Source organism: Streptomyces sp. NPDC001401 (assembly GCF_042895385.1).
Lineage (GTDB): Bacteria > Actinomycetota > Actinomycetes > Streptomycetales > Streptomycetaceae > Streptomyces.
Genome location: NZ_JBIAWI010000013.1, coordinates 112,860 through 227,121 on the forward strand (window position 1 = coordinate 112,860; position 114,262 = coordinate 227,121).

General features: G+C 71.7%; 103 protein-coding genes and 1 riboswitch (2 of these 104 only partly in view). Of the genes, 39 read left to right on the forward strand and 64 right to left on the reverse strand.

From position 1 onward, the window contains the following. Positions 1–1,460: the 3' portion of a heavy metal translocating P-type ATPase gene (locus tag ACFY10_RS35620; protein ID WP_390669373.1), read on the forward strand. It extends 823 nt beyond the left edge of the window; only the last 1,460 of its 2,283 coding nucleotides appear in the window; the start codon falls outside the window, past its left edge; its stop codon occupies positions 1,458–1,460. 106 nt (positions 1,461–1,566) lie between these two features. On the opposite strand, the gene ACFY10_RS35625 is transcribed toward ACFY10_RS35620, so the two are convergent. The 9 genes from ACFY10_RS35625 to ACFY10_RS35665 all read right to left on the reverse strand — a co-directional run bounded on the left by ACFY10_RS35625 (position 1,567) and on the right by ACFY10_RS35665 (position 6,961). Beyond that, on the reverse strand, positions 1,567–1,884 hold the full coding sequence (locus ACFY10_RS35625; RefSeq protein ID WP_390669374.1) for a metal-sensitive transcriptional regulator: 318 nt from the start codon (positions 1,882–1,884) through the stop codon (positions 1,567–1,569). Positions 1,885–2,296: 412 nt separating this feature from the next. After that, the gene (locus ACFY10_RS35630; RefSeq protein WP_390669375.1) at positions 2,297–3,100 is read right to left on the reverse strand and encodes a hypothetical protein; all 804 of its coding nucleotides are present in this window, start codon (positions 3,098–3,100) and stop codon (positions 2,297–2,299) included. Positions 3,101–3,354: 254 nt separating this feature from the next. Beyond that, complete coding sequence (locus ACFY10_RS35635; protein WP_390669376.1) at positions 3,355–4,101, reverse strand: hypothetical protein; 747 nt, start codon at positions 4,099–4,101, stop codon at positions 3,355–3,357. A gap of 100 nt (positions 4,102–4,201) precedes the next feature. Next, positions 4,202–4,345, reverse strand: a complete 144-nt coding sequence (locus tag ACFY10_RS35640) for a hypothetical protein (protein ID WP_390669377.1) — start codon at positions 4,343–4,345, stop codon at positions 4,202–4,204. 14 nt (positions 4,346–4,359) lie between these two features. Next, positions 4,360–4,566 (reverse strand): hypothetical protein, encoded by a 207-nt coding sequence (locus tag ACFY10_RS35645; RefSeq protein ID WP_390669378.1) that lies wholly within the window; start codon positions 4,564–4,566, stop codon positions 4,360–4,362. Between the two features lie 4 nt (positions 4,567–4,570). Further along, a complete protein-coding gene (locus ACFY10_RS35650; protein WP_390669379.1) occupies positions 4,571–5,659 on the reverse strand; it encodes a cytochrome b N-terminal domain-containing protein in 1,089 nt (362 codons plus the stop codon). Further along, entirely contained in the window at positions 5,656–6,333 is a 678-nt protein-coding gene (locus ACFY10_RS35655; RefSeq protein WP_390669380.1) for a hypothetical protein, read from the reverse strand. The genes ACFY10_RS35650 and ACFY10_RS35655 overlap by 4 nt, the downstream gene beginning before the upstream one ends. Positions 6,334–6,365: 32 nt before the next feature. Further along, positions 6,366–6,632: a DUF2933 domain-containing protein gene (locus ACFY10_RS35660; RefSeq protein WP_390669381.1), complete on the reverse strand. Its 267-nt coding sequence runs from the start codon at positions 6,630–6,632 to the stop codon at positions 6,366–6,368. A 38-nt stretch (positions 6,633–6,670) separates the two neighbouring features. After that, entirely contained in the window at positions 6,671–6,961 is a 291-nt protein-coding gene (locus ACFY10_RS35665; RefSeq protein WP_390669382.1) for an SHOCT domain-containing protein, read from the reverse strand. A gap of 199 nt (positions 6,962–7,160) precedes the next feature. Between ACFY10_RS35665 and ACFY10_RS35670 the strand changes: the two genes are divergently transcribed. From ACFY10_RS35670 to ACFY10_RS35690, 5 genes are all read left to right on the forward strand, one after another. After that, positions 7,161–9,911: a heavy metal translocating P-type ATPase gene (locus ACFY10_RS35670; RefSeq protein ID WP_390669383.1), complete on the forward strand. Its 2,751-nt coding sequence runs from the start codon at positions 7,161–7,163 to the stop codon at positions 9,909–9,911. 347 nt (positions 9,912–10,258) lie between these two features. Beyond that, positions 10,259–11,449, forward strand: a complete 1,191-nt coding sequence (locus ACFY10_RS35675; RefSeq protein WP_390669384.1) for an NAD(P)/FAD-dependent oxidoreductase — start codon at positions 10,259–10,261, stop codon at positions 11,447–11,449. A 10-nt stretch (positions 11,450–11,459) separates the two neighbouring features. Then, positions 11,460–12,398 (forward strand): sigma-70 family RNA polymerase sigma factor, encoded by a 939-nt coding sequence (locus ACFY10_RS35680; RefSeq protein ID WP_390669385.1) that lies wholly within the window; start codon positions 11,460–11,462, stop codon positions 12,396–12,398. A 468-nt stretch (positions 12,399–12,866) separates the two neighbouring features. After that, entirely contained in the window at positions 12,867–12,986 is a 120-nt protein-coding gene (locus ACFY10_RS35685; protein WP_390669386.1) for a hypothetical protein, read from the forward strand. A 270-nt stretch (positions 12,987–13,256) separates the two neighbouring features. Then, on the forward strand, positions 13,257–14,099 hold the full coding sequence (locus tag ACFY10_RS35690) for a tetratricopeptide repeat protein (protein ID WP_390669387.1): 843 nt from the start codon (positions 13,257–13,259) through the stop codon (positions 14,097–14,099). Positions 14,100–14,200: 101 nt separating this feature from the next. Here ACFY10_RS35690 and ACFY10_RS35695 read toward each other — a convergent pair whose 3' ends face one another. After that, positions 14,201–15,697: an RICIN domain-containing protein gene (locus tag ACFY10_RS35695; RefSeq protein ID WP_390669388.1), complete on the reverse strand. Its 1,497-nt coding sequence runs from the start codon at positions 15,695–15,697 to the stop codon at positions 14,201–14,203. A gap of 328 nt (positions 15,698–16,025) precedes the next feature. Between ACFY10_RS35695 and ACFY10_RS35700 the strand changes: the two genes are divergently transcribed. The 4 genes from ACFY10_RS35700 (at position 16,026) to ACFY10_RS35715 (ending at position 22,748) form a co-directional block, all read left to right on the forward strand. Further along, entirely contained in the window at positions 16,026–17,960 is a 1,935-nt protein-coding gene (locus tag ACFY10_RS35700; protein ID WP_390669389.1) for a glycoside hydrolase family 97 catalytic domain-containing protein, read from the forward strand. A gap of 164 nt (positions 17,961–18,124) precedes the next feature. Further along, positions 18,125–19,960 carry an endo alpha-1,4 polygalactosaminidase gene (locus ACFY10_RS35705; RefSeq protein ID WP_390669390.1) on the forward strand — a complete coding sequence of 612 codons (1,836 nt, stop codon included), beginning with the start codon at positions 18,125–18,127 and terminating at the stop codon, positions 19,958–19,960. 148 nt (positions 19,961–20,108) lie between these two features. Next, the gene (locus tag ACFY10_RS35710) at positions 20,109–21,371 is read left to right on the forward strand and encodes an MFS transporter (RefSeq protein WP_390669391.1); all 1,263 of its coding nucleotides are present in this window, start codon (positions 20,109–20,111) and stop codon (positions 21,369–21,371) included. Between the two features lie 48 nt (positions 21,372–21,419). Then, the gene (locus tag ACFY10_RS35715) at positions 21,420–22,748 is read left to right on the forward strand and encodes an MFS transporter (protein ID WP_390669392.1); all 1,329 of its coding nucleotides are present in this window, start codon (positions 21,420–21,422) and stop codon (positions 22,746–22,748) included. Between the two features lie 100 nt (positions 22,749–22,848). Here the strand turns inward: ACFY10_RS35715 and ACFY10_RS35720 are convergent, their stop codons facing one another. The 5 genes from ACFY10_RS35720 to ACFY10_RS35740 are packed head-to-tail and all read right to left on the reverse strand — an operon-like array spanning position 22,849 to position 27,430. Further along, a complete protein-coding gene (locus ACFY10_RS35720; protein ID WP_390669393.1) occupies positions 22,849–23,631 on the reverse strand; it encodes a class I SAM-dependent methyltransferase in 783 nt (260 codons plus the stop codon). Next, the gene (locus ACFY10_RS35725; protein WP_390669394.1) at positions 23,628–24,575 is read right to left on the reverse strand and encodes a hypothetical protein; all 948 of its coding nucleotides are present in this window, start codon (positions 24,573–24,575) and stop codon (positions 23,628–23,630) included. Before ACFY10_RS35725 ends, ACFY10_RS35720 begins: the two co-directional genes overlap by 4 nt. After that, on the reverse strand, positions 24,568–24,909 hold the full coding sequence (locus tag ACFY10_RS35730) for a hypothetical protein (RefSeq protein WP_390669395.1): 342 nt from the start codon (positions 24,907–24,909) through the stop codon (positions 24,568–24,570). The genes ACFY10_RS35725 and ACFY10_RS35730 overlap by 8 nt, the downstream gene beginning before the upstream one ends. Before the next feature lie 20 nt (positions 24,910–24,929). Next, positions 24,930–25,520: a DUF5825 family protein gene (locus ACFY10_RS35735; protein ID WP_390669396.1), complete on the reverse strand. Its 591-nt coding sequence runs from the start codon at positions 25,518–25,520 to the stop codon at positions 24,930–24,932. Beyond that, complete coding sequence (locus ACFY10_RS35740) at positions 25,502–27,430, reverse strand: RiPP maturation radical SAM C-methyltransferase (protein ID WP_390669398.1); 1,929 nt, start codon at positions 27,428–27,430, stop codon at positions 25,502–25,504. Before ACFY10_RS35740 ends, ACFY10_RS35735 begins: the two co-directional genes overlap by 19 nt. A 51-nt stretch (positions 27,431–27,481) precedes the next feature. On the opposite strand from ACFY10_RS35740, the gene ACFY10_RS35745 reads away from it, so the two are divergent. Beyond that, entirely contained in the window at positions 27,482–27,655 is a 174-nt protein-coding gene (locus ACFY10_RS35745) for a hypothetical protein (RefSeq protein WP_390669399.1), read from the forward strand. A 133-nt stretch (positions 27,656–27,788) separates the two neighbouring features. Here the strand turns inward: ACFY10_RS35745 and ACFY10_RS35750 are convergent, their stop codons facing one another. The 3 genes from ACFY10_RS35750 to ACFY10_RS35760 all read right to left on the reverse strand — a co-directional run bounded on the left by ACFY10_RS35750 (position 27,789) and on the right by ACFY10_RS35760 (position 31,269). Continuing rightward, positions 27,789–29,012 (reverse strand): cytochrome P450, encoded by a 1,224-nt coding sequence (locus ACFY10_RS35750; protein WP_390669400.1) that lies wholly within the window; start codon positions 29,010–29,012, stop codon positions 27,789–27,791. Between the two features lie 157 nt (positions 29,013–29,169). Beyond that, a complete protein-coding gene (locus tag ACFY10_RS35755) occupies positions 29,170–30,339 on the reverse strand; it encodes a cytochrome P450 (RefSeq protein ID WP_390669401.1) in 1,170 nt (389 codons plus the stop codon). A gap of 96 nt (positions 30,340–30,435) precedes the next feature. Beyond that, entirely contained in the window at positions 30,436–31,269 is an 834-nt protein-coding gene (locus tag ACFY10_RS35760) for an IclR family transcriptional regulator (protein WP_390669402.1), read from the reverse strand. Positions 31,270–31,446: 177 nt separating this feature from the next. Here ACFY10_RS35760 and ACFY10_RS35765 point away from each other — a divergent pair, with 177 nt between their 5' ends. From ACFY10_RS35765 to ACFY10_RS35815, 11 genes are all read left to right on the forward strand, one after another. Next, positions 31,447–34,407, forward strand: coding sequence for a BTAD domain-containing putative transcriptional regulator (locus ACFY10_RS35765; protein ID WP_390669403.1), 2,961 nt, complete (start codon positions 31,447–31,449; stop codon positions 34,405–34,407). Positions 34,408–34,540: 133 nt separating this feature from the next. Continuing rightward, positions 34,541–36,259 (forward strand): FAD-dependent oxidoreductase, encoded by a 1,719-nt coding sequence (locus tag ACFY10_RS35770; protein WP_390669404.1) that lies wholly within the window; start codon positions 34,541–34,543, stop codon positions 36,257–36,259. Positions 36,260–36,421: 162 nt separating this feature from the next. Further along, complete coding sequence (locus ACFY10_RS35775; protein WP_390669405.1) at positions 36,422–36,916, forward strand: hypothetical protein; 495 nt, start codon at positions 36,422–36,424, stop codon at positions 36,914–36,916. 108 nt (positions 36,917–37,024) lie between these two features. Continuing rightward, positions 37,025–37,720, forward strand: a complete 696-nt coding sequence (locus ACFY10_RS35780; protein ID WP_390669406.1) for a class F sortase — start codon at positions 37,025–37,027, stop codon at positions 37,718–37,720. Positions 37,721–37,843: 123 nt separating this feature from the next. After that, positions 37,844–38,986, forward strand: a complete 1,143-nt coding sequence (locus ACFY10_RS35785; RefSeq protein WP_390669407.1) for a SchA/CurD-like domain-containing protein — start codon at positions 37,844–37,846, stop codon at positions 38,984–38,986. Positions 38,987–39,060: 74 nt separating this feature from the next. After that, complete coding sequence (locus ACFY10_RS35790) at positions 39,061–39,471, forward strand: cupin domain-containing protein (RefSeq protein ID WP_390669408.1); 411 nt, start codon at positions 39,061–39,063, stop codon at positions 39,469–39,471. Next, entirely contained in the window at positions 39,468–40,736 is a 1,269-nt protein-coding gene (locus ACFY10_RS35795) for a beta-ketoacyl-[acyl-carrier-protein] synthase family protein (protein ID WP_390669410.1), read from the forward strand. Before ACFY10_RS35790 ends, ACFY10_RS35795 begins: the two co-directional genes overlap by 4 nt. Further along, positions 40,733–41,986, forward strand: coding sequence for a beta-ketoacyl synthase N-terminal-like domain-containing protein (locus tag ACFY10_RS35800; RefSeq protein WP_390669411.1), 1,254 nt, complete (start codon positions 40,733–40,735; stop codon positions 41,984–41,986). Before ACFY10_RS35795 ends, ACFY10_RS35800 begins: the two co-directional genes overlap by 4 nt. Positions 41,987–42,015: 29 nt before the next feature. Continuing rightward, positions 42,016–42,270, forward strand: coding sequence for an acyl carrier protein (locus ACFY10_RS35805; protein ID WP_390669412.1), 255 nt, complete (start codon positions 42,016–42,018; stop codon positions 42,268–42,270). A 1-nt stretch (position 42,271) separates the two neighbouring features. Next, positions 42,272–42,751, forward strand: a complete 480-nt coding sequence (locus tag ACFY10_RS35810; RefSeq protein ID WP_390669413.1) for an SRPBCC family protein — start codon at positions 42,272–42,274, stop codon at positions 42,749–42,751. 22 nt (positions 42,752–42,773) lie between these two features. Next, on the forward strand, positions 42,774–43,106 hold the full coding sequence (locus tag ACFY10_RS35815; protein ID WP_390669414.1) for a TcmI family type II polyketide cyclase: 333 nt from the start codon (positions 42,774–42,776) through the stop codon (positions 43,104–43,106). Between the two features lie 77 nt (positions 43,107–43,183). Here the strand turns inward: ACFY10_RS35815 and ACFY10_RS35820 are convergent, their stop codons facing one another. Together ACFY10_RS35820 and ACFY10_RS35825 are read right to left on the reverse strand one after the other, a co-directional pair. Beyond that, the gene (locus ACFY10_RS35820) at positions 43,184–44,212 is read right to left on the reverse strand and encodes a methyltransferase (RefSeq protein WP_390669415.1); all 1,029 of its coding nucleotides are present in this window, start codon (positions 44,210–44,212) and stop codon (positions 43,184–43,186) included. Positions 44,213–44,261: 49 nt separating this feature from the next. Then, on the reverse strand, positions 44,262–45,320 hold the full coding sequence (locus ACFY10_RS35825) for a nitrous oxide reductase family maturation protein NosD (protein ID WP_390669416.1): 1,059 nt from the start codon (positions 45,318–45,320) through the stop codon (positions 44,262–44,264). 208 nt (positions 45,321–45,528) lie between these two features. Between ACFY10_RS35825 and ACFY10_RS35830 the strand changes: the two genes are divergently transcribed. Next, entirely contained in the window at positions 45,529–46,140 is a 612-nt protein-coding gene (locus ACFY10_RS35830) for a response regulator transcription factor (RefSeq protein WP_390669531.1), read from the forward strand. Positions 46,141–46,165: 25 nt separating this feature from the next. Here ACFY10_RS35830 and ACFY10_RS35835 read toward each other — a convergent pair whose 3' ends face one another. The 7 genes from ACFY10_RS35835 to lanKC all read right to left on the reverse strand — a co-directional run bounded on the left by ACFY10_RS35835 (position 46,166) and on the right by lanKC (position 53,029). Further along, on the reverse strand, positions 46,166–47,986 hold the full coding sequence (locus ACFY10_RS35835; RefSeq protein ID WP_390669417.1) for an ATP-binding cassette domain-containing protein: 1,821 nt from the start codon (positions 47,984–47,986) through the stop codon (positions 46,166–46,168). Further along, a complete protein-coding gene (locus ACFY10_RS35840; protein WP_390669418.1) occupies positions 47,983–48,156 on the reverse strand; it encodes a hypothetical protein in 174 nt (57 codons plus the stop codon). The genes ACFY10_RS35835 and ACFY10_RS35840 overlap by 4 nt, the downstream gene beginning before the upstream one ends. Further along, on the reverse strand, positions 48,153–48,317 hold the full coding sequence (locus tag ACFY10_RS35845; protein ID WP_390669419.1) for a hypothetical protein: 165 nt from the start codon (positions 48,315–48,317) through the stop codon (positions 48,153–48,155). The genes ACFY10_RS35840 and ACFY10_RS35845 overlap by 4 nt, the downstream gene beginning before the upstream one ends. Beyond that, positions 48,314–48,478 carry a hypothetical protein gene (locus ACFY10_RS35850; protein ID WP_390669420.1) on the reverse strand — a complete coding sequence of 55 codons (165 nt, stop codon included), beginning with the start codon at positions 48,476–48,478 and terminating at the stop codon, positions 48,314–48,316. The genes ACFY10_RS35845 and ACFY10_RS35850 overlap by 4 nt, the downstream gene beginning before the upstream one ends. Further along, entirely contained in the window at positions 48,475–50,205 is a 1,731-nt protein-coding gene (locus ACFY10_RS35855) for an ABC transporter ATP-binding protein (protein WP_390669421.1), read from the reverse strand. Before ACFY10_RS35855 ends, ACFY10_RS35850 begins: the two co-directional genes overlap by 4 nt. A gap of 84 nt (positions 50,206–50,289) precedes the next feature. Beyond that, positions 50,290–50,457 (reverse strand): SapB/AmfS family lanthipeptide, encoded by a 168-nt coding sequence (locus tag ACFY10_RS35860; RefSeq protein ID WP_390669422.1) that lies wholly within the window; start codon positions 50,455–50,457, stop codon positions 50,290–50,292. Beyond that, positions 50,417–53,029, reverse strand: a complete 2,613-nt coding sequence (lanKC, locus tag ACFY10_RS35865) for a class III lanthionine synthetase LanKC (protein WP_390669423.1) — start codon at positions 53,027–53,029, stop codon at positions 50,417–50,419. The genes ACFY10_RS35860 and lanKC overlap by 41 nt, the downstream gene beginning before the upstream one ends. A gap of 225 nt (positions 53,030–53,254) precedes the next feature. Between lanKC and ACFY10_RS35870 the strand changes: the two genes are divergently transcribed. Next, positions 53,255–54,430 carry a cytochrome P450 gene (locus tag ACFY10_RS35870; RefSeq protein ID WP_390669532.1) on the forward strand — a complete coding sequence of 392 codons (1,176 nt, stop codon included), beginning with the start codon at positions 53,255–53,257 and terminating at the stop codon, positions 54,428–54,430. A gap of 217 nt (positions 54,431–54,647) precedes the next feature. Continuing rightward, positions 54,648–55,520 (forward strand): isocitrate lyase/phosphoenolpyruvate mutase family protein, encoded by an 873-nt coding sequence (locus ACFY10_RS35875; protein ID WP_390669424.1) that lies wholly within the window; start codon positions 54,648–54,650, stop codon positions 55,518–55,520. A gap of 32 nt (positions 55,521–55,552) precedes the next feature. On the opposite strand, the gene ACFY10_RS35880 is transcribed toward ACFY10_RS35875, so the two are convergent. The 22 genes from ACFY10_RS35880 to ACFY10_RS35985 all read right to left on the reverse strand — a co-directional run bounded on the left by ACFY10_RS35880 (position 55,553) and on the right by ACFY10_RS35985 (position 86,888). Further along, positions 55,553–57,013 carry a tryptophan 7-halogenase gene (locus ACFY10_RS35880; protein ID WP_390669425.1) on the reverse strand — a complete coding sequence of 487 codons (1,461 nt, stop codon included), beginning with the start codon at positions 57,011–57,013 and terminating at the stop codon, positions 55,553–55,555. 47 nt (positions 57,014–57,060) lie between these two features. Continuing rightward, a complete protein-coding gene (locus ACFY10_RS35885; protein WP_390669426.1) occupies positions 57,061–65,190 on the reverse strand; it encodes an SDR family NAD(P)-dependent oxidoreductase in 8,130 nt (2,709 codons plus the stop codon). Between the two features lie 88 nt (positions 65,191–65,278). Beyond that, entirely contained in the window at positions 65,279–65,449 is a 171-nt protein-coding gene (locus ACFY10_RS35890; protein WP_390669427.1) for a hypothetical protein, read from the reverse strand. 134 nt (positions 65,450–65,583) lie between these two features. Continuing rightward, positions 65,584–66,276, reverse strand: coding sequence for a DUF4232 domain-containing protein (locus ACFY10_RS35895; protein ID WP_390669428.1), 693 nt, complete (start codon positions 66,274–66,276; stop codon positions 65,584–65,586). 189 nt (positions 66,277–66,465) lie between these two features. Then, the gene (locus tag ACFY10_RS35900) at positions 66,466–68,070 is read right to left on the reverse strand and encodes an MFS transporter (protein ID WP_390669429.1); all 1,605 of its coding nucleotides are present in this window, start codon (positions 68,068–68,070) and stop codon (positions 66,466–66,468) included. Positions 68,071–68,226: 156 nt separating this feature from the next. Then, positions 68,227–69,066: a PaaX family transcriptional regulator C-terminal domain-containing protein gene (locus ACFY10_RS35905; RefSeq protein WP_390669430.1), complete on the reverse strand. Its 840-nt coding sequence runs from the start codon at positions 69,064–69,066 to the stop codon at positions 68,227–68,229. A 31-nt stretch (positions 69,067–69,097) separates the two neighbouring features. Next, positions 69,098–70,024: a sugar phosphate isomerase/epimerase family protein gene (locus ACFY10_RS35910; protein ID WP_390669431.1), complete on the reverse strand. Its 927-nt coding sequence runs from the start codon at positions 70,022–70,024 to the stop codon at positions 69,098–69,100. Continuing rightward, complete coding sequence (locus ACFY10_RS35915) at positions 70,021–70,629, reverse strand: nucleoside deaminase (RefSeq protein ID WP_390669432.1); 609 nt, start codon at positions 70,627–70,629, stop codon at positions 70,021–70,023. Before ACFY10_RS35915 ends, ACFY10_RS35910 begins: the two co-directional genes overlap by 4 nt. Then, on the reverse strand, positions 70,626–72,182 hold the full coding sequence (locus tag ACFY10_RS35920) for a GMC oxidoreductase (protein ID WP_390669433.1): 1,557 nt from the start codon (positions 72,180–72,182) through the stop codon (positions 70,626–70,628). The genes ACFY10_RS35915 and ACFY10_RS35920 overlap by 4 nt, the downstream gene beginning before the upstream one ends. 32 nt (positions 72,183–72,214) lie before the next feature. Beyond that, positions 72,215–73,345 (reverse strand): ROK family protein, encoded by a 1,131-nt coding sequence (locus tag ACFY10_RS35925; RefSeq protein ID WP_390669533.1) that lies wholly within the window; start codon positions 73,343–73,345, stop codon positions 72,215–72,217. 8 nt (positions 73,346–73,353) lie between these two features. Further along, positions 73,354–74,682 carry a carboxylesterase family protein gene (locus ACFY10_RS35930; protein ID WP_390669434.1) on the reverse strand — a complete coding sequence of 443 codons (1,329 nt, stop codon included), beginning with the start codon at positions 74,680–74,682 and terminating at the stop codon, positions 73,354–73,356. Continuing rightward, a complete protein-coding gene (locus tag ACFY10_RS35935; protein WP_390669436.1) occupies positions 74,679–75,560 on the reverse strand; it encodes a carbohydrate ABC transporter permease in 882 nt (293 codons plus the stop codon). The genes ACFY10_RS35930 and ACFY10_RS35935 overlap by 4 nt, the downstream gene beginning before the upstream one ends. Continuing rightward, the gene (locus tag ACFY10_RS35940) at positions 75,557–76,429 is read right to left on the reverse strand and encodes a carbohydrate ABC transporter permease (protein ID WP_390669437.1); all 873 of its coding nucleotides are present in this window, start codon (positions 76,427–76,429) and stop codon (positions 75,557–75,559) included. The genes ACFY10_RS35935 and ACFY10_RS35940 overlap by 4 nt, the downstream gene beginning before the upstream one ends. After that, positions 76,426–77,724 carry an extracellular solute-binding protein gene (locus ACFY10_RS35945; RefSeq protein ID WP_390669438.1) on the reverse strand — a complete coding sequence of 433 codons (1,299 nt, stop codon included), beginning with the start codon at positions 77,722–77,724 and terminating at the stop codon, positions 76,426–76,428. Before ACFY10_RS35945 ends, ACFY10_RS35940 begins: the two co-directional genes overlap by 4 nt. A 154-nt stretch (positions 77,725–77,878) precedes the next feature. Then, positions 77,879–78,685, reverse strand: a complete 807-nt coding sequence (locus ACFY10_RS35950) for a hypothetical protein (protein WP_390669439.1) — start codon at positions 78,683–78,685, stop codon at positions 77,879–77,881. After that, positions 78,682–79,947: a glycosyltransferase family 4 protein gene (locus ACFY10_RS35955; RefSeq protein WP_390669534.1), complete on the reverse strand. Its 1,266-nt coding sequence runs from the start codon at positions 79,945–79,947 to the stop codon at positions 78,682–78,684. The genes ACFY10_RS35950 and ACFY10_RS35955 overlap by 4 nt, the downstream gene beginning before the upstream one ends. Before the next feature lie 75 nt (positions 79,948–80,022). Next, complete coding sequence (locus tag ACFY10_RS35960) at positions 80,023–81,258, reverse strand: VWA-like domain-containing protein (protein ID WP_390669440.1); 1,236 nt, start codon at positions 81,256–81,258, stop codon at positions 80,023–80,025. Further along, complete coding sequence (locus ACFY10_RS35965) at positions 81,255–82,490, reverse strand: AAA family ATPase (protein WP_390669441.1); 1,236 nt, start codon at positions 82,488–82,490, stop codon at positions 81,255–81,257. Before ACFY10_RS35965 ends, ACFY10_RS35960 begins: the two co-directional genes overlap by 4 nt. Positions 82,491–82,553: 63 nt before the next feature. Then, complete coding sequence (locus ACFY10_RS35970; protein ID WP_390669442.1) at positions 82,554–83,984, reverse strand: hypothetical protein; 1,431 nt, start codon at positions 83,982–83,984, stop codon at positions 82,554–82,556. Between the two features lie 104 nt (positions 83,985–84,088). Further along, entirely contained in the window at positions 84,089–85,108 is a 1,020-nt protein-coding gene (dmpG, locus tag ACFY10_RS35975) for a 4-hydroxy-2-oxovalerate aldolase (protein WP_390669443.1), read from the reverse strand. Continuing rightward, the gene (locus ACFY10_RS35980; RefSeq protein WP_390669444.1) at positions 85,105–86,085 is read right to left on the reverse strand and encodes an acetaldehyde dehydrogenase (acetylating); all 981 of its coding nucleotides are present in this window, start codon (positions 86,083–86,085) and stop codon (positions 85,105–85,107) included. Before ACFY10_RS35980 ends, dmpG begins: the two co-directional genes overlap by 4 nt. Then, complete coding sequence (locus ACFY10_RS35985; RefSeq protein ID WP_390669445.1) at positions 86,082–86,888, reverse strand: 2-keto-4-pentenoate hydratase; 807 nt, start codon at positions 86,886–86,888, stop codon at positions 86,082–86,084. The genes ACFY10_RS35980 and ACFY10_RS35985 overlap by 4 nt, the downstream gene beginning before the upstream one ends. A 101-nt stretch (positions 86,889–86,989) precedes the next feature. Between ACFY10_RS35985 and ACFY10_RS35990 the strand changes: the two genes are divergently transcribed. The 3 genes from ACFY10_RS35990 to ACFY10_RS36000 all read left to right on the forward strand — a co-directional run bounded on the left by ACFY10_RS35990 (position 86,990) and on the right by ACFY10_RS36000 (position 90,056). Continuing rightward, positions 86,990–87,712, forward strand: a complete 723-nt coding sequence (locus ACFY10_RS35990) for an IclR family transcriptional regulator (protein WP_390669535.1) — start codon at positions 86,990–86,992, stop codon at positions 87,710–87,712. 72 nt (positions 87,713–87,784) lie between these two features. Further along, the gene (locus ACFY10_RS35995) at positions 87,785–88,990 is read left to right on the forward strand and encodes a cysteine desulfurase-like protein (protein ID WP_390669446.1); all 1,206 of its coding nucleotides are present in this window, start codon (positions 87,785–87,787) and stop codon (positions 88,988–88,990) included. Positions 88,991–89,153: 163 nt separating this feature from the next. After that, positions 89,154–90,056, forward strand: coding sequence for a TIGR01777 family oxidoreductase (locus tag ACFY10_RS36000; protein WP_390669447.1), 903 nt, complete (start codon positions 89,154–89,156; stop codon positions 90,054–90,056). Between the two features lie 33 nt (positions 90,057–90,089). Here the strand turns inward: ACFY10_RS36000 and ACFY10_RS36005 are convergent, their stop codons facing one another. From ACFY10_RS36005 to ACFY10_RS36030, 6 genes are all read right to left on the reverse strand, one after another. After that, entirely contained in the window at positions 90,090–90,890 is an 801-nt protein-coding gene (locus ACFY10_RS36005; RefSeq protein ID WP_390669448.1) for a transglutaminase domain-containing protein, read from the reverse strand. Positions 90,891–91,002: 112 nt separating this feature from the next. Then, on the reverse strand, positions 91,003–92,025 hold the full coding sequence (locus ACFY10_RS36010; RefSeq protein ID WP_390669449.1) for a TolB family protein: 1,023 nt from the start codon (positions 92,023–92,025) through the stop codon (positions 91,003–91,005). After that, the gene (locus tag ACFY10_RS36015) at positions 92,022–93,305 is read right to left on the reverse strand and encodes an MFS transporter (RefSeq protein WP_390669450.1); all 1,284 of its coding nucleotides are present in this window, start codon (positions 93,303–93,305) and stop codon (positions 92,022–92,024) included. Before ACFY10_RS36015 ends, ACFY10_RS36010 begins: the two co-directional genes overlap by 4 nt. A 5-nt stretch (positions 93,306–93,310) precedes the next feature. Further along, positions 93,311–94,201, reverse strand: coding sequence for an alkaline phosphatase family protein (locus ACFY10_RS36020; RefSeq protein ID WP_390669451.1), 891 nt, complete (start codon positions 94,199–94,201; stop codon positions 93,311–93,313). Positions 94,202–94,587: 386 nt separating this feature from the next. Further along, a complete protein-coding gene (locus ACFY10_RS36025) occupies positions 94,588–95,478 on the reverse strand; it encodes an ornithine cyclodeaminase family protein (RefSeq protein ID WP_390669453.1) in 891 nt (296 codons plus the stop codon). Between the two features lie 99 nt (positions 95,479–95,577). Further along, a complete protein-coding gene (locus tag ACFY10_RS36030) occupies positions 95,578–96,492 on the reverse strand; it encodes a LysR family transcriptional regulator (protein ID WP_390669454.1) in 915 nt (304 codons plus the stop codon). A 133-nt stretch (positions 96,493–96,625) separates the two neighbouring features. On the opposite strand from ACFY10_RS36030, the gene ACFY10_RS36035 reads away from it, so the two are divergent. Further along, positions 96,626–97,801, forward strand: coding sequence for an NAD(P)/FAD-dependent oxidoreductase (locus tag ACFY10_RS36035; protein ID WP_390669455.1), 1,176 nt, complete (start codon positions 96,626–96,628; stop codon positions 97,799–97,801). Positions 97,802–97,909: 108 nt separating this feature from the next. Next, positions 97,910–99,439: an aldehyde dehydrogenase family protein gene (locus ACFY10_RS36040; protein WP_390669456.1), complete on the forward strand. Its 1,530-nt coding sequence runs from the start codon at positions 97,910–97,912 to the stop codon at positions 99,437–99,439. Between the two features lie 4 nt (positions 99,440–99,443). Here ACFY10_RS36040 and ACFY10_RS36045 read toward each other — a convergent pair whose 3' ends face one another. Next, the gene (locus tag ACFY10_RS36045) at positions 99,444–100,247 is read right to left on the reverse strand and encodes a DMT family transporter (protein ID WP_390669536.1); all 804 of its coding nucleotides are present in this window, start codon (positions 100,245–100,247) and stop codon (positions 99,444–99,446) included. A gap of 197 nt (positions 100,248–100,444) precedes the next feature. Between ACFY10_RS36045 and ACFY10_RS36050 the strand changes: the two genes are divergently transcribed. Continuing rightward, entirely contained in the window at positions 100,445–101,302 is an 858-nt protein-coding gene (locus ACFY10_RS36050) for a LysR family transcriptional regulator (protein ID WP_390669457.1), read from the forward strand. A gap of 140 nt (positions 101,303–101,442) precedes the next feature. Here ACFY10_RS36050 and ACFY10_RS36055 read toward each other — a convergent pair whose 3' ends face one another. Beyond that, on the reverse strand, positions 101,443–102,015 hold the full coding sequence (locus ACFY10_RS36055; protein WP_390669458.1) for a TetR/AcrR family transcriptional regulator: 573 nt from the start codon (positions 102,013–102,015) through the stop codon (positions 101,443–101,445). A gap of 135 nt (positions 102,016–102,150) precedes the next feature. Between ACFY10_RS36055 and ACFY10_RS36060 the strand changes: the two genes are divergently transcribed. The 3 genes from ACFY10_RS36060 to ACFY10_RS36070 all read left to right on the forward strand — a co-directional run bounded on the left by ACFY10_RS36060 (position 102,151) and on the right by ACFY10_RS36070 (position 105,414). Beyond that, positions 102,151–102,837 (forward strand): class II aldolase/adducin family protein, encoded by a 687-nt coding sequence (locus ACFY10_RS36060; RefSeq protein WP_390669459.1) that lies wholly within the window; start codon positions 102,151–102,153, stop codon positions 102,835–102,837. Next, positions 102,834–103,772 (forward strand): carbohydrate kinase family protein, encoded by a 939-nt coding sequence (locus tag ACFY10_RS36065; protein WP_390669460.1) that lies wholly within the window; start codon positions 102,834–102,836, stop codon positions 103,770–103,772. The genes ACFY10_RS36060 and ACFY10_RS36065 overlap by 4 nt, the downstream gene beginning before the upstream one ends. Before the next feature lie 88 nt (positions 103,773–103,860). Further along, positions 103,861–105,414, forward strand: coding sequence for an MFS transporter (locus ACFY10_RS36070; protein ID WP_390669461.1), 1,554 nt, complete (start codon positions 103,861–103,863; stop codon positions 105,412–105,414). A 5-nt stretch (positions 105,415–105,419) separates the two neighbouring features. Here ACFY10_RS36070 and ACFY10_RS36075 read toward each other — a convergent pair whose 3' ends face one another. Then, entirely contained in the window at positions 105,420–105,851 is a 432-nt protein-coding gene (locus ACFY10_RS36075; RefSeq protein ID WP_390669462.1) for a VOC family protein, read from the reverse strand. Positions 105,852–105,952: 101 nt separating this feature from the next. Here ACFY10_RS36075 and ACFY10_RS36080 point away from each other — a divergent pair, with 101 nt between their 5' ends. After that, on the forward strand, positions 105,953–106,588 hold the full coding sequence (locus tag ACFY10_RS36080; protein WP_390669463.1) for a DinB family protein: 636 nt from the start codon (positions 105,953–105,955) through the stop codon (positions 106,586–106,588). A 15-nt stretch (positions 106,589–106,603) separates the two neighbouring features. On the opposite strand, the gene ACFY10_RS36085 is transcribed toward ACFY10_RS36080, so the two are convergent. From ACFY10_RS36085 to ACFY10_RS36095, 3 genes are all read right to left on the reverse strand, one after another. Further along, positions 106,604–107,353, reverse strand: coding sequence for a LuxR C-terminal-related transcriptional regulator (locus tag ACFY10_RS36085; protein ID WP_390669537.1), 750 nt, complete (start codon positions 107,351–107,353; stop codon positions 106,604–106,606). Positions 107,354–107,607: 254 nt separating this feature from the next. Beyond that, complete coding sequence (locus tag ACFY10_RS36090; RefSeq protein WP_390669538.1) at positions 107,608–108,354, reverse strand: SDR family NAD(P)-dependent oxidoreductase; 747 nt, start codon at positions 108,352–108,354, stop codon at positions 107,608–107,610. Between the two features lie 220 nt (positions 108,355–108,574). Continuing rightward, positions 108,575–108,760 (reverse strand): hypothetical protein, encoded by a 186-nt coding sequence (locus ACFY10_RS36095; RefSeq protein ID WP_390669465.1) that lies wholly within the window; start codon positions 108,758–108,760, stop codon positions 108,575–108,577. A 4-nt stretch (positions 108,761–108,764) separates the two neighbouring features. On the opposite strand from ACFY10_RS36095, the gene ACFY10_RS36100 reads away from it, so the two are divergent. Continuing rightward, positions 108,765–108,983 carry a hypothetical protein gene (locus ACFY10_RS36100; RefSeq protein ID WP_390669466.1) on the forward strand — a complete coding sequence of 73 codons (219 nt, stop codon included), beginning with the start codon at positions 108,765–108,767 and terminating at the stop codon, positions 108,981–108,983. A gap of 3 nt (positions 108,984–108,986) precedes the next feature. Here ACFY10_RS36100 and ACFY10_RS36105 read toward each other — a convergent pair whose 3' ends face one another. Beyond that, a complete protein-coding gene (locus ACFY10_RS36105) occupies positions 108,987–110,468 on the reverse strand; it encodes an NlpC/P60 family protein (protein WP_390669468.1) in 1,482 nt (493 codons plus the stop codon). A gap of 8 nt (positions 110,469–110,476) precedes the next feature. Continuing rightward, a riboswitch (cyclic di-AMP (ydaO/yuaA leader) is annotated at positions 110,477–110,651 on the reverse strand. 333 nt (positions 110,652–110,984) lie between these two features. Next, on the reverse strand, positions 110,985–111,362 hold the full coding sequence (locus tag ACFY10_RS36110; RefSeq protein ID WP_390669469.1) for a DUF5997 family protein: 378 nt from the start codon (positions 111,360–111,362) through the stop codon (positions 110,985–110,987). Positions 111,363–111,420: 58 nt separating this feature from the next. Here ACFY10_RS36110 and ACFY10_RS36115 point away from each other — a divergent pair, with 58 nt between their 5' ends. Next, positions 111,421–112,206, forward strand: coding sequence for a LysR family transcriptional regulator substrate-binding protein (locus tag ACFY10_RS36115; RefSeq protein WP_390669470.1), 786 nt, complete (start codon positions 111,421–111,423; stop codon positions 112,204–112,206). 68 nt (positions 112,207–112,274) lie between these two features. Further along, a complete protein-coding gene (locus tag ACFY10_RS36120) occupies positions 112,275–113,141 on the forward strand; it encodes a hypothetical protein (protein WP_390669471.1) in 867 nt (288 codons plus the stop codon). A gap of 26 nt (positions 113,142–113,167) precedes the next feature. Here ACFY10_RS36120 and ACFY10_RS36125 read toward each other — a convergent pair whose 3' ends face one another. Beyond that, positions 113,168–113,740 carry a TerD family protein gene (locus tag ACFY10_RS36125; RefSeq protein WP_390669540.1) on the reverse strand — a complete coding sequence of 191 codons (573 nt, stop codon included), beginning with the start codon at positions 113,738–113,740 and terminating at the stop codon, positions 113,168–113,170. 124 nt (positions 113,741–113,864) lie between these two features. On the opposite strand from ACFY10_RS36125, the gene ACFY10_RS36130 reads away from it, so the two are divergent. Next, positions 113,865–114,262: the beginning of a permease gene (locus tag ACFY10_RS36130; protein WP_390669472.1), read on the forward strand. It continues 637 nt past the right edge of the window; only the first 398 of its 1,035 coding nucleotides appear in the window; the start codon lies at positions 113,865–113,867; the stop codon falls past the right edge of the window.

The following is a 114,262-nucleotide window of genomic DNA, read 5'->3' on the forward strand; positions in this document are numbered from 1 at the left end:
AGTTGGCCGCCGGGGACCACTTTGTCGTACGGCCCGGGGAGAAGATCGCGACCGACGGCACCGTCGTCGAGGGCACGTCCGCGGTGGACGCGTCCATGCTGACCGGCGAGTCGGTGCCGGCGGACGTGACGGTGGGGGACATGGTCACCGGGGCCACGGTCAACGCGGGCGGTCGGGTCGTCGTCGAGGCCACCCGCGTCGGCGCCGACACGCAGCTCGCGCGGATGGCACGGCTTGTGGAGGACGCGCAGAACGGCAAGGCCGAGGTGCAGCGGCTCGCCGACCGGATCTCAGGGATCTTCGTTCCGGTGGTGCTGCTGATCGCAGTCGGTACGTTCGGAGCGTGGCTCGGGATCACCGGCGACACCGTCGCCGCGTTCACCGCGGCCGTCGCGGTGCTGATCATTGCCTGCCCGTGCGCCTTGGGGCTCGCCACCCCGACCGCGCTGATGGTCGGCACGGGCCGGGGCGCTCAGCTGGGCATCCTCATCAAGGGCCCCGAGGTCCTGGAGTCCACGCGCCGCGTCGACACCGTGGTCCTCGACAAGACCGGCACGGTCACCACAGGCCGGATGCAACTCCAGGACGTGTTCACCGCCCCCGGTGTGGACGAGAACGAACTGCTGCGGTTGGCGGGCGCGTTGGAGCACGCCTCGGAGCATCCGATCGCGCAGGCCATCGCGGCCGGTGCGGTCGAGCGGGCCGGCAGCCTGCCGGTGCCGGAGAACTTCGAGAACGTCGCCGGTCTTGGCGTCCAGGGTGTTGTCGACGGTCACGCGGTTCTCGTCGGGCGGGAGAGGCTCCTGGCGGAGTGGGTCATCGACTTGCCTCAGGGGCTTGCCGAGGCCAAGGCGGCCGCGGAGGCTGAGGGACGTACGGCAGTCGCCGTCGCCTGGGACGGCGAAGCGCGCGGTGTCCTCACCGTCGCCGACGCGGTCAAGGAGACCAGCGCCGAAGCGGTGGCCGAGCTGCGCAGGCTGGGCCTGAAGCCGGTCCTGCTGACCGGCGACAACCAGCTGGTCGCCGAGTCCGTGGCCAGGGCCGTCGGCATCGACGAGGTGATCGCCGAGGTCTTGCCGCAGGACAAGGTGGACGTCGTCAAGCGGCTGCAGGGCGAGGGCCGTACCGTCGCGATGGTCGGTGACGGCGTCAACGACGCGGCCGCCCTCGCCACCGCTGACCTCGGCCTGGCCATGGGTACCGGCACGGACGCTGCCATCGAGGCGGGCGATCTCACTCTCGTACGCGGCGATCTGCGCGTGGCCGCGGACGCGATCCGCCTCTCCCGCAGGACCCTCGCCACGATCAAGGGCAACCTCTTCTGGGCCTTCGGCTACAACGTCGCGGCCCTGCCGCTGGCCGCCTTTGGAATGCTCAACCCGATGATCGCGGGCGCCGCGATGGCCTTCTCGTCGGTCTTCGTGGTGACCAACAGCCTGCGGCTGCGGTCCTTCAAGTAGGTGCGCGAGCAGCACCGTTGACCGAGGTGCCCGGCCGGAATGGCCGGGCGCCTCCGTGTTGGAGGCCTTCGGAGGATCCGGCCCGGCCTGACACCACAGTTGAGGGTCAAGTGCGCAGGAAGCGGGCGATGGCTTGGGAAGCCTCAGCCACTTTGTCCTGCGCTTCGTCCCCTCCAGCGATGGCGGCTTCCTGGACGCAGTGCTTCAGGTGGTCTTCCAGCAGTTGCACGGCCACCGCCTGGAGGGCCTTGGTGGTGGCCGCGACCTGAGTGAGGACATCGATGCAGTACTGGTCTTGCTGCACCAGGCGCTGCAGGCCCCGGACCTGGCCTTCGACGCGACGGAGCCGTTTGAGGACGGCATCCTTGTCATCGCTATAACCCGGCGGCGTCTGCTCCGCCACGGTGTGCTCCGGCTGCTCCATACCTCGTAAGGGTATCCGTCTGATCCTCTGCGCTGGATCTTGTCCAAGGCCCGCAGACCCCTGAGCCCGGCGCCGCCTGCCCTGGCGGACTGACCTCGTGACGACGGATTGCGCCGGCGTGCGCTTCGGGCCCGCGACATGGCGGTCCGCCACAACAAGATGTGGAGATGGAGTGCATCGTCGGAGACCGCACGACCGGAGAAGAGACCCGGCGTCTCGCGTACCCAGTGGAACCTGCACGTGACTTCCCTGCACGGCTACATGACGTCGATGCAAGGCGGACACCGGGCCATCAGGCGAAGGACGGCAGCGGAAATCACTGCGCGCACTCGGGTCAACTCTGCGATGACACCCGTCGCAGCTCAGCCGAGGCTCTCCGGGGCTCACGGGGTGGGCCAGCCACCGCTGTGGGTTACCGCTGGCTGGTGGCGATGTAGGTGCCGTGCCAGGTGTGATACCAGACCTGGCCGGTGGAGGCATTGACGGACAGCATGCCGCTGATCTTCCCGTCCTGCATGGTGTGCAGTGTGTAGTAGCCGGGGTAGGGTTCCGGGTCGCCCGCAGTCAGTGTGTTGCTGTGGGCACGAAGCCACCGCTGGGCAATGCTCTGGGCCTGCGCGGCCGAGACCCGGGTCTGGCTCTGGCTGCCGTAGTGCATGCCGTAGTCGGTGTTCCACATCATCGCCGGCCCGTACTCGATCTGTACGGCGCCGTCGGCGGGGTTGATCAGGACCTCGGTGGCCGGGTGGCCGTCGGCGGTCTGCAGCTCGGCGTAGAAGTTCCGGGAGAACTGCATGACTTCGCCGACCTGCAGGCCGAGGCGGTCGGCGAACGCCGTCGCCCGCTGCCGGGCCTGGCTGAGGGTCTGCGCCTGGCTGCCGGTGCCCGCGAGCCACCAGTTGCCCATCATGTGGGGGCCCATCATGCCGGGCCCCCACGAGCCCTCGTCGCCGCCCATCATGCTGGAGCCCGAGCCGCTGCTCCACATGTCCGGGCCCCACCCGCTGGTCGGGCCGGCCGGGGTGGGAGTGCGTCCGGGAGTGGTCGATGTGCCGCTGACCGGGGCGGTGGGGCTGGCCGAGGCGGTGGGGGTACGGCCGACGGTCGCACCGGTGGAGGCGCCGCCGTTCCCGCCGCACCCGCCGAGGGCCACCGTGCCCGCCAGGGCCAGGGCCAGGGCCGCCACAGTGGCGGCACGTGCATGCGTACGGATCACGGTCTTCACCTCTGCGGTTCGTCCCCGCCGACGCCCGCTGGACCGGCGCCGCCGACTCATCTGTTTTCCAGCCTCCCGCGGGCACGTGGCCGGAGCCGGGGGCCGTTCGGCCCGCACCCTCCGGCGACCGGTCCAGAGATTCGGCTCGGGGAAGGAGCGTGGATCGGGTTGCATACCCCGAGGGGCGGCAGACGCTTTCTCGCTGCGCCAGGCTTCCTGGCCCTCCCACACCGCGAGGCCGACGACGAGCAGGCTCACGGCCGGGTCGAGCAAGCACGGGCTGAACTGCGTGTTGCCCTCGCGTCTTCGTCGTCGTCAAGCGGCCTGGTCTCGCGCGGTACTTGACGACAGACGGGGCGAAGGGGCAGGCGGACGGTGGTGTGGAAGAGCAGGGCCACGGCCAGGACGAGCCCGGCGATCCAGCCGAGCGCGATCAGGAGAGCGGGGGTCTCGTCGAAACCGGGGGTGAGGGCCGCGTCGGTCAGGACGCGGCTGGCGCCGTGGCCGGGCAGGGCGTGGGCCCAGGTGGGCGGGGTGGTGTGGAGCATCGGGCTCTGTTCGATGCCGAGGTCGATGAAGGGCAGCAGGAAGGCGATCAGGACGCCGCCGACCCGGCCGAAGAGCGGGCCGAGCAGGACGCCGATGAGGGCGTAGGTGAGAGCGATCAGGGTGTTCGCCGCGATGTACCAGCTCCACTGACGGGCGTCGAACACGGTGGCCGTCACCGCCAGTCCGGCGGCGGTGGCCAGCAGCGCGCCGAGAGCGATGACGGTCAGGCGGGGCATGAGCAGAGGCAGTGGGCGGAAGCCCGCGAGGACCAGGCGCCGGTCGCCGGTGCGTGCGTCGAGCACGGTGAGCAGCCCGGCCAGGCAGGCCAGGGAGGCGATGGCGATGGGGGCCATGGTGCCGCCGTGGATGTCGGGCAGCCGGAACTCGCGCAGGACCGTGCGGCCGTTCTCGCGCACGCTCATTGTGGTGGGCTCGTCGGGGGTGGTGGCCACGGCGAGGAGGACGAAGACGACGGGGACGGCGATGAGCAGGGCCCAACAAGACGCGGTTGCGTGCCGCCTCCCGCAGGCCCGCCCGCACGCCGGCAGCCAACTACAGGTCGATGCCCCGGAGCACAGGGATCCGATGGCGCTGCGGCCAAGTACCGCGCCGGAAGCTCTTCTCGATGCCCGTGGCTGTCAGAACCGGCTGGAGTTGGAGCCGAGTTGCCGCGGTCACGGTCGGTACGGCGTTCATGGCTGCTCCTACGGCTACGACCGCGGCCGGGTCTGCGTTCGCAGAAGGTGGCGCAGGATCCGGAAGAGGAGGATGCCGCTGACGGCGAGCAGCAGCAGGCCGGCGGCGACCGTGATGTCGGCGGCCGTCGAGGCCGGAGCCGCGAGGGCCTGGGCGGTGCCGCCGACAGCGAGTACGGCGACTGCGGTCAGAGCCCACAGGCTCACTTGGGCGCGGGACATGGCGTCAACCTCCCATCAGGTGCTGGGCCGGAGTGGTGACGGCTTCCAGGATCGTCAGGACGATCAGGAAGGCGACGACGGCCGCGCCGAGGATCATCGCGACCGGGCGGCGGCGCCAGTGGCGTTCGGGGCCGCGGTCGACGAACGGCAGGAGGATCAGCAGGGCGAAGAGGACCCCGGCGCCCCACAGGATGCCGGGCAGGCCGATCCAGTTCTCCAGGGTGAACAGCCACCAGTACATCCACGGCGGCTTGGTGACCTCGATGCCCTCCACCGGGGTGGAACCGATGCCGGGCGGGAAGACGATCGCGAGGACGCTCAGGACGGAGAGCAGGACCAGACCCAGGGCCCCTATGCGGCGCAGGTGGTGGGTGAAGGGTTCGAAAGGTTCGCCGGATTCTGCGGGGTTGTCCGGGCGCGGCGAGATCTTGTGTCGTTTGACCAGCAAGGCGTGCAGCACCAGCAGGCCCAGGATCAGCATCGGGATCATTGACACGTGCGCCACGTACAGCCGTACCAGGAGCGGGACGTGGCCGGAGAAGTCCGAATTGAACCAGAAGCCCAGGCCGCCGAGCAGTTTGCCGATCTCCAGGTTGTGGCTCAGCGCCTCGTAACCTTCCTGGTCCCACTTCAGCACGGTGCCGGTGAACATGGCGCCGATCGTCAGGGCGAACATGCCAACGCCGATGAGGTAGTTGCCCTCGCGCGGGCGCTTGTAGGAGCCGGTCAGGTAGATCCGCAGCAGGTGCAGGATCGCGAGCACGTACATGGCCTCGGCGGCCCAGTAGTGCAGGCCGCGCAGGTACTTGCCGAGGTAGACGGCGCGTACGAGGTGACGTACGGACTCGTTCGCGAAGGCCGGATCCGGGTTGTAGAACTGGGCCATCACGATGCCGGTGGCGATCAGGATCAGCAGGCTGACGGCGGTCAGGCCGCCCAGGCTGTAGCCAACGGTGTTGGCGTGTGAGGGCACCGGGTACTGGATGGCCCTGATGCCCAGGCGTTCGTCGACGGCGTCCATGAAGCGCCGTGTCCTGCTTGCCGGTTCAGGGGGTTCGGGCGGTTCGGTCGGCGCCGGTTCCATGCGGGTCATGGCGTGCCTCCCCCATGGGTGTCGTGCGGGCGGACCCGGATCGCGAAGGCGACGCCCGCTGCTCCCGCGGCGACGGAGCCGGCCAGCAGACCCCAGTCGCCGGCGTGCAGCGCGCCGCGGCCGGGCAGCGGATCGGCGACGACGAGCGTGCCGGTCTCGGTGCCGGTGATGGGGAGCGGGCTGTCGATCGGGACCGGGTCGGCGGGGGTGGTGGCCAGGCGGGCGCCGATGGACCGCTCCAGCAGGATGCGGGTGGCGGTGAGGTCGCCGGACTTGAACGCCTGCTGCGCCTTGCGGACGTAGGCCACGTCGACGTGCGAGGTGTCCTTGGCCTCCAGCGAGTCGTTGATCTTGTCCTGGATGTCCATTGAGTCGTGCGGCTTGGTCACCAGAAAGGCGATGCCCTGCCGTACGAGGTCGAAGGCGCGATCGCTCTCCTCGCCGCCGTGCGCGGAGGCAGCCGACGCGGACAGCGTCAGCAGGCCGGCGGCGAGCAGTCCGGTCGCGGCGGTACGGGCGGCGGCTCTGAGGTTTCGCGAATGCTCGGCGCGTCGGCTCCGCAGGCGGGCCACTGGCGGGCAGCGGGATTCGCGCGGGGTGATCAGGCGGGCGGTGTCGTAGACGACACCGGCCAGAATGACCACCCCGAGCAGCGAGGCGATCATCGCGGACATGGCGTGCTCCCGGTCTGCGGCAGGCCGGCCGGTCAGGCCCGGCCGGTGCCGTAGGGCGGCTGGTGGTGCTTGGCGAGCGGGTCGTCCTGCGGTCGGGACCCGCGGGGGGTGTCGTGAGCGTCGTGCTTGCCGCTGTCACCGTGCATGCCTCGCATCATGAACATCATCATCAGCGGGCAGGCGAGGGCGATCGCCAGGAATGCGAGCGTGCCCACTGGCACGCCCAAGGCCAGGGCGCCGACGACGGCGATGGCCACCGCGACGGCGTACAGGCCGTAGTTGCGTTGGTTGGTGTTCATCACGGGCCTCCTCGCAGGTGTGCCCGTCAGTTGCTTGGTCAGTTCTTGCTGAGCCGTGGCGCACGGTCGCTGCCGTCTAGAACGGTCAGACGGCGGTGGTATTCGTCCTCGTCGATCTCGCCGCGGGCGAAGCGTTCGGCGAGCAGCTGCTCGGGTATGGGCGCGGATTGGGGAGGCGGAGCGCCGACCGGCGTGTCCAGTCCGCCCGGCCGGGCCAGGGCACGGAAGAGCAGAGCACCGAACGTGATGATCAACGCCCAGAAAAGGATCATGCCAGCCGACATCACGAACCAGCCCCAACCGCTGACATCGCGGTCGTACCAGAACATCACGGTCACTCACCTTCTCGCGGCCGGGCCGTCGCGGGCCTGGTGCCTGCGGCTTTCCTGATGCCTCACGCTCACCATCGCTCCGGGGCGTGCGGCCGTCATGGGCCGGTGGGGCCAAGGTGCCCGGGCCGATAGGCCCCTTACCCCATGGGGGTATCTGGGGGAGTCTGAGAGGGAACCGGACGGAGAGAGGTCTGTCATGGATACCGCCGACATCGTCGTGGTGGCCCTGGCCGTGGTGCTGGTCGCTGTACTGGGCTGGTTCTTCTTCGGTCCACGCCGCGCCCGCAGCGCCCGTCTGGAGGGCGGTGTGCAGCGGGTGGAGGTGACCGTGCGGGGCGGCTACAGCCCCGATGTGATCCGGGCGCGGCAGGGCGTGCCCGTCGAGTTCGTCTTCGACCGGCAGGAGTCCGGAGAGTGCACCAACCGGGTCGTCTTCCCGGAGCTGCGCGTCAGCGCGGGCCTGCCCGCCTATCAGCGCACGACCGTGCGGCTGCGCCCGGAGCAGACGGGATCGTACGGCTTCGCCTGCGGGATGAACATGATCCACGGCACCCTCGTGGTCGACCCCGACGACGGCTCCGGGGGCGTGCCACCCGGCGCGACGGCCACCGCCACGGACACCGCGCCGGAACACCGTGCGCCTGCCCCGCAGGACCATGCGTCCGCCGCCGACGCCGAAGCCGCGGAAGTCGCCGAACGCCGCGCGGAGATCGCCGACCTGAGCCGCCGGGTCGTGGTCGGAGCAGTGCTCACGGTGCCCGTGCTGTTCGCCGTCATGGCCCAGGAGCTGTTCGGTGCGGACTGGGTGCCCGGCTGGATGCTCAACCACTGGCTGCAGCTGGCGCTGATCACCCCGGTGATGTTCTACACGGGTTGGCCGATCCACCGCATCGGCTGGCTCACCCTGCGCCACCGCGGCGCCGACATGAACTCCCTGATCACGCTGGGCACGTCCGCGGCCTACGGCTACAGCCTGCTGGTCACGCTCGCCCCGTCGCTGCTGCCCGAGGACGTCCGTGAGGTGTACTTCGAAGCCGTCGGCGTCATCCTCACCCTGATCCTGCTCGGGCGACTGCTCGAAGCCCGCGCCAAGGCCGGCACCGGCGAGGCCATCCGAGCCCTGCTGGGGCTGCGGGCCCGTACTGCCCGGGTCGTACGGGACGGGGTGGAGACCGAGATCCCGGTCGACGAGGTCGTGGTGGACGACGAGATCGTCATCCGGCCCGGCGAGAAGATCCCCGTCGACGCCGAGGTCCTCTCCGGATCCTCCGCGGTCGACGAGTCGATGGTCACCGGCGAACCCATGCCCGTCACCAAGCGTGCCGGGGACACCGTCATCGGGGCCACCGTCAACACCACCGGCTCCCTGCGGGTGCGGGCGGCCAAGGTCGGCGCCGACACCATGCTCGCCCAGATCATCCGGCTCGTGCAGCAGGCCCAGGCGTCCAAGGCGCCGATCCAGCGGCTCGCCGACGCGATCTCCGCGTACTTCGTACCCGCCGTCATCGCGGTCGCCATCGCGACCTTCGCCCTCTGGTACACGGTCGGCCCGTCCCCGGCCCTGACGCTGGCTCTGGTCTCCGCCGTGGCCGTGCTGATCATCGCCTGCCCGTGCGCACTGGGTCTGGCCACACCGCTGTCGGTCATGGTCGGCACCGGCAAGGGCGCCCGGGCAGGCATCCTCATCCGCTCCGCCGAGGCCCTGGAGACCGCGCACAAGCTGGACACCGTCGTCCTCGACAAGACCGGCACCGTCACCGCAGGCAAACCGGTCCTCACCGACATCCGGCCGACAGACGACTTCACCGAGGACGAACTACTGGCACTCGTGGCCGCCGCCGAGGCCGACAGCGAACACCCCCTCGCCACCGCCATCAACGAAGGCGTCCGGGCACGTGGTCTGTCCGTTCCTTCCGCGTCGGCCTTCGACTCCGTCACCGGCAAGGGCGTACAGGCCACCGTGGACGGCAGGGTGGTGCTGGTCGGCACCGCGCGGTTGCTCGCGGACGTCGGCATCGACACGGCTGGACTGGTCGCAAGGGCCGATGAGCTTTCCACCCAGGGCAAGACACCGATCCTGGCCGCGGTCGACGGACGCCCGGCCGGTGTGCTGGCGGTCGCCGACACCGTCAAGGACGACTCCGCCCAGGCCATCACCGTGCTGCACCACCTCGGCATCGAGACGGTGATTCTCACGGGCGACAACCCGCGCACCGCCGCCGCCATCGCTGAACAGGTCGGCGTACGGCGGGTGTTGGCCGAGGTCCTGCCCGAGCACAAGGCCGACGAGATCCGCCGCCTCCAGGGCGAGGGCCGCACCGTCGGGATGGTCGGCGACGGCATCAACGACGCCCCCGCCCTCGCCCAGGCAGACGTGGGCCTGGCCATCGGCACCGGCACGGACGTGGCCATCGAGGCCGCGGACATCACCCTGATCTCCGGCTCACTGTCCGGCGTCGTCACCGCGATCCGGCTGTCGCGCGCAACCATGCGCAACATCAAGCAGAACCTGTTCTTCGCACTTGTCTACAACGCCGTCGGCATTCCCCTCGCCGCCGGCGCCCTCTACCCGCTGTGGGGCATCCGCCTCAGCCCGATCATCGCCGCCGCGGCGATGGCCCTGTCCTCCTTGTCCGTGGTCACGAACGCCTCCCGACTCCGCCGGTGGCAACCCATACGACTGCCGGACACCGTGCCGCCGGAGACCGCGCGACCGATGGTGGAGACGGCCACGAGCACGGAACCGGAGGCGCCCACGGACGCGGCGACCGATCCGGTCTGCGGCATGCAGATCAACCCCGCCCACGCACCAGAACACCGGGAGACCCCCGATGGCACCCGCTACTTCTGCTCCGACCACTGCGCGGCCGCATACGATGCCGATCCCGACCACTACGTCTCATCGGCGGGGCACGGCTACACCCACCGTCAGCACGAAGAACGCTGATCCGACCCAGCAGCCCTAGCCCATAAGAAGGCAGCCTGAACCCTCCCCGTTCGGAGCGCCTACGCGTTGCCCTCTGATGCCACGCTCTTGCGAGCTCGTCCACTCAGACCTCACTCAGTACTCCACGTGATCTGTCCAGCGGGGTCCGTTGTAACGCCGTATCGATAGTTGGCGAGCTCGATCCGTGGTGGTCATCGCCTCGTTTCGACTGCCCAAGACAGGCTCAAGCGTCTGCCTGAGGCTCAGCCGCTCGTCTTGGTTCGGTGACCCGTGTCACATCCGGCTCCTGTCAGTAATCGGGGCGCCGTCTCGTTCAAGGGGCACGCGAACGAGACAGGAGCAACGCCATGAAGCACCGCATCGTCGTACTCGGCGCCGGCTATGCCGGGGCCTTCGCGGCCGGAAACCTGGCCCGCCGGCTCTCGCCCGCCGACACCGAGATCACCGTCGTCAACGCCGTGCTCGACTTCGTTGAGCGGATGCGGCTCCACCAGCTCGCGATCGGCCAGGACCTCGCGTTCCGGGGGCTCGCCGACGTATTCGCGGGCACCGGGGTGCGGCTGCGCCTGGCGCGCGTCACCGGCCTCGACCCCGAGCGCAGGACCGTCGCCGTGACCGGCGAGGACGGCGACGGCGTGCTCGCGTACGACACGCTTCTCTACGCACTCGGCAGCTCCGTAGCCCACCATGGCGTTCCCGGCGTGGCCGAGTACGCCTTCGATGTGACCGGCCGGTCCTCGGCGCTGCGTCTGCGCGAGCGCCTGGCCGGGCTGCGCGAGGGCGGCACCGTGCTGGTCGTCGGTGAGGGGCTGACCGGCATCGAGACCGCCACCGAGTTCGCCGAGTCCCGGCCCGACCTCTCGGTCGTGCTCGCCGCCCGCGACGAGCTGGGCGCCTGGCTCTCCCCGAAGGCCCGCCGTCACCTGCGCCAGGCCTTCGACCGGCTCGGCATCACCATCCACGAGCACACCGGCATCGAAGCCGTCGAGCCGACACGGGCGATCGCCGCCGACGGTACGTCCATCCCGGCCGACGTGACCGTGTGGTCGGCCGGGTTCGCCGTGCACCCCATCGCGGCCGCCAGCGGCCTGGAGGTCGCCGAGACCAGCCAGATCGTCGTCGACCGCACCATGCGCTCGGTCTCGCACCCGGACGTCTATGCCGCCGGTGACTGCGCCTACGCGATCGGCGAGAACGGCCGGCCGCTGCCGATGTCCTGCGCCTCGGCCGGCTACACCAACATGCAGGCGACCGCCGCGATCATCGCGCGCCTGACGGGCTGCGAGGTCCCGACCACCGGGCTGAAGTACCACGGCAACCACATCAGCCTCGGGCGGCGTGACGCGATCTTCCAGATGGTGGACGGGGACGTCCGGTCGAAGTCCTGGTACCTGGGCGGCCGGACCGCCGCGTGGCTCAAGTCGGGCGTGCTCAAGGGGGCCGGGTGGAGCATCGTCCACCCGACCTTCGGCATGCCGAAGCGCAAGCGCCGCCTGGCCACCGCACCTGACCGGGCCGGTATAAGGGCCGCCGCATAGGCTGCTCCGCATGGACAGCGCAGCCATCGATCGGTTCGAGGCCAGCCGGGGCCGGCTGGCCTCGCTCGCGTACCGTCTGCTCGGCTCGGCGGCCGACGCCGAGGACGCCGTGCAGGACGCGTTCCTGCGGTGGCAGGCCGCGGACCGGGAACGTATCGAGGTGCCGGAGGCCTGGCTGACCAAGATCGTCACCAATCTCTGCCTCGACCGCCTCCGCTCGGCGCAGGCGCGCCATGAGCGCGCTGTCGGAGACTGGCTGCCCGAGCCACTCCTCGAGGGCGACCCGATGCTCGGCCCTGCCGACACCTTCGAGCAGCGCGAATCGGTGTCCTTGGCCGTGCTGACCCTCATGGAGCGCCTGTCGCCGGTCGAGCGGGCCGCTTACGTCCTGCGCGAGGCCTTTTCGTACCCCCACGCCGAGATCGCCGGGATCCTCGACATCACCGAGTCCGCGAGCCAACAGCATGTCCACCGGGCCCGACGCCGGGTCGCCGCCGAGCGCCGCGGCGGCGACGCGGTGGACCCCGCGTCCGCGCGCCGGATCGTCGAGGAGTTCCTCGCCGCCGCCACGTCGGGGCGCACCGAACGGCTGGTGGCGCTGCTCACCGACGACGTGACCGCGGTCTCGGACGGCGCCGGACTGGCCAGGCGGCTGCTCCGGTACAAGACGCGCGAGCGGGTCGCCTCCTACGTGCGGGCCGGCTTCAAGCCCACGCCGGCGAAGCGGCGGCTGGCCGGCGGCTCCCCCGCGTTCCACATCGCGCTGGTCAACGGCTCCCCAGCCGTCCTCGCCGTGGTCGACGACCGGGTCGTGGGCGCCGTGGCGTTCGAAGTCAGCGACGGCAAGGTCGCGTCCCTGCGCGGCATCGCCGCCGCAGACCGGCTCGCGCGCCTCAACGAGGCCTGGCGGCAGCACGAACCCGACGCGCCGGTCATCAGCGCATGGTGACCAGAGCCACCGGAATCCAGTGACCTGAGTCGGAGCGAGGACGGCACCCCTTCGGCCCCCGCGCCGCACAGCAGCGCGGGGGCCGAAGCACGTCGGTCTCCCGAATCAGACTCCGCCATGCAGTTCGGATCCCCGATGGCCAACCATCGGTCGACACAGTGCCCAACTACGAACCGTCACGGAGGGCTGACCAGGGAGGATCCGAGCGCCCTGGCCATCTGTCGCTCGAAGTCACATTCGTCAGCGGACCGACGTCGACAGTGGCTGCGGCGGCCCGGAGGGCTGCTTCCCGGGCGGTGTGGCGGCGGGACGGAATGACATGGGTCTGCAGGCTGCAGGCTGGTCCAAGAGAAGAGTCTGTCGTGCGAGCCGGCAGTGCGACCTGCACCTTCAGCCGCTTCCTCACCGGTCACTCCAACTCGGCCCGGTGATGCCGCACATCTCTACGCCGACGAGTGGATCGTCTCCATGACCGACATCAAGTCGCTTGCCCACACGATCCACGCCCAAGTACAGGACGGAGAGCTGGTCTCTGCACGGCGACTCCTGCCCCGTGAACGCCCCTACCCCGTGAACCATGGGGCCTGACTCACCTACACCGATGAGTCAGGCCCGCTTCGGCGGCAGGTGTCCTCTGGACTCTCATGGGCAACTTCCCCCTCCTGTGGCTTACTTGGCGCATGGCACCGACTGGGTCCGGCAAGCGGCTGTCCGTCGCTGGAACGTCCCCGCCGTCAGGGTCGGCCGCATCCGCTGCGGGGAGTCGTCCGCTTCGGCCCCGGGTGGACGGCGCAGTTCGTGCGCTTCGATCCCACCAGGCAGCGGGGCCTCACGCCCAGCAGCCGGTGGCGCGCCACGGTGCGACACCAGATCGAACCGCTGCTGGCGGACGTGGAGAGCCAACTGCCAGGAGAGGCGGTGATCCCCAAGGAGGACTACCGCTCGCGCGTGCTGACGGGCCTTGCCTGCTGCGCCTTCTACCCGTTCATCGCGTATCGGATGGCGCATTCGTCGCACATGCTCTCCGGTCAGAAGGCAATGTGGATCGCCGTGGCGGTGGTCCAACTCCTGGGCGGTCTCTACTCCATGACTCTCAGCGCGGACACCCAGCGTTACTTCAAAGTGACGGTGCGAGTTCCTGATCGCGGGACAACTCCCTGGCGGGGGGAGACCGGTGATCCGGCCGACGACGCGGACACGCTCGCTCGACTCGTGGAGGAGCGGACTCGTGTGCTGGGACCGGACCATCCCGAGACGCTGGCCGCCCGCAGCCTCCTTGCCACGTTCCGGGGGCGGGCGGGAGATCCCGTCGGTGCCGCGGACGCCTTCGCCGAGCTCCTCTTCGAGATGCTCCGTGCGCTGGGCCACGAACACCCCTACACCGTTGTCACCCTCGGTGACCTCGCCCGGTGGCGGGGGGCGGCGGGGGATCCGGCCGGTGCCGCGAACTCACTCACCCAACTCCTGCCCAGGCTGGTACGGGTGCTGGGACCGGACCACCCCGATACCCTCGCCCTCCGCAACAACCTCGCCATGTTCCGGGGCGAGGCAGGGGATCCGGCCGGCGCCGCGGACGCCTACGCCGAACTCCTGCCCGACATGCTGCGAGTACTCGGCCCGGACCACCCACACACCGTCCTCACCCGTAGCGGCCTCGCCCTGTGGCAGGGCAGAGCCGGCGGCCAGGGGCCGACCGCATGAGCAAGCGCCGAAAGGGCGTGGCTCTCCCGGCGGAATGGTCCCCTGTGGCGATATCCGAGAGGGCCGCCGCGGGATGCGGCAGCCCTCTCGGTGACGATCCGTCAGGACAGCGTCCACTGCTGACTGGTGGCACCGGTGCCGGTCAGCTGGACGATGCCGGCGCCCGCGGTGGTGGAGGAGGAGTCCACCCCGATATTCAGGCCGCTGTTGACGTTGACGAGCATGAACTTGGTGCCGGTCAGGCTGCCGACGAGGTCGGCGGCGAACTGCTGGTTGGCGCCGCCGTTGCAGGTCCACTGCTGTAGCTGGACGTTCTCCGCGGTCGACTTGTTCGGGACGTCCAGGCACAGGCCGCTCTTGACGCTGACGAGCGTGTAGACGTTGTCCGCCACCCGGTTCAGCGTCCACTTCTGGTTGTCGCCGCCGTTGGACTGCCACTGGATGACCTTGGCGCCGGTGGTGGTCGAGCCGCCCGAGACGTCCATCAGCATCGAGCTGCCCGCGTTGGTGAGGGTGTGCACGGCGTTGGTGGGCACGCCTGAGTTGGGAGTCCAGGTGCCGGCGGAGGTGTCGAGCGACCAGCTGGGGTACTGGCCGACGTTGACCACGGTGCCGCGGATGGTCATCGGCAGCCAGATCAGCTGGGAGTTGCCGAGGTCGCTGGTGTTCCACCGGTCGCCGGCGTAGATGTAGGTGGTGCCGGAACTGCCCTGCACGGTGATGATGTTCGCCGTCTGGCTGTTGTACGTGTGGGTGCCCGGCGCCGCGAAGTTCCGCATCGGCGCCCATGTCCCGCTCAGCGACGTGGCGGTGGTGTAGACGTTGTCGTTGGTGCTCCAGCCGGTCAGGTGGGAGGCGAGCAGGTAGTAGGTGCCGTTGCTCTTCACCAGGGCGGGCGCCTCGTAGCTGGCCGAGCCGCTGCTGCCCAGCAGGGCCACGCTGCTGTCCACGGAGAGGTAGTCGGCGGAGAGCTTGTAGATGTGCAGGCCGTTGTTGCGGTCCTCGCTCAGCAGGTAGCCGGTGCCGTCGGTGTCCTGGAAGAGGTTCATGTCACGGCTGAGGTTGCCCATCGGGCGGAAGCTGCCCCGGTAGCTGTAGGGCCCGCAGGGGGTGCTGCTGGTGGCCACCCCGACCCGCGCGTCGCCGTAGTTGGTGCTGTCGATGTGCATGTACATCACGTACGTGCTGGTCGACGCGTTGTAGATGACCTTCGGTCGCTCCACGATCCGGCTCGGACCCAGGTCGCCGCTGGCCTGCTTGGCCAGGGCCACGCCTTGGTAGGTCCAGTTGGACAGGTCGGTGGAGGTGTAGCAGGGGATGTCCTGGAAGGACGTGTCGGACGAGGTCTCGCCGGTCTTGTCCTCGCCGAAGCCGTACCAGGTGTTGCCGACTTTGATGATGCCCAGGCCGTGCAGCTGGAGTGTGTTGCCGTTCTGGTCGGTCCTGGTGGCGCCCAGGGTGAAGGAGACGGAGGCGGCACTGGCGGGCGCGGCGGGCAGCAGCAGTGCCGCGAGGCTTCCGAGCAGGGTGAGGAACGCGGCGGCGGCTGCCCGCAACCGGCCGCGCGAGGGTCTGTGGTGGGGTGCTCGATTCGGCATGCTCTGCCTCTCCTTCGAGGTCCTGACATGGCGGTCGTCCGCATGACGTGGGTGTCTGACGGCTTGCTGGAGTGGGGAATTGAAGCTGCGAAGCGTGACAAACGCGGCGAACGTGCGGAAGCGGCTGCGATGTTCAGTGGGAAATGAGAGCTTCCTGGTCGTCGCGGTGTCAAGAGAAACGATCGATTTTGTTTGTTCATGACGGAAGACCCGGTAAGGGTGTTGTCCGAACTGTTGACCCGTCCTCCGCAGTGCCGTAGAACTGCCCGATATCGGTGGGGAATCGTTGGTTGCTGTTCGGTTGTGTTGAGTCGAGAGGTGCACTGCCATGCAGGTTCCGGCACACCCGGTGACCCGGCGCGGACTGCTCAAGGGCGCGGTGGTCGCCGCCGGCGCCGCAGCTGCGGGGATCGGTACGACGGGCACGGCAGCCGCGGCGGACACCTCGGTCACCGCGACGGCCCCCGACGGCAGTACCACGATCTCGATGTCGCTGACCGGTGGCGCCCTGACCTGGTCGGCCAGGCGCAGGGGCGCGACCGTCGTCGAAACCTCGGCCCTCGGCCTGCAATTGGGCGACGGGACGATGCTCGGCCGCAGCGGCACGGTCGTCACCAACTACCAGCACTGGACCACCGACAACACCTGGACCCCCGTCTACGGCCGCAACGCGACCGTCCGCGACCGGTACCAGGAGATGCGCTGGAACCTCCAGGACACCGCCACCCTCATCAACTTCAGCGTCCAGATCCGCGCCTACCCCACCGGTGTCGCCTTCCGGTACGTGCTGCTCGACAAGGGCACCGCCACCATCGCCGACGAGCTGACGACGTTCGTCCTCCCTGACGGCACACTCGTCTACAGCGCCCGGGACGAGGACACGTACAACCCGGTCGCCCCGGGCTCGATCCCGTCCACCGGGACCGCCGGCACCGACACCGGCCCGCTGACCGACCTTCCGCTGACCGCCACGTACGCGAGCGGCGGTCTGATCGCCTGCGTCTGCGAGTCGTCCCGGGTCAACTACCCGCGGCTGATGCTGAGTTCGGTGTCAGGGCAGCCCAACACGCTGGCCGCCCACCTGATGGAGCACACCGCCCGGGGGAGCGGGACGGTCCAGACGGCCTCCGCGGTGACCACCCCGTTCGCCACGCCCTGGCGCGCTGTGGTGACCGGCTCCACCCACGCCGAACTGGTCGACAACGCCGAACTGGTGCTCAACCTCGCCCCTCCCAACGCGCTGGCCGACACCTCGTGGATCAAGCCCGGCAAGGTTTTCCGCTGCAACCTGACCACCGCCGCCGGCACGGCGGGTGTCGACTTCGCCGCCGCCCGCGGGCTGCAGTACATCGAGTACGACGCCGGCTGGTACGGACCGGAGGGCAGCACGACCGACGCCACCAAGCCGATCGACGCCATCGACCTGCCGTCGGTGATCTCCTACGCCACGGGCAAGGGCATCGGGGTCATCCTCTACGTCAACCGCATCGCGCTCACCAGCCCCGACAGCCTCTTCGCCCTCTACCGCAGCTGGGGCGTCGCGGGAGTGAAACTGGGCTTCATCAACGACGGCACCCAGGCCATGACCAACCAGATCACAGGCTGGGCGAAGACCGCCGCCGCGCACAGCCTGCTGATCGACATGCACGACGACGTACGCCCGTTCGGCTACGAGCGGACCTACCCCAACTGGGTCAGCCTGGAGGGGGTGCGGGGCAACGAGCACTTCCCCACCGCCTCGCACAACGTCACTCTGCCGTTCGCCCGGAACATCGGCGGGCCGATGGACTACACGATCTGCTACGGGCAGTCGCGCGACCAGACCACCAACGTCCACCAGATGGCGATGGCCGCGGTCTACTACCAGCCGCTGAACTTCCTGTACTGGTACGACTCCCCGTCCAAGTACGCGGGCACCGCCAACTGGCCCGGCCTGCCATGGTTCGACGCCATCTCCACCACCTGGGACGAGAGCCGAACCCTCGACGGGGCGATCGGCCACTACGTCGCGGTCGCGCGCCGCAAGGGCACCACCTGGTACCTGGGTGCGATGACCGACGAGTCGGCCCGGACGCTGTCGCTCCCGCTGTCCTTCCTCGGCAGCGGCGACTGGACGGCGACGGTCTACGCCGACGGCACGCCCGGCACCTCCGCCTACCAGACCCCCGTCGTGAAGAGCACCCGGACCGTCACCTCGGCCACCGTGCTCAGCGTGGCCATGGCCCCCGCCGGCGGTCAGGCGGTGGTGCTGAAGCCGAACTGACGCCGGTCGTGTTGGACGTTCAGGAAGTCGTGCCGGAGGTGCTTGACCTCGGAAGTCGCGCGTCCCTCGCGTCGAGGTTGCACACCAGTCACAGCAGCCTCAGTAATAATCTGAGGCACCTGAACAGTTTTTCGAAGCACGGCACATGGGAAAGGTGACCCGCGATGTCGCTGAGCCTTGGCGATCCGGAGTCCATAGGCGGCTATGCGCTCGTCGACCGGCTCGGTAGTGGCGGCATGGGGATCGTCTACCTGGGGCGCTCGGACTCGGGTCGGCAGGTCGCGGTCAAGGTCGTGCATGCGCCGTACGCGCAGGACGAGGAGTTCCGGGCGCGCTTCCGGCAGGAGGTCGCGGCGGCCCGCCGGGTGAGCGGGGCGTTCACGGCCCCGGTGGTGGACGCCGATCCGGACGCCGAACAGCCATGGATGGCGACGCTCTACGTCCCGGGCCGCACGCTGTCGGACACCGTGGCCAAGGGCGGTCCGTTGCGCGGACGTGAGTTGCGTATCCTCGCGCTGGGCCTGGTCGAGGCGCTGACGGACATCCACCGGGTGGGCATGGTGCACCGGGACCTGAAGCCGAGCAACGTCCTGATGGCCGAGGACGGCCCCCGCGTCATCGACTTCGGCATCTCGCACGCCGTCGACAACGAGGCCCTCACCGTGACCGGCCGGCTGATCGGCACCCCGCCGTTCATGTCTCCGGAGCAGTTCGCCGCGCCGCGCGAGGTGACCGGGGCTTCGGACATCTTCTCGCTGGGGTCGGTGTTGGTGTACGCGGCCAGCGGCAACCGTCCCTTCGACGGAAGCAGCCCGTACTTGACGGGCTATCAGGTCATGTACGAGGAACCGGACCTGGACGGAGTCGCCGAACCGCTGCGGAGCATCGCCGAACGCTGCCTGGACAAGGACCCGGCCGCCCGGCCCGGACTCGCCGAACTGCGCCGTATGCTCCGGGAGTTGCCGGATTCCGCCGCGTCGGACGTGCCGACCGTACCCGTCACATCGGTCGTGCCGGGAGTGTCCGGCTCTGCGGAAACCCGCCGCCAGGATTTCCGTACCCGCCCCGTCGTACCAGGTCCGGCCGCCGACGGGGGCCGGACGGAGACGGTCGGAACCCGGGCCGGCCATGGACGCCGGCGGCGGCGCGTCCTCCTCGGCCTCGCCGCGGCCCTGGCGGTCACCGGGGTGAGCATCGCTGCGGTGAGAGCCGGATTGCACCGGGACGACGCCTCCCCGTCGCCGACTGTATCCGTCTCGCCCTCGCCCACCACCTCCGCGCCCGCCGCGACGGTGACGCCGCCGCCGAAGCACGTGCAGTGGGACTACCAGGTCGGCGGCGCGTACGCCCCGGCGGCCGGTGTGCGGGTGGTCAGCCGCGACCACGACAGCGAGCCCGCCCCGGGCGTCTACAGCATCTGCAACATCAACGCCTTCCAGGCGCAGGAGGGCGCGGAGCGTGACTGGGGCTCCGACCTGCTGCTGCGCGACGCCAAGGGGAGTGTCGTCTACGACAAGGAGTGGGGCGAGGCGATCCTGGACATCCGCACGGCCGCCAAGCGGCAGCGCATCGCCGCCAGGCTGAACACCTGGATCGACGAGTGCGCGACCAAGGGGTACAAAGCCGTCGAGCCCGACAACTACGATGTCTTCACCCGCTTCCCCAAATACCTCAAGGCCGACCAGGCCGAGGCGTTGATGAAGTTGCTGTCGGCGCACGCCCACGACAAGGGCCTGGCCATCGCCCAGAAGAACACCGCCGAGCTCGTGTCCGACCGCGCGTCCGTGGGCCTGGATTTCGCCTTGGTGGAGGAGTGCGCCGAGTACAACGAGTGCGGAGAGTACGCCGAGGCGTTCGGCAACAACGTGCTCGTGATCGAGTACACGGCGAAGGGCATGGCGCAAGCCTGCTCCGGCTGGGGCAGCACACTGAGCATCGTCCGCCGTGACCAGTCGGTCGTGCCCAAGGGCGCGAGCGGCTATGTCCACCGGACCTGCTGACGAGTTCGTGGAAACCCTGCGGGGCGCCGCCGGTCTGTGAACCGCGCGTCGGTTTTAGGGAATTGTGGTTCGTGTTTTGCCTGTGCTTGCGTTGCCCGCTCCGCCGGCCGGACCTAGCCTCACCGGCGGAGCCGCGGGAAGGGCAGGCATGCTGAAGACCGTCCGGGAACAGGCATCGGGTCTCACGAAAGATCAGCGCAATGCTTTTGTCGCCGCCTACCTGGGCTGGGCGATGGACGCCTTCGACTACTTCCTGGTGGTCCTCGTCTACAGCGAGATAGCCGACGACTTCCATGTCTCCCTCACCGACATGGCCTTCCTCACCACCGCCACCCTGGTGATGCGTCCGGTGGGTGCCCTGCTCTTCGGCATGTGGGCGGACCGCCGCGGCCGCCGTCTTCCGCTCATGGTCGACGTGGTCTTCTACTCGATCGTCGGATTCGCCTGCGCCTTCGCGCCGAACTACGCCGTGCTGCTGGTGCTGCGCCTGCTGTACGGCATCGGCATGGGCGGGGAGTGGGGCCTGGGCGCGGCGCTCGCCATGGAGAAGATCCCGGCCGAGCGGCGCGGTTTCTGGTCGGGCCTGCTGCAGAGCGGCTACTCGTTGGGCTATCTGCTCGCCGCTGTGGCCTTCTTCGGCATCGAACCCGCCTTCGGCTGGCGCGGGTTGTTCGCCTTCAGCCTGGTGCCCGCCCTGGTAGCCCTGTGGGTGCGCACCCGGGTGGAGGAGAGCGAGGTGTGGGAGAAGAGCGTGGCGCTCAACCGCACCCCCGCCTACCAGGTGTTCAAGAACCCGGCGGTGCTCAAGCGCTTCGTCTACCTGGTCGCGCTGATGACCGCCTTCAACTGGATGTCGCACGGCACCCAGGACGTCTATCCGACCTTCGTCAAGAAGGGCCTGGGCCTGTCCCCGGACACCGCGATCTCCATCGCCGTGGTCTACAACATCGGCGCCATCATCGGAGGGATGCTGCTCGGCGCCTACTCCGAGAAGCTGGGCCGCCGCCGCACCATCATGGTCGCGGCGGCCGGGGGCCTGGCCGTGGTGCCCTTCTTCGTACTGTCCACCGCCGTGGGCTGGTTGATGCTCTCCTCCTTCCTGATGCAGGTGTGCGTACAGGGAGCCTGGGGTGTCATCCCCGCGCATCTGACCGAGATGAGCCCGGATGCGATCCGGGGCTTCTACCCGGGCGTCACCTACCAGCTGGGGAACCTGATCGCCGCCCTCAACCTGCCGATCCAGGAGGCCATCGCCGAGCGGCACGGCTATCCGGCGGCGATGACGTGGACCGTGGTGCCCGCCCTGGCCGTGGTGATCGCGCTGAGCGCGGTCGGCAAGGAGGCCAAGGGCATCCGGTTCGGCAGCACCGGCACGCACGTCGCGAGCACGGCAACAGCCGATACCGCCTAGCGGAACACCGATCGCCACGCGGCGACCCGCGACGCTAGCCTCCACGACGTGGCCCACGACGAGGAGCGGCCCGATCACGGGGAGTCCCCAACAGCTGCGCCCTTGTGGCGCAACCGGGACTACACCCTGTGGTGGAGCGGCACGGCTCTGTCCAATCTCGGCACAAGTGTCTCCACGCTTGCCTTCCCGCTGCTGATCCTCGCCACCGCCGGTTCTGCCGCGGCGGCCGGGACCGTGGGGACGTGCGCCGGCGCCGGGCTGCTGGTGGGCCTGCTGCCGGCCGGCGTCCTCGCCGACCGCCACTCGCGCAGAGCCATCCTGATCGGGGCCTCCCTCGTCCAACTCGCCACCATGGCAGCGGTCTTCTGGCTGGTGGCGGCCGGGCACCCCTGGCTGCCGGCGATCGCGGCCCTCGCCCTGCTGCAGGGACTCGCCTCGGCCGCCTTCCGGGGAGCGGCGGCCCCCGTGGTCCGGCGGGTCGTCCCGGCCGCCCAGCTCAAGGCCGCCTACGCGGGCGCCGAAGCACGCGACTACGGCGCCCAGTTGGCCGGCGCCCCCCTGGGCGGGCTGCTGTTCTCGCTGGCCCGCTGGGCGCCGTTCCTGGCCGACGCCCTCTCCTTCGCCGCCGTGACGATCGCCTCCGCCCTGCTGCGCACCGCGCTGGGCCCCGATCCCGGCCCTGCTCGACCGGGGGCGCGCTCCTCGGCCCTGCGCGACCTGGGCGCCGGGCTGGCGCACATCCGGGACCGGGCCTTCCTCCGCTATGCCCTGCTGTGGCTGGCCCTGATGAATCTGTTCCTGGGCGGCGTCGGTTTCCTGTTCGTCGTCGCGCTGCGGCAGCACGGCGCGTCGTCGACCCGTATCGGCGCCGCCGAGGCGCTCGCCACGGCCTGTGCCCTGGGCGGCGCGCTGGCCGCCGGCCGGGTGGTCCGGCGTGTCCCGGGCCGGCGGCTCGTGCTCGGTGTCTCGTGGATGATGCCGATCGGAGTCGCGGCGCTCGTGCCGCTGGCGGGACGCCCGTGGCTTGCGGGGCTCTGCCTGGGGGCGAGCACCGTGCTCGTCACACCGTTGAACGTGGTGCTCACCAGCCACGTCATGGCGACGACCGAGGACGCGCTGACCGCACGCGTCGCCTCCGCGATGGGCCTGGCCGCGATGGGTCTGGGCTGGCTCGCCCCGCTGGTCTGCGGGGCACTGGCCGACGCGTTCGGCGTCGACGTCCCGCTGCTGGCCGTCGTCGTGGGCCTGGTGTTGATGGCGGGCGCCAACCATGTCCTGCCTGCCGTACGGGAGTTGAGCGCGGAACCCGGCGAGGGCGAGGACGGCGGCGGAACGCCCCTGACCGCCGACCCGCCGCACGACGCGGTGCCGGACTGAGGGCCTGTGAACAAGGCCCCGCCGTCCGCCTCAAAGGCGGGCGCTACGGCGGCATGGGCCCTGCGCGAGCTCGGTTCGGGCGTGCGTGCCGGGCAGCCGGTCACTCCCCGCTGGATGCCCCCAGCGCGACGCAGCGGTACGTGACGGGCACGCGGCCGTCGTGTTCGGTGTCGAGACAGCGGGTCATCTCGTGCCACAGCCGTCGGCGGGATGCCTTCGGCAGGGCCAGATGGCGGCTCTCGGTGGCCAGCAGTCGGCACCACTGCCGGGAGGTCAGCGTGGCCTGCCAGGGCACCACGGCCCTGCGTACGTGTGGGAAGCCGTGTGCGTGCAGCTCTCGGACGTACTCGTCGAGGTCGGACTCCGCGAGGGTCTGCCGGCCGCCCTCGCCGGTCGGCAGACCCTGCGGCAGGACGGTGGTGTACACGAGGGTGAGATCGGCCGTGACGGCCGGAGGCAGGGCGCTGAAGTTCCAGGCGAGCAGGATCCGCCCGCCCGGACGCAGACAGTACGCGGCCCGGTCCACCCGCTCGCCCGGCCGCAGCCAGTGCCACGCCTGGCCGCACGCCACCACGTCGAAGCGCCGCTCCGCCGGGTCCCACTCCTCGAAGGCGGCCACGTCGACGGCCAGCCCCTTCGCCGCGGCCACGGCCGCCATGCGCGGATCGGGCTCCAGGCCGGTGACCTGATGGCCGAGCCTGTCGAGCGCGGTGGCGAGCTTCCCGGTGCCGCAGCCGACGTCGAGCGCCTCTCCCCGCAGGCCCTCTGCGCTCTCCCCGAGGGCTTGGGCCAGTGCTTCGAGGGGATAGCCGGGCCGCAGCCGGTCGTAGGCGCGGGCGCGGGTTCCGAAGGAGGTGGGGGCCCACTGTGTGGAGTGCGTCATGTCAGTGCCTCGATCAGGGTCACGAACGTGTGCGGGGGCAGGAACAGCGCGTACGTGCCCACCGCGGCCAGGCCGAAGGGCACCAGGCGCTTGGGCAGGATCGTGGTGAACGCGGTGTGCATGAGCACCCCCGCCACGACGCCGGCCGGCCAGGTGGCGGGAAAGACCAGCAGGAGGGGCAGCGCCGCCTCCACGCCGATGGCCGCCAGGGAGGGAAGCCGCCAGCGGCGGGCCACGACGGCGGGGTCCGCGGTGGCGAGGCGGCGGGTGAACCAGCCGGGGAAGTAGTAGTCGCGCGGCGCGCCGGGTGTCTCGGCCCGTACCGCGGCCAGCTGCTCGAACGTCTTCTGCAGGGCGTCCCCGCTGGTGAACTGGCGGGAGGCCGCCTTGAGCCAGGCGCTGCTCCAGTACACCTGGAACATCAGCACCACCACGGCCGCCTGCGGCCAGGACGGCACGGTTCCGTGCAGCGTCGCAGGCGGCCGGAAGAACGCCCCCGGGGAGGACGCGTCCAGCAGCGACTGGAGGCTCAGATAGGCATCCGTTCCGGTTGCCACCACGAACGGCAGGCACAGCATCCCCAGGAACAGGGTGTTGAACTTGCGGTCGAAGGTGAACTCGAACATGCACCACGTGGCCACCACCCCCGCCGCCAGGGGGACGAGAATCCCCGCCAGCAGGCACAGCACCGCCAGCGCCCGGGCGGCGTAGAAGACCTTGAACGCCGCCGGGCTCAGCAGCAGTTTCACGGCCATCTCGTCGTGCTCGTAGCGCCAGCGCAGCAGGGACTTGGGGTGCAGGTCGAAGAAGCGCGCCATGCCGAACAGATGGTCGGCGGTGATCTTCCACAGCAGGGCGGTGCCGAGGACCACGCGGAAGGCGCACAGGGCGGGGCCGGCCGCGGTGCCGTGCACCGGCAGCGCGGCCGCCAGCAGGTCACGCACGGAGCACCCGGCCGCCGCGGACCGCGATTCTGACGGAGGTGAACGGCAGCAGTGCAACCCCCTCGCCCACCACGCGCCGTCCGTGCTCCTCCTCCAGGTAGCGCACCAGGTCGTCGAGGCCCTCGACGCTGTTGAGGAAGCCGTGGCGCGGCTCGTACGTCCACGGGCAGACGGGCTGCCCGTCGGCCGCGTCGTACAGACGGACCCGATAGGCGTTGGTGTGCGAGAACATCGCCCAGGAGCCGAACGAGCCCGGCGGCGTGCCGAAGCCCCGCCACACCAGCCAGACCAGGGCCCCGGCGCCGAGCATCACGGCCGCGACCGTGTCGACCATGTCTCCTCCAGCCGTGGGGATCACAGGAGCATGGACGGTGCCGGCCAGCGGTCGATCAACGACGGTGCCCACCAGTCGAGTTCGCCGAACCTGAGCACCAGGTGTTCGGCGCGCAGCGCACCGAGCACCTCCGGATCCACCTCGTCCGGCCGCTGCTCCTCCAGGAGCGCCACCGCCCGTATGTACGCGGGCTCGGTCAGGTCGAACCGCTGGAGCACCCCCTCGCGGCGGTCGCGGATCTGCACGAAGCCCGGACCGCGCCGCCACACGCAGCGGCCGACGTAGAAACGCTCCCGCCAGTGCGCCAGCCGCTCCGCCGGGCCGCTGCCGTCCAGGAAGACGGGCGGCTGAAGGTGCGTCAGGTGCCGTGCCGTGAGCGCGGGGTCCGTGCGCCGTCCCGCGCGCAGCTGCCAGCGCACCAGCAGCCCGCGAGCGGTGGCGACGCGTACGAAGTCCAGTGCGCGCAGGTCACGCGGGGCGGGGGAGCGCAGCTGGACCGGCTCGTCGAGGGTGACGCAGCGCACCCCGCGCTCGTAGAGGTCGCGGACTTGGGCGCCGACGGGCGAGCCGGCCGGGGCGGGGGCCGGCGGGGTCAGGAGATCGTCAGGCATGTGGGCTCCTCGGCTTGGTCCAGTGCCACCTGGAATCCGTACTCCTGCGACGAGGCGCGCCGGATGCGGCACAGCAACTGGTTCTCGTCCGCGGTCGCGAGCTGGACGGCCCGGTCGGCGTCGACGAAGACCAGCCCCTGCCGCCGCCAGTCGGCGAGCAGTTCCCCGACGCGCTCCTCGTCCCAGCCGACGTCCGCCCGGGAGGCCCGGCGGGCCAACTCCCGTACGGACCGCGGATCTTGCAGCGCCCGGAAGATCTCCACCTCGGCCGGGTCGGACAAGGTCAGGGACCGCCACGCGAACCCGGGCCGGGAGTTGGTCAGGCGGATGCGGTCACCGGAGTCGGTGAAGGTCAGCCGGGAGCGGGGGTAGTTGTCCGTCCACTCGTCCAGGGCCGTCTCCAGGCGCTCGGCGAGCTTGTCGTCGATGCCCTGGTTGGCGGTGGTGAACAGGTAGGCCAGGTCGGCCAGTTCGGACTCCGGCAGGTCGTAGGTGAGGGGGTAGTGCACCTGTGGATGCCGTTCGGGAAAGCCCAGTTCGGGACGGTTGAAGTAGGGGCTGAACCGCTCCAGCGCGATGCGGTTGGCCCCGGTGGGGTGATGCAGATGGTGCAGGGCAGGCAGCTGTTCGATCACCGGGAGGTAGTCCTCCGGGCTCTCGCCCGGGAACCCGTACAGATAATTCCAGGCCACGGAGAGGCCGTTGCTCTCCGCGTCGCGCAGGAAGCGGACGTTGAGGGTGCCGGTCACCCCCTTGTCCATGATCTTCAGGACCCGGGAGTTGAGGCTTTCGATGCCCGGCTGGACGCTGACCACGCCCGCCTCGCGCAGCCGCACGATCTGCGGCAGGTTCATGTTCGACTTGATCTCGTACTGGATGCGCAGGTCGTACGGGGCCTCGGCCAGCTTCGCCAGCACGGAGTCGAGGTAGGACATCTCCAGGATGTTGTCGACGGCGTAGAAGTCGAGGACGTGGTGGCGTTCGGCGAGGGTGAGGATCTCGGTCAGGTACGTCTGCGGGCTCTTGCTGCGGAAGGCCATGGCCGAGCCGTTCAGCCCGCAGAACGTGCAGTGGTGTTTCTCGCCCCACCAGCAGCCTCGGGCGCCCTCGACCACCAGCACCGGCTCGTACCACGACTGCACGCGCGAACGCCCCAGCCGCTCGAAGTAGGCGTCGAAGTCCGGCATGGGTATCTCGGCCGGCGCGAGCAGCTGCGCGGACTGCGGCGTGCTCACGCTCGCGCCGTTGCGGCGCAGGCACAGCCCCGGAATGCGCGGGATCTCCTGCGGCCGGCCGTCCCGCAGGGCTTCGAGCAGCCGGGGGAAGGACCGTTCGGCCTCGCCGCGTACGACGTAGTCGACGCAGGGGAAGTTGCGGTGCAGCGCCTCGCCCTGCGGGCCGTCGCAGTTGGCCCCGCCCATCACGGTGACCGTGTCCGGGGCGAGTTCCTTGATGCGGCGCAGCAGGGCGAGGGAGGCGACGTTCTGCTGGAACGTCGAGGTCGCCCCCACGACGTCCGGGGCCTCGGCGACGATCCGGCGGGCCAGTGCGTCGACGAACCCCGTGACCGTGCGGTGCAGCCGCAGGCAGACATCCATCCGGGTCTTGTCGACCCGTTTCTCCATCGTCCGCATGAACTCCGCCACGCGCCAGGAGGGGTCGTCGTAGAGGGCCGAGGAGAACACCCAGTCCCCGCAGCCCAGGAAATAACTCTGCAGGGAGAAGTAGTCGTAGTCCGAGGCGCCGTAACCGCCCTGCTGGTCCATCCAGTCGGCGAAGTCGATATTGGCGTACCGCGTATTCGTCTCGACATCCGGGAGGGCGTCACGGATTCGCCGTGAAAGGATTCCGAGAGCGAGGGACGGGGTGGCCAGTGTGGCCCATGGCATGGTGACCAGGGTGACCTTCATGCGTCCAGTCCATTTCTACTTTCCGGCGAACCGGGTTTTCAGAATTTCACCATGACGGTGATCGACGTGATGAGCTCACGGTGTTCGCTGTTCTGCGGGTCGTTGGTGACGGTGGTCTTCTTCATGGGATTCCTCCGGTCGGTGTTGTTCGTCGACCCCCGGTGCGACGTGTATTTCCAGCCGCACCGGGGGGATGTGACACCCTTCCGAACATCGCTCCGGTGACGGCTCAGAAGCCGATACCGACGGTGACGACGATCTGCCCGTGGTTGTTCGCCTGCGGATCGTTGACCACTACGGTCTTCTGCATGGTTCACCTCCCTTCTGGAATCGGTGAATCGACTGGCGGACAGCCCTGTTACCGCAGAGCCAGTCGACCGCGGAAGTGTTCCGGTACCGGCGCGAAACGGAGGGCCATGGTGATGTCCTCCGGCCGTTCCACACTCAACCGGTAGCGGGTGCACAGGAGATGGCACAGGGCCATCAGCTGGACCGTGCCGAGATTGGCGCCGATGCATTTCTTCGGTGCCCAGCCGAACGGCACATAACAGGTGCGGTCCGTCGGGCCGTGCGGCGCGCCCGGCAGGAAACGGTCCGGGTCGAAGACGTCGGGCTGTTTCCAGATCCGCTCGTCACGGTGGATCATGTGCGGGCTCAGCAGATACCACTGCCCCGGCTCGAGGCGGGTGGCTCCCAGGTCGAAAGCGAACTTGGAGCGCCGCACCAGCAGCAGCGGCGGGCTCCACATCCGCAGCACCTCTTTCACGAACCGGTGGGTCACCGGGGCCACATGGGCGGGCGCCGCGCGGAATTCCGCCGGATCCACGGCGCACAGCTCCTCGGAGAGACGCTGCTGCCACTCGGGATGCCGGACGAACTCGTACAGCAGGCTCGCGGCGGCGGTGCCCGGCGGGCCCCCGATGGCGGTCAGGACGGCGGTGACGACGTCCAGCGCGCGGTCCATGCCGAGCTCCGGCAGCAGGTCCACGAAGGGATCGGCGAGGTCCGGCTCGCGCCTGCGCCGGCCACGGGCGCGCTGCCGCAGGACCCTGCGTACCACCAGCCCCGAGCGCACCTGGACACAGATGAACCGCAGATGGTGCCAGGTGCTGCCCGGTTCGGGCGAGACCAGCCGCAGCAGCTTCATCTCCAGGTCCCGGCGCACCAGTTCCGCCTCGCCGGAGGTGAGGCCGGTCAGTGCGACGGGCAGCAGCGACCGCAGCGTCACATCCTGCGTGAGCATGGTCAGGTCGACGTCCTGTCCGACCCGGGCGTCCAGGATCCGCTGCATGCGCTCGATCAGCCGGCCGTGGTGTTCGGCCGTCGCGAGGGTGTGCAGCTGGGTCAGCCATGCGGAGCGGATGCGGCTCCACTTCATCTCCGGGCTGTGCCGGCGGCGGACCATGTCGATGAGGCGGTCGTGCATCACGAACCGGTGCCAGTTCGTGGCGCTGACGTGGCGCGCCGCCTCCGGCTCGAAGATGCCGAGCCGCTGGTCGTCCACCCAGAAGATCCCGTCCTCCTGGGCGCTGCGCATCCGCATGAAACGCAGGAAGTCCTCGGGGTGTTGCGGGGTGGTCATCGTGCGCGTTCCCCTCGTGGGGCGCGGGGAGCCGACCGCCGGGCGCCTCCCCGCGCGGGGCCGGTCAGATGTGGTGGTACAGGTACCAGAAGTATTCGTACTGGCCTCGGATGTTGAGGACCGACTTCGCCTTGAGGTACAGCGCGCGCATGCGGGTTCACCTCCTTTCGGGACGGTCGTCGGGGAGGCTCAGCGTCGCGGTGAACCGCGGCGGAGCCAGCGCCGGACCCACCTGGGGCCCGCCGCCGTCATGGGGGGTGACCGACACGCGCCAGTCGCGGGAGAGAAGACCGACGAGGTCCTCCAGCAGCCGCACGGTGACGGTCGCGCCCGCGCAGGTGTGCGGCCCGTGCCCGAACGGCAGATACGCCGCGTCGGGCACCCCCGTGGCCCAGCGCTGCGGGAGGAACTCGTCGGGCCGCTCCCAGTGCCCGGGGTGCCGGTGCACCAGATAGCTGCACACCACGAGCCGGTCCCGGGGCGTCACCCGCGTCCCGCCCAGCTCCTGCACCCGGCTCGGGGTGCGGGCGAACAGCCACGCCACCGGCCACAGCCGCAGTGCCTCGCGCACGATCCAGCCCGGTTCCGCCGCGGCGCGCTCCGGGTGCGTGCCCAGCAGGTAGACCGACCAGCCCAGCGCGAATCCGATCGACCCGACCGCGGCGAACAGAAAGGACAGATAGACCTCGACCAGATCCTGCGGATCCGCCGTCGGCCCGCCCTCGTCGACGACGACGTCGACGAGGTCGCGCGGCCCGGCGGGGCCGCCGAGCTGCCGCACCCGCTGCTGCCGGGCGCACACCTCCGTGTGCAGTGCGCGCAGCGCACGGCGGCGGAAGAGCAGCCGGGAGGTGGCCGAGTGGCGCCGTCGCGCACCGGCCAGCACCGCCCGGGCGACGATCTCCTCCACGGTCGCGTGCAGGTGGGCCGGCGCCTCCCGGTGCAGCAGCACCTCGCGCAGATGCCGCAGCACGAGCAGGTTCCCGGCATCCGGCCACTGGCTGTGCGGCGCGAGCCGCTCGGCGACCAGATCGGGCAAGTCGTGCCGCCGCGCGTCGAGATGACGGCGCATCAGGTTCCGGGCCGCCCGGCCGATGGCGATCTGCGCGGAACGCGGCCCGAAGACGCCGTGCCGGTTGTGGAAGAAGTCGGACGTCTCCGCGACGGCGCCGTGCCGGTTGCCCAGCACCGCCCGCACCGCCTCGGGCTCGGCCACGCACACCGCGCCCATGGCCGAGCGCCACACGTCGTGCGCGCCGTCGAACTCCGCTGTCAGCAGGGCCAGTTGGTCGCCGCGGTGGCCCTGCGAGGTCGGCGACGACTCCATGGTGCCCTCCGTAAGTGGTGGTACGGCAATGCGGTTCCGTCAGGACCGCGGGGCGTCGGCACCAGGTGCGGCGCGGTGGCGCTTCGGCCGACGGGCTCAGCCTGCTGAGGGGATATCGCCCTGTCGCCCGCTGTGCCGCTGAGCGGAACGGCCGAGCCCCGCCGTGATGGCCGCCGCCGCGCGGCGGGCCGGGTCCGCCAGGCGTTCCAGACGGTGGTCCGGGTCGGTCAGGACGCTCAGCGCCGCCACCGGGACGCCGTTTGCCGCGTACACGGGTACGGCGGCGCAGCACACCCCCTCCAGCACCTCCTCCCGGTCGTAGGCGGCCTGGCGCTCCCGGATCCGCCCGGCCTCGTGCCGCCAGCCCCTGGGCAGCGGACCGAGCGGCAGGCCGGGAGGGGCCCATGCGGTCAGCACCTTGCCGGCTGCCGTGTACCACGGCCAGGTCTGCCGGTCCTCGGGCAGGGGCCGCGGGATGTCCGGGGCGGCCGACCAGTTCAGGATCAGCGTCTGTCCCTGGTGCAGTACGGCGAGGCCGACCGTCATGCCGGTGACGGCCGCCAGCCGCCGCAGCGGCCGCTCGGCGGTCGACCTGAGGCCCGGGTAGGGCTGCCAGCCATGGCCGAGTCGGAACATTCCCGGGCCGATGCGGTAGTGGCCCGCACTGCGTTCGACGGCCCCCAGCTCCACGAGCTGGTCGAGCAGCCGATAGGCGGTCGTCTTGGGCAGACCGCACGAGGAGGCCAGCACGGTCACGCCGGCCCCCTCCTCCTGGCGCAGCGCGTTCAGCAGGGCGAAGGCGCCTTCCAGGACGCTGCGTCCGGCCGTCGCGGACAGCGGCCCGTCCGGACCGGGCTCGGGCGCGCTGTTCAGCGGTCCGATCCGGGCAGGCGATGTGGCCGTCGCAGTCGCCGTGTTCGATCGATGCACGTGTCAACCCCCGTGTTCACGTGTGAGCCCCGTTCAGTGACTGTGCGGGTCGTGGTCGCGCCTGCGCCGTGCTGCCGTACCGGCGCAGGCGCCACTCCCGTCAGGGTGGGGGTCGGGGGTGGGCCGAGATTTTGCCGAAAGCTTGTCGCCCTGCTCGGCGATGTGAGGAGACTGTGGATGCAATGTGAACGGGGGGTGGGTGCAGTGCTGCGGCTGTGTCTGTCGGGACCGGTGGAAGTGCTGGTGCGGGAAGCGCCGGTGGACCTGGGACCGCCCCAACGGCGGGCGGTACTGGCCGCGTTGGCCGTGGACGCCGGCCGGCCGGTACCGGTCGAGGTGCTCATCGACCGGATCTGGGGCGCCGATCCGCCGGAAGGCGCGCGCCGCTCCCTGTACGCGCATGTCGCTCGCATCCGGCGGCTGGCGAAGCGCCTGGAGGACATGGGCGACGGACGATTACCGGTGCTGCGCCGGTCCGGCGGCTATCAACTGGACCTCGACCCCGACCGGATCGATCTGCACCGCTTCCATCGCCTGGCCGCGCAGGCGCGCGACGGCACACAGCCCGACCGGACCCGTGCCGCGCTGCTGCGCGAGGCCCTCGACCTGTGGCGCGGCGAGCCCTTCGCCGGTCTGCCCGGGAGCTGGCCCGCCCGGATGCGCGAGACCTGGCGGCGGCAGCGCGTGGATGCCGCCGTACGGCTGGCGGACATAGAGATCCGCGGCGGCGACCCGGCAGCCTTCGTGGGCCAGCTGGCCGACCTGCTGGACGAGTACCCGCTGACGGAACCCCTCGCGGAAGCCCTCATGCGCGCCCTGTACGCGGCAGGCGACAGCGGCGCGGCGCTGCGCTGCTACGCGCAGACCAGGCAGCGCCTGGTGGAGGAACTCGGCACGGAACCCGGCCGCCGGCTGTGGGAACTGCACCAGGAGATCCTCCGGGAGCGCCCCCTCGGACATGAGCGCGGACACGAGCACGAACACGAGGCGGTGCCCGCCCTCCCGGCCGCATCGGCGACCCGGCCGCCGCCCACCGCCCCCACCACCCCGCACCGGGCACCGGCCCCTGCGCGCACCAGTGTCCCGTACGCCGCACCCGCTCAACTCCCCTTGGGAGTACCGGGTTTCACCGGCCGTACCGACGAACTCGCCCGCCTGGACGCGCTGCTGGCGGACGCCGCACGACGTCCGGCGGCGGTGGTCGTGTCGGCGCTGTCCGGCATGGGCGGAGTGGGCAAGACCGCGCTGGCGGTGCACTGGGCGCGGAAGGTGCGCCCGGCGTTTCCCGACGGGCAGCTGTATGTGAACCTGCGCGGCTTCGACCCCGGCGGCGCGCCCCTGGCCCCGGACCGGGCGGTGCGGGGATTCCTCGACGCACTGGGGGTGCCCGCCGCCCGGGTGCCGGAGTCACTCGATGCGCAGGTGGGCCTGTACCGCAGCCTGCTGTCCGGCCGGCGGGTCCTGGTGGTGCTCGACAACGCCCGGGACGCCGATCAGGTGCGGCCGCTGCTGCCCGGCGCGCCGGGCTGTCTGGCCCTGGTCAGCAGCCGCAGCCCACTGACCGGACTGGCCGCCGCGGAGGGAGCGCACCTGCTCGCCCTCGACCTGCTCACCGCCGAGGAGTGCCGCGAACTGCTCGCCGCCCGCCTCGGGGTCGCACGGGTGGCGGCCGAGGCCGCCGCGGTCGACGAGATCGTCGTGCGCTGTGCCGGGCTGCCGCTCGCGCTCGCGGTCGTCGCCGCCCGCGCCGCCGCCCGCCTCGCCGTGCCGCTGGCCGGCTTCGCCGAGGAACTGCGCACCGCCGAGCGGATCCTGGACCCGTTGGACACCGGTGATCCGGCCACCGCGGTACGGACGGTCTTCCACTGGTCGTACCGCACCCTCAGCCCGCAGGCGTCACGCCTGTTCCGGCTCCTCGGCCTGCATCCCGGCCCCGACGCCGACCTGACGGCCCTCGCCGCCCTCGCCGGCACCGGGGTGGGCCGGATACGGGCGCCGATGGCGGAACTGACCGCGGCCCACCTGCTGATCGAGCACGCACCTCAGCGCTACACCTGCCACGACCTGCTGCGGGCCTACGCCCTCGAGCTGGTCGCCGAGCACGACGACGAACCCACCGTGCAGGCCGCGACCCGCCGCGTCCTGGACCACTACCTGCACACCGCGTACGCGGCCGACGCCCTGCTCACCCGGCGACGCCACCCGATGACTCTCGCCCCGGCCGAGCCCGGCGCCCAGCCCCGCCAACTGGCCGACTACGACGAGGCGTTGGCATGGCTGATCGCCGAGCAGGCGATCCTGCTCTCGGCCGTGGAGCGCCCGCGGCCCGGCTTCGACGGCTACACCTGGCAGTTCGCCGCAACCCTGACCACGTTTCTGGAACGCCAGGCCAACTGGCAGGCCCTCACCGATGTCCACACCGCCGCCCTGCACGCGGCGTCGCACCACGAGGACCTGGCCGGACAGGCGGCCGGCCACCGCGGCCTGGGGCTGGCCCGCTTCCAGCTGCGCGACCCGCAGGGGGCCCGCCACCACTTCACCCGGGCCCTCGACCTCTTCCGGCAGCTGGACAACCACGCCGGTCAGGCCCGCACCTGCCAGAACCTGGCCAAAATGGCCTGGGCGCACGGAGCGCCCCGCGAGGCACTGCGCCACGCGCGCCGCTCGCTGGAGCACTTCCTGCTCGCCCACGACCGCGGCGGCCAGGCGGTCGCCCTCAACGACATCGGCTGGTACCTCGCCGAACTCGGCGAGCTGCGGGAGGCCCTCGACCACTGCCGGCGGGCACTGCCGCTCGTCCAGGCCACGGGCGACCTGAGCGGCCAGGCACACACCTGGGACAGCCTCGGCTACATCCACCGGCACCTGGGCCGCCACGCCACCGCCGTGGAGTGCTACGACCGGGCCCTCGCCCTCTTCCGCAAGACCGGCGACCGCCGCAGCGAGGCCATCGGGCTCACCTACCTCGGTGACACCCACGAGGAGGCGGGCGCGCCCGGCCCCGCTCTCGACGCCTTCAGGCGCGCCCTGGACCTGTTCGACGAACTGGGCCTCCCGGAGGCCGACACCCTGCGCACCAGACTCCGTACGCATGCACCGGCGGACCCGGCGCCCGCGCGGCGGCAGAGCGTCGTATGAAACCCGGTCGGCTCGGAGTGTCGTCCTTGCCTGATCGCTGCTCGTCGTACTCACTGCCCGCCTTCCGCACGCTTTGACCTGCCCACCGGGTGACAGGCGGGCCAAGCCTGAGCTGCCGTGCGCTTCCCGGGGCATGCATGAGGATCCCGGCCGGCTGCGGCCGGAGGGCGGGCACGATGTGCTGGAGGCGAGAGTGACGAACGAACGAGGCGATCAGGCCGGCCACCACACCCACAGGGTCCCGGTGCTCATCGTCGGAGGCTCTCTGGTCGGCCTGTCGACCTCGTTGTTCCTCGGGCGGCTGGGGGTGCGCCACCTGCTGGTGGAGCGTCACACCGGCACCTCCATCCACCCGCGCGGACGCGGCAACAACATCCGCACGATGGAACTGTTCCGGGTGGCGGGCGTGGAGCCGGCGATCCACGAGGCCGCCGCCACCCTGGCCGGCAACCACGGCATCCTGCAGACACCCACCCTGGTCGGCGACGCGGGCGAGTGGCTGTTCCGGGAGATCGACCCCGGCGGTGGACTGGCCCGCTTCAGCCCCGGCGCCTGGTGTCTGTGCAGCCAGAACGACCTGGAGCCGGTCCTGCTCGAGCAGGCCGTGGCGCTCGGCGGCGACCTGCGCTTCGGCACCGAACTGATGTCCTTCGAGAGCGGTCCCACCGGTGTCACCGCGGTGGTCAAGAGCCGGGAGACGGGTGAGCACACCACCGTCTGCGCGGACTACCTCGTCGCCGCCGACGGTCCCCGCAGCCCCGTGCGCGAGCAGCTCGGCATCGGCCACAGCGGGCCCGGCGACCTGTTCCACAACGTCAGCGTCACCTTCCGCTCCCGCCGCCTGGCGGACGTCGTCGGCGACCGCCGCTTCATCGTCTGCTACCTCACCAGCCCGGACGCCGACGGCGCGCTGCTCCCGGTGGACAATGAGGAGAACTGGGTCTTCCACGCCCCCTGGCACCCCGAACACGGTGAAACGCTGGAGGAGTTCACCGACCAGCGGTGCATCCAGCACATCCGCCGCGCGGTCGGCGTGGCGGATCTCGACGTGGAGATCACCGGCCGGGCCCCCTGGCACGCCGCCCAGCGCGTCGCCCGCAGCTACCGGTCCGGACGGGTCTTCCTGGCCGGGGACTCGGCCCACGAGATGTCTCCCACCGGGGCCTTCGGCTCCAACACCGGAATCCAGGACGCGCACAACCTCGCGTGGAAGCTGGCCGCGGTGCTCGGCGGCTGGGCCGGTCAGGGGCTGCTGGACTCCTACGACGCCGAGCGCCGCCCGGTGGCGGAGGCGACCAGCGCCCGGGCCGCCGACCGGTCGGCCGAGCACAGCCACCCCGGCTTCACCCCGCCGCCCGACGCCGGCGGCGGCCCCCGGCGGGGCATCCTCAACGTCGCTCTCGGCTACCGCTACCCGCAGGGCGCCGTCGTCGGCACCGACCCCGCGGCCGCGGTCGTTCCGGAGCACCTCGAACTGACCGGCGAGCCCGGCAGCAGGGCGCCCCACATGTGGGTGCGGCACGGGGCCGAACGGATCTCCACCCTCGACCTCTACGAACGGTCCCTGGTCCTGCTCAGCGATGCCGGCGACCCGAGCGGATGGCACCGGGCCGCCGGCCGTCTCGCCGTGGAGATGTCGGTGCCGATCCGGTCGTACCGAGTGGGCGCCGGGCCCGGGGGCGAACTGGTGCCGGAGGGGGACGCGCACTGGACGGAGCGGCACGGCACGACACCCGGGGGCGCCGTGCTCGTCCGGCCCGACGGGTTCGTCGCATGGCGGTCGCCCGGCCCGGACCCGGACGCCGAATCGGTGCTGCGTCAGGTTCTGAAAACCGTGCTCGCCCTGGCTTGATCACCGGTGGCAGTGGCCCCGGCCGAACACCTCGGCCCGTCACCCAGGTGATCGCCCCGACTGGTGGTGAGGTGACGGCTGACTGACGGTGGTTCACGTCGGGGTTCGGTCAAGTCAGCTGATGAAGTACCAGCTGCCGGGCCTTGGCGGAAGGACGTTCCGATGCGTTCTGCTCGCATTTTTCTGGCCACTGCGGCGGCCTCCGCCGTCCTCGCCATAGGCGCCCCCGGCGCGTTCGCAGCCGGTGGCGACTGGGACAACGACGGCTCTTCGCACGGCAAGGAGCACGGTAAGGAGCACGGCAAGGAAGGCCGGCACGAGCCGCGCGGTGGCATGCACACCGGTGGTGGTGCGCTGACCGCCGTGAACGACGACGGCGAATGGGGCGGCCCGAGGGACTCGAAGACGGACCCGGACACCTATCGGGACGACTCCTGGGGCCGCGACCACGACCACGACGGCCGCGAGCACGACGGTGGCGGCCGCGGCAAGGACTCCTGGGGCGGCGATCACGACAAGCCCAGGGGCGGCATGCACACCGGAGGCGGGGCGCTCGCCGCGCCGACCGCGACCGCGGGTGGGCTGGCCGTGCTGGGGGTCGTCGCAACCGGACTGTACGCGGTGCGCCGCAAGAAGCCGGCCGTGGGAATGGCCTGACCGTGCCCGATGCAATAGCGCAGCCGCGGCCGTCACCCGTGCTCCGTGCGGCGGCCGCGGCTCGTGCCCCTCCGGCTCTGCCGCCGTGCCTGAATGAGGTGCTCTTCGATGGCAGTTCCTCCTCCTTCGCCCCCCTCCGACGACGAATCGCTGCTCACCGGACAGGGATCACCCCGCGCGGGGGTGATGATGATGTGCGCCGCGGCCTGCCTGGTGCTGGCAGCGAGCCTGAGCGGCGGTCAGAACACCTCCGCCGACGCCGCCCGCCCGCCGTCCGCCCCGCACGCCGTCGCGTCCGCCGCGCGCCCGGCCACGTCGGCCGCGTCCGCCGGGCAGCCGGTGGGCAAGCACCTGCCCCGGTCCAGGCCCGTGCGCCTGCGCATCCCGAAGATCTGGGTCGACGCCCCCTTCACGGGCCTGTCCATCGGCCCCAACGGGCAGCTGCAACCTCCCCCCGGCAACGACACCAACCTCGTCGGCTGGCACACCAAGGGAGCCTCCCCCGGAGAGCCGGGGACCGCGATCATCGCCGGGCACGTCGACACGAAGACGTCCGCGGCCGTCTTCGCCAACCTCGGCCGGCTGACCAAGGGCGATGTCTTCCACGTCCTGCGCGCCGACGGGCGCACGGCGACCTTCCGGGTCGACAGCGTGGAGACCTTCGAGAAGGACGACTTCCCCAGCGACCGCGTGTACGACGACACCCCCCAGGCCCAGGTGCGGCTCATCACCTGTGCGGGCAGCTACGACCGGTCGGTCATGGACTACACGGACAACCTGGTGGTCTTCGCCCACCTCGTCTGAGCATCACCCGCGTAGGCCATACGAGTCGCGCACTTCGGGCCACGGGCACACGATCGAGGAACGCCGACGCCGCTGACCGCGGCCGACGTCCGCTTCCGTCCCCGCGAAGGAGATGTGCGCAGGATGACCACCACGTCCGAACGTGTTTCCGGTCCGCTGAGCCGACAGGTGTCGCCCCGGGTCTCCCAGTCCGTGTTCGACGGCTCCAGACTCCGGGTCGTCCTGCTGGTGGACGTCTACGACGGGGCCCAGCAGCAGTTCCTGGAGGCGTACGAGCTCCTGTGCAACCAGGTCGCCTCCGTTCCCGGACATGTCAGCGACCAGCTGTGCCAGTCCATCGAGAACCCCTCGCAATGGCTCATCACCAGCGAGTGGGAGAGCGCCCCGCCGTTCCTCGCCTGGGTGAACAGCGAGGAACACGTGCGGATGGTGGAGCCGCTGCACAGCTGTGTCCGGGACACCAGGTCGCTGCGCTTCCACATCGTCCGCGAGACCGGCAGCCCGGCCCCGGACGCCGAGTCCGGCGAGCGCCGGCTGCAGGCGTCACCCAGGATCGGCGACGGCCTGATCCGGCACGCCCTCACCTTCACCGTCAAGCCGGGCAGCGAGGAGAAGGTCGCGAAGATCCTCGCCGACTACGCCTCGCCCGAGCCGAAGGTCGACGACTCCACCCGGCTGTGCCGCACCTCGCTGTTCATGCACGGAAACCGGGTGGTACGGGCCATCGAGGTGCGCGGCGACCTGCTCGCCGCACTGCGCCATGTCGCCCGGCAGCCCGAAGTGCGCGCCGTCGAGGAGGCCATCAACCCGTACCTGGAACAGGACCGGGACCTGAACGACCCCGAATCCGCCCGCGTCTTCTTCACCCGGGCCGCGCTGCCCGCCGTCCACCACGTGACGCTCGAACAGCAGGACCCGCAGGAAGAGCGGCATGCCCTGTCCTATCCGGCCCGGCCCGGCTGCGGCATGCGCCTGGCCGAGGCGCTGGCCCGGCACGACGAGGCCGCGGCGGACGACCCCCGCAGCCCCGTCCTGCGCAGCACGGTCTTCCAGCGCGACGACGTCGTCGTACGGCTGATCGATGTGCGCGGCGGGCTGGATGCCGCCGATCCCGCGGCGGCCCTCGGCCTGTCCGACCCCCGGCAGGTGGCCGAACTGACGGCTTTCAGTACGGACGCGTCCGTGCCGCAGGGCGGTGAACTCGCGCGCTGGCTCGAACTCGCGCGCATGGAGCTCGTCACCGACCGCCGGTCGCCCGAGGCCTGATCCGCCATCACGTGGGTCGGGGCCCCAGCCCACGCCCCCGCCACGTCGGTCCAGCACACCATCGGAGGAACGTCGTGATCACATCCCGCCCCAGAATCGTGGATCTCAGCGAGGTCGAGCCCAACCGTCGGCGCGGCGGCGACCTGCGTGCCATGCTCACCCCCGCCACGGTCGGCTCCACCAGCGGGTTCATGGGCGTCGCCCTCGTGCAGCCCGGCGAGCGCATCGGGGAGCACTACCACCCGTACTCCGAGGAGTTCGTGTACGTCGTGTGCGGAGACCTGGAGGTGGACCTCGACGGCGTCCCCCAGCCGCTGCGGCCCGAGCAGGGGCTCATGATCCCCAAGCACATGCGGCACCGCTTCCGCAATGTCGGCAACGTCGAGGCCCGCATCGTCTTCCACCTCGGGCCGCTGGCCCCGAGCCCGCCGCTCGGCCACGTCGACACCGAGGAGACCGGCGCCGTCGAAGAGGTCCGGTCATGACACGCCGGGTGGCGGTCACCGGCATAGGCGTCGTGGCACCCGGCGGCACGGGCGTACAGGCGTTCTGGGATCTCCTGGCCGCCGGGCGCACGGCGACGCGGGGCATCACGTTCTTCGACCCGGCCGGTCTGCGTTCCCGCATAGCCGCCGAATGCGACTTCGACCCGGCGGAGCACGGGCTGGACGCGGAACAGACCGCACGGTGCGACCGCTACATACAGTTCGCCCTGGCCGCCGCGGCGGAAGCGATACGGGACGCCGGCCTCGAGCTCGAGCGGGAGAACCCCTGGCGGGTCGGGGTCTCCCTGGGCACCGCGGTCGGCGGCACCACACGGCTGGAGCACGACTATGTGCTGGTCAGTCACCACGGGCAGCGCTGGGACGTGGACGCGCAGGAGGCCGGCCCGCATCTGCACCGCGCGTTCGCGCCCAGCACCCTCGCCTCGACGGTGGCGGAGCGGTTCGGGGCGCGCGGCCCGGTGCAGACCGTCTCCACGGGCTGCACCTCGGGGCTCGACGCGGTCGGATACGCCTTCCACACCGTCGAGGAGGGCCGCGCCGACCTGTGCATCGCCGGCGCCTCGGACTCGCCGATCTCCCCGATCACGATGGCCTGCTTCGACGCGATCAAGGCCACCTCCGCGCACAACGACGACCCCGCGCACGCCTCGCGTCCCTTCGACGCCGACCGCGACGGGTTCGTCATGGGCGAAGGCGGCGCGGTGCTCGTCCTGGAGGAGCTCGAGCACGCCCGGGCCCGCGGCGCACCGGTGTACTGCGAGCTCGCCGGGTACGCCACCTTCGGCAACGCCTACCACATGACCGGCCTGACCCGGGAGGGCCTGGAGATGGCGAAGGCCATCGAGGCGGCCCTCGACCACGCCCGGCTGGACGGCACGGCGATCGACTACGTCAACGCCCACGGCTCGGGCACCCAGCAGAACGACCGCCATGAGACCGCCGCGGTGAAGCGGGCCCTGGGCCCGCACGCCTACAACACGCCGATGAGCTCCATCAAGTCCATGGTGGGCCACTCCCTCGGCGCGATCGGCGCGATCGAACTCGTCGCCTGCGTACTGGCGCTGGCCCACCAGGTCGTCCCGCCGACCGCCAACTACGAGACCCCGGACCCCGAGTGCGACCTGGACTACGTCCCGCGCATCGCACGCGAGCGGGAACTGCACAGTGTGCTCTCGGTGGGCAGCGGGTTCGGCGGCTTCCAGTCCGCGGTGGTCCTGACCCGGCCGAGGGAGAAGACACGATGAGCGAACCGCATCCACGGCGGGCGGCCATCACCGGAATCGGCGTGGTCGCGCCCAACGGAGTCGGCACGGAAACCTTCTGGAAGTCCGTCAAGGAGGGCATCAGCGTCCTGGACCGGGTCACCCGCGAGGGCTGCGAGCAGCTGCCGCTGCGGGTGGCGGGCGAGGTCCGCGACTTCGACCCGTCGGCCGTGGTCGAGGAGCGCTTCCTGGTCCAGACCGACCGGTTCACGCATTTCGCGATGGCCGCGGCCGACCTCGCGCTGGACGATGCCCGCCTGGGCCGGCCCGAGACCGACGGCTCCCCGTTCTCCGTGGGTGTGGTCACCGCGGCCGGTTCCGGCGGAGGCGAGTTCGGGCAGCGCGAACTGCAGCAACTGTGGGGAAAGGGCAGCCGGTTCGTCGGCCCGTACCAGTCCATCGCCTGGTTCTACGCCGCCAGCACCGGCCAGATATCCATCCGCCGCGGCTTCAAGGGCCCCTGCTCGGTCGTCGCCAGCGACGAGGCCGGCGGCCTGGACGCCCTCGCACACGCGGCGCGGGCCGTGCGGCGCGGCACCGACGTGATCGTGACCGGATCGACCGAGGCGCCGCTCGCCCCCTACTCCGTCGTCTGCCAGCTCGGCTATGCGGAGCTCAGTACCGAGGCCGACCCGACCCGCGCCTACCGCCCGTTCACCTCCGCGGCCTGCGGATTCGTACCCGCCGAGGGCGGCGCCATGTTCGTCGTGGAGGACGAGAGGGCGGCCCTGGCACGGGGCGCGCGGGTGCAGGCGGTCCTCGTCGGCCACGCGGCGACGTTCACCGGCGCCTCCCGCTGGGAGGAGTCCCGGGAAGGCCTCGCCCACGCCGTCCGGGGCGCCCTGGCCGAAGCCGGCTGCGCCCCCGAGGAGATCGACGTGGTCTTCGCCGACGCCCTCGGCGTGCCGGAGGCGGACCGCGCCGAGGCCCTCGCGATCGCCGACGCGCTCGGCACGCACGGCACCCGCGTGCCCGTCACCGCACCGAAGACCGGCATCGGCCGGGGCTACGGCGCGGCGGCCGTGCTCGACGCCGCGGCGGCGGTGCTCGCCATGGAGCACGGCCTGATCCCGCCCACCCCCAACGTCTACGACATCTGCCACGACCTCGACCTCGTGACCGGCCGGGCCCGCGCCGCCGAGCCGCGCACGGCGCTGGTCCTCAGCCGGGGCCTCATGGGGTCGAACTCGGCGCTGGTGCTGCGGCACGGCGCCACCGGCGCCTCATCGTGAAGCGCCGCTGAGCAGTAGAGGAGAACCGCATGACCGACCGAATAACCGTGGAAGAGCTGGCCGAACTCATGAAGAAGTCCGCCGGTGTCACCGTCACCTCCGAGGAACTCGGGCTGCACAACCCGGGCTTCGACACCCTCGGCGTCGACTCGCTGGGCCTGCTGGGCATCGTGGGCGAACTGGAGAACCGGTACGGCACACCGATGCCTGCCGACGCCGAACGCTCCAAGACACCCCGGCAGTTCCTCGACCTCGTCAACAGTGCCCTCATGACAGGAGCGTGAGATGACCGGACACACACAGAACGAGATCACCATCGCCGCACCGCTGGACCTGGTCTGGGAGATGACCAACGATCTGGAGAACTGGCCGCGGCTGTTCACGGAGTACGCCTCCGTCGAAGTCCTCTCCCGGGAGGGGCGAAAGACCACCTTCCGGCTGACCATGCACCCGGACGAGAACGGCACCGTGTGGAGCTGGGTCTCCGAACGCGAGCCGGACCGCGACACGCTCACGGTCCGGGCCCGCCGGGTCGAGACGGGCCCCTTCGCCCACATGAACATCCACTGGCAGTACGAGGAGGTGCCGGCCGGCACGCGCATGGTGTGGACACAGGACTTCGCGATGAAGCCGGAAGCGCCGGTCGACGACGCCTGGATGACCGACAACATCAACCGCAACTCCAAGGTCCAGATGGGGCTGATCCGGGACCGCATCGAGAAGGCCGCCGCCGAGCGCGGTGCCACGCCGGGTCTGAGCGACTGAGCCGGACGGAGCACGAGTCCCCATGCACCAAGCACTGATCGTCGCCCGCATGGCTCCGGGATCGGCCCCGGACATCGCCAAGGTGTTCGCGGAGTCCGACCGCGGAGAGCTGCCGCACCTCGTCGGGGTGGTCCGGCGCAGCCTCTTCCAGTTCGGCGACGTGTACATGCACCTGATCGAGTCCGAGCGAGAACCCGGCCCCGCCATCGCCAAGGTCACCCGGCACCCCGACTTCCGGGACGTCAGCGAGCGGCTGTCCGCGTACGTCAGCGCGTACGACCCCGAGACCTGGCGCTCCCCGAAGGACGCCATGGCGCAGCGCTTCTACCTCTGGGAGCGCGACCCGGCCGGCTGACCCCGCCGTACCTCACCGGTCGCCGGGCCCGCAGCGTCGCGGGCCCGGCGACCGGGGGTCTGCGGGGGACGGCCCGATCAGCCCGGCACGTGACAGTCGAACGCGTGCAGATAGGGGTTGACCGGGCGGATGTCGTCGATGACCAGCCCCGCGTCGGTCAGCCGGGCGACCATGCTGTCGGTGGTGTGCTTCGCCCCGCCGACGTTGAGGAGCAGCAGCAGGTCCATCGCGGTGCTGAACCGCATCGAGGGCGAGTCGTCGACGAGGTTCTCGATGACCACGACCCGGGCCCCCGGGCCGCCCGCCGCGCGGACGTTGCGCAGCGTCCGGGCGGTGCTGTCGTCGTCCCACTCCAGGATGTTCTTGATGACGTAGACGTCGGCCGCGACCGGGACGGCCACTCGGACGTCGCCGGGCATGACGCGCGCACGGCCGGCGAGGTCGCCGCCCGCCCGCAGCCTCGGCAGCGCGTTCTCCACCACCCGCGGAAGGTCGAGCAGGGTGCCGTGCAGCGAGGGGTATTTGTCCAGCAGGCTCACCACCACATGCCCCTGGCCGCCGCCGAGGTCGGCGACCGACGAACTCCCCGACAGGTCGAGGAAGTCGGCGACGTCCCGCGCCGACTGCACGCTGGAGGTCGTCATGGCCCGGTTGAAGACGTCGGCCGATTCCGGGGCGTCCTCGTTCAGGTAGGGGAAGAACTCCTTGCCGTACAGGTCCTCGACGACGTTGCGCCCGGTGCGCACCGCCTCGTCGAGCCTCGGCCAGGCGTCCCAGGTCCACGGCTCCGTGCACCACAGCGAGATGGCGCGCAGGCTGTTCGGATCGTCCTCGCGCAGCAGCCTGGAGACATCGGTGTGGGCGAAGGTCCCGTCCGGCAGCTCGGCGAAGACGCCGTGGCAGGACAGGGTGCGCAGCAGCCGTCGCAGCGGCCGGGCCTCGGCCTTCACCGCAGCCGCCAGGTCCTCCGCGGTCATGGGGGTGTCACCGAGGGCGTCGGGGACTCCCAGCCGGGCGGCCGCGCGGAGGGCGGCGGCACATGCCGCCGCGAAGGCGAGCTCCCTCAGCCGCATGGACGGCGGCGGGGCTGTCGGTGCGGTCGTCATGTGCCGCTTCCTTCCTTCTCGGGCCCGCAGCGGGGCCATGACCGACGGGTCAGCACAGTCCCGCGGGCTTGGACGCCCGGCAGGCGTTGTGCTCGAAGGTGTTGCCCGTGCCGTGGTCCGAATTGATCAGGTCCGCCGGGGAGTTGCCATGGAGCACGTTGTCGCTGATCCGGTTGCGGTCGCTGGTGACGTTCACGAAGCTCTTGAACAGGACGATGCCGCCCGACAGAGACGAGTCGCCGACGTTGTCCCTGACCACGTTCCGCGTCACCAGGGTGTCCTCGGCGCCGGTCAGGACGATGCCGGAGCCCTGCAGTGCGTCCAGCCGTGCCGTCTTCGGGCACGACTTGTTGTTCCGCACGACGAGGTTGTCGCTCACGGTCAGGGCGCCCGCCTTCGGCTTGTTCTCGTCACCGACCACGAACACCGCGGCGCAGTTGGCGGTGAGGCGGTTGCCGGCGACGGTGAGGTTCCGCAGCCGGCGGACGGTCAGGCCGACCCGGTTGCCCTCCAGCCGGTTGTGGGCGATCAGCATGCCCCCGGTGTCCGTGGCGCCCGCCTCATCCTTGATGGTGTTGGCGAGGAAGACACCCGCGTCGCCGTTGTTCAGGGCGCTGTTGTCCTGGATCAGTCCGCGGACCGAGCGCTCCTGGGCGATACCCCACACGCCGTTCGCCGCAGCGGTCACGTTCTGCACGACCAGGTGGTCGGTGGCCATGGCGAAGACCCCGGTCCTGGCAAAGCCGGTGACGGTCAGCGAGGCGACGGTGACGCCCTCGAGGTTACGGTCCTTCGTGCCCACGACACAGATGCCGTTGCCGCCCTCGGCACAGCTGTTGGCGGCCTTCTTCACGCTCGGTTCGATCACTGTGCTGCGCCCCATGCCCCGCAGGGTCAGCCCGGGCGTGGTCACCTTGACGCTCTCGTGAAACGTGCCGGGGGCCACAAGGACGGTGTCTCCGGGCTGGGCGGCGTCCACCGCCTTCTGGATCGACTGGCCCGGCCAGACCACATGGAACGCATGACGGCCGGCCGGCGGAGCGGCCCCCAGTCCCGTCCCGACCACCACTGCGGTGCACATCATGTACGTAAAGCGGTATTTCTTCATATTGCGAACGCTATGACCATATAGGCCGCTTACCTGCTGGATAAGCCATTCGGCGGCGTGTCCTGCGCGCACCCTGCGCCTGCCGTGGGCCCGGGGCGGGGCGGCGTCCGTCAAACAGGTCGATAACCGGAGATACTTCGTCCGGCGCCGTCGGAGTGTCCGGGGCGTGTCGCGCGAGCAGGCCGAGGCGGGCCGGGCGGGAGCGATGTTGATCCGTGTTCTTCTCGTCGAGGAGACCGACCTGGTGCGGGGGGCACTTGCCGCCCTGCTGACACGTGAGGAGGACATCGAGGTGGTCGCGGCGTCACCGGGGTGCGGGCAGGCCGTCACACGGGCGTTGTCGTACCGGCCCGATGTCGTCGTCATCGACTGCGACGGCAGTGCCGGTGAGGACGGGGCGCTGGGCACCTCGCAGGAGCTGAGCCAGCGGCTTCCGGAGTGCCGGATCCTGCTGGTGGCCGGTGCGGCGACGCCCGAGTATCTGCGCCAGGCGCTGGCGCTGCGCATCGCGGGTCTCATCGGCAGGAACAGCCCCTGCGACTTCTTGGCACAGGGCGTGCGCAAGGTGGCGGCGGGCGAGCGGTTCATCGACCCGGAGCTGGCGCTGCTGGCGCTGTCCTCGGACAGGAGCCCGCTGACCCCCAGGGAGCTCGAGGTGCTGCGGCTGACGGCGGACGGCACACCGACGCGGGAGATCGCCGACCGGCTGTCGCTGTCGGTGGGAACGGTCCGCAATCACCTGAACGCGGTCTCCAGGAAGACCGGTGCACGCAACCGCATCGACGCGATCCGGATCGCCCGGCAGTCGGGATGGCTGTAGCCGCGGCCGCCGTCGGCCGTCCGGCTCACCTCCCCTTCCGGTAGGCGAGTTCACCGTCGGCGCCGGGCCGAGCCGCCGCGGGGAAGGCCGGTCGCGCCGTATCCGCTGGTCCGTCCCAGTGGCCGATCAGGTCGCGGTAGAGGGCGCAGTCGGCCATCAGCCGGTCGTGGGTGCCGAGGCGGCAGTGCGAGCCGTCCAGGACGAGGACGAGGTCGGCTCGCAGGGCGGAGCTGATCCGGTGGGCGCAGACGATCAGGGTGGCCGGACGGCAGGCGAAGGCCCGTTCGGCGACCGCCTCCGCGGCCGGGTCGAGATGGCAGGTGGCCTCGTCCAGCACGACCAGCCGGGCCGGCGGCAGCAGGGCCCTCACGAGGGCGATCAACTGGCGCTCACCCGCGGAGAGCACGGCAGGGTCCACGGTCGCGTCGTAGCCGCCGAGGCGCCGGACGAGCGCCTGCGCACCGATGGCACGGACCGCCGCGTCCAGCTCGGGCGGAGTGGCCGCCGGCTGGAGATAGGCGAGATTCTCGCGCAGGGTGCCGGTGAAGACGTAGGCCTCCTGCGGGATCAGCACACGGGACCGGGACAGCCGGCCACCATCCAGCTCCCGTACCGGCACACCTCCCAGACGGATACGGCCGGCCCGCGGTTCGAGCACCCCGGCGACGAGCGCGGCGAGGGTCGACTTGCCCGCCCCGCTGGGGCCGACGACCGCCAGGTGGGTGCCCGGCGCGAGGACGAGGTCGAGATCCCGGACGACCGGTTCGGCGGCACGGGCATAGCCGAAGGTGACCCCGCACAACTCCACACGGCCGTCGCGGGGCTGCCGTGTCATGGGGGAGGGGGCGGGTGTTCCCGGGCCGGCGTCGCCGGGATCCGCGGCCCCCGTCGCCTTCGGGTCGGACGCTTCCAGGATCCGGGTCAGGGTGACCAGCAGCCACAGGCCGCTGCCGCCGAGGCCCTGGACGAAGCCCCGCAGAGCCGGCTGCAGGGCCTGCGAGACGTAGGTCAGCGCGCCCAGGATCGCCCCGGTCGTCACGCCGCCGCGGACCAGCCAGGGGGTTCCGGCGAGGATGAGCACGATCGGCAGCCAGCCGCCGACGCCCAGCGCGGCGGTCCGTACGGCGGTGAGGCGGGCCAGTGCGCGGGCCGCGCTCGCCGCCGCGTCGATGCGGGCGCCGACCCGAGCGCGTACGACGTCCTCGGCGCCGCAGGCCGTGACGTCCCGCAGCCCCTCGGCCACCGCGCCCACCTGCTCGGCGATGGCCTCGTCGGCCAGCACGACCGCGCGCTGCCGGGCCGCCATCGCGCGCAGGGCGAGCAGGAAGAGTGCAAGCCCGGCCGCGAGGGGCGGCAGCACGAACAGCAGGAGGGCGGGATCGAGTACGGCCAGCCCGAACAGCACGCTCACCGCCGTGACCGAGAAGGTCTGGACGAACATCACGATCGCCCCGTACGACTCGCGGGCGATCTCGACCTGTTCGGTCAGCCGTGCCACGCCCGCCGTGTCGGCCGGTCCGGCCAGGCGGGCGGAGCGCTGCAGCGTGCCCGTGGTGACGAGGGTGACCAGGTCGTCGCGGAACGGTTCGACGACGTCGGCCAGTTGGAGCGTGGCGTGCCGGGTGCCCCAGGCGCCGAGCAGGACGGTGCAGGCCAGCAGCCCCAGCCAGCCGAGGCCCTCGGCGCTGCGGCCGGCGAGGAAGCCGTCGTCGACGGCCCGGGCGACCAGCCAGCCGGACACCAGCGCGGGCACCGCCTGGACCAGCGACCAGCCGGTGAGCCGTACGAACGCGCGGCGCCGGGCGCGGAGGGTGGAGCGCAGCAGGCTGTGTGCCGTGCGGTTCATCGCGGGCTCCCGTCCGGTGGCGGGTTCGGGCCGAGGGCGGCTCGGGCGACCTGTCGGCCGGACTGCAGCGCGGGTATCGCCTGGAGCAGCGACCAGCCGGTGAGCCGTACGAACGCGCGGCGCCGGGCGCGGAGGGTGGAGCGCAGCAGGCTGTGTGCCGCGGGGTTCATCGCGGGCTCCCGTCTGGCGGCGGGTTCGGGCCGAGGGCGGCTCGGGCGACCTGTCGGCCGGACTGCAGCGCGGGTATCGCCTGGAGCAGCGACCAGCCGGTGAGTTGTACGAACGCGTGGCGCCGGGCGGGGCGCAGCAGGCTGTGTGCCGCGGGGTTCATCGCGGGCCCCCGTCCGGCGGCGGGTTCGGGCCGAGGGCGGTTGGGGCCACCTGTCGGCCGGACTGCAGCGCGGGTATCGCCTGGAGCAGCGACAAGCGGGTGAGTTGTACGAACGCGTGGCGCCGGGCGGGGCGCAGCAGGCTGTGCGCCGCGTGGTTCATCGCGGGCTCCCGTCCGGTGGCGGGTTCGGGCCGAAGACGGCCCGGTACTCCGGGTTCGCCCACAGGGCGCGGTGTGTGCCCTGGCCGCGGACGCGGCCTGCGTCGAGCCAGACGACGTGGTCCGCGCGGGCCGCGGTGGACGCCCGGTGGGTCACCACGAGCCGGGTACGGCGGGCGAGCCACCCGGACCCGGTGAGCACCTGGCCGATGTGGTGCTCGGTGACGGTGTCGAGACCGGCCGTCACATCGTCGAGTACGAGGAGACGGCCGCACGGGCCGGCCTGGACGAACGCGCGTGCCAGGCCCACCCGTTGGGTCTCCCCGCCGGACAGCGGGGCCGTGGCCGGCCGGGTGCCGTACCCCTCGGGCAGCGTCTGGAGGAAGGTGTCGGCGCGTGCGGCGGTCGCCCCGGCCAGCACCTCCGCGGGCGCAGGGCTCCGTGCCCCGAACCCGATCGCGTCGGCGTACGTCTCGCCCAGCAGCACCGGGCGGTCGAAGCCGTACGCGACGGCCCTCCGCAGCGCCGCACGGTCCACGTCACGCAGCGGCACGCCGTCGAGCAGTACCTCGCCCGCGTCCGGGTCGGCCAGCCGCCCGGCCAGCGCGGCAAGCAGGGACTTGCCGGATCCGGAACGCCCCACGACGGCCGTCAACCTGCCTGGTGGCGGGGCCAGGTCTACTCCGTCCAGCACCGTGCCGCCCTCGGCCGTGCGGACGGTCACCCGGCGGAACTCAAGCCGGCCGCCGCCCCCGGCGGGCAGTCGCGCATCGCCGTACGCCACCGTCGGTTCGGCCAGCACCTCGGCGACGCGCCCAGCGGTGGCACGGGCGAAGGCGAGCCGGTGCGCCGAGGCCACCAGGGAGCTCACGCCCGTGGCCAGCAGGACGTACTCGCTCGCGGCGAGTGTCTGACCCGGTGTGATGCGGCCCCGGGCGAGTTCGAGGCCGGCCACCGCCAGCACGGCCACCTCCAGCAGGGGGACGACCGCCGCGTCCCGCGCGGAGACCCGGGCGTACGCGCGCCACATCCCCATGCCGTGGCGGTGCAGCTCCGGCAGCGGCTGCAGGATCCGGTCGGCCTCGCGGGCCGTGGTCCCGGCGGCGGCGATGGAGCGGATGCCGGTGAGGGCGTCGACGAGCCGGGCGGCGATACGGCCCTGCGTGGCGAAGTAGCGGTCGTTGACGTCGGAGACGTCGCGGACGAAGGCGCGGACCACCAGGACGACCAGCGGCAGTCCGGCGAGGAACGTGAGACAGAGCCAGGGGTCGATGAGGGCCAGTGCCACCACGGCCCCGACCGGCGGGATCAGTTCGGTCACCGCCCACACCAGGCCCGACGGGGCGCTGCCGGTGCGGGCGGTGTTGCCCACCAGGCGCGTCACCAGATCGCCGGGAGTGTGGCGGCGGGTGGCACGGGTGCCCATGCCGAGGACGTGCCCGAGCAGGGAGTGCCGCAGCCACGCCGTGGAACGGGAGTTGGCGACCGCGCCCGCGTAGTCGTCCGCCGCGTCGCAGACCACAAGAAGCGCGACGGCGACGGCGGACAGCGTCAGCCACAGGGTGGCGTCGCCGCGCCCCAGCACGGCGTCGACCGTGCGGCCCATGACGGCGGGCAGGACGACGTAGACCCCGGCGAGCAGAAGGGACGTGGCGGCCAGGACGCCGCCCCAAGAGCCGCCCCGCCGCGCCGCCGTCAGCAGCAGACGGTCCGCCGCACGTCGGTCCACCGGCCGCTCCCGTCTCCCGTCGTCGGATGGTTCCAGCGGAAGGGGCGGGGACACCCGGAGGTGTCCCCGCCGTTGTGGTGTGGACTAGCAAAGCAGCAGGCTGAGGCGGCTGCCTCCGCAGCCCTTGCTGGCACGGCTGCCTGGCGGCGGAGCGGCGCCGGACTCGGTTTCGATGGTGAGGCCCTGCAGTTCGAGGAGCGACATAATGTCCTCACCTCCTCTCTGGTACTCGTGTGGGGACGGGGAAGTCATCAGCCGGCAGGCCGGGCGTCAGGAACGGCAGCCCGGTAGGCCGGGAGTGGAAGGCGGCGCCCAGCGCGAGCAGGACGCCCGCGCCGCCGGTGGCCAGGTCCATGGACAGCCGCAGCAACTGCTCGCCGGGGAAGGCCAGTTGCCCGTCGAGCAGACAGGCGTGGCGGGCGAGCCGGCGTACATGGTCGGCGATCAGGGGGTCCCGCGCGGCGGCCGTGCCGGGCGGGTGCGGGCGGCTGAGGTGGAGGATCATCCCGGCGAGGCCGTCGAAGAGGCCGGGCTCGATGTAGAAGGACGCCCTGGCCGCCTTGCGGATCGCCGCGGCGGCGTCCGAGAACTCCTCGTCAGCGCGGTGGGTCAGGTAGTCCTCGAGCACCATGCCGATGCCCACGCTGCCGTCGGCGAGATAGGGCATGGTGCGCCAGCCCTCGTTCACCTCCATCGACCCCTCCTCCCGCACGACGCAGCGGCGCAGGTCCTGGCGCAGTGCGGTGGCGGCCAGGTCGAGGAGGGCCGGGTCCCGGCTGCGCTCGTACAGGCGCAGGAACAGCAGCGCGGGCCCGGACGCCCCGAACATCAGCCCCGCCCTCGGGTGGGCGCCGCCGCTGGTCTCCGGTACGGAGTCGGCCGGGCCCAGGCGGTCGGCGACGACCTCCGCCACCCGGCAGGCGGTGTCACGGCAGGTGGCGTCGCCGGTGGTGGTCGCGAAGTGCAGCAGGTTGAGGCCGATGCCGGACAGGCCGCCGTTGAGGTCGAGGGGCAGGGGTTCCCACCGTTCGCCCAGGCACGTGTCGAGGACCTTGGCGGCCTCCTCGTGGTGCCCCAGGTGTTCGAGGACGTGGGCGACGCCGTGCAGGCCGTCGTAGAAGCCGAGACGGGTGCCGGGTGCCGGGTCGAGTGCGTGCCGGATCAGCCAGTCCTCGTGGTCGGGACGGCGTCCCGCGCCCGTCACGTCCAGCGCGTACAGCACGCCTGCCGCACCGTGGGCCAGGCCCAGGCCGCCTCCCGGGAGCAGGAACTGCTCGATGTCGCCCGGGAAGAGCCGGTCTTCTCGCTCCGGTGTGGCGGCGGCCAGGACGGCGGAGGCGATCGAGTGCCGCGCGTGCAGCCAGCCCGCTCGGTCGGGCTCCAGCCGGGGCCCGTCGCCCGCCCCGGCGTCGATGCCGCCGTCGCCGGTGATGGTGCGTACGGTCTCGTCGAGGAACCGGCGGGGGATGGGGAAGAGCCGGGCGGCCTCCCTGGCGAGCTGCCCCGCCTTGCCCACGTCCAGTTCGATCAGGCCGGTCAGCGGCAGGAACAGGGAGAGCCGCAGACAGGCCAGCGCGTACCGGTCGATGTCGAAGCCGGTGGCGCCGTGCGGGGCGATGAAGCCCGGCGCGGCAAGGACCTGGCGCCGGGCCTGCGTGACGTCCGCCGCGCCCTCGAAGTCGACCAGCACCACCCTGCCGTCCGGGCGGAGAAGGATGTTGTCCGTGTGCACGTCCCCGATCACGATGCCCCGCTCGTGGACCGCCGCGACCGCCTCCTCCACCTGCCGGTGGATGTCGAGCGCCCAGTCGGTGTAGTCGGCGAAATCGGCGGCGTCCGGGGCCAGTGCGGCGAGCGGATAGCGCTTGACGAACTCGCTGTGCAGGGTCGCGGCCTCGACGAACTCCTCGACGAGGAAGTGGTGGCCGCCCAGCTCGAACTCGTCGCGGAGCGCGGGAACGAAGGGCAGGCCGGCCAGCCGTTCCAGGGCCTCCCGCTCGCGCTGCAGCCGGGTGACGGCGTCCGCGCCGTCGGGGGTGAGCCCCGCGTGCGGCCGCCCCTCCTTCAGGACGACGCGCTCCTGTGTCCGTGTGTCGACTCCCGCGTACAGTCCGCCGCCGTTGGAGAAGTGCAGCGCCTTCTCGATCCGGTAGGGCAGGTCGGCGACGGTGGTGCGCCGGCTCTCCGCGAGGTGCGGTTCGAGGAAGCCGGGCAGCTGCACCCACTCGGGCACCCGGAAGGTCGGACCGCGCACATCGGGCACCAGACGGCCGGAGGGATCCTCCACCGCCTGCTCCAGCACCCCGTCGTCCGACACGCAGTACCGGTCGGCGAAGGCCCCGTACCTGACGTAGAGCGGACCGTCTCCCCAGCGCAGATCGCTGAGAATGTACGGGCCCGGCCGGCCGTCGAGGAGGGCGCCCAGCTCGGTGAGGATGCGCTCGCACTGAGCCTCGTCCAGGGGGTAGACGGTCACGAACTTGCCGCTGGAGCCGCGGTGCGCGTACTTCGCGTTGGCGAGGAACAGGGCGTCCATCCCGGGGAGGAACTTGAACGCGATGCGGCGCGGGACGCAGTAGTCCCACACCTCGTCCAGGATCGACTGCGCGTTGTCCGGACACGCCGAGACGTGGATCTTCCAGCCCTGCCGGGGGAACGCGGTGCCGGTGGGGCGGCACACCACCCAGTCGCCGAGTTCCTCGCGCGCCCACGAATCGGGGAGCCGATGGCCCGCCTGCCGGAAGCGGCCGAGCGTCTGGCCGTGGTGCGGTGCGTCATAGAAATGCGGGTGCGTGAGGCAGTAGATCTCGTACCGCTTGTCCACTGGAGACTCCCGTGGGTTCAGTCCGCCTCCCCGGTAACTCTCACCTCCCACGATGGCAGAAGGCGCAGGCCCGGACATCGTGCGTCTGTCACCGGACGCACGTGGGATTCACACAGGCCCCCTGTGCCGATCGCACACCTCAGGGCTGGGACAATCCTGACCGTAGGCGTTTCGAACCTCCCGAGGGGGCGCGTCATTCCCGCCAAGCGCAACGGTCCCGCACCGCTGAGCGTCGTCGACTCCTTCCCGCTCGGTGCCGCCACCACGCTCGCCGAACTCGCCCGGGATCCCCATCCCCGACTGGCGCTGCTGCGTGCGCACGAGCCCGTGTCCTGGCTGCCGGAGCTGGGAGGCTGGCTGGTGACCCGCCGCGACCTCGCGCTGCAGGTGATGCGGGACGCCGCGACCTTCACCGTCGACGACCCCCGGTTCTCCACCGCGCAGGTCGTCGGGCCGAGCATGCTCTCCCTGGACGGGGAGCAGCACACCCGCCACCGCGAGCCCTTCAACGCCCCCTTCCGCCCTCGGCAGGTGCGCGACGGCTTCGCCTCGTTCATCGAGCAGGAGACCGGGCGGCTGATCACCGCACTTCAGCCGGCGGGCGCCGCGGAGCTGAGACGCGCCTTCGCCGGACCGCTCGCGGTCGCCGTCGTGACCGAGGCACTCGGGCTGGCGGGCGCCGGCACGGACACGGTCCTTTCCTGGTACGACTCCATCGTGCAGTCGGTCTCGGACATCACCGCCGGACACGAGGCGGGGCCCGCCGGAGCCGCGGCGTACGCGGAGCTGCGGGCCGCTGTCGAGAGCACGGTCGCCGACCGGGGCAGTTCCTCGCTGCTGGTCTCCGCCGCCGGGCGGCTGGCGCCGTCCGAGGTGGCGTCCAATGCGGCGGTCCTGATGTTCGGGGGCATCGAGACCACCGAGGCGATGATCACCAATGCGCTGCTGCATCTGCTGCGGCATCCGGATCAACTCGCCCTTGTGCGGGGGGACTTCGAGCTGCTGGACGGTGCGATCGAGGAGTCGCTGCGCCTGGAACCGGGCGCTGCGGTCGTGGACCGGTACGCGGTATGTGACATAGCACTGGGCGCGGCCACCATCCGCCGGGGCGATCTGGTCACCGTCTCCCTGGCCGGCGCCAACCGCGACCCATCCGTCTTCCCCGACCCCGACCGTTTCGACGTCCGCCGTGCGAACGCCCGCCTCCAACTGGCCTTCGCACACGGCCCGCACCACTGCATCGCCGCGCATCTGGCCCGCCTGGAGACCCGCATCGCCCTCCAGCGCCTGCTCGAACGCCTCCCCGCCCTGCGCCTCGACCCGGACCGCCCCACTGCTCCGTACGGACTGGTCTTCCGCAAGCCGCCCGCCCTGCACGTGAGTTGGGACGGTCCGCGCTGAGCGACGATTGCGGCCCGGGCGGCCACCACAGGAGGCGGTACGACCTCCGAACCGGCGCCACACCGCACGGGCCCCGATGGCGAGACCACCTTCGCCACCTCCGGCCGGCAGCCGGGAGTGACGAGGTACCCGGCTCCCGCGCAATGTCGTGGTCTGGGAGTGAGGCGTCGGCGGATTCCGGGTTTCGGCCCGTGCCTCGGGCTCGTAGGTTCTTCACGTGACCATCGACAACAGCAGCAACAGCAGCAACAGCCGAACACGAGCCCAACGCTTCGTCGAGTTGCACCGGGAGGGCTGCTTCCTGCTCCCCAACGCGTGGGACGTGGGCAGCGCTCGCATTCTGGAGTCGGCGGGTTTCCCCGCCGTGGCGACCACGAGCGCGGGCGTCGCGTTCTCGCTCGGCCGCCCGGACCACGACTTCTTCGCCGATGAGGCAGCGGGCCGCGTCGACCGCGAGACGATGCTGCGCCGGGTGCGCGAGATCGCCGACGAGATCACCGTGCCGCTGAGCGCCGATCTGGAGGAGGGGTACGGCGAGGCGCCCGAGACCGTGGCGGACACGATCTCGATGGCACTCGCGGCCGGCGCGGCGGGCGGCAACATCGAGGACTTCACCGGCGACCGCACACGGCCGCTGTACGACCCGGCGCTCGCCGCGGACCGTATCCGCGCCGCCCGCGCCGCCGTGGACACCGGCGGCGACCCCTTCGTCCTGGTCGGCCGGACCGACGTCCTGCTGGTCGGCGGTTCGCTCGACGAGGCCGTCCGGCGCGCCAACGCGTATCTGGCGGCGGGCGCGGACTGTGCGTTCGTGCCGGGTGCCGCCGACGCCACCACCATCGGCACGCTGGTGCGCGAACTCGACGGCCCGCTCAACGTGGTGATGGGGCTGACGGGCGGCACGCTGTCGCTGGACGACCTGCGCGCGCTCGGCGTACGGCGGGTCACGGTCGGCGGCAGCATCGTCCGCGCGATGTACCGCCACCTGCTGAGTGCCGCCAGGGAACTGGCGGACCGGGGCACCTTCTCCTACGCCGACGACCAGATTCCGCAGGCGGACCTCAACCGCCTTTTCCAGCACCGGAGTTGACCGGACCCCCCTCAAGTGATGCCCGTGGGACGTCACTTGAGGGGTGCCACCCACGTGAGCCCGTCCTCCGAGGCCACCAGCCCGCCGGGCCGCACCGGCGTCTCCTCCTCCAACGGGCCGCCGAACACGCCTCGTTCCTGCAGGACCGCACCCTCCTGGAAGACCTGGCGGACGGCGCTGGACTCGAAGAGCGGATTGCGCAGACCGTCGGAGTCCGGGAGGCGGCCCACGGCCGTGTCGAGTTCCGTGGCGGCCGTGGCCAGGCGGGCGCCCGCCTCCCCGAGTCCGTCGAAGGTGGTGTCGCCGGAGGCCAGACCGCCCACCAGTTCCACGAACGCCTCCAGTTCCGTCGCGCCCACGTTGGTGACCTTGCGGGCCTTCCAGAAGTACGAACGCTCGTCCTGGTGCATGTCGTAGAAGGAGACCAGGAACTCGTAGAACAGGCGGTACTCGTGCCGGTAGCGGGCCTCGAACTCGTCGAACAGGCGCCCCTCGTCCAACGTCCCGGCCAGGCCGCTGTTGATGGAGCGGGCCGCGAGCAGGGCACCGTACGTGGCGAGGTGCACGCCGGAGGAGAGCACCGGGTCGACGAAGCATGCCGCGTCACCGGCCAGCACCATGCCGGGGCGCCACAGCCGGGACTTCCAGTACGACCAGTCCTTGCGGACGCGGACCTGGTCGTACGGCACCTCGGTGGCTTGTGGCACCCCCTGGAGGAGGTCGCGGACCTCGGGGCACGAGTCGATCAGCCGGCGCCAGGCCGCCGCCGGGTCCCGCTGTATCCCGGCGGCGTTCTCCCGGCTCACCACCGCTCCCACACTGGTGAGGTCGTCGCGCAGGGGGATGTACCAGATCCAGCCTTCGTCGAACGCGGCGCAGAAGATGTTGCCGTCGTTCGGTTTCGGCAGCCGCTTGCCTCCGGCGAAGTAGCCGAACACCGCGATGTTGCGGAAGAAGTCGGAGTACGTCCGCCTGCCGCCGACCTCGGCGTGGATCCGGCTGCCGTTGCCGGAGGCGTCCACGACATAGCGGGCCCGGGCCTCGCGGTCTTCGCCGCCGGGGCCGCTCCAGCTGACGCCCCGCACCCGCTCCTCGTCGGCGAGCACGCCTTTGACGCGGCAGCCCTCCCTCACGTCGACGCCGACCCGGCGGGCGTTGTCCAGCAGGATCGCGTCGAACCGGGACCGCTCGACCTGGTAGGCGAACGAGGTCGGGTCGGCCAGCCGGGGAGAGAGGGCGAAGGAGAACTGCCACGGATCCCGGTTCCGGCCCCACCGGAAGGTCCCGCCGCGTTTGAGCTTGAAGCCCGCCCGCGCGACCTCGTCCTCGACGCCCAGGATGCGGCACACACCGTGCACGGTGGACGGCAGCAGCGACTCGCCGATCTGGTAGCGGGGAAATGTCTGTTGTTCCAGGAGCAGCACGCGATGGCCGCGCAGGGCGACCGCGGTGGCGGCGGTGGACCCGGCCGGACCACCGCCCACGACGATCACGTCGAACTCCTCAACCGGCCCGCGTTCACTGGGGGGTTGTGCAACAGTCACTGTTGTCCTCCGAGGGAGTCGATCCATGCGCGGATAGCCGCCACCGTGGTCCGGGCGTGCTCCTGCATGAACGAGAAGTGGTCGCCCGGGACGTCGACCCGGGTGTGCGGCAGCGGCCAGGACGTCGGCCACGCGTCCGGGCCCGCGCTCGCCGCCATCTCGGGGGTGGGCCGGGTGGCACCCACCAGCAGGGTCGGGGTGTCGACCGGCTCCGGGTCCCAGCCGAGGAACATGCGGGTGTACGCCCCCAGCGCGGCAACGCCCGCGTCCTCGTCCCCGGCGAACTCGGTGCCGCCCAGACGCGGCGCGATGACCGCGGGCAGGGACAGCAGCCAGTCCTTGTCGCTGTTGCCGTCGTTGACGAGGTACGTGTCCAGCAGCACCTGCCCGACGGGAGCGGCCCCCATCGCTTCGAGCCGCCGGGTCACGGCGTGTGCCACGGTGCCCCCGGTGCTGACGCCGACGACCACGAAGGGTCTGCCGCCGACATGCCGAAGCACCGACTCGGCGTGGGTGAGAGCCAGGGTCTCCCGGTCGACCGGCACCGCGCCGCCCGCACCGATGCCCGGGTGCGGGAACTCGACGACGTCCGACTCCCCTTGAAAACAGGCGTGGAAGCGGGCGAACTCCCCGCCCGGCGCGTCGAACGTCGGGTGGGTGCCGGTGAAGAACACGAGCACCGGGCCGCGATCCCCGGCACCGGTTGCGCGCCGCAACGGCGGGATCGCGTGCTGCCGGCTTTCGGTCGCGTCGAACGTGGGGACCGCCCAGGACGCCGTGACCAGCATCTGCATCGCGGCGACCACCTGACCGGCCTCGCAGACCCGCCGGTAGAGCGAGGACAGGGTCTGCGCGGGCCGCGGGCCCGGTGCCCCCGTGGCGTCGGGCGCCGCCGCCGGAAGGTCGTCCTCGAGCAGGCCGAGTATGTGACGGGCCAGCCCCTGGGCCGTCGGCTGCTCGAACACCACGGCGGCCGACAGCCGCAGCCGCAGAGCCATGCTCAGCCGGTTGCGGACCTGCACCGCCATCAGCGAGTCGAAGCCCAGCTCGGCGAAGGACTTGCCGGCCGGGAGTGCGTCGGCGTCCGGGTATCCGAGCACGGCCGCGACGTCGGCCTTCATCAACTCCGTGAGTCTGCCCTCCCGTTGAGCGGCGGGAAGAGCGGCCAGCACCTGGCGCCATGCTCCCGGCTCCCACGCCTGCTCCGGTCCGGTCCGGGCCTTCTCGGCGGCAGGTGTACGAGGGCGCACCAGCCCGTGCAGGAGCGGCGGCAAGGGCCCTTGGGCGGAACGGAGGTTGGCCCGGTCCACCAGGACGGGCGCCAGCACCGGCTCGCCCTCGCGGAGCGCCGCGTCGAACAGGGCCAGGCCCTGTGCCGTCGAAAGAGACCGGAGCGCGTCACCTTCCCGCTGCTGTGCGCCGGCCATACCCCCTGCGGCCTCCCACGGCCCCCACGCCAAGGACACGGCCGGCAGACCGAGTCGAGTGCGGTGGCGGGCCAGGGCGTCCAGGAAGGAGTTCGCCGCCGCGTAGTTGCCCTGGCCCGCGCGGCCCAGCAGTCCGGACACCGAGGAGAACAGGACGAACGCCGACAGGTCCAGGTCCCGCGTCAGCTCGTGCAGATGCCAGGCCGCATCCGCCTTCGGCCGCAGCACCGTGGCCATCCGCTCGGGGGTCAGCGCGGTGAGGACCCCGTCGTCCAGCACCCCGGCCGCATGCACCACCGCGGTCAGCGCGGGCGCACAGCTGTTGATCACCTCGGCGAGCGCGGCCCGGTCGGTCGCGTCGCAGGCCACGATCCGCACCTCGGCGCCCAACTCCTCCAGCGTGGCACGCAGTTCCCCGGCGCCCGGCGCCTGGGGTCCCTGGCGCCCGGTGAGCAGCAGGTGCCGTACGCCGTACGAGGTGACCAGATGACGGGCGAGTTCCGCACCCAGGGCGCCGGTACCGCCGGTGATCAGGACGGTCCCGGCCCAGCGAGGGGCGTCTACGGACGTGGTGCCGGCGGCCCGGGCCAGTCGCGGCACCCTCAACGTGCCGGAACGGATGGACAGTTGGGGCTGTCCGCCGGCCACGGCCGTCGGCAGGAGACGTAGCGACTCGGGGTGTCCGTCCACGTCGACGAGAGTGATGCGCCCGGGTATCTCGGACTGGGCCGTACGCACCAGCCCCCACACCGCGGCACCGGCCAGGTCCGGATCCGGTGCGGTTGCGTTCCGCGTCAGCACCACCAGGCGCGAGCCCGCCGTTCGCGGGTCGTCCTGCCAGTCCTGCAGTGTGCGCAGCACCCTCGCCGTCAGCGCGTGCACGGCGGGCAGCGGACCGGGATCCGTCGCCGTGCCGACGGCCGTGACGACGAGGGTGTCCGGTTCGCGTGCGGAGGTGTCCTCGACGTCGGGGAGCAGCGCGCGCAGGTCCAGCTCGTCCGGGCCCAGGAGCGCCCAGCGTGCCGTGGTGGTGTGCCGCTCGCCGGCGGACGGCTCGACGGGGGTCCAGTCGGGGCGCCACAAAGCGTGCCGCACCACGTCGAGTTCGGCCGTCCGGACCGGGAGTTCCCGGGTGACGAGAGATTCCACGCGCGCCACAGGGCGGCCCGCCGAGTCGGCGAGCGTCACCGACAGCGCGTCCGCTCCTGTCGGGGCGATCCGTACGCGCACCTCCGGCGCGCCCGCCGCATACAGCCGCACGCCGGTCCACGCGAACGGCACCCGGGGAGCCTCCGCCTCGGCCGCGGAGCCCGTCAGCAGCGGTGCGTGCAGTGCCGCGTCGAGCAGCGCCGGATGCACCCCGAACCGGTCGGCGCCGGTCGACTCCCTTTCGGGCAGCCGGACTTCCGCGAACAGCTCGTCGCCGCGCCGCCACACCGAACGTACGCCCCGGAAGGCCGGCCCGTACGCGAGCCCGCCGTCCGCCAGGCCGTCGTAGGCGTCCGTGAGGTCGACCTCGACGGCGCCCTCCGGGGGCCATGCCGTCAATTCCGGGTCCGGCGGCGGAGTCTCCCCGGGGGCCGGGCCGAGCAGGCCGGTGGCGTGCCGGGTCCAGGCGGGCTCTCCGTCCAGGTCGGGGCGGGCGTAGACCTCGAAGGGGCGCCGGGCGGACTCGTCCGGCTTGCCTACGACGAGTTGGACGCGTACCCCCGTGTCCTGGGCGAGGGTGAGGGGGGCCACGACCACGAGTTCGTCGAGGGTGCCGCAGCCGGCCTCGTGGCCCGCCTGCAGCGCCAGTTCCACGAACACCGTCGCAGGGACGAGGACCGCCCCGGCGATCACATGGTCGGTTAGCCATGGGTGCGTGGTGGGGGAGAGCAGGCCGGAGAACACCGTGCGGTCGGTGTCCGGCACGGTGAACGCCGGGCCCAGCAGCGGGTGTTCGTGGGCGGCCGTCACCGGGGCCGGGGTGTGCGGTGCGTCCAGCCAGTACCGGCGGCGCTGGAATGCGTACGTCGGCAGGTCCACCTGTCGGGCCCCGCTGTCCGCGAACACCGCGGGCCAGTCGACCCGCGCCCCGTGCACATGGAGGCGGGCCACGGCGGTCAGGAGGGTCTGCGGCTCGTGTTCGCCGCCGCGGGTGGCCGTGACGCACAACGGCCCGTCGCCGCCCGGACCGGTCAGACAGTCCTCGGCCGCCGCCGTGAGCGCGGGGCCGGGGCCGATTTCGAGGAACGCCGAGACGCCGTTGTCCCCGAGCCATTGCAGGGCGTCGGCGAACCGCACCGGCCGGCGGGCGTGCCGTACCCAGTACTCCGGGGAGCACAGCTCCCCGGCCTCGACCGGGCGGCCCGTCACGGCCGACACCACGGGTATCCGTGGCGGACGGAAGGCCAGCCCCTCGGCGACCCGGCGGAAGTCGTCGAGCATCGGCTCCACCAGCGGTGAGTGGAAGGCGTGGGCGACCCTCAGACGTACGGTCCTGCGGCCGCGCGCCTCGAACCCGGCCGCGACGGCCAGCACCGTCTCCCGTGGGCCGGAGATCACCACCGAGCGCGGCCCGTTGAGGGAGGCGATCGCCACCCGGTCGCCGGCGTTCTCGAGCGCGGCGAGGACCTCCTCCTCCGTCGTGTGCAGGGCCATCATCGCCCCGCCGGCGGGCAGAGCCTGCATCAACCGGCCACGGGCCGCGACCAGTTCGGCCGCGGCGGGCAGATCCAGCACTCCGGCGACGTGGGCCGCCGCCAGTTCCCCCACGGAGTGACCGGTCAGGAAGTCGGCCCGCACACCCCAGGACTCCAGCAGCCGGAACAGCGCCACCTCGAAGGCGAACAGACCGGCCTGCGTAAAGTCCGTACGGTCGAGCAGGGCGGCCTCGGGCGAACCCCGCTCCGCGGACAGCACCTGGCCCAGCGGCCGTTCGAGGTGGTTGTCGAGCTCCCGGCAGACGTCGTCGAAGGCCGTGGCGAACACGGGGAACGCGGTGCACAACTCCGCGCCCATCCGGACGCGTTGGGCTCCCTGTCCGGTGAACAGGAAGGCCGTGCGCAGGCCCGGGTCCGCGACGGCTCGCATCGAACCGATGCCGTCGCCGCCCTCGGCGAGTGCATCCAAGGCTGCCCGCATGCGCGCCCGGTCGTCGGCCGGCACCATCGCCCGGTGGGCGAGCGCCGACCTGGACACGGCCAGGGAGAAGCCGACGTCTGCTGTCGAGAGGTCGGGGCGGGCCGTCAGGTGGTCCGCGAGCCGGCGGGCCTGGGCCCGCAGGGCTGCATCGTCGGCGCCGGAGAGTAGCCAGGGCACTGGTGCGTCCCGCTCTGCTGGAAGTGCGGGGTGGCGGGGCCGTCGTTTGTCTGCGACTTCGTCGTGGCTGGTCGCGCAGTTCCCCGCGCCCCTTTGGGGCGCTGCCGCTGCGCAGCGGACTTCACTGAGGACGCTTGCGGCTGCCTCGTCGGCGCCGGGCTGCTCCGGTGGCTCCTCCAGGATTACGTGCGCGTTCGTGCCGCCGATGCCGAAGGCCGATACGCCGGCGCGGCGCGGTCTGTTGTCCGTTGCCGGCCATGGGCGGGCCTCGGTCAGCAGCTCGACTCGGCCTGCGGACCAGTCGACGTGCGGTGTGGGGGTCTGTGCGTGCAGGGTTCGGGGGAGTTCCTCGTGGTGCAGGGCCTGCACCATCTTGATGACTCCGGTGACGCCCGCGGCCGCCTGGGTGTGACCGAGATTGGACTTGACCGAGCCGAGCCGGAGTGGCGGCCGGTCCTCGGGGCGCCCCTGGCCGTAGGTGGCCAGCAGGGCCCGCGCCTCCAGGGGGTCGCCGAGTGTGGTGCCCGTGCCGTGCGCCTCCACCGCGTCCACGTCCTGCGGGCGGAGCCGGGCGTCGGCGAGTGCCTGCGTGATCAGCCGCTGCTGGGCCTGTCCGTTGGGGGCCGTCAGCCCGTTGGACGCGCCGTCGGAGTTGACCGCGGAGCCGCGCAGCACGGCCAGCACCGGGTGGCCGTGGCGGCGGGCGTCCGACAGCCGTTCCAGCAGCACCAGGCCCGCGCCCTCGGCCCAGGCGGTGCCGTCCGCCGCGGCCGAGAACGACTTGCAGCGGCCGTCGGGCGACAGACCGCGCTGACGGCTGAACGCCAGGAACGGCTTCGGCGTCGCCATCACCGTGACCCCGCCCGCCAGCGCAAGCGAACACTCCCCGGAGCGCAGCGCCTTCGCCGCCCAGTGCAGCGCCACCAGCGAGGAGGAGCACGCGGTGTCGAGGGTGATCGAGGGCCCGCGCAGGCCGTACACGTACGAGATCCGGCCGGAGGCCACGCTGCCGGCCGAGCCCAGACCCAGATGGGCCTCCAGTTCGTGCCGGGTGAGGCGGGAGGAGTAGTCGCCGTACATCACCCCCACGAACACGCCGGTGTCGCTCTCGCGGATCGCGGCCGGATCGATGCCCGCCCGCTCCCAGACCTCCCACGAGGTCTCCAGCAGCAGCCGCTGCTGCGGATCCATGGCCAGCGCCTCGCGCGGCGAGATCCCGAACAGGCCCGCGTCGAACTCCGCGGCCCGGTGCAGGAATCCGCCGTGGCGTGTGTACGAGGTGCCGATCCGGTCCGGGTCCGGGTCGTAGAGGCCGGCCAGGTCCCAGCCCCGGTCGGTGGGGAACCCCGAGATCGCGTCCCTGCCCTGCGACACCAGCCGCCACAGGTCCTCGGGGGATTCGACGTCGCCGGGCAGGCGGCAGCCCATGGCGACGATCACCACCGGATCGTCCGCGCCCGCGTCTGCGGCGGCGGGCGGCTCAGCCGCGGTGGCCGGGGTGAACAGGGTGCTGTGCAGGTGCCGTGCCAACGCGGCCGGCGTGGGATGGTCGAAGACGAGCGTCGGGGGGAGCCGCAGCCCGGTCGCCTCGCCGAGCCGGTCGACGAGCGTGACGGCGCCCACCGAGGTCAGGCCGAGATCTGTGAACGGGCCGTCGGCGTCGAGCCGTTCGTACGGTCCGCCCGCGCAGACCGCGGCGGTCTCCGCGAGCACCGCCTCGCGCAGCGCGCGCTCCCGCCCCTTTGACGGAAGGGACAGCAGCCGCTGCCGCAGGGATCCCGCGGCGGCCGTGGGGGAGTCGGGGGCCGCAGGGATGACGGTCGCGGGCCGGGCCGCTCCGGTGACGACCGCGTGGCGGGCGATCTTGCCGGACGCCGTGCGGGGAACGGCCGCGATCTCGCGGATCTCGACGGGCAGCTTGTACTCGGCCAGCCGGGTACGGCACAGGTCCAGGACCTGCCGCGGGTCGAACCCTTCCGGTCCCGGGACGACATAGGCCACCGGGACCTCGCCGAGGACGTCGTGCTCCACGCCCACCACGACCGCGTCCCGCACACCGGGGCAGCGCAGCAGGGCCTGTTCGATCTCCGTGGGGTGGATGTTCTCCCCGCCTCGGATGATCAGCTCGCTGACCCGGCCGGTGAGGATGAGATGGCCGTGTGCGACGCGCCGGCCGAGGTCCCCGGTGCGGTACCAGCCGTCCCGCAGCGCGGCCTCGGTCTCCTTGGGCCGGTGGTGGTAGCCGGTCATGAGGCTCGGGCCGCGCACCCAGATCTCGCCCTCGTCGCCGTCCGCGACATCGTTGCCGGAGCCCGGATCGACGACGCGCACCTCCATGCCCGGCACCGGCGGACCGCAGGAACCGTCGACCCGCGGCCCGTCCGGACGGTTCACCGCGATCATGCCGCACGTCTCGGTGGAGCCGTACGCGTCGAGCAGCGGAGCCCCCAACAGGTCCTCCACCGCCTGGCGCAGGGAAGGTGCGCTGGGTGCGCCCGCCACGATGCAGGTCCGCAGCGCCGGAGGGGATACGGCATCCCCGGCGGACGCCAGCAGTCGGTGGTAGGTGGCGGGCACCCCGGCCAGGACGGTGTAGGGGCCGCCCAGGTCTGCGACCGGTGTGCGCAGCTCCCGCAACAGGCCGTCGGGCGGGAGGAGTTCGGCGGTGATCCTGGCGCTCGCGCCGACGGCGGTGACGCCCAGCACGGCAAGGGAGTGCCCGAAGCTGTGGAACAGCGGCAGCGGCCACAGCAGCCGGTCCGCGGAGGAGAGCCCGAAGAGCGGGGCGTAGCAGGCTGCCGCCGACCACAGGGCGGCGCGCTGGGTGGACAGCACGCCCTTGGGGCGGTGTGTGGTGCCGGAGGTGTAGAGCATCCAGGCGGGCTCGTCGAGCCCGAGGTCGTCCCGAGGCGGCCCGGCGGGAGAGGGATCGGCGGCGATGGCGCCGAAGAGGACCGTGCCCTCCGGGGCGTCCTCGGGGACCGGTCCCGGGCCGGTCAGCAGGATGCGCGTACGGCGGTGTCCGGGACCCAGGCGGTGCAGTCGGGCCAGGTGCGCGGGGTCGGTGACGAGGACGGAGGCGCCGCTGTCCTCGAGGAAATGGGCGAGTTCGGCGTCGGAGGACCGGGGATTGAGCGGCACCCCGACCGCCCCCGCCCTGACGGCGGCAAGCACACTCTCCACCGTCTCCACACAGTTGCCCAGGCAGATCGCGACCCGCTCGCCCCGCCCGAGGCCGGTCCGGGCGAGGTACGCGGCAAGTCTCCCGGTGCGCCGCTCCAACTCCTCGTAGGTGACGGCACGCACGTCGTCGGCGAACGCCACACGTGACGGTGCCTCCTCCGCATGCGCCTTCAGCAGCTCCGGCAGCGGCCGGATCAGCCCGTCGTGCGTCATGTTCCTGCCCCTCCGGCCCGTGCCGCGGCACGACGGCCGTCAATCCCCTTGCAGGTCAATGGTGTTGAGCCTACGGGGAGGAGGGGGCCTACTGAGGGCCGGGCTCCGACGGAAGCCAGTCGTGGCCGCTCAGCGCCTGCGGCGCCTGGTGCTGCATCTGCTCGGCGGCGACGCGGGCCTCCGCCACCACGTCACCGCGCTCACGCAGCAGGCTTTCGTAGACCGGCAGATGATCGTCTGTGGCTGAGTTGGGTGTCACAGTCTGGTCCTTGTCCGTATCGAGCTGGCCGGTCACGGATCCCGTGACCGACCAGCCAATAAATCAGGGCAGGCGGACCGAATTGAGGAGAATGCGAACCCAGCCGGTGTCCATGGTGAAAATGTCCTGTGGGCTCAGGCAGTCGCGGCCGACACGGCAGTGGCGGACACCGTGTTGTCGCACTCTGCGAAGACACCGTCGTCCAGGGCGACCTGGTGTGCCCCGGAGCCGGGCAGGGCGACCACCAGCGTCGGGTACGCGACCGGCTTGGCACCGGACTTGCAGTAGCCGTCCGCCTCGCCCTGGACCTGGACGAAGGTCAGCTTCAGCCAGGCCTTGGCGCCAGGAGCCAGCTTGACCGGCGCGGCGGAGCCGGCGGGCGTCACCTTCAGCGGGGCGTTGTGGTCCGGGGAGCCGTTGCCCGCTCCGGCCACCGTGGGGTGGCCCTGCACGGTGCACGGCTTGCCGGAGACATTGGTGAACTCGACCACCGCCGCTCCGGTTCCGGTGCCGTCCGGGCGGTCGGCGGCCTGGTGCGCCGTCAGCTTGAGGGCGGTTGCCGCGCACGTCTTCACGGCCGTACCCGTGGAACCCGACCCCGATATGGGGGAAGCGGTCGCGGTCGGCGCCTTCGACGTGGGCGCGGTGGAGGCTGTCGGGGTCGCCGTGCCCGGTGTGGTGGAAGCGGACGGCGCACTGCTCGGCGCCTTCGACACCGTTTCGGCCCCCGCCTTGGAGCCGTCGGCCTGACACGCGGTCACCGACAGGGCGGCCGAGAGCGCGGCGATCGCCAGTGCGGCCTTGCGGATGCCGTTCACGTACTGCATGGAGTCCCCCGAGTTCGGATGGTGCGGGGCCGGTCCTCGCCGGCGCCCGACCATGGAGACACGACTGCCTCACCGGGGGTTTCTCCTGTGGATCAGCTGTGACACGTGTGGATCTTCTGTGACAGTGCGGTGACATGACGGTGCCGGCCCGGTGGACCGGCACCGTCTGCTGCGGGGCCTCACGGCTGGTCAGGCGGCCGCGGGCGCCTCCTCCTTGGCGATGCCCACCGTCGCGTCCTCGTCGCCCTTCCCGCGCAGCGCGATCACGCTGAGCAGGCAGCAGGCCAGGGCCGAGATGCCGCAGATCACGTAGCCGATGGCGTAGCCGTTGCCGAGGGCTTCCAGGGCGATGGGGACCGCGCCTCCCGGCGGGGAGGACGGCGGTACGGAGTTGGAGGCGAGCGGGCCGCCCTCCGCTGCCACCTGCCCTGCCGCCGCCTTGACCTCGGCGGAGAGGTGGGAGGTGGCCAGCTTCGACGTGAACTCGTCCGCCGCGCGGCTCAGCGCGATGGCGCCGATGACCGCCGGGCCGAGCGTGAAGCCGAAGTCGCGCAGCAGGCTCGTCGACGCGCTGGCCATGCCCGCGTAGTGGACCTCCACCGTGTTGACGGCCGTCGCCGTGATCGAGGAGACCGTCAGCGCGAAGCCGATGCCGACCAGGCCGATCGGCAGGATCAGGGAGGTCAGGGCGCGGTCGTGGACCGAGAGGGTGGCGGCGATGAAGTCTCCCGTCGCCATCAGCCCGAGGCCGGCGCCCAGCACCCAGCGCGGGCTGACCTTCTCCAGCAGCCGGGAGATCAGCGGCATCAGCAGCAGCGTCCAGGCGTTGAGCAGGATGAACGCGAACGAGCCGCGCAGCGGGCTCTGGTGCTGGATCGGGCCGAGCCGAATGCTGGTCGCGTAGGCGGTGCCGAGGTAGCTGAACATGCCGACCACCGCGACGAACGACGCCACCGCGAAGGCCCGGTTCCTGAACAGGCCCAGCCGGAGCAGAGGAGAGGAGGCTCGGCGTTCGGCCACGACGAACAGGCCGATGAACACCGCGGCGACCACGTACGCGATCACCACCGGCGCCGCGCTCCAGCCGTCCGCCGGGCCCTGGATCACCGCGTACAGCAGGGCGAACATGCCGATGCCGATGGTGATCTGGCCCGCCAGGTCGAGTGAACGGCCTTCCGGCGCACTGGAGTTGTGGGCGAGCAGCTGGCTGAGCACGGTGCTGATCAGAGCCAGGCCCGTGACCACGATGAAGGCCCAGCGCCAGGAGCCGTAGTTGCCGGTGATGCCGCCCAGGACGGGGGCGACGAAGCCGCCGCTGGACAGGGCCGCCGCCCAGATGGTGATGGTGCGGGCGCGGTCCTTGGCCGAGTGGGTGCCCGCGGCGATCATCGCGAGCGATGTCGGGAACAGTGCCGCCGCGCCCAGACCGGCGATGGCCTGGCCCACCCAGAGCGTGTGGATGCCGGTGCTGGCGGCGGCCAGCGCCTCGCCGACCACCAGCAGCGCACCGCCGCCGACCAGCAGGCGCTTGCGGCCGAAGAGGTCGCCGAGGACGCCGAAGGTCAGCTCCAGTACGGAGACGGGCAGCAGGAACGCGTCCGAGATCCAGGTCAGCTGCGAACCGACGGGGTGCAGGTCCTCCTGGAAGAGCCCGTTCAGCGTGGCCGGCATGGCCAGCGCGATCTGTGCCAGACAGACCGCGAAGCAGCCGGCGATCAGGGTTCCGACGGGCAGGCCGCCGGATGGTTGCGAGACGGCGGTGGAACCGGTTTGGGTGCGCGTTTCGGTGGACACGTGTGCTCCCCTTTGAGCGGCTGGGCGGCTTTGAGCGATGTGGGGACGCCGAGAACGCGATGAATGTAGGGCAGTTTTTCGACGGCGGTCAATAGATTGCCCAGTAACGATGGGCATGGCTGTGCCCGGCGGGTGCCACCGGATGTCCGGGCGGTACTACGGGACGGCCACCGCGATCACGTCCAGCACGCTCGCGGCCGCCCGACGGGCCGGCTCCGCGCAGCCGCGCGCCAGCTCGTGGAACCGCTCCTCCGCACGGGCCGCCGGCCAGTCCTCGGGCAGGTGCTCTGCGGGCAGATGAGGATCCTGGCGGACCTGATCCAGCCAGTCGGTGTGCAGCAGCAGCTGCCGTACGAGTGCGTCCGCCGGTTCGTCGGCGTCCGTGCTCCAGCGGGCCAGAAACGCCTCGTATCCCTTGGCGACGGACTCCACGTCGAACGCCGTGTGCAGGACCGTCCGGGCGTCGGTCGGGGCGACCGCCGTGGCTCCCTGGAAGACCCTCAAATACGGGTCGAGGCCGAGCCCCGCGACCACCTCGGGCACGTTCACCGTGCCGGGCGCCACCCACAGGCCGTTCTGCAGCGGGCCGAAACCGCTCCACAGCAGACGGGAGCGCAGATCGTGACGCTCGCGGCGCCACGCTTCCGGGAGGGAGAAGCCGACCAGGGTCCAGGTGCCGTCCCAGGTGCGGTTGACCGCGCCGGTGTGCCAGATGCGGTCGTGGCCGTCCTGCAGGACGCGGGTGGCGCGGGGCGTGGGCCCGAAGTACGTCTTGCGACCCCTGCGGTGCCGTTCCAGCAGACCGCGCTTGACCATGCGGGTCAGCGTCGACCGTACGGCGTCCTCGGTGATCCCGGCCTGCCCGAACACGTCGATCAGGCTGCTCGCCGACAGGGCGACGTCCCGGCCCAGGGCGTGAATGCCGAAGAAGCTCAGCATCAACGACTGCGGCCGCGGCGCGCTGCCCGCCTGGTCCGACTGATCGAAGCTGGTCACGGGGCAAGGGTAGATCCGCTCCCGGGACCGATCACGCCCGGGCCGCGTTCGCGACCTCCGTCCCCGCCCGGAGCGCGGCAACGGGATCGGCCGCCTCGTCCAGCTCGATGAGCACGATGCCGGCGCCCGGGGTGCGGGACATCGCGTCGGCCCAGCCTCGCCAGTCGACGATGCCCGTGCCCGGTGCGGTCATGTACGGCTGCTGTCGGGCGAAGATCGTTTCGTCGATGGTGAGGTGGACGTCGATCGGTTTGACCGCGTCCTTCCAGTGCGCCAGTGCGATGCGCGGTGCGTGGCGACGCGCCACCGCAACGGGGTCGCCCCCGCCGAGTGCAATGTGGCAGGAGTCGGGGCACAGCCACACGTAGCGCGGGTCGGTCAGCGCCATGAACAGGTCGATGTCCCGCTCGTACCAGAGCGTGCTGTGCGACTCCGTGTGGAAGGCGAGCTTCACACCCTGCCGGGAGACGGCCTCACCGACCACATGGGCGATGTCGGCCATCCGCGTCATGTAGGCGGCGTCGACGAAGAAGGGCGGACGCGTCCCGAACGTCGTACGCATGGGCAGCCCGGTCACGAGGATCTCCGCGCCCGCTTCGGCGAGGAAGGCCGCGCGCCGCTCGGCGTCGGCGACGATCGCGGGCAGGTTGTCGCCGTGCCGCCAGTCGGGGGCGTCGGCGTCGGCGACGAAGGCACTCACCACGGACAGGCCGCGGGCGGCGAGTTCACGGCGGAAGGAGGCCGCGCTGCCGAAGGCTCGCAGGGCCGCGTCGATGCCGCCGGGGGCGAAGGTCAGCTCGATGCCGGTGACGCCTGCCTCGGCCAGCGCGTCCATCACCCGGACCCAGAACGTCCTGGGGTGGTCGAGGGCCCAGTCGCGCAGGGCGTCGGCGGAGTCGAGCCCCCAGAACTCCGGGTGGTAGAAGGTGACGACGTCGGTCGCGAACCGGGGTGTCACTCGGCACCTCCGCGGGCGTTGTAGACGGTGACGCCGTCGGCGTCGACGGCCTCCCGGTAGTTGCGGAACACGGCAAGGGCCTCGTCCCGGAGCACGTCCCCCGTGACCTTGATGCCGCGTGCCTCGAACTGCTCGGCCCAGTCCGCCCCGAGCGGGCCCTCGTCGAACGTGGTGATCTCCTCCAGCTCCGGGCCCTCGCCGGCGACCACCAGTCCACGCACGCCGGACCACATGGTGGCGCCGTAACACTGCACGCACGGACGCCAGTTGACGACCAGCTCATGTGCCGGCAGCCCCCCGCCGCCGAGGTCCCAGCTGCCGGTCGCCGTCTGGGCCAGGCCGAGCGCGAGAACCTCGGCGTGCGCGCTGGAGACGCCCGCGAGGAGGACGACGTTCACCCCGACCGAGACGATCCGGCCGGTGTCCTGCTCGGCGACGAGCGCCGCGAACGGGCCGCCGTTGCCCTCGCGCCAGTTGCGGTCGGCGAGACGGTGCACCAGGCGCATCCGGTCCTCGCGGCCGGGGATCACGGCGGGCACGTCGGCCAGCTCGTCGTCGATCCACGCCGGCAGTGCCACGCGGTATTCCCTGGCGATGTCGATCACGATCGGACTTCCTCTCCAAGTGCCGCACGGTGCACGGCAGTTGCTGTGTTGCGGGCGGCGACGGCACGCGCGGCCCGTACCGCGGTCACCGCACCGGTCAGGGTGACGTTGGCGGCCATCGCGGTGGGGATCACGCCGTTGCCGGCCAGGTACAGGTTGTCGTAACCCCACACCCTGCCGTCCGGGTCGCACACACTGGTGCCGTCGTCGGCGGCGCCGGCCCGGACGGTGCCGGTCAGGTGAAGCGACGAGCCGGGCGGCAGGAGCGCGCTCTCGGTCGCCGGGTCGAAGGGGCCGAACTCCTCGGCCAGCGAACGGACTTCGTCGAGCGCCCGCCGGATGAGCGCCCGGTCGGCCGTGGAGTAGCCGAACTCGACGCCGATCCGCGGCATCCCGGCGAGGTCGGTCTCGGTCGTCGAGAACACGAGCCGGTTCTCGGGGCGGGACTCGACGGGGGTGTACAGCGACAGGCCCACGGAGTGCGCGAGGGGCCTGCCGCCCTCGTCCACGTACGTCCGGTTCATGATCTGACCGTGAAAGGGCTGGGCCGCTCCGTTCTGCGGCAGCCACAGGGAGTCCGTGCTGAACTCGCCGGGGCCGGGCAGCGGGAGCGCGTCCAGGTCGAGGCCGAACCGGTCCAGGTCGAGCAGGACCCGGGCGGTGATGAAGGCGTGCTCGTTGAGGTGGCTGCCCAGTGCCCGGGGGCGGATGCCGGAGGCGAACAGCAGCTGTGGTGTGCGCACCGCGTCGCCGCACACCACCACCGTGTCCGCGAGGACTTCCGATGCGGCGCCGTCGGCGACCCGGCGCAGCCGGGCACCGGTGACCCGGCTGTCCGAGACGAGGAGCGCGGTCGCGAGGGTGCCGGTCAACAGTGTGAAGGCCGGATCCGAACCCGTCGCCAGCGCGGGGAAGACCGTCCCCGGAGCCGTGCGCGGCAGGAGGCCCGAGGCCGTCGCAGTGACCGCCATCGGCATCGGCTGCGGCTGCCGGTCGGCCGGCCCGACGCCGTCGAAGCGCCGGCGCAGGACGTCGAGCACGATCCGGCCGACCTCGGTCGGGCCGATCGGGGCGGGCGTGACCGCGAGCACGCGACGCGCGGTTTCCAGGTCCGCCGCCCAGCGCGCCGGGTCGCCGAAGTCGAACACCTCCTCCCCGGCGGGCCACGGCGTCGCCGCCGTCCAGTGCACGCCCATGCCGCCCGCGTTCCACGCCAGCGCCGTCGCAGGCATCGCCTCGGCGTCCTCGCCGAAGGCGAGCGCGTGGTACATGCCGGGCGGGAGACCGGTGAGGCTGTCCGCGACCTCGCGCACCACCTCGGCGCCCGTGTACATGCCCTGAATGCCGGTTTCCACCTGTTCGTTGTAGCGCGACCACAGGACCGGGTCGTCGAGGTCGTGCAGATGCAGACCGGGCGTCTCGCCGATCGCGCTGCCGCCGTCGACCATGGTGATCTCCAGCGCAGGGTCGGTCTCGCGCAGCAGCCGGGCCACGACGGACCCCATGATGCCGCTGCCCACGATGAGGACGTCGGTGTGGGGGGTGTGCGTCAAGTGAGACTCCGAGGGTCGGTGTGGTGCGGGGGTCACTGGGCCGGGGCGAGCGGGCCGAACAGCTCGGTGTCCATGCGGTCGAGCGCCAGCTTGACGGCGCCGACGAGCGCGGCGTCGCGGCCCAGGCCGGTGGCGCGCAACTCCACTGCGGGGGTACGGGCGTTGCGCAACGCCTCCCGCACCCGGGGCAGCAGCACGTCCGCCGCGTCCTCCAGACCGCCGCCGAGCACGATGAGCGACGGTGCGATCGTCCACGACAGGGTGGTGAGGATCGAGGCGATGTTCTCCACGAACTCGTCGACCTCCGCGAGCGCGGCGGCATCCCCGGCCCTGGCCGCGTCGAACCGGCCGAGCGCGATCCGCCGCCCGGCCGGCTCCGGTGAGGTGAGCCAGGCCACCGGGCGGTCCTCGACCGAGCCGGTCGGGATGGACGCCGCCTCGACGATCTCGCCCGCGGCGCCGTCGAGACCACGGTGCACGGCACCCCGGATGAGGATGCCGAGACCGGTCCGGTTGCCGAGGATCGCCCATACGACGTTGTCGTGGTCGCCGGCCACGCCCCGCCAACGCTCCGCGAGCGCACCGAGATTGGAGTCGTTGTCGGCGAACCAGGGCACCCGGATGCGCCGGGTGAGTTCCTCGGGCAGGTGCACGCCTTCCCAGCGTGTCGTGTGCACCAGGCGCCGTACGACCCCGTCGTCGTCGATCGCACCGCCGCCCGCCACCGTACCCGCGCGCAGCCGGTCCGTCGATCCGCCCGCGTCGTCGAGCGCCTCAAGCACCAGCGCCGCCGTGTCGTCGAGCGTGGCCTGCGGGTCCTGGTAGGCGCGCAGCGGCCGGTGCGCGCGGCCGACGATGCGGCCGCGGACGTCGGCGACGACCGCGGACACGTCCTCCGTGGTGATCTGCGCGGCCGCCAACAGCGCGTGCTCGGCCCGCAGTTCGTAGCGCCGGGCCGGGCGCCCCGCACAGCCCACGGCCGGCACGCGGTCCAACTCGCTGACCCAGCCCGCCTCGACGAGCGAGTCCAGGATGAGCTCGATGGTGCGGCGCGACAGGGCGGTCTGCTCGGCGAGTGCGGTCAGCGTCATCGGCCCGGCGGACACCGCCAGCGCACGGAGGATGACCGAGGTGTTGACCCGTCGGACGGCGCTCTGGTTCATCCCGGCCATCAGCACGCCTCCACCTCCGTCCGCCCCACGGGATCGAACACGCCCGTCGTGTCGGCGGCGAGCGCCGCGCCGGGCCGGCCGTACTCGCGCGCCGGATCGCCGCGCGTCCCGGTCGCCCTCGCCCATCCCGGTTCCTCGCCGTGGACGAACCCGACCAGATCGGCGTGCATCGACGCGGCCAGTTCCGCGGGCGGGTCGGTGCCGAGTGCCTCCGTGACACCGGGTGCGTCGAGGACGTCGTAGAAGAACGGGATGTCGATGCAGTGCGTGGCGCCTCCGGTGGCAGGGGAGGGCCATTCGAACGAGTACAGCCAGGTGCCGGCGGGGGCGTACCGGCGGGCCGCTGCCGCGCGTGGGCAGGCGGCGCGGAACAGGGTGTCGGTGAGGCGGGTGCCCGCGGAACGTGCGGATTCGGGTGCGGTGGGGCCGTCGAACTCGTCGCCCGTCGCGCCGAGCAGCAGAGGTACGTCGTGTCCGTGCACCGCGAGTCCGTCGGCGACGGGTACCGGCAGGACGTCGTCGCCCACGCTCGGTCCGAGCACGAGTGCTTCGGCTCCTCGCAAGTCCATGACCCCTCGCTGCAGTTGCTCCCTGGTGCGGCGTGCGAGTCCGTCGCGCGTCGGCGGCACGGCGAGTCTGTTCCCGAGCCGTTCGAGGAAGCCGCGAGTGCTGACCGCTGCCACCTCGAAGAACCCGCCGGACAGACTGACCGCCCGTTGGAAGCGCCCCTCCGCCGCCGGTGACGAGAGCAGCGCCAGCACCGCCGCGCCCCCGGCCGACTGTCCGGCGAGGGTGACCCGGTCCGGATCGCCGCCGAACGCGGCGATGTTGTCCCGCACCCAGTCGAGAGCGAGCAGCAGGTCGCGCAACCCGAGATTCGCGGGTACGCCGTCCAGTGGGGCGAACCCGTCGACGCCCAGGCGGTATCCCACCGTCACGCAGACCACTCCGTCGCGGGCGAAGGAGCGGCCGTCGTACCAGGGACTGGCCGGGCTCCCCGCCAGGAAGCCGCCGCCGTGGACCCACACCAGGACCGGGCAGCCTTCGCGGTCGACGGGGGCGACGACGCCGAGGTTCAGCACGTCCTCGCCCGGCACCGACGGCTCCGGGATCGTGGTCGTCTCGAACAGCGGCACGACCTGGGCCGTGGCGCCGTGCCGCGACGCGTCGTACGGCTCGGGGAACCGGCCGCGCCGGACCGGCGCCGCGAACCGCCGTACACCGACGGGTATTTCGGCGTACGGGATGCCGAGGAAGCGCCGTACCCGGCCGTCACGACGGCCGACGATGGTGCCCGCGGGAGCCCGCACCGAGTCTGTCGTGGTCACCGCATCCCCGTCCCGGCGACACCCTGCACGAAGTAGCGCTGCAGGATCAGGAAGAGCACCAGCACCGGCAGCATCACGACGATCGCGCCGGCGAGCATCAGGCCGTAGTCGGTGACGTGGGCCGCCGCCTGACTGGTGGCCGCGAGGCCCACCGGGAGTGTGTAGGTCGACATGCTCTGGGCGACGATGAGCGGCCAGATGAAGTTGTTCCACGAGAACAGGAACGACATGATCGTGATCGTCGCGACCGCAGGTCCGGCCAGCGGAAGGAAGATCCGGAAGAAGATCCGGAACTCGCCCGCGCCGTCGATCCGGGCCGCCTCCAGCAGGTCGTCGGGGATCGACAGCGCGTACTGCCGCATGATGAACACCGACAGCGGCAGGGCGACCGAGGGCAGCGCGATACCGGTCAGGGTGTCCGCAAGCCCCAGGTCGACGGTGATCACGAACTGGGTGATGAACACCGAGGTGATCGGCACCATCATCGCCGCCATCACCGCCCCGAACGCGAGCCTCCTGCCCGCGAACTCCAGCTTGGCGAGGGCGTATCCGGCGGCCGACGCCGCCACGACGTTGCCGACGACCACCATCACCGCGACGACGATGCTGTTGACCAGGAACCGGCCGAAGCCCTGCGTCCTGAACAGCCGGACGAAGTTGTCGAAGGTGACGTGCTGCGGCAGCCAGGCGCCGGGGTCGGAGCGGATCTCGTCGAGGCTGCGCAGTGAGCCGCCGAGCACCCAGACGAACGGCAGCAGCGTGAGCAGCGCGCACAGCAACAGGGCGCCGTACAGCAGAGGTTGGGAGACGGAGCGCCGGCGCACGGCGATGCGCTCGGTGGTCGGTTCGGCGTTCTGCAGCGCGGCTACGGCGGTCATGAGCGGGGCCTCAGCAGTCGGAACTGGACGACACTCACCAGGGCGACGAGAACGAGCATCACGAAGGACGCGGCCGAGGACACGCCCAACTCGCCCACTCCGAACTGGTGGTAGGTGTACAGCGCGACCGACTCGGTGGAGCCGAGCGGGCCGCCGTCGGTGAGCAGGTACGGCTCGTCGAACACCTGGAGGTAGAAGACGGTCAGCAGCACGGAGACCATCAGCGTGGTCGGCATCAGCATCGGCAGCGTGATGTGCCTCAACTGCCGCCATTTTCCGGCCCCGTCGAGCGAGGCCGCCTCGTACACGTCCTGCGGGATCGCCTGCAGACCGGCGAGGAACAGCACCATCGCGGTGCCGAAGTTGCGCCAGACGCCGAGCGCGATGACCACGGGCATGGCCAGGTGCGTGTCGTCCAGCCAGTTCGGTCCGGCGAGGCCGACGGCGCCGAGCACCTTGTTGACGGTGCCGTTCTCGTTGAAGGCGTACCGCCAGATCAGCGCGACCGCCACGATGTTCGTGACGACGGGCGCGAAGAACACCGTGCGGAAGGGGCCGCGCAGCCGTCGGATGCCGGAGTTCAGCGCCAGGGCGAGCGCGAACCCGACGCCCATGGTCAGCGGCACGCCGACGGCCACGAAGACCGCCGTGTTGAGGATGTCCCGCAGGAAGCTGTCGTCCTGGAACAGCCGGAGGTAGTTGTCCAGGCCGGTGAAGTTCACCGCGAACGGATGACGCAGGTCCGTGCCCCGCAGGTCGGTGAGGCTGAAACCGAGCGCCGAGACGGTCGGGATCGCCGTGAAGAGCAGGAACACCACCGTGAACGGCGCGAGGAACAGCCAGGCGACGGCCGTCCGGCGGGTCCTCACTTCGCTCCCGTGCCGAGACTCTCGGCGTACGCCTGCACGTTCGCGGCGGCCTTCGCGGCGCTCTGCGTGCCCTTGGCGACGGCCTCCGTCTCCTTGCCCAGCCGGGTGGCGACCTGCTGCCAGGTGGTCACCTGCGGAAACGCCCGCGTGTTCTTCAGCTGGGCGAGGAAGGCGTCGAGCAGCGGCTGCCCCTTGATGGCCTGATCGTCCCAGGCGGAGACCACGGCCGGCAGCGAGCTGTATGCCTTGTACTGCGCGACCTGCGTGTCCGGCTTGGCGAGGTACCGGACGAACTTCCAGGCCGCGTCCGCGTTCCCGCTGCTGGCGAGCACGCCCCAACTGCCGCCCGCGGAGAAGGAGACACTGCCCGACGAACCGGCCGGCAGCGGTGCGGTGGCGACGTGGGACGCCGTCCAGCCGTCCTTCTTGGCGGCGGTGTCGAGTTGGCCGATGACCCACGGTCCGGTGATCATCGTGGCCGTCCTGCCGGAGACGAAGTACGGCTGCGCGTCGAGGAAGGTCGGCCCGCTGGTGTCGGCGGCCTTGGAGGTGAAGAACGACGCGTTGTACTTGAGAGCGTCGACCATCGCCGGTGTGTCGAGCGTCCACTTGCCGCCGGACAGCAACGAGCCGCCCGCCTGCCAGGCGTACATCGCGACGTCCTGGCCGTTGAAGACGTCCCAGCCGATGTCGGCCCCGAGCCCGTGCCCGGCGCCCGCGCCCTGGAGCGCCTTGAGGAACGGCACCATCCCGTCCCATGTGGTCGGCGCCTTCACGCCCGCCTTCTTGGCGAGGTCGGAGCGGTAGACGAGCGCGTAGGTGTACGCGTACCAGGGCACCGTGTACGCGACGTCTCCGGCCACCCCGGCGTCCCACAGGCTCTTGAAGAAGCTGTCCGGGTCGACGAGACCGCGCGGTACGGCCCGCAGGATCGAGGAGTCGAGGAACTGCGCCTGCGACTCCGGGAAGAACTGGGCGACGTCCGGTCCCTTGCCCGCCGCGATCGCAGACTGGAGCTTGGTGTAGTACTCGGCGTTCGGGATCAGCGTGAACTTCACGGTGAGCTTGGGGTTCGCGGCCTTGAACGGCTTGATGACCTTGTTCAGGACGTCGGCGTCGCCCTGCGCGGCCCACACGTTCAGGGTTCCGGTTGCCGGGCTGTTGCCGACGGGCGTGGCAGAGGTCTTGGCGGCCGCGGTCTCACTGCCGCGACCGCAGCCGGTCAGGGCCGAGGCGCCGAGGAGCGCCAGGCCGGCGGTCAGTTTCAGGGCACCGCGTCTGGAGGGATTGGACACTCGGGGGCTCCTGGGGATTTCGCGAGAAACCAGCGTTATTGGCTGACAGTGAAGCTACGAACGCGGTGTTGCGGCGGCGTGGCCGAGCCGTCACGAATAATTTCGGAACTTGTAGCGAAATCGATTGGCCCCGATATGCTGGGAAATCACCCCTTCAGTCGGCCTGGGTCACCTCCACCGACAGGTCGTTGTCCACCGTGTAATAGGGGCGCACCACGGTGCCTGCGACGGTGACCGGCGGATAGACGAAGACCTCCTTGCGGTCCGCCACATCGTCGAGCAGGCGGGCGACCCGGATGAGAGGTGCGCCCGGCGCAGGCTGTACGAAGACGTTCCAGACGCCGCTGCCGGTGTCCGTCGCGGCGGCCAACTCCGCGCAGTCGATGGTGAAGGTGAGGCTCCGGCCGTCGCTGCCGACCCGCGGCTCCAGGGTGCGTACGGCTCCGTCGCCCCCGCGCAGGCGCAGCTGTACGGCCGCTCCTGCCCCGAGGGATGCCCCGTGCAGGCGTGCGCCCACCGTCATCGACTGGTCGGTGACATCGATGCCGTCGGCCTCGGCGTGCGCGGGGCGCAGCCAGGCCCGTACCGCGAGGTAGCCGTCCTTCGTGACGTAGGGAATCCGCACGGCCAGCGGGGACGGCCGGTCACGCAGGTGGCCGTCGACGAGGGCCCGCAGATCGCGCAGGCCGGGGCGCAGACGCTGCCGCTCGCCTCCCGGTCCCTGCAGCAGGTAGACGTCCCAGCGGCCCTCCTCGAGCAGGGGCTGCGCGTCCAGGACGGCGCGACTGCGGCCGTCCTCGGCGGGCTCCGGCTCCAGGACGTGCAGGGACTGCTCGGGCCGGCCCTTCTTCGGGCGCAGCCGCAGCAGCAACTGCTGCCCGTGCGCCGACGCCGCCGGCAGATCGAAGGTGATCCGGCCGTCCGCGTCGGCCGCGCAGCCCACACGTGGTTCCGTACTCACCGCTGCCCCCTGCGTACCGCGCGCCGCACAGTGCCGGCCGCGGTCATCGCGGCGTCACGGGCCGCGAAGCCCTGGCCGACCAGGACGTGGTGCACACGGGCGCGTCCGCGTGCGACCCGCCGGCCCGCCCTTCTCGCCGAGACCGCCTCGGCCAGCAGGCCCTCGGCCTGTTCGACCACCGGGCCGGGAGCGAACCGTCGCGCGTTCTGCAGGGCCGCACGGCCGGTACGGCGGCGCCGTTCGTCGTCACGCACCAGTTCCAGCAGGGCCGCGCCCAGCGCGTCACTGTCACCGACGGGAACCAGCCGGCCGTCGACCCCGTCCTCGATGATCTCGCCGGGGCCGTGCGGGCAGTCGGTGCTCACCACCGGCAGGCCGCAGCGCATCGCCTCGACGATCGTCATGCCGAACGGCTCGAAGTTGGAGGCGGCCGCTCCGATCGAGCCCTTGACCCACTCCGCCTCCATCGGGGCCGCCGCACCCATCAGGAACACGTTGTTGCACAGGCCGCGGTCCGCGATGAGCCGCCGCAGCCGCTCGTGCTCCTCGCCCTTGCCGTAGATGCGCAGCTGCCAGTCCGGGTGTTCGGCGGCGACCACGGCGAAGGCCTCGATGAGCAGGTCGTAGCGTTTGACCGGGACCAGCCGGCCGGCCGCGACGACCACCTTCGCGGTGCCGTCCGCGGCCGGCAGCGCGGGATCCGGCACGCTGTTCGGCAGCGCCTGAACCCGTACGCCCGGCAGCCGCATCTTGCGCCGGTAGGCGCCGGCGTCCGCCTCGGTCACCGTGGTGACCACGTCGAGCCGGCGGTAGGCCCGGCGCAGTGCGCTGCGCAGCCGGGGTGAATGGTTGTCCAGGGTGAGGTGTTCCTGTCCGATCCGTGCGACGTGCCGGGGAGCCTCGAGCGCGAGGTGCACATTGAGCCCCGGCCGGGTGCCGATCACCACGTCGGCGTCGGTCGTGGCGAGGCACTCGCCGATCCGCCGGTCCGTCAGCTCGCTGTACTGCCCGTACCGGTACTCGGCACGGGGGAACACCCGCGCCGGCCTCAGATGCGACTCGTGGTTCTTCTCGTGCCTGAGGTCCACCAGCGGCCGCAGCGTCACCCTCGGGTCCAGGGCGAAGTTCGGGTGCTCCCGGTGCCGCAGCACGGAGACGATCTCCACCTCGTGCCGCTCTGCCAGCGCCTGCGCCAGATTGAACGTGGTGGTGATCGTGCCCCCGATCCCGTAGGCGTTGTGCAGCAGGAAAGAGATCTTCATGGTGGGCTGGACCAGTGCAACTCCCATACGGTTGCTGTCTGTTACCACTTCGTAGTCCTGACCGGGCACGGGCGCCTACCCGATGTCGACCACCCGCGCCCAGGCCGGCGGCGAGTCCGGCACGTAGTCAGGATCCTCCTCGTCCCAGCTCGTGTACTGCCTGGGGAACAGACCCACCACGGTCCGGCACGCCGGTCGGGTGTCCGGCCAGGGTGTCTGACCGTCGGTCAGTACCACGACGACATCGGGGCGCGGCCGGGTGCGCAGCGCCTTGGCGAAGCCCGTGCGCAGATCCGTGCCGCCGCCGCCCAGCAGCGGTATGCCCTCGGCCCGGCACAGCGGGTGGGCGATCCGGGCCGCCGCGTCGCACGGCACCACGGTGACCAGGTCGCGGCGGCCGCCCACGGCACGCGAGATCGCGGCGACCTCCAGGAGCGCGCTGCCCAGTTCGGTGTCACTGACCGACGCGGACGTGTCGATGATCACCGAGACCCGGGGCGGTCTGCGCCGCAGGCTCGGCAGTACGACGCCGGGCAGCCCCGCCGAGCGCCGCGCGGGCCGCCCGTAGCTGTAGTCCTCGCCCGCGCCCGATCCGGAGGCCGCGGAGCGGACCGCCGCGCCCAGCAACTCCCGCCACGGCTGCGGCGGATGGAACGCCTGCTCGGCCCACCGCCGCCACCCCTCCGGGGCGTTCCCCGGACGACCCTTGAGCCCCTGCGCCACCCGGAACCGCACCGCGTCCTGTTCCTGCGCACTCAGGCCGTGCGCGCCGTCCAGGCCCGACTCCCACTCCCGTTCCAGTCCGTCGGCGCCGCTGCCGCAGTCCAGCCAGGCCATGCTCTGCGTCCGCGCGCCGAGCGTGAACTGGCGCAGGTAGTCCTCCATGAGCTGCCCCTCGGACAGCCCCAAGGTCGTCGGGCGCACCGCGCCCCGGGGCCGGACCAGCCCGTCGCCGTAGACGTCGTCGTTGATCTCGCAGTCCGCGGCGATGTTCATCCGCAGCCGTTCGCCGGGGCCGGTCAGCCCGCGCTCCCGGGCGACCCGGTCACTGCGCCCGTGGTGGTCGCGCAGCAGGTGCGACACCTCGTGCACCCATACGCCCGCCAGCTCCTCCACCGGCATCCGGTCCACGAACGCCGGCGAGACATAGCAGCGCCAGTGCCGGTCGACGGCCATCGTCGGGACCTGCCGCGACTCGACGGTGTGCAGGGCGAACAGCGCGGTCGCCAGGTAGGGGCGGGCCCGGACGGCGTGCAGCCGGGCGGCGAAGAGCTTGTCGAGGTCCAGTGCCCCGGGCGCCTCGGGGCTCATCGGCCGGCCTTCGCGGTGAGAGCGGTGCGGGCCGCCGCCTGATCCGCCCGCCGGGACACGGACACCGCTCCGGCGAGCTTCTCGATCGCTGCCGGTACGTCCCAGTCCTCGCGGCGCAGCGTGGCGAGCGTGGTCGCGGGCACCACCACCAGGTCCGGCGCTCCGGTCTCCAACGCGCGGACCAGGAGCGCCCACGCCGCGTCCCAGCGGGACTTCTCCGGGCGGCCCCGGACCGCCGCCACCACACCGTCGAGCACGGCCTGGCGCAGATCACCCCGCTCGGGCAGCTCGGCCCCCGCAGGGTCGGCGAGCAGCACCTCGGGGTCCGGCAGGTCCAACCGGTCCAGACTGGCCAGCAGTTCAAGGCCCGGGCCGTCGCCCACCGTGCCGCGCACCAGCAGGGAGAGCACGTCCCGGGAGGAGCCGGCCGCGGTCGCGAAGGCGATCAGGCACAGCGTCATCTCCCAGCTCCGGGGTGACGGCCAGGCGCCGCCCCGCCGCATTTCGTTGCCGGGCAGCTGGTGCACGAGTTTGGGGCGCGCGGAGAGCAGCCCGCACACCGCACGGCGGGCGAAGTCCACCGCCTCCGACAGCTTCTCCGGGGACAGCCGCGGCAGGGTGGCCCGGGGCCAGGTCCCGCCGAGGCCGCGTACGACGACCTCGTGGTCGTGGGTCCACTGGAGGTGGACGAAACGGTTGGCCAGCGGCGGGCTCAGCTCCCAGCCGTCGGCCGCCGAGGAGCGCGGATTGGCGGCGGCCACGATCCGTACCCCGGGCGGCAGTTGGAGGGCGCCGATCCGTCGCTCCAGCACGAGGCGCAGCAGCGCGGCCTGCACCGCGGGCGGCGCGGTGGACAGCTCGTCCAGGAACAGCAGCCCCCGTCCGGCCCGCACCAGGCGAACCGCCCAGTCCGGCGGGGCCATCGGGACACCCTGTTCCGCGGGATCGTCTCCCACGACGGGCAGCCCGGAGAAGTCGGACGGCTCGTGCACGCTGGCGATCACCGTGGTCAGCGGGAGGTCCAGGGCCGTGGCGAGCTGGGTCAGGGCCGCTGTCTTGCCGATCCCCGGCTCGCCCCACAGCAGCACGGGCAGATCGGCGGCCACGGCCAGCGTCAGCGCCTCGAGCTGGGTGTCGGGGCGGGGCTCGGTGGTTGCGTCGCGCAGCAGGGTCAACAACTCGTCGGCCACGTCGAGTTGGGAAGCGGCAAGGAACGGAATGTGTGCAGACATGTTTGATCACCTTTTGGGTTCGTGGTGAGCCGAATGAGCAGGCGCGGGAACAGGGACCGCGGGTCAGTAGAAGGTCGCTTGGCGCAGGCGCAAGCGGCGGGCACGGGGGCGGCGGCGGTCGTCTCGGGGGCGGACACGGGCAGGCGGGTCCTCGGGCCCGATCAGGCCCGCCCTGAACAGCCCGTAGGTGATGCGCCGCTCCGCGGCCGCCTCGAGTTCGTCCCGCAGCGGGCCGTCGCGCAGCGCCGCGTCGGGACCGAGCAGGCCCTCGACGACGGCCAGTGCGCCGGCGATGTCACCGTGGTCCAGGCGTTCACGGACACCCGTGAGACAGTCCGGACGACGGTGGGCCTCGTCGATCGCCTGAAGGCAGGGGAGCGGAGTCCCGGTCAGCGCGACCAGCAGCTCCTCCCGCCGGATTTCGGCCGGCTCGTGGTCCAGCGGAGCCAGTACGCCGTCGACCAGACCGATCCGGTGCCGCGATCCACGGCATTCCACGAGACGCGGATGTCCCCGCGGCTCCGCGGCGCCCGCCGGACCGGGCGAGTGGTCCGGTACGAGCGCGGCGGCGACCAACGGGTGCAGCCGATCGGCCTCGATCGAACCGGTGCGCAGCAGTTCCAGGTCGGGCGGTACCCAGGTTCCCGCATCGGGGAGGACCGGAAGCGCGGAGCCGTACGCGCGCGTGGACCGGGCACCGTCTGCGAGCCGCACCGCCGAGAACTGCCCTCTGAGGTTCACGTCCAGGACCAGTCGATGCCGACCCCCGAGCCGCACGAGGACGGAACCGGTGGGTCCTTGCCGCCCTTCGGCGCGGAGCACAATCCCCGCCTCGGCGGCCCACCGGTCGACGGCGCAGCGATGCCAGTGCGGCACCGTCTTCAGCAACTCCGGTTCCGGTACGAGGTGTTCGGGCTCGGCCGGCCGATCGGCACCGGACCGGATCCGCAGCTCAGCGGCCCTGCTCGCATCCCACAGATGCCGGTGCAGATCGAGACGGAAGCGCCGGCTGGGACGAGGATGCGGATGACGGCGGGCTGCGGCCTCGGAGTGGGATCCGTCCCACAGCCCGAGGCTGATCCGCTGCCCGGCGTCCGCCCAGGCCGGCGGCGTCCGGACCACGAGGTGCACCGGACCCGGTCCGTCGCGCTCCGCCGTGTCGTAGCGGGCCAGGGCGATGGTCAGCCCCGGGCGCAGCAACCCGTCGGGAGCGATCCTCGGCATGTGCCAGCGCAGCAGGTCCGGCGCCAACTGGCGTAGATCCGACCGGACTTGGGCCGCGAGCGCCCGGCCGTGAGTGCCTGCCACGGAGCGCAGACTCAGGTCGACGTCAACGCCTGCGGCGGCACACGCTCCGGCCCAGTCGCCGACGCGGCGCCGGGCGGTCGCGGTCTCGATCAAGGAGGGCGGCACGGCGAACTCGCGCACGCGCAGCCAGAAGGAGAGGCGCCAGGGGGAGAGGGAGGAGTCCCCGTTCGCGTTGTGAGTGTGCATCAGCACTCACCTTGCGCGGACGGGACCCCCAATCTGACAGCAGAGTGAGTAGTCATCGCGGGGATCGTAACCTTCGGCGTACTCGAACTGCCAGAGATTTTCGATCAGGAGGAGGCCTCCGCCCGCGCGACCAGGTCCAGCGCAATGTCGGTGATCATGTCCTCCTGGCCGCCGACCATGGCCCGTCGGCCGACCTCGACGAGGATGCTGCGGGTGTCCAGACCGTGGCGGGCGGCCGCGGTCTCGGCATGGCGCAGAAAGCTGGAGTACACGCCGGCGTAGCCGAGGCTGAGGGTCTCGCGGTCCACCCGTACCTCGCGGTCCTGCAGCGGCCGTACGAGATCGTCGGCCGCGTCCATCAGCGGGAACAGGTCGCAGGCGTGCTGCCAGCCCATGAGGTCGGCGACCGCGACGAACGCCTCCAGCGGGCAGTTGCCCGCCCCCGCGCCCTGCCCGGCGAGGGAGGCGTCGACGCGTATCGCGCCGCTCTCCACGGCGACGACGGAGTTGGCCACTCCCAGGGCGAGGTTGTGATGGGCGTGGATGCCCAACTCCGTCTCCGGGGACAGGACTTCGCGGTAGGCGCGGAAGCGGTCGCGAACGCCGTCCATGGTCAGACGGCCGCCGGAGTCGGTGACATAGACGCAAGTGGCGCCGTACGACTCCATCAGTCCCGCCTGGCGGGCGAGTTCGGCCGGTTCCGCCATGTGGGACATCATCAGGAACCCGGCGACGTCCATGCCCAGCTCGCGGGCCGCGGCGATGTGCTGGGCGGAGATGTCGGCCTCGGTGCAGTGGGTCGCGACACGGACCGAGCGGATGCCCAGGGCGTGCGCCTGCTTGAGGTCGTGGACCGTGCCGATGCCGGGCAGCAGCAGGGTGGTGGGGACCGCCTGCCGTACGGCGTCGGTGACGGCCTCGATCCACTCCCAGTCGGTGTGGGCGCCGACGCCGTAGTTGATGCTGGAGCCGGCCAGGCCGTCGCCGTGGGCGATCTCGATCGCGGCCACGCCGGCCGCGTCCAGGGCGGCCGCGATGGTGCGGGCCTGGCCTGTGGTGTAGCGGTGGCGGACGGCGTGCATGCCGTCCCTGAGGGTGACGTCCTGGATGTACAGGCGGGTCATCGGGAGGCCACCTCCGTGGCGATGGGGGTCGCCTCGCTCGAGCGAAGCCGGGAGTGGGGGAGGGCGGCCATGCGTTCCGCGGTGCGCAGCGCGGCCGAGGTCATGATGTCGAGGTTTCCGGCGTAGGCCGGGAGGTAGTGGGCGGCGCCCTCGACCTCGAGGAAGACGGACACCTTCAGGGCCTCCTCCGCACCCGGCGCGAGGGTGCGCAGGGGGTCGTCGGCGGCCACCCGCTCGTACTGCACCTTCTGCTTGAGCCGGTAGCCGGGCACATACGCCTGGACCCGGCCGACCATCTCCTCGACCGACGCCGTGACGGCCTCGGTGGCGCAGTCGGAGACCAGGCAGTGCACGGTGTCCCGCATGATCAGCGGGGGTTCGGCCGGGTTGAGGACGATGATCGCCTTGCCTTTCGAGGCCCCGCCGACCCGCTCGACGGCGGCGGACGTCGTCTCGGTGAACTCGTCGATGTTCGCCCGGGTGCCGGGGCCCGCCGAGCGGGAGGCGATGGACGCGACGATCTCGCCGTAGTGGACCGGGCCGACCGCGCCCACGGCGGCGACTATCGGGATGGTGGCCTGGCCGCCGCAGGTGACCATGTTGACGTTGGGAGCGTCGAGGTGGGCGTCGCCGTTGACCGGGGGGACGACGTAGGGGCCGAGGGCGGCCGGGGTGAGGTCGACGAGGGTGCGGCCCAGCGGGCGCAGCACCTCGTCGTGGTGGCGGTGGGCGCCGGCCGAGGTCGCGTCGAAGACGATCTCGACGTCGGCGAACTCGTCCAGGGCGACGAGTCCCTCGACGCCCTCGTGGGTGGTGGCGACCTTCAGCCGGCGGGCGCGTGCCAGGCCGTCGGAGGCCGGGTCGATGCCGGCCATCGCGGCGATCTCCAGGCTGTCCGACAGCCGCAGCACCTTGATCATGAGGTCGGTGCCGATGTTGCCGGAGCCGATGATGGCGACCTTCGTCCTGCTGCTCACTGATCGTCCCCTTCCGTGGCGAAGGCCACCCGCACCGAGCCCAGGCCCGAGATACGAGCCTCGAACGCATCGCCAGGGGCGGCCGGGACCATCGGTCCGAGCGCCCCGGTCAGCACCAGGTCGCCCGCGCGCAGCGGATCGCCCCGCTCCGAAAGCGCGGAGGCCAGCCAGACCGCCGCGTTGAGCGGGCCGCCGAGACAGTCGGCACCGGTGCCCTCGGAGACCGTCCCGCCGCCCTTCGCCATGGTCATCGTCACGGTGCGCAGGTCCACGGCGGTCAGCGGCACGGGGGCGGCGCCCAGCACGTACAGGCCGCAGGAGGCGTTGTCGGCGACGGTGTCGAGGAGGGAGATGTCCCATCCCTGCACCCGGCTGTCGACGATCTCCAGGGCGGGCAGCGCGAAGTCGACCGCGCGCAGCACGTCGACGACCGTGCACTCGGCGTGCGGCAGGTCCCGGCCCAGCACCAGCGCGACCTCGGCCTCCACCTTGGGCTGCAGGAGCCGCCCGGCGGCCACCTCGCCGCCGTCGGGCACGGCCATGTCCGCGAACAGTGCGCCGAAGTCCGGCTGGCCCACGCCGAGTTGGGCCTGTACGGCCGGGGAGGTCAGGCCGATCTTGCGGCCGACGATCCGCCGTCCGGCGTCCAGGCAGCGCCGCACATTGAGCTGCTGCACGGCGTAGGCGGACTCGAGGTCGCCGTCGTCGAACAGGTCGCGCACCGGCGGACAGGCGGCCCGGGTACGGGCGGCCTCCGCCAGCAGGTCGGCGGCCTTGACCACGGCAGGTGGAGCGGGCGGCATGCGATACCTCCAGGGGGAGCGGTGGGTCGACTCCGGTATAGACACCGTCGGCGCGAAGCGACAAACTCTGTTCCGTGACACGGAACAACCCCAGCGGCAGCATGCTCGAGAAGGCGGCGCTCATCCTGGAGTGCTTCAGTCCCGGCGGTGGTCCGTTCCGTCTGGCGGAACTTTCCGAGCGGGCGGGGCTGCCCAAGCCCACCGTGCACCGGCTGGCCGCCGACCTCGTCCGGCTGGGCTGGCTGGAGCGGTCGGGCCCGCAGTACCGGCTCGGCGCGAAGCTGTTCGAGCTGGGCTCTCTGGTGCCGCACCGGCTGGATCTGCGGGAGACGGCCCTGCCCTTTCTCCAGGACCTGTTCGAGGCCACCCGCGAGACCGTCCATCTCGGCGTGCGCGAGGGCATGGACGTCGTCTACCTCGAACGCATCCACGGCCACGAGGCCCTCCAGCTGCCCTCCCGCATCGGCGGCAGCCTGCCGCTGAGCTGCACCGCGGTCGGCAAGGCCCTGCTGGCCTTCTCCGGTACCGAACTCACCGAGGAGGTGCTCTCGCGCCCCCTGCCGAGCCTCACGCCCCACTCGATCACCGACCCGGCCCGCCTGCGCATGGCCCTGGAGAAGATCCAGGTCTCCGGCCTCGCCTACGAGGAGCAGGAGGCCGCCCCGGGCGTGAGCTGCATCGCCGCTCCCGTGTTCGCCGGCGGCACCACGGTCGCCGCCCTCTCGGTGGCCGTACCCCGTACCCGCTTCAGCCCCGCCCAGCTGGCCCCCGCGGTACGGACGGCGGCGCTGGGCCTGTCCCGCGTCCTGCGCACAGGTGGCTGACCCGCCTGTTGCCACGGCGCCGCCGATCGCGGAGGATCTTGTGCCCCGGCCCGGTACCCGCAGGAGCTTCCCGTGACGTACGACATCACCGCCATCCGCTCCCAATTCCCCGCCCTGACAGCCGGAACGGCACACTTCGACGGCCCAGGCGGCACCCAGACCCCGCAGCCCGTCATCCGGGCCGTCGCCGACGCACTGTCCAACCCCCTGTCGAACCGGGGTCAGGTGGCGCCGGGGGAGCGCAACGCCGACACCATCGTCACCGGGGCCCGCCGGGCCATGGCCGACCTGCTCGGAGCGGATCCGACGGGGATCGTCTTCGGCCGCAGCGCCACCCAGCTCGCCTACGATTTCTCCCGCACCCTCGCCAAGACCTGGCAGCCGGGGGACGAGGTGGTCGTCACCCGCCTCGACCACGACGCCAACATCCGACCCTGGGTGCAGGCCGCCGCGTCGGCCGGCGCCACCGTGCGCTGGGCCGACTTCGACCCCGCCACCGGGGAGTTGACCCTCGACGACATCCGCGCCGTCCTCTCCCGACGCACCCGGCTGGTCGCCGTCACCGCCGCCTCCAACCTGATCGGCACCCGTCCCGCGGTCGCCGAGATCTCCCGCCTGGCGCACGAGGCGGGGGCGCTCAGCTACGTCGACGGCGTCCACTACGCCGCCCACACGCTGGTCGACCTGGAGGGGCTCGGCGCGGATTTCTTCGCCTGCTCCCCGTACAAGTTCCTCGGCCCGCACCACGGAGTCCTCGCCGCCCGGCCGGAGTTGCTGGAGACCCTGTGGCCGGACAAGCTCCTGCCCTCCACAAACGCGGTCCCCGAGCGCTTCGAACTGGGCACGCTGCCCTATGAGTTGCTCGCGGGAACCACCGCCGCGGTCGACTTCCTCACCCGCCTCGACCCGGACGCCACGGGAACGCGCCGACAGCGCCTGGCCGCCGCGTTCGCCGCGCTCGAAGCGCACGAACACAGCCTGCGCACCCAGATCGACAAGGGACTGTCCTCGCTAGAAGGCATCACGATCCACTCCAGGGCGGCCGACCGCACCCCCACCCTGCTGCTGACGTTCGAAGGCCGCTCCACGACGGACGCCTACCGCTTCCTCGCCGAGCGAGGCGTCCACGCCCCGTCGGGATCCTTCTACGCCATCGAGGCCTCCCGCCGACTCGGCCTCGGCGACACCGGCGGCCTCCGCATGGGCCTCGCGCCCTACAACAGCACGGAGGACGTCGACCGGCTGCTGACCGGGCTGTCCGAGTTCCTCATGCTCTGAGGGGCTATGAGCAGGGGCCGGACGCCTGAATGTGCCGCCCGAGTGGCAGTGCACCCTGGACGCCGACCGCCAGTTGCCGCCCGCTGTTGTGAGAGAACGGGTGTATGTTTGAAGAGTCAAACGCACCGATTGGTTTCCCGCTCCCGGATCGAGGCCGGTTCCCATGCACGTCGTCATCAGTGGTTCCTCAGGGTTGATCGGCGGCGCACTCGCCGCGTCGCTGCTGGCCGACGGTCACCGCGTGACCCGGTTGGTCCGGCGGGAGCCGCAGGGTCGGGCCGACGGAAGCGTCGAGGCGCGCTGGGAGCCGCGCACGGGCGGGGTGGATCCGGCGGTGCTCGACGGCGCGGACGCTGTGGTCGGGCTGGCCGGCGCCGGGGTCGGCGACCGCCGGTGGACCGCCGCGTACAAGAAGGAGATCCGCGAGAGCCGGGTGCGCGGCACCGGCGCTCTGGTCGCGGCGATCGGCGGCTGCGAGAAGCCGCCGGCGGTGTTCGTATCGGGCTCCGCCGTCGGCTACTACGGCGAGACCGGGCAGGCGGTGGTGGACGAGTCGGGCAGGCCGGGGCAGGACTTCCTGGCCGGCGTGTGCCAGGAGTGGGAAGCCGCCGCCGGGGGCGCCCGGGCGGCCGGGACGCGGGTCGTCACCACCCGCTTCGGGATCGTCGTGTCGGCGGCGGGCGGGGCGATGGGCCGTCTGCTGCCGCTGGCCCGGGCGGGGCTCGGTGGGCGGCTGGGCAACGGCCGCCAGTACTGGAGCTACATCTCCCTCCCCGACACGGTCCGCGCCCTGCGCCACATCATCGACACCGACTCGGTCGACGGCCCGGTCAACATGACCACCCCGCACCCCGCGACGAACCGGGACATCACCGCCGCCATCGGCAAGGCCCTGCACCGCCCCACGGTTGTGCCCGTGCCCGGCTTCGCCCTGCGGCTGGTGCTCGGGGAGTTCGCCGACGGCATCCTGATGAGCCAGCGGGTGGTGCCGGGGCGCCTCCTGGACTCGGGCTTCACCTTCGAGCACCCGACCTTCGAGGCCGCCCTGGGCTCGGCGGTCCGCTGACGGCGCCCCGGCGGGCGGCCGCACTGCCGGCTCTCAGGCGCCCGCCGCGAGGCGACGCCCCAGGACGGGCTCGGCCAGGATCCTCGCCGTCCTGCACAGGGTCTGGCCGTGCCGGGCGAAGAGTTCGTCGCGCGAGTCGAAGTGACCCAGGTCCGCCAGGACGTAGGCCGAGAGATCGCACGCGGCGCCGTCGGCCGGGCAGAGCGTCACCCCGTCCCAGTCGATCGCCGTCCTGGACAGCGCCTCGAAGAGCGTCTCGGCACCGGCATTGGTGAAGCCGCCACCACGACCGTCGCTCAACTCGTCGAGGCTGCCGAAGAGTTCCGAGACCGCCAGCCAGTGGGTGGCGGGGCGGGTGGTCGGCGGCAGCTCCTCGAGGCGGAACTCCGGCCAGGCCAGCAGAACCTGGTCCGGGACGATCCGGCGCAGCCGCGGGAATCGCGGATACCAGAACGTCCCGTCGACCAGCAGGCCGCGCACCCGAGTGGCCACCCCGGATGCCCGCGCCACCGCCTCCAGCACGGCCAGCCGCTGGCTGCACGAGCCGCGGCCACGGCGCAGCACCTCGGACACGGGCCGCTCGTCCTGCACCGAGTACACCGGCTGCACGGCTGCGGCGATCACCCGGTGGGCCCGGCGCAGGTCCGCCGTCCGGCGGTCGGGGTCCGTGGCGGCCCCCGAGTCCGCCGTCGTGCCGATCTGCCGAAGCAGGGAAGCGACCTGCGGATGCCGCCAGTCGAGGATCCGCGTCGGGGCGGTGCTCCCCGCCGCCATTCCCCCGCCGGTCGTACCGGCGCGGGGACGACCTCGTGGCGTGAGCAGCGAGCTCGTCATGACCGTGGTCCTCTCGTCCAGTGCCCCCGATGGCCAGACGTATCATCGCGGATTAATTGAACATGTTCAACTGTGCTGCGGTCGCCCCGCGGCAACCACTGCGGGCGGCCCGTCACCCCAGGTAGGCGGGGGCGACGGCCGACGTCATCAGCCGGCGGGCCGTGCCGCTGCCGTCGGCCGGGACGGTCCACAGGTCCGAGCCGTAGTCGCCGGGGAGGGCGTAGACGAGGGTGGAGTTGTCGGACCACAGAGCCTGGTCGTCGATGTTGCGCTGCTCGGCGGTCGAGGTCTCCGTCATGGTGCGCAGGTTCAGGACGTACAGCCGCCAGGGGGCGTCGGGTGAGGCTCCCTTGATGCGTTTCTTGTAGGCGATGCGGGTGCCGTCGGGCGAGAGGGAGGGGCATTCGACGTTGGGGTGCACGGTGGTGAGGGTGCGTGCGCCGACGTCTCCTCGTACGAGGTAGGTCTTGCCGCCCGTCGCCAGCGTGGCGTAGAAGCGGTTGTCGTCGGCGAAGGTGACGCCCCAGACGTTGGTGTCCGCGGCGCGGTAGGTCCGGCCGTCCTTGATGATGCGGAAGGTCTCCAGGTTGTCGTCGATCTTCCAGGTGCGGGTGTCGACGACGGCGGTGCGGGTGGAGAACTTGGTGCCGGCGTAGGAGTCGCCGCTGACGAAGACCGTCCAGGCCACCATGTGGCCGGAGGGCGAGACCCGGGCCCGGGTGGGGATGCCCGCGGCGGGGAAGCGGTGCAGCTCGTGCAGGTGCGCGTCGAGCACCACCGCCCGGTAGGTGTCCCGCAGCGTGCCGTGCACGGCCTGCAGGCAGATGCCGGTACCGGCCGCCGCATGGAAGCGCAGGCACTTGACGCCGGACGCGGTGCGCGGTCCTTGCGGATCGTCGGCGGGCACGGTGGCGATCTCGTCGCGGTGCGGGCCCCAGGCCAGGTTGCGCACCAGCAGCCGGCGGTCGGCCGTCGGCCGGAGCGAGACGGTCCCGGTCTTCACGGTGGGACCGTTCGCCTGCTGCTGGTCCTTCATGCCCGACCGGTGGGCGGCGTACAGCACCGCCCCGGTGCCGACGCCGCCGAGCAGCAGGACGGCGGCCAGCAGGATCACCAGACGGGTGGTTCGGGTCATACGGACACCTCGGCGGGGGACGCTTGGTCGGCGGGGCGAAGGACGAACGAGGCCACGACGGCGCTGACGGCCAGGGCGGCGGCGGTGACGGCGAGCGCGGTGCGGCCGCCCCACAGGCTCCAGGCCGCGCCGAAGGCGAGCGAGCAGGCGAACCGCGCCAGCGCCTGGCCGGTGCCCACCAGCGCCTGCCCGGCGCCCTGATGCTGCGCCGGCACGGCTCCGGCGGTGGCGGCCGCAAGAACCCCGTCGGTGGCCGCGTAGAACGTGCCGTGCAGCACAAGGACGGCGACCACGGCGGGAATGCCGTGCCAGGGGGAGAGCACCAGGCCGTAGCCGAGCAGCAGGACCCCGTGGCCGGCCAGGAAGAGCCGACGGCGGCTGATGCGGTCGGCGAGTGCGCCGAGCGGGACGGCGAGCAGCAGGAAGACGGCGGCAGTGCCCAGCGGCAGCAGCGGGAACAGGTCGGCCGACAGGTCCCCGTCGCGCTGGAGCAGCAGATAGAGGAAGGAGTCGCTGACGGTGGTGAGACCGAGCAGGGCCGCGCACACGGTGAGCCGGCGCAGCTCCGGGCGGCGCAGCAGGCCCAGCGAGTCGCGCAGCGCCGGCCGGGCCGGCTCGGGCAGCTGTACGGCACCGGCGGGGTCGACACGGCGGGGCACGAACAGCACCAGCACCAGGACCCCGAGCACGGCGATGCAGCCGCTGACCGCGAAGACCGCGTCGTAGCCGTCGACGGTGGCCCGCAGTACCGCGAAGGCGACGAGCGGGCCGAGCAGCGCGCCGGTGGTGTCCATGGCGCGGTGCACCCCGAACGCCCTTCCCCGGTGCTCGGGTTCGGTGGCCAGCGAGATCATCGCGTCCCGGGGGGCGGTGCGCAGCCCCTTGCCGGTGCGGTCGACCGCGAGCACGGCACTGAGTACGGGGAGGGTGTGGGCGAGCAGCAGCAGCGGCTTGCACAGCGCCGACAGGCCGTAGCCGAAGCCCGCAATGACCTTGTGGCGGCGGCCGCCCCCGTCGGCGAGATGGCCGCCGGCCAGCCTGACCAGCGCCCCCACGCCGTTGTTGATGCCGTCGAGGAGACCGAAGCCGAGGGGCGACAGTCCCAGGCCCGCGACCACGTAGAGCGGCAGGACGGCCGTGACCATCTCCGAGGAGACGTCCGTGATCAGGCTGACCGCACCCAGGGCCAGCACGGTGCCGGGGACAGCGGCCGGCCGCCGCCCCGGACGGGTGTCCGGGGCGACGGCGGCCTTGGTGCTGCGGGAGTCCGCGAGATACACGGGCGTCAGTTCCAGATGCCGGTGATGTCGGACGCCGAGGCGGCGTTGCCCGCGTGGGCGCTCAGCCCGGCCAGGTCCTCCACCGTGCGCAGGACGTTGTAGTGGTTGTAGGTGGTCGAGCTGGAGCTCCCCGGGGTGACGTGCTGCCCGTAGAAGACGGTCGGGATGCGGTTGCCGGACAGCTTGTTGTCCTCGTCGAAGGTGACGGCGAGGATGCTGTTGTGCGTCTGGGCCCAAGTGGCGTACGCGCCCAGGTTGTTCTTGATCCAGGTGTCGCCCGTGGCGACCGAGCAGTCGTGCATGTCGCTGCACAGGTTCGGGACGACGAAGGAGACCTTCGGCAGGGTCGTGTAGTCGGTCGGGAACTGCGCGAAGGTCATCGCGGTGTTCGTCGGCACGTTGGAGAAGCCGAACCACGGGTTGTGCTTCTGCGCGTAGTTGCCGCTGCTGCAGGTCGTCGAACCCTGGCTGGGCAGCGACTCGTTGTAGCTCTTCCAGGTCTTGCCCGCGGCGATCAGCTCGGAGGCGAGGTTCGGCGCGGAGATGGACCCGACGCCGACACAACTGTCGTCGGTGCGGCCCTGGTTGGAGCCCGAGAAGAGCATGTAGTAGTTCGGCTCACTGGGGTGGGTGAGACCGTAGGACTGGGTGAGGTTGGCGCCACCCGCCTTGAGGGTGTTGTTGATGTACGGGGCGCTGGAGCTTCCGATCACCTGCGAGTAGGCGTGGTTCTCCATCACCACGACCACCACGTGGTCGGGGGTCGGGAGAGCGGCGGCCTGAGCGGTGGAGGCCGTTGCGGCCCACACGCCGATCGACGTGGCGGTGAGGGCGACGGCCCCGGCGAGTGCGGCGAGGGGGTGCCTGGTGCGCTTGGAAGCCTTTACGGCGGTCATGACTGTCCTCCGGACAGAGGTGACGGGCACGTGCGGGGGGAGGCGGCGCCGTAACCCTAGAAGCCCCGGGCCGGTACTGCGTGAAGCACAGACGAACGGTGGACCATGCCAGGCAAAGATCACCCCACGCATAGGTCATGCACAGGTCATGCGTGGTCGGAGTCCACCGCGGAAGTCCGTATTTGTGCTGGTCGCAGCCACGGGCGCCGAGCGATGGGATCCGCGACCGTAGCGATCGGAGAGGTCCGAGTCCGCCCTCCCGACTCGTGCCCGCCCGCCGGCCGATACGCGACATACAGTCCGGGTACCCCGACCTCCGGCTCCGTTCAGGAGTCATCGAGGCATCGGCCGAGTACCGCGCCCGGCGTCCCCGGCCACCACCGCCGTCATGCCCGCGCCGCCTCGAAGTGGGCGGCGGCGACCACCAGGTCCTGCCAGGCCATGCCCACGCTCTTGAACAACCGCGGCCGCTGCGGCGGGAGTTGGGCCTTGCCCCGCACGAGATCGGCGAGGCCGACCAGCGTGTCGGGATCGATCGCCCCTGCCTGCACGGCCAGTACGATGTCGCCGGCCTCGCGCAGCGCGGCCGAAACCGCCTCCACCACAACCGTGGAACGGCCGACAGCCGTCTCGTCGACCTCCCGGGCGTCCGGCTCGTGCGATCCGACGGCCACCACGGTCGCGTGCGCGGGCAGCAGCGATCCGTCGAACAGCGGCGTGCGTGCCGTGGTGCAGCAGGCCACGACGTCCGCGTCCGCCACATCGTCCGCACTGCCGACTCGCGCCCCGATGTCATCGGCGAACGCGCGCGTGCGCTCGGCGTCCCGGCCGACGACCACGACGTCCCGGATCGGCCGGACGCACCTCAGGGCCTCGAGGTGCGACCGTGCCTGCGGCCCCGTCCCGAACAGCACCAGTCGGCTCGCGTCCGGTGCGGCGAGCGCGTCGGCGGCCACGGCCGACACCGCCGCGGTGCGTACGTTGGTGAGCGCGATCCCGTCCAGCAGGGCCAGCGGGGTGAGGGTCTCGCCGTCCAGCAGAAGGTAGTTGCCCTGGATCCGTGGCAGTTCCCGCGCCGGGTTGTCCGGTGCCACGGTCACCACCTTGACTCCGGCGTAGGCGCCCCAGTGGGCGGGCATGAGCAGGAGCTGCCCCTGCGGCACCGGGACGGCCGAACGCGGCGGACCGGCCTCCGGGTCGAGCCCGTCGAGCAGGCTCGCACGCAGCGCGCCGATCGCCGCCGCCATGGGCGGCGCGCCCTCCAGAACGGTGATCACAGCTGGAAACCCTCCTAGCTCACCAGTCATCTCCGACCGGTTCCTCCCCACGATGTGGGCCGGACAGGCACACCCGGTGCAGGCCGGCTGATGCCTGTTCTACGTCTGCATGCCGCGCCGGGTCCCGGTCACCGCCCGCAGTACCTCGACCAGCGCGGCCACCGTCGGCCGGTGCTCGGCGGTGGAGCGGAACACCACGACGATGTGCCGTTCGACCGTCTCGCGCAGCCTCACCACATCGAAGCGGGAGGCGCGCAGCCTGAGCATCAGCTCCGTCACGGTGCTGATCCCGATGCCCGCCTCGACCAGTGCCAGGGTGGCCGCGGTGTCGGTCACCTCGTGCTGGACGTCGGGTTCGATGCCGGCCCGCCGGCAGGCGGTGCGCACGGCACGGCCGTAGTAGCTGTCGGGGGAGGGCAGGATCCAGCCCAGGTTCCGGGTGTCGGCCAGGGCCACCTCCGCGCGGCCGTCCAGCCACCCGGTGGGCACCGCGAGGGAGAACCGCTCCCGGTCCAGCTGCATCACCCGCAGGGATGGATCGCGCGGGATGGGCACATCGGGGTAGTCCAGGCCGAGCGCCAGGTCCACGGCCCCGGAGGCGACGGCGTCGTACACCTCGTCCACGTCCATGTCGCGGCTGTGCACGGCGAGCCCGGCATGCGCCTCGCGCACCCGCTGCAGGGCCGGCGGCAGGATCTCGGCGGCGGCCGTGGCGAACAGCCCCACCACCAGCACCCCGGAGATCTCGCCCCGGCTGCGCTCCAGCGCCTGGACGGCCTCGGCCTCCGTGGACAGGATCCGCTCGGCGTGCCGGGCCAGCGTCATCCCGGCGTCGGTCAGCTCCACCCGCCGCCCGACCCGCCGCAGCAGCTCCATGCCCGTGGCCTTCTCCAGCGCGGCGATCTGCTGCGAGACGCCGCCGGGCGTGTACCCGAGCGCCCGAGCCACCGCGGTGATGGTTCCGCGCCTGGTCAGCTCCACCAGGGAACGCAGCTGGGAACTCGTCCAGTCCATATAGGGACACTAATAGATCAGGCGCAGTAACTGTTCATGGACTTCAAAGGTCGGGTTGCGTCACCATGACGGACGGGCACACAGCTGATCAGCGTCTCGCCACTCACTGACAGCCTTCGGAAGGGACGGCCCCTTGTCCTCCTCATCCACCTTCCGCTCCGTTCCGCCGACCGCAGACGTCGTGATCATCGGCGGCGGCGTGATGGGCGCCAGTGCCGCGTTCCACCTCGCCGAGGCGGGGGTGAGGGACATCGTCGTCGTCGAGCGTGGCGAGCTGGCCTGCGGCAGCTCGGGCAAACCGATCGGCGGCGTCCGCGCCCAGTTCTCCGACCCGCTCAACATCGAGCTGGGCAGCCGCAGTCTTCGCGCATACGCCGACTTCCCGCATCGCCCCGGCGCCGACATCCGCCTCGACACCGTCGGCTACCTCTTCCTGCTCACCACCGACCGGCAGGCCGCGGACTTCGAGGCCAGTGTCAGGACCCAGAACGCGCTCGACGTCCCCACCCGCATGATCACTCCGGACGAGGCCCGCCGCCTGTGCCCCTACGTCAGCACCGACGGACTCGTGGCCGCCGCCTACTCGCCCATCGACGGCCACGCCCGCCCCGGCCTGGTCGTGAACGGATACGCCGACGCCGCCGCCCGGGCCGGGGTCACCTTCGCCACGCACACCGCCGTGACCGGCATCGACACCGCAGGCGACCGCGTCACCGCCGTCCACACCGACCGCGGCCGCATCGACTGCAACGCCGTCATCTGTACGGCGGGCGCCTGGTCGGCCCAGATCGGCGACATGGCCGGCATCCACCTCCCGGTCCGGCCGGTACGCCGCCAACTCGCCTTCACCGAACGGCTCGTGCCCCCGGCGCCCCGGATCCCCTTCACCATCGACTTCACGTCGTCGGCCTACTTCCACAACAGCGACGACGGCCTGCTGTTCGGCCTCGCCGACCCCCGCCAGCCCGACGGCTTCGACACCACCTGGACCCCGGAGTGGCTCGAGCTCTTCCGGGACGCGGTACGGCAACGGGCCCCCGAACTGGCCGACATGAGGACCGTCGGCGGCTGGGCCGGTCTCTACGAGGTCACCCCCGACCACAACGCCCTCATCGGCCGCTCCGGCGAACTCGTCAACTTCCTCTACGCCACCGGGTTTTCGGGCCACGGCTTCCTGCAGGCCCCCGCCGTCGGCGAGATCCTGCGCGACCTCCACCTGGACCGCGCACCCTTCGCCGACATCTCCCCGCTCAGCGCCGACCGCTTCCGCTCCGGAGCCGAGACCCGCCCCGAAGCCCACGTGGTGTGACTCCCCCGATCGACACCCAGTCCCTCGCCCAGGTCGCCAGGGAGCTGCAACTCGACGCCCCGCTCAGCCGACCCGTCCTCCTCACTCACCGAACCCCAAGGGAGCGCCATGACCAGCACCACCCTGCCCGGCACCGAAGAGCTGTGCGCCCGCGCCCGTACGAGCCTGGAGCGCATCGGCGTCACCGTCCCCGAAGGCGCCGACTTCCGGGCGCGCACGCCGATCACCGGCGAGGACCTCTTCGGACTCACGGCCGCGACCGCCGCCGACACCGAGGAAGCCGTCACGGCCACCCGCGAGGCCTTCCTGACCTGGCGCACCACCCCGGCCCCGCGCCGCGGCGAACTCGTGCGCCGCCTGGGCGAGTTGCTGCGCGACCACAAGAGCGACCTGGCCGACCTCATCACCATCGAAGCGGGCAAGATCCGCTCCGAGGCGCTCGGCGAGGTCCAGGAGATGATCGACATCTGCGACTTCGCGGTCGGCCTGTCCCGCCAGCTCTACGGCCGCACCATCGCCTCCGAACGCCCCGGCCACCGCCTGGCCGAGACCTGGCACCCGCTGGGTGTCGTGGGCGTCATCTCCGCGTTCAACTTCCCGGCAGCCGTGTGGTCGTGGAACACCGCCGTGGCGCTGGCCTGCGGCGATACGGTGATCTGGAAGCCGTCCGAGCTGACCCCGCTCATTTCCCTGGCCTGCGACCGGCTCCTGACCCAGGCCGCCGAAGAGGTCGGCGCCCCGCGCGACGTGCACCGTCTCCTCCTCGGCGACCGCACCATCGGCGAGCAACTCGTGGACGACCCGCGCGTCGCCCTCGTCAGCGCCACCGGCTCCACCCGCATGGGCCGCGAGGTCGGCCCCCGCGTCGCGGCCCGCTTCGGCCGCAGCCTGCTGGAGCTCGGCGGCAACAACGCCGCCGTCGTCGCGCCCTCCGCCGATCTCGACCTCGCCGTGCAGGGCATCGTCTTCGCCGCGGCCGGCACCGCGGGCCAGCGCTGCACGACCCTGCGCCGTCTCATCGTGCACCGCGACATCGCCGACACGCTCGTCGCACGGCTCACGGCCGCGTACGCCAAGCTCCCCATCGGCGACCCCTTCGACGAGAACACCCTCGTCGGACCGCTCATCTCCGCCAAGGCCCTCGACGGCATGCAGGACGCCGTCACCCGCGCCCAGGCGCAGGGCGGCAAGATCCTGGTCGGCGGCGAGCGCCGCCTGGCCGACGCCGCGCCCCGCGCCGCCTACGTCGAACCGGTCGTCGTCCGCATCGACGAACAGACCGACGTCGTACGCGAGGAGACCTTCGCGCCGATCCTCTACGTCCTGACCTACGACACGCTGGAGGAGGCCATCGCCCTGCACAACGACGTCCCGCAGGGCCTGTCCTCGAGCATCTTCACCCGCGACCAGCAGGAAGCGGAGCTCTTCCTCTCCGCCGAGGGCTCCGACTGCGGCATCGCCAACGTCAACATCGGCACCTCCGGCGCGGAGATCGGGGGCGCCTTCGGCGGGGAGAAGGAGACGGGCGGCGGCCGCGAGTCGGGCTCCGACGCCTGGCGCGCCTACATGCGGTCGGCCACCAACACCATCAACTACTCCGGCCGACTCGCCCTGGCCCAGAACGTCAGCTTCCTCTAGCGGTTCAACCGCGCCGCAGCAGAATGCTCAGGCTGTTGGCGGCGACGATGGCGCCGATGCTCGCCCACTCCGTCCAGCCCAGGTTCTGGCCGAGGCCGACCCACCCGACGACGGCGGCGAGGACGGGATTGACACTCATGAACAGACCGAACGCCTGAGCCGGCACCCGGCGCAGAGTGAACAGGTCCGCGAGATACGGCACCGCCGAGGAGAGCACCCCGGCCGCCACGGCGCAACCCACCGCCGTGGCGGCCGGCGGATGCCGCAGGACGACGGCGACACCGATCGGCAGGAACAGCAGGGCGGAGACGCCGGCGGCCGCCGCGGACCCCTCGGCACCCGGGATACGGCGGCCGACGGTGCGGTTGAGCAGGATGTACGAGGCCCAGCAGACGGCGGCGAGCAGCCCCAGGCCCATGCCGAGGTAGTCGGCGGAGGGCTGCGGGCGCAGCAGCGTGACCACACCGGCCGCGGCGATCACCGCACAGCAGGCGTCCACGCGATTGCGGGTGGCGGCCAGCGCGATGGCGAGCGGGCCGAGGAACTCCAGGGTCACCGCGAGCCCGAGACCGATGCGGTCGACGGCGCTGTACAGCGACAGGTTCATCGTGCCGAAGACCACGGCCAGCAGCAGCACCGGCTGCCACTGACGCCAGGTGAAGTCACGCAGCCGTGGCCGGCCCACGGCCAGCAGGACGATCGCGGCGACGTACTGGCGGACCGCGACGACCCCGACCGGGCCGAGGACGGGGAAGGCGAGGGAGCCGACCGCGGCGCCGGTCTGGTTGGACAGACCGCTGCCGACCATCGTGACCACGCCGAGGAGACGATGCCGGTCAGGCCCGGAGGAGGGCAACGCCGGATCGGCGCCGGGGCGTTCGGGAACGGGGGGCTGCGCAGCGGCTGGGACCGGGGCTGAGGCAGATGCGGGTGCCATGGCCCGATCATGCGCAGGAAGATGACTTGCACAAAATGCACCTGGAGCTCGATCTATACGCTTGAGTCATGGATGTGGAACTCCGGCAGTTGCGCTGTCTCGTCGCGATCGTCGACGAAGGCACCTTCACCGACGCGGCCATCGCGCTCGGCGTCTCCCAGGCCGCCGTGTCCCGGACGCTCGCCTCGCTCGAACGGGCCCTGGGCGTACGGCTGTTGCGCCGCACCTCGCGCGAGGTGGCACCGACCGCGACGGGGCTGCGGGTGGTGGCCCAGGCCCGGCGGGTGCTCGGCGAGGTGGACGACCTGGTCCAGACGGCCACCTCGGGCCACACCAGCCTGCGTATCGGCTACGCCTGGTCGGCGCTGGGCCGGCACACGTCCGCCTTCCAGCGCCGCTGGGCGCAGGCCCACCCCGACACGGACCTGCACCTGGTCCGGGTCAATTCCGCCACCGCAGGGCTGGCGGACGGCGCCTGCGACCTCGCCGTGGTGCGCAGACCGCTGGGGGAGGACCGGCGCTTCGACTGCGCCATCGTCGGCCTGGAGCGCCGGTTGTGCGCGATGGCCGCCGACGACCCTCTCGCCGGGCGGCGCTCGGTCCGGCTCGGCGACCTCAGCGGACGCACCCTGCTGATCGACCGGCGCACCGGAACCACCACCGCCGACCTGTGGCCGCCGGACGCCCGGCCGGCCACCGAGGAGACACACGACGTCGACGACTGGCTGACCGTGATCTCCAGCGGCCGGGCCATCGGCGTGACCGCGGAGTCGACCGCCCACCAGTACCCGCGCCCCGGCGTCGTCTACCGCCCGGTCCGCGACGCCGAACCCATCGCCGTACGCCTCGCCTGGTGGCGCAACGACCCGCACCCCGCCACCCCCGCCGCGATCGAACTGCTCACCACGCTGTACCGAAACGGCTGACCGGCCAAGGGAGTTCAGGCCATCGCGGGGAGTGCGGCAGGCCGGGGGCCGCAGCTGTCCGGCGCTGTTCGTCCGCGCGGCCCGCTGCCGATCGGCGGCTTCCTCGCCTCCCGCCGCGGCGTGCGCGAGCCCGGGCACGGTCAACGGCGTCGATATCGCGCGGTGACGTCCGCGAGGTAGCCGCGCAGCATGACCTTGGCCTCGTCCAGGAGTTCCACGTCCCCCTCGGCGTCCCGCCGGAACGCCTCCTGCGCCAGCGCGTCTGCCGCCAGGACCGCCGCGTGGCAGGCGCGGGCGAGAGTCTCGTCGTCGCCGGCCATGTCGAGCGCGAGCAGGACGCGCCGGATTCCGCCGGCCATACGGCGCTTGTGCTCGCGGTCCGCGGCACGGGTCCGCTCGGTCAGTCCGCTGCCGAACCACAGGGCCCGGAAGCCGTGTTCGGTGCGGTAGATCCCGGCGAACGCGTCGACGAGCACGCCCACCGGGTCGTCCCAGCGCTCTGCCGTCGCGGCCTGGACGAAGCCGTCCATGGCGGCCTCGAGTTTCGCGAAGTAGCCGGCCGCCAGGGCGTCGATGATCGCGTCGCGGTCGGGCAGGTACTGATACAGCGAACCGACCGACACCTTGGCCTCCGCGGCGACACGGGTCGTGGTCAGCGCCTCGACCCCCTCACCGATCAGGACGCGCTCGGCGGCCTCCAGAACCCTCGCCAAGCGCGCTCTGCTGCGCGCCTGTTGGGGCGTACGGCGCAGGGGAGCTGCCCCGCTGACATCCGCGGTCGGCTCGCCCACCAACAACCTCCGAACCTGAACGTGACTTTGTTTCATGTTTAGGTTACGGTCCCGCACATGACCGACTCAAGCACGGCGCTCGGGCGGGAGCGGGCCGCCGTGGCGGAGGCCTGCCGCCGACTGGGGGCGGAGGGCCTGCTCATCGGTACGGCCGGGAACGTGAGCGTGCGAGTGGGGGAGCGGGTCGCGATCACCGCAACCGGGGCGGTGCTCGCCGAACTCACCGCGGACCAGGTGACGGTGGTCGACCTGGACGGGAAGATCGTGGGCGGGACGCTGGAGCCCACCTCGGAACTGGAGCTGCACCTCGGTGTCTACCGGCGCCACGGCACCGGCGCGGTCGTCCACACGCACGCCCCGATGGCCACCGCGCTCTCCCTGGTCCTCGACGAACTGCCCTGCATCCACTACCAGTTGCTCGCTCTCGGCGGCACCGTCCGCGTCGCGCCGTACGCCACCTTCGGAACCCCCGAACTCGCCGAGTCCGTCCTCGCCGCGCTGGAGGGCCGCAGCGCCGCACTGATGGCCAACCACGGCGCACTCACCCACGCACCGACCCTCGACAAGGCGGTCGAGCACGCCCTGCTGCTGGAGTGGGCCTGCGGTGTCTACCAGCACGCGGCCGCGCTCGGACCGCCCCGCGTCCTGGACGAGCAGCAGCAACTCGCGGTCATCGAGGCCGCGATCGCCCGCAACTACGGCACCACCCACTCCGTACCACCCGAGCAGGAGGGCACCCGATGAAGGCACAGCAGGTCGTCACGATGGGCGTGCACGTGCTGGACGTACTGGTACGGCCGGTGGAGGAGATACCCGAGGGCCAGGGCGCGACCCTCGTGGACGACATCCGGATGACCGCCGCAGGGACGGCCGGCGGCACCGCCCTCACTCTCGCCAAGCTGGGCGCCCAGGTGCGCACCGCCGGCGCGATCGGCACCGACCCGACCGGCGACATGCTCGTCCAGCTCCTCAACAGGGCAGGAATCGACACCGGGTTGCTCGTCCGCCGCATCGACACCTCCACCTCGGCGAGCGTCCTGCCCATCCGCCCCAACGGCGACCGCCCCTCCCTCCACCTCCTCGGTGCCAACATCACCTACGGCCTCGACGACGTGCCCTGGGACGCGGTGGCCGAGGCCACCCACCTCCACCTGGGCGGCCCCGAGCTGATCGGTGCCGACGTCGCCTCGCGCATCCTGGCGCACGCCAAGGAACACGACGTGGTCACCTCCGTGGACCTCCTCGCCCCCGGCGAGCTCGGCACCTTCGACCAGATCGAACCGGTGCTCCCCTATGTCGACTTCCTGCTGCCCAACGACGACCAGGTCCTCGGATTCAGCGAGGAGGAGGACCTCGTGACGGGCGCGAAGAAGTTTCTGGCCGCCGGGGCCGGTCTCGTCGCGGTCACCCGTGGCGGCGACGGCGTGCTCCTGGTGACGGCCGAGGGCACGGAAACGGTCCCCGCCTTCGCGATCGACGTCGTCGACACGACCGGCTGCGGCGACGCGTTCTCGGCCGGTTTCCTGCGCGGCGTGAGCCTGGGCCGCACGCCCCGCGAGGCGGCCGTACTGGGCAGCGCCGCGGCCGCGCTGGTGGCGCAGGGGCTCGGCAGCGATCACGGGGAATTCGACCTGCCCGAGGCCGACGAGTTCGCCATGACCCACAAGACCCGCACATGACGTCGGTTTCGCGCATCGAGTGGTGACGGCCCCGGCAGGAGCGTACGGTCGAACAGTGGACGGCACCGTTCACTGAGAGCGACGCACTATGAGCAGCAGCCCGCAGCCGACCTCCGCATCACAGGCCGCCACCCGCGAACCGGGCGGCGGCGGAAACGGCATGGCGCTGCTGGTCATCGCGTCGTGCCAGCTGATGGTGGTCCTGGACATCACCATCGTGAACATCGCGCTGCCGCACATCCAGAGCGCCCTGGACTTCTCCACCACCAGCCTGTCCTGGGTGGTCAACGCCTACACCCTCACCTTCGGCGGTCTGCTGCTGCTCGGCGGGCGGACCGGCGACATCCTGGGCAGGCGGCGGATGTTCATTTTCGGCGTGCTGCTGTTCGCGCTGGCCTCCCTGCTGGGCGGGCTCGCCCAGAACTCCGGCGAACTCCTCGCCGCACGCGCCCTGCAGGGAGTCGGCGGCGCCATCGCCTCCCCGACCGCGCTCGCCCTGATCAGCACGACCTTCCGCGAGGGCCCGGACCGGAACCGGGCCTTCGGGGTGTTCGCCGGGGTCTCGGCGGGCGGCGGGGCCATCGGGCTGGTCGCGGGCGGAGTCATCGTCGAGTGGCTGAACTGGCGCTGGGTGCTCTTCGTCAACGTCCCGATCGGCGTGCTCATCGCCCTCGCCACGCCCCGCGTGATCAAGGAGTCCGAACGCCACCCGGGCCACTTCGACCTGGCCGGCGCTCTGACCTCCACCGTGGGCATGGTGCTGCTGGTGTACGGCTTCATCAGAGCCGCCCAGGAGGGCTGGCGGGACCCGCTCACGCTGGCCTCGTTCGCCGCGGCCGTCGTGGTCCTCGCGACGTTCATCCTGATCGAACGGCGCTCCAGCCAGCCCATCACGCCGCTGCACATGTTCGCCGACCGCAACCGTGCGGGCACCTACGGCATCATGCTGAGCCTCGCCGCCGCGATCTTCGGCATGTTCTTCTTCCTCACGCTCTTCGTGCAGGACGTACTGGGCTTCAGCCCACTGGCAACCGGGTTCGCCTTCCTGCCGGTCAGCGCGGTCATCGCCGTCGGCGCCGGGCTGGCCTCGCGGTTCCTGCCGAAGTTCGGACCCAAACCCTTCATGGTGGTGGGCGCCGTTCTCGCGGCGGCGGGCCTGGCCTGGCTGACCCTGACCGACGTCCACTCCACCTACGCGGGCAGCATCCTCGGCCCGATCCTCGTCTTCAGCCTGGGCATGGGCATGGAGTTCGTCTCGCTCACCCTCATGGCGCTCTCCAACGTCCCCGTCCAGGAGACCGGCGCGGCCTCCGGACTCCTCAACGCCACCCAGCAGGTGGGCGGTTCACTCGGTCTGTCCATCCTGGTCACCATGTTCGGCACGGCCAGCACCAACGAGGCCCACAAGCAGATCCCGCGTTTCCTGGCCCAGGCCACCCCGGCCGAACGCCTGCGCTTCCGGCACACCGGGCAGCTCCCGCGCCCCTGGTCCGACCATGTGCTCACGTCCGGGATCTCGGCGGCCTTCATCATGGCGGCGATCTTCACCGTCCTCGCCGCTCTGATCGCCCTGGTCGTCATCCAGGTCCGCCCCTCCGACCTGGAACGGCTCAAGGGCGGGACGGGGCCCGGGCCGGGCTGAGCACCTCAATCGGCCGAGACCGACTCCCCGCCCCATTCCTCCGGCGCGACATCCGCGAGTGTCTCCGAGAACGTCCACTGATGACCCGCAAGGTCCTCGGCGGTGTACTGGCGTTCCCCGTACTCGAAGTCGGTCGGTTCCATGACGATGCGTGCGCCGTGCTCCCGGGCCTGCTCGCAGTGGGCACGGGCGTTGTCCACGCGCACCATCACGGAGTGCGTGACCTCGCCGGGGCGCGGGGGCCGGCGGTCCTTGCGGGTGTCCCCGACGATCACGGCGCCCTCGCCGAACCCGAGCTGTGCGCGGTGGTCCTCGCCGATCCGCACCCGTTCCACGAACCCGAAGGCCGCACCGAGCCAGGCGACGGCCGCGCGCACGTCGGGGTAGATCAGGACGGGGATGACGGTCGAGGAGGGGATGGAGCGGTTCGGCTTCATGGCCGACTCCCTGTCATCGGAAATCGAGAGGCGGGTTGCTTGCCGGTTGTGCCAGGCTAGCCGGTCAGTTCGTGCCTCCTCGGTGCGTTGACGAGTTCGCCATGGGAGTGTCGGTGACCGCATCTCGCCTGGCCCCGTTGCTGGAGCAGTTCGACTTCGCCTGCGGGCGTCTGGCCGCCCGCCTGACCGGGCCGCTGATGGACAGCGGTGACGGTTCGCACACCGAGGTCGGGCCCATGACCGATGCGGAGTACCTCTGGGAGCCGGTGCCGGACTGCTGGTCGGTGCGGCGGCGGGCGAACGGGCCGGGGCCGCGCGCGACCCTGCTGGCCGGTGCCGCGCACGGAGACTGGGGACGTGACGCCGCGGCCTACCCGCACCCCTGGCCGCCGCCCTTCACCACCATCGCGTGGCGGCTGAGCCACCTGAGCGAGATGCTGATCCTCCGTGCCGATCATACGGCAGGCGGCCACCGCCTCACCCGGGACGACTACCCCGTCAGCGGGGACGCCGCAGCGGCCGTCGCCGCCTTTGACGCCGGTGTCACGGCCTGGCGGAAGGCGCTGCTGAGCATCGACGAAGCGGCACTCGACACGGTCGGCCACTGCACCTATCCCCACGGCAGCGACCTCGAAGAGCCTTTCGTCGACATCGTGTGGTGGGTCAACCAGGAAGTCCTGCACCACGGGGCCGAGATCGCCCTGCTGCGCGACCTGTACCGCGCCCGACAGCTCTGACCGTGCCGCCACCGGTCACGGCGCGGGGACCAGCCCCAGTTGCTGGGCCCGCAGGACCGTGCTGATGCGGTCGCGGGTGCCGAGTTTGCGGTAGATCTTCTCGATGTGCTTGTGGACCGTACGGTCCGAGATGCCGAGCCGCCGGCCGATCGCCGCCGCGGTCAGGGCGTCCGTGAGCAGGAGCAGGACGGCCGTCTCCCGGGGCGTGAGAGGGCAGTCCGTGGCCGGTTCGCCGGTGGAGTGCGGGGCGGCCGTCCGCTTCCAGCGTTCCAGGAGCTGCCGCTGCTGCTCCACCGCCGCCAGCAGCGGCTGCAGCTGCTGGGCCGCGCGGACGTGGTCGTCGGTGAAGTCCGTACCGGAGCGGTAGACCATGCATCCGGTGATCGGCGTCGTCGTCCCGGGCAGCGGAATCGCCAGTACGTCGTCCGCGTCCATGATGTCGCCGATCAGCCGCGCGGTCGGGCTCGCGGACCAGGCGGTGCCCGCGGTACGGCGCGCAGTGAGGGGAGTCCTGTCGGGCCCGGCCGCGTAGTGGTGCGCGAACGGAAAACCCGCGCGCAGGAGGCCCAGGTCCTCCTCCCCGAGCCCGTCGAACTCGACGGTGACCTCGGGCGGCATGCCGACCGTGCCCTCGGCCTCGTTCCAGTCGTCGAGCTTGTAGATCAGGGTCTCGCCGCCGCACAGGCTCGGCAGGGCGCTCGCCACCAGCGGCCACAGCCGCTCCGGATCGCGTTCGTGGAGGGCGGCCACGGCCACCGACAGCATGCGCTCGTGGGCCCCGCCCAGCACGTGTGCCACGTTCTTCTCCGCTCGCTCGCCGCGTACGCAGTTGTACCCATACCGGCGACGCCTTCCGCTGCTCCAGACTGCATGCGAGCAACAGCGACGTTCTCGGATGTACTCCAGCACATCGGCCATACAGCGGCCGCAGCGGGGGGAGCCCCGGCGCCTGGGGAGGACGCCGGGATCCCCACGCCGTGCGGGGCCGCCGGCGCGGGGGACCGGCGGGCCCGCACGGCTCACACCGACGCGGGCGGATCCGTACGCATCGCATCCGAGATCGACTTGACGCCACCGTGCGCGGTAAGGCCCCCGTCCACCGGAATCTCCGCCCCGGTGATGAACGACGACTCGTCGGACAGCAGGAAGACCACCAGCGGTGCGATGTCGTCGACGCTTCCGCTGCGGCCGAGCGGGGTCTCGCGGATGGTCGACTCGCGGAAGGCGGGAGTGGCGGCGGCCGTCATCTCGGTCTCGATATAGCCGGGGTGGACGGTGTTCACGCGGATGCCCCGCGGCCCCAGCTCCATGGCGGCGATCTTCGACACCCCCCGCAGGGCCCACTTGCTGGCCGTGTACGCCACCGGATAGTAGCCGGTGAGCGCGGCGGACGAGCCCACGTTGACGATCGACGAGCCGGGCGGCATCAGCGGGGCGAGGTGCTGGATGCCGAGCAGCGGTCCGGTCGTGTTCACCGCCTGGACCTGCGCGAAGTCCTCGGGGCGCACCGCGCCGAGCCGCTCGCGCCGGATGATGCCCGCGTTGTTGACCAGCCCGTGGATCTCGCCGTACGACTCCTTCAGCTCCGCGGCCAGCTTCGCCCAGTCGCTCTCGCTGCTGACGTCGAGCGGCCGGCAGTCGCCCTCCGGCCGTACGTCGGTGGCGATCACCCGGGCCCCGGCCCGGGCTGCCGCCTCGGCCTCGGCGGCCCCCTGTCCGCGGGCCGCCCCGGTGACGACCACGATTTTTCCGGCCAGCCGCTGCATGTACTGATCGCTCACGTCGACATTGTTCACCACCGCGGCAGCCTCAGCTCGTAGTCCGGCTGGATCCGCCGCATGCAGCCGGTCGAGGGCGCCGTGGTCGTCGGCCGAGTTCCACGGGTAGTGCGTGTCGCAGGAGTGGCCGAGGGAGGGGATGGCCGCGGCGACATGGTCATGGCAGCCAGGCCCGGCGGGTGTTGTCGGTGGGACTGTTCAACGGTCATCAGGCTCCCTTCAAGGGCGCGACAGGGAGCGGGAGTTGTGGGGTCGGATTGCCCAGGGCGTGGAACAGCGCCGTCGCGAGGACCAGGCCCTCGCGGGCGATCGGCGCGAGCAGGTGCTCGTCGGGGGCGTGCTGCAGACAGCCGGGGTAGGAGCGCGGCAGCCATAGTGCGGGCAGGCCGAGCACGTCCGTGAAGACCGCGCCCAGTTGGAGGGACTCACGGTCCGCCCCGCCCTGGTCTGCGACGCGCTCGCCCCGCAGTACGAGTTCGGTCGCCTACGTCCGGGTCGAGCACCCGGTCTTCCGGCAGCACGAGGCGCAGATCCAGACGATGCTCGGCCGCCGACTCCCGTGGGCGGCCTCGCAGTTCACCGAGCTGCTGGTGTCACGGCTGGACCGACGTTCCTGAACCTCACGCAGGCCGGACCGCGATGCGGATCGCCGCCTCCCCGGCGTTGTGGATCGACTCCTCGCGGATCACCGAGCCCGGGCCGGGCGCGTGGATCATCATGCCGTTGCCGGTGTAGAGGCCGACGTGGCTGAAGTTGTCGTGGAAGAAGATCAGGTCTCCTGGGCGGCTCTCGGCGAGCGGGATCACCGTGCCGATGCTCGCCTGCTCGGCCGTGGACCGCGGCAGGGCGACCCCCGCGGCCTTCCAGGCGGCCTGGGTGAGACCGGCATTGTCGTACGACTCCGGTCCGACCGCACCCCACAGGCACGGCCTGCCGATCTGCGCCTGCGCGAAGGCGACGGCCCGGTCGGCCTTGGTGCCGGTGGGCGTCTGCGGGGTCGGGACACCCGTGTCGAGGACGGTCAGCTCCTGCGAGCGCCAGTCCTGGGCCGCAGGTATGCCCGTGTCGAGCACCGACGGCTGCGAGCGCCACTCCTGGGCCATGGACAAGCCGGTGTCGAGAACCGTCTGCTCCTGCGGGCGCCACTGCTCGGCCGCGGGTACGCCGGTGTCGAGGACCGACGGCTGCTGCAGCCGCCAGGCCTCGTCGGCCGCACGACGGGCCTGCTCCTGTGCCACGGGGTCCTGCCAGCCGCCCTGGAGCGGCTGCACGACGGCCTGCTGGGCCGTGGTGGCCCAGGCGGGCTGCGGAGACTGGGCCTCGATCGCCGCGAGCGGTGAGCTCTGCTGTGCGGCCGCCTGCCAGGTGTTCCCGGCCGGTCGAGGCTCGACGGCCGGGCGCGGGACGGAGGTCTGCTGGGCCGTGTACCGGTACAGCAGCTCGCTGGCGGCCGCGATCCTGCGTTGGCTCTCCTGCTTGGACTTCCGCAGCGAGGTCTGCTTCGACTCGGGGGCCGCCGGCAGGGCGGCGACGGCCTCCTGACGGGGTGCCGGCACGGCGGGCAGCGCGGTCGCGTGGCCGGCGGTCAGCTCGGCGACGGGACGGCGGACGCCTGCCGCGGGCAGCTCGGGCACGGGCCGCCCGGCCGCCTCCAGCTCACGGCCCGCACGACCCTCCGCACGCTCCGCCGGACGCGCGCGCCGGGTCTCGGCCGGGCGGCTCGGCGTGCGGTCGGACGGCAGTACCGCCGGGACCGTCGGGCCCAGCGACGCCCGCGCCGCGTCGAACCACTGCCTGGTGACGTTGTCGAGGTCGGGATCAGAGCGCCTGCCCCCGCCCGCCGGGGTGCCGCGCCCACGCTGGCCCGACCCCTGAGTGCGGGTCAGGTTGTACTGGCCGGTGTCGCTCTCGGCCTGGTCGTAGAGGCTGCTCACGCGCTGCCGGACGTCTTCGCGGCTGGGGCCCTCATCCCCCGTCAGGGGCACCGCGTCGGCGGTCTGCGACAGCAGCGCCACCGAGGTGAGGGCCGCCGTCGCAAGAGCGGAATTGCGCATACCGGGCAGGCCGAGGCCTCCGGTGCGCGATGGTCGATCCGGCGCCATGGGAGCCGTACTCCTTCCGTACTCCGCCTACCGAGTTAGCTGTCGGGTTCGGGCGGTCGGTTCCGGAAGGCATGCCCTACGGCCCCTGCCCTGTCGGGCAGTTGGGCCGATTCACCCCATCGTTCGGTTGGGTCCCCGGCTCCGGCTGCCACAGGGGCGCACCGGACTCGGCGGAGGCCACGCGTCCCGGCGGGGTTCGCCGGAGGAACTCGTGCGGCCTGATGCCACGCTAGCCAACTTGTGCGGCTCGTGTGAAGGTTGAAGGCCGGAATGTCCGATACGCTTTTGTGACCTTCGTCGTGATGCACCGTCAGATCCGTGCGTCGCGCACGCAACGGATCCGAACGGCAACCGACTGTCGCGGGCGGACGGCGTCAGCGCCCCAAAGGGGCGCGGGGCTGCATCGATCTGCGGCTCCGCCGCGCGGGCGCGGCCGGCCACGACGGCGCCGCAGACGAAAGGCGACATATCCCGGCCCCGCTGCGGAGCCGCACAGCGGCGCAGCCCGCGGAGCGCTCAGCGCTCAGCGTCCCGCTTCTTGATCCGCGCCGCCTCCTTGCGGACCTCGGCCTGTGTGGCCCGCTCCTTCTGCAGCCACTCGGGCTGCTCCTGCTTCAGGGCCTCGATCTGCTCGGTGGTCAGCGGCTCCGTGATCCCGCCGCGCGCGAGACCCGAGATGGAGACGCCCAGCTTCTCCGCGACCACCGGACGGGGGTGCGGCCCCTTGGCCCGCAGCTCACGCAGCCACTGAGGCGGATCGGCCTGGAAGGCGTCGAGCTCGGCTCGCGAGACGACACCCTCCCGGAATTCGGCGGGGGTGGCCTCGAGGTACACACCCAGCTTCTTCGCCGCGGTCGCGGGCTTCATCGTCTGGGTGCTCTGGTGCGACTTCATGCCGTCCAGGGTATCGACCGTGTTCGAGACCTCCGACCACGGCCGGTAACCTGGCCCGGTGACAGGCTCGGAAGCATCCCCAACGTTCCGGCTTGCGTACGTCCCGGGGGTGACGCCCGCCAAGTGGGTGCGGATCTGGAACGAGCGCCTGCCCGACATCCCGCTGAACCTCCTCGCCGTACCGGCCGCCGAAGCATCCGACGTGTTGCGCGCCGGTGACGCCGACGCGGGACTCGTACGGCTGCCGGTCGACCGTACGTTCTTCAGCGCGATCCCTCTCTACGCCGAGACGACGGTCGTCGTCGTCCCCAAGGACCACGTGATCACGGCGGCGGACGAGGTGACCGTCGAGGACCTCTCGGAGGAGGTCCTCTTCCACCCCCTCGACGACGTCTTCGACTGGGACCGGCCGCCGGGCGAGCCCGCCTTCGAGCGCCCCGCCACCACCGAGGACGCCGTGGAACTCGTCGCGGCGGGTGTCGGCCTCCTGGTCGTCCCCCAGTCGCTGGCCCGTCTGTACCACCGCAAGGACCTCACGTACCGGCCGCTGGTGGACGGCCCCGAGTCGAGCGTCGCCCTGGCGTGGCCCGAGGATGCGACCACGGACCTGGTCGAGGACTTCATCGGAATCGTCCGCGGCCGCACGGTCAACAGCTCCCGGGGCCGCAAGGCGCCGACGCCGGAGCCGAAGGGCGGGACCGGCGACACGGCCGGCGCCCGGCGCAAGCCCGCGGCGGGGAAGGCGACCGGGAAGACGGCAGGGAAGTCGACGGGGCGCAACCCGCGGGCCGGTTCCGACGTCTCCAAGGGCGCCAAGCGCAGGAAGCCCCGCCGCCGGGCATAGCCTCGGTCGGGGCGCCCTCGCCCCATTCCGATCCATCCGGTGGGGCGATGGACGGGAGGCGGGGGAGTTTGCTTCGCAAGGGGGAGCGGTCCGCAGGTGGGGCCGCGGACCGGCTGCGTGCCCGCGGACTGTGGGGCGATCGGGCCGGCCAGGGGCACGGGCAGCAGCGCGGTGCATGGTGGCGGGTGGCGGCGTTCGTCGGGCGCACGCTGCGGGGCGAGTGGCAGGGCATCGTCGTCGATCCGGTGCGGCAACTCGGACGTCGTGGGCTGCCCGCACTGTTCCTGGCGTTCCTGGCCGCCTTCGGTGTCATCTTCTTCCATGCGCTGGCGCAGCGGCCGGCCGGCGCCGTGGTGGTGCGGCTGCTCGGCGGCGTCAAGGCCGACCTGCCGTTGTGGCTGGCCCTGCTGCGCACGCCGGTGTCGCTGTACGTCCCGGCACTGGATCTGCCCGTGTGGGCGGGGATCACGCAGTTGTTCCTCGCGTTCGCGCTGGCCGAGCTCATCCTCGGCCGGGCCAGAACGCTCGTCATCTCGTACGCGACCACACTCGCCGGCACCCTCATGGTGCGCGTGATGATCGCGCTCGGTCCGGGCTGGGGCGGGCTGGGCCTGCCGCCCGGGATCGGGCAGGTGCTGGACACCGGACCGTCCGCCGCCGTCGTGGGCCTGTTCACCTATCTCGCCGTCGTCCGGCGCGCACCCGTCGTGTTCGCCCTCACCGGCGGGTCCATGGTGTGGGAGTCGATTGCCGTACCCAATCTGGCCGGCCGCGAGCACCTGATAGCCGTCGGCACCGCGATCGTCCTGGCCCTCTTCCACGTACACGGCCGCAGGCGGCCGTCCGCCCGGCCCCTCCCCCCGGTACGCCGAGCGCAGTCGCCGGGGGCGAGGGCCGGGGAGCCGTGCCCGGACGATCACGTCGCGGTCGGTTGAGCGCGTCGGCACGCACGCGACGCCGGTCAGGGCTGCGGGCTGCCGCCCATCTCCGCCGCAAAGCCCGTCGGGTCGCTGTCGAAACCTCTGACCGTCTCCTGGAACTCCCAGGCTCCGGAGGAGTCCCGGGTGAACTCGGCGACCGTCGCCGCGGTGGCGTCCGCGACCCGCCCGAAGTCGTCCTTGAGCAGCTCCGTGTATCCGTCGACGACCAGCACGCCCGTGTTCGAGACGTCGCCGAAGGGCTTGGGGCCGCTGCTCTGATGGATCGCCACGCCCACGACCACCCGCGCGAAGGAGGGTGCCAGGCGATCGAGCTCCAGGACCATCACCTCGACGAAGCCGTAACCCTGGCCGGTCTCGCTGTGCCGGCTCATGTTGATGGTGCCGTCCGGCGAGCGGCTCTCGGTGTGCACGACGTACACCGGCCGTCCGTACGGGGCGTCCTGCGAGTAGGTCGCCGCCATGATGTCCAGATGGTGAGGCGGCCGGTTCCAGGGGCTGGGATCCCACTTGAGCCGCACTTCGATCTTTCCCTGTATCTTGCCGCCGCCGCTCACCGGGCACTGCCCCTCTCGAATCAGGCCATCGCGGAACAGTCCCCCCGCAAGGTCAAGTATGTTCCCGGTCCAGTTCATTCATCCGCCTGTGGCGGCGTGTGCGCACCGTGAGGGGAGTGATCCTGGCTTATCTTCGCCACGAAATCTGACATCCGGAGTAAAAATGCAAAAAACGGATGAACTGGTTGATGTGGCGGAAGAAGTGGCGGTCGTCGCGTCGGCCGGCCACCAGGGTCGCCGCGTCACCGGACGGCCCTTGCCCGTCGTCATCGTCATGGCCGCCGGCTCGGTGGTGGTCCTCATGCTCACCGGCGTCGGATGGCTCAACCAGCCCGCTGTCGCGGCCTGGCGCACGGTCTGCCTGGCCATCACCGTCCAGGCGCTGCCCTTCCTGCTCCTGGGTACGGTCCTGTCGGGGGCGATCAACGCCTTCGTACCGGCCGACCTGTTCACCCGGATCCTGCCCCGGAGCCCCGCACTCGCCGTCCCGGTGGCCGGGGTCGCCGGGGTCGTACTGCCGGGCTGCGAGTGCGCCTCGGTGCCGGTCGCGAACAGCCTGAT

Bases quoted from the DNA above. Each gene is read 5' to 3' on its own strand.
- ACFY10_RS35705 (WP_390669390.1), top strand. From the start codon at position 18,125: ATGTCGCTGAGCCTTGGCGATCCGGAGTCCATAGGCGGCTATGCGCTC.
- ACFY10_RS35840 (WP_390669418.1), bottom strand. From the start codon at position 48,156: ATGAACCCCGCGGCACACAGCCTGCTGCGCTCCACCCTCCGCGCCCGG.
- ACFY10_RS35965 (WP_390669441.1), bottom strand. From the start codon at position 82,490: ATGTCTGCACACATTCCGTTCCTTGCCGCTTCCCAACTCGACGTGGCC.
- dmpG (WP_390669443.1), bottom strand. From the start codon at position 85,108: ATGACCCGCCTGTACATCCAGGACGTCACCCTCAGGGACGGCATGCAC.
- ACFY10_RS35785 (WP_390669407.1), top strand. From the start codon at position 37,844: ATGACCACCACGTCCGAACGTGTTTCCGGTCCGCTGAGCCGACAGGTG.
- ACFY10_RS35825 (WP_390669416.1), bottom strand. From the start codon at position 45,320: ATGAAGAAATACCGCTTTACGTACATGATGTGCACCGCAGTGGTGGTC.
- ACFY10_RS35700 (WP_390669389.1), top strand. From the start codon at position 16,026: ATGCAGGTTCCGGCACACCCGGTGACCCGGCGCGGACTGCTCAAGGGC.
- ACFY10_RS35800 (WP_390669411.1), top strand. From the start codon at position 40,733: ATGAGCGAACCGCATCCACGGCGGGCGGCCATCACCGGAATCGGCGTG.
- ACFY10_RS35645 (WP_390669378.1), bottom strand. From the start codon at position 4,566: ATGTCCCGCGCCCAAGTGAGCCTGTGGGCTCTGACCGCAGTCGCCGTA.
- ACFY10_RS36065 (WP_390669460.1), top strand. From the start codon at position 102,834: ATGAAGGCACAGCAGGTCGTCACGATGGGCGTGCACGTGCTGGACGTA.
- ACFY10_RS35925 (WP_390669533.1), bottom strand. From the start codon at position 73,345: ATGAACCAGAGCGCCGTCCGACGGGTCAACACCTCGGTCATCCTCCGT.
- ACFY10_RS35750 (WP_390669400.1), bottom strand. From the start codon at position 29,012: ATGACCACCCCGCAACACCCCGAGGACTTCCTGCGTTTCATGCGGATG.
- ACFY10_RS35815 (WP_390669414.1), top strand. From the start codon at position 42,774: ATGCACCAAGCACTGATCGTCGCCCGCATGGCTCCGGGATCGGCCCCG.
- ACFY10_RS35960 (WP_390669440.1), bottom strand. From the start codon at position 81,258: ATGAGCCCCGAGGCGCCCGGGGCACTGGACCTCGACAAGCTCTTCGCC.
- ACFY10_RS35935 (WP_390669436.1), bottom strand. From the start codon at position 75,560: ATGACCGCCGTAGCCGCGCTGCAGAACGCCGAACCGACCACCGAGCGC.
- ACFY10_RS35820 (WP_390669415.1), bottom strand. From the start codon at position 44,212: ATGACGACCGCACCGACAGCCCCGCCGCCGTCCATGCGGCTGAGGGAG.
- ACFY10_RS36020 (WP_390669451.1), bottom strand. From the start codon at position 94,201: ATGACCGCCGTAAAGGCTTCCAAGCGCACCAGGCACCCCCTCGCCGCA.
- ACFY10_RS36050 (WP_390669457.1), top strand. From the start codon at position 100,445: ATGGATGTGGAACTCCGGCAGTTGCGCTGTCTCGTCGCGATCGTCGAC.
- ACFY10_RS35680 (WP_390669385.1), top strand. From the start codon at position 11,460: ATGGACAGCGCAGCCATCGATCGGTTCGAGGCCAGCCGGGGCCGGCTG.
- ACFY10_RS35795 (WP_390669410.1), top strand. From the start codon at position 39,468: ATGACACGCCGGGTGGCGGTCACCGGCATAGGCGTCGTGGCACCCGGC.
- ACFY10_RS35860 (WP_390669422.1), bottom strand. From the start codon at position 50,457: ATGACTTCCCCGTCCCCACACGAGTACCAGAGAGGAGGTGAGGACATT.
- ACFY10_RS35770 (WP_390669404.1), top strand. From the start codon at position 34,541: ATGCATGAGGATCCCGGCCGGCTGCGGCCGGAGGGCGGGCACGATGTG.
- ACFY10_RS35660 (WP_390669381.1), bottom strand. From the start codon at position 6,632: ATGAACACCAACCAACGCAACTACGGCCTGTACGCCGTCGCGGTGGCC.
- ACFY10_RS35625 (WP_390669374.1), bottom strand. From the start codon at position 1,884: ATGGAGCAGCCGGAGCACACCGTGGCGGAGCAGACGCCGCCGGGTTAT.
- ACFY10_RS35640 (WP_390669377.1), bottom strand. From the start codon at position 4,345: ATGAACGCCGTACCGACCGTGACCGCGGCAACTCGGCTCCAACTCCAG.
- ACFY10_RS35780 (WP_390669406.1), top strand. From the start codon at position 37,025: ATGGCAGTTCCTCCTCCTTCGCCCCCCTCCGACGACGAATCGCTGCTC.
- ACFY10_RS35730 (WP_390669395.1), bottom strand. From the start codon at position 24,909: ATGGTCGACACGGTCGCGGCCGTGATGCTCGGCGCCGGGGCCCTGGTC.
- ACFY10_RS35695 (WP_390669388.1), bottom strand. From the start codon at position 15,697: ATGCCGAATCGAGCACCCCACCACAGACCCTCGCGCGGCCGGTTGCGG.
- ACFY10_RS35805 (WP_390669412.1), top strand. From the start codon at position 42,016: ATGACCGACCGAATAACCGTGGAAGAGCTGGCCGAACTCATGAAGAAG.
- ACFY10_RS36090 (WP_390669538.1), bottom strand. From the start codon at position 108,354: ATGCAGCGGCTGGCCGGAAAAATCGTGGTCGTCACCGGGGCGGCCCGC.
- ACFY10_RS36105 (WP_390669468.1), bottom strand. From the start codon at position 110,468: ATGGCGCCGGATCGACCATCGCGCACCGGAGGCCTCGGCCTGCCCGGT.
- ACFY10_RS36070 (WP_390669461.1), top strand. From the start codon at position 103,861: ATGAGCAGCAGCCCGCAGCCGACCTCCGCATCACAGGCCGCCACCCGC.
- ACFY10_RS35970 (WP_390669442.1), bottom strand. From the start codon at position 83,984: ATGCACACTCACAACGCGAACGGGGACTCCTCCCTCTCCCCCTGGCGC.
- ACFY10_RS36030 (WP_390669454.1), bottom strand. From the start codon at position 96,492: ATGGACTGGACGAGTTCCCAGCTGCGTTCCCTGGTGGAGCTGACCAGG.
- ACFY10_RS35735 (WP_390669396.1), bottom strand. From the start codon at position 25,520: ATGCCTGACGATCTCCTGACCCCGCCGGCCCCCGCCCCGGCCGGCTCG.
- ACFY10_RS36040 (WP_390669456.1), top strand. From the start codon at position 97,910: ATGACCAGCACCACCCTGCCCGGCACCGAAGAGCTGTGCGCCCGCGCC.
- ACFY10_RS35835 (WP_390669417.1), bottom strand. From the start codon at position 47,986: ATGAACCGCACGGCACACAGCCTGCTGCGCTCCACCCTCCGCGCCCGG.
- ACFY10_RS35990 (WP_390669535.1), top strand. From the start codon at position 86,990: ATGCTCGAGAAGGCGGCGCTCATCCTGGAGTGCTTCAGTCCCGGCGGT.
- ACFY10_RS35685 (WP_390669386.1), top strand. From the start codon at position 12,867: ATGACCGACATCAAGTCGCTTGCCCACACGATCCACGCCCAAGTACAG.
- ACFY10_RS36085 (WP_390669537.1), bottom strand. From the start codon at position 107,353: ATGCTGTCGGTGGCCGTGGCCGCCCTCCACGAACGCGATCCGGAGCGG.
- ACFY10_RS36060 (WP_390669459.1), top strand. From the start codon at position 102,151: ATGACCGACTCAAGCACGGCGCTCGGGCGGGAGCGGGCCGCCGTGGCG.
- ACFY10_RS36110 (WP_390669469.1), bottom strand. From the start codon at position 111,362: ATGAAGTCGCACCAGAGCACCCAGACGATGAAGCCCGCGACCGCGGCG.
- ACFY10_RS35810 (WP_390669413.1), top strand. From the start codon at position 42,272: ATGACCGGACACACACAGAACGAGATCACCATCGCCGCACCGCTGGAC.
- ACFY10_RS36075 (WP_390669462.1), bottom strand. From the start codon at position 105,851: ATGAAGCCGAACCGCTCCATCCCCTCCTCGACCGTCATCCCCGTCCTG.
- ACFY10_RS35655 (WP_390669380.1), bottom strand. From the start codon at position 6,333: ATGTCCGCGATGATCGCCTCGCTGCTCGGGGTGGTCATTCTGGCCGGT.
- ACFY10_RS35720 (WP_390669393.1), bottom strand. From the start codon at position 23,631: ATGACGCACTCCACACAGTGGGCCCCCACCTCCTTCGGAACCCGCGCC.
- ACFY10_RS36000 (WP_390669447.1), top strand. From the start codon at position 89,154: ATGCACGTCGTCATCAGTGGTTCCTCAGGGTTGATCGGCGGCGCACTC.
- ACFY10_RS35670 (WP_390669383.1), top strand. From the start codon at position 7,161: ATGGATACCGCCGACATCGTCGTGGTGGCCCTGGCCGTGGTGCTGGTC.
- ACFY10_RS35845 (WP_390669419.1), bottom strand. From the start codon at position 48,317: ATGAACCCCGCGGCACACAGCCTGCTGCGCCCCGCCCGGCGCCACGCG.
- ACFY10_RS35755 (WP_390669401.1), bottom strand. From the start codon at position 30,339: ATGGAGTCGTCGCCGACCTCGCAGGGCCACCGCGGCGACCAACTGGCC.
- ACFY10_RS35985 (WP_390669445.1), bottom strand. From the start codon at position 86,888: ATGCCGCCCGCTCCACCTGCCGTGGTCAAGGCCGCCGACCTGCTGGCG.
- ACFY10_RS35740 (WP_390669398.1), bottom strand. From the start codon at position 27,430: ATGAAGGTCACCCTGGTCACCATGCCATGGGCCACACTGGCCACCCCG.
- ACFY10_RS35955 (WP_390669534.1), bottom strand. From the start codon at position 79,947: ATGAAGATCTCTTTCCTGCTGCACAACGCCTACGGGATCGGGGGCACG.
- ACFY10_RS35650 (WP_390669379.1), bottom strand. From the start codon at position 5,659: ATGACCCGCATGGAACCGGCGCCGACCGAACCGCCCGAACCCCCTGAA.
- ACFY10_RS35665 (WP_390669382.1), bottom strand. From the start codon at position 6,961: ATGTTCTGGTACGACCGCGATGTCAGCGGTTGGGGCTGGTTCGTGATG.
- ACFY10_RS35745 (WP_390669399.1), top strand. From the start codon at position 27,482: ATGACGGTGATCGACGTGATGAGCTCACGGTGTTCGCTGTTCTGCGGG.
- ACFY10_RS36045 (WP_390669536.1), bottom strand. From the start codon at position 100,247: ATGGTCGGCAGCGGTCTGTCCAACCAGACCGGCGCCGCGGTCGGCTCC.
- ACFY10_RS35675 (WP_390669384.1), top strand. From the start codon at position 10,259: ATGAAGCACCGCATCGTCGTACTCGGCGCCGGCTATGCCGGGGCCTTC.
- ACFY10_RS35895 (WP_390669428.1), bottom strand. From the start codon at position 66,276: ATGCAGTACGTGAACGGCATCCGCAAGGCCGCACTGGCGATCGCCGCG.
- ACFY10_RS36005 (WP_390669448.1), bottom strand. From the start codon at position 90,890: ATGACGAGCTCGCTGCTCACGCCACGAGGTCGTCCCCGCGCCGGTACG.
- ACFY10_RS36080 (WP_390669463.1), top strand. From the start codon at position 105,953: ATGGGAGTGTCGGTGACCGCATCTCGCCTGGCCCCGTTGCTGGAGCAG.
- ACFY10_RS35765 (WP_390669403.1), top strand. From the start codon at position 31,447: ATGCAATGTGAACGGGGGGTGGGTGCAGTGCTGCGGCTGTGTCTGTCG.
- ACFY10_RS35710 (WP_390669391.1), top strand. From the start codon at position 20,109: ATGCTGAAGACCGTCCGGGAACAGGCATCGGGTCTCACGAAAGATCAG.
- ACFY10_RS35850 (WP_390669420.1), bottom strand. From the start codon at position 48,478: ATGAACCACGCGGCGCACAGCCTGCTGCGCCCCGCCCGGCGCCACGCG.
- ACFY10_RS35885 (WP_390669426.1), bottom strand. From the start codon at position 65,190: ATGACGCACGACGGGCTGATCCGGCCGCTGCCGGAGCTGCTGAAGGCG.
- ACFY10_RS35775 (WP_390669405.1), top strand. From the start codon at position 36,422: ATGCGTTCTGCTCGCATTTTTCTGGCCACTGCGGCGGCCTCCGCCGTC.
- ACFY10_RS36010 (WP_390669449.1), bottom strand. From the start codon at position 92,025: ATGACCCGAACCACCCGTCTGGTGATCCTGCTGGCCGCCGTCCTGCTG.